This window comes from Mesorhizobium sp. WSM4844, from assembly GCF_055811775.1.
This window is the reverse complement of sequence record NZ_JBVVQB010000012.1, coordinates 57672-147214: the sequence shown is the minus strand read 5'-3', so window position 1 is coordinate 147214 and position 89543 is coordinate 57672. Positions and strand designations below refer to the sequence as shown.

Annotated in this window: 96 protein-coding genes and 1 pseudogene (1 of these 97 only partly in view); 32 read left to right on the top strand and 65 right to left on the bottom strand. The window is 62.7% G+C overall.

What is annotated here, in order from left to right:
- Nucleotides 1-9: 9 nt before the first annotated feature.
- Nucleotides 10-1119: a chorismate synthase gene (gene aroC / locus AC0L2A_RS12975; protein WP_473609140.1), complete on the bottom strand. Its 1110-nt coding sequence runs from the start codon at nt 1117-1119 to the stop codon at nt 10-12.
- Between the two features lie 291 nt (nt 1120-1410).
- Here aroC and AC0L2A_RS12970 point away from each other — a divergent pair, with 291 nt between their 5' ends.
- The 5 genes from AC0L2A_RS12970 to AC0L2A_RS12950 all read left to right on the top strand — a co-directional run bounded on the left by AC0L2A_RS12970 (nt 1411) and on the right by AC0L2A_RS12950 (nt 6104).
- Nucleotides 1411-1674: a DUF1344 domain-containing protein gene (locus AC0L2A_RS12970; RefSeq protein ID WP_287209946.1), complete on the top strand. Its 264-nt coding sequence runs from the start codon at nt 1411-1413 to the stop codon at nt 1672-1674.
- A 483-nt stretch (nt 1675-2157) separates the two neighbouring features.
- The gene (locus AC0L2A_RS12965; protein WP_473609139.1) at nt 2158-3759 is read left to right on the top strand and encodes a sensor histidine kinase; all 1602 of its coding nucleotides are present in this window, start codon (nt 2158-2160) and stop codon (nt 3757-3759) included.
- 126 nt (nt 3760-3885) lie between these two features.
- Nucleotides 3886-4560, top strand: a complete 675-nt coding sequence (locus AC0L2A_RS12960) for a response regulator transcription factor (protein ID WP_023799350.1) — start codon at nt 3886-3888, stop codon at nt 4558-4560.
- Nucleotides 4561-4782: 222 nt separating this feature from the next.
- Nucleotides 4783-5343: an RNA polymerase sigma factor gene (locus AC0L2A_RS12955; RefSeq protein WP_473609137.1), complete on the top strand. Its 561-nt coding sequence runs from the start codon at nt 4783-4785 to the stop codon at nt 5341-5343.
- A 308-nt stretch (nt 5344-5651) separates the two neighbouring features.
- Nucleotides 5652-6104, top strand: a complete 453-nt coding sequence (locus AC0L2A_RS12950; RefSeq protein ID WP_473609136.1) for a hypothetical protein — start codon at nt 5652-5654, stop codon at nt 6102-6104.
- A gap of 37 nt (nt 6105-6141) precedes the next feature.
- Here AC0L2A_RS12950 and AC0L2A_RS12945 read toward each other — a convergent pair whose 3' ends face one another.
- From AC0L2A_RS12945 to AC0L2A_RS12920, 6 genes are all read right to left on the bottom strand, one after another.
- Entirely contained in the window at nt 6142-6729 is a 588-nt protein-coding gene (locus AC0L2A_RS12945; RefSeq protein ID WP_473609135.1) for a histidine phosphatase family protein, read from the bottom strand.
- Between the two features lie 54 nt (nt 6730-6783).
- Nucleotides 6784-7602, bottom strand: a complete 819-nt coding sequence (fabI, locus tag AC0L2A_RS12940) for an enoyl-ACP reductase FabI (RefSeq protein ID WP_473514711.1) — start codon at nt 7600-7602, stop codon at nt 6784-6786.
- A 223-nt stretch (nt 7603-7825) separates the two neighbouring features.
- Nucleotides 7826-8626 carry a DUF1194 domain-containing protein gene (locus AC0L2A_RS12935; RefSeq protein ID WP_473609133.1) on the bottom strand — a complete coding sequence of 267 codons (801 nt, stop codon included), beginning with the start codon at nt 8624-8626 and terminating at the stop codon, nt 7826-7828.
- Nucleotides 8627-8793: 167 nt separating this feature from the next.
- A complete protein-coding gene (locus tag AC0L2A_RS12930) occupies nt 8794-9711 on the bottom strand; it encodes a hypothetical protein (protein WP_473514713.1) in 918 nt (305 codons plus the stop codon).
- Nucleotides 9712-9810: 99 nt separating this feature from the next.
- The gene (locus AC0L2A_RS12925; protein ID WP_473609132.1) at nt 9811-10731 is read right to left on the bottom strand and encodes a DnaJ C-terminal domain-containing protein; all 921 of its coding nucleotides are present in this window, start codon (nt 10729-10731) and stop codon (nt 9811-9813) included.
- 99 nt (nt 10732-10830) lie between these two features.
- On the bottom strand, nt 10831-11307 hold the full coding sequence (locus AC0L2A_RS12920; protein ID WP_473609131.1) for an RT0821/Lpp0805 family surface protein: 477 nt from the start codon (nt 11305-11307) through the stop codon (nt 10831-10833).
- Nucleotides 11308-11348: 41 nt separating this feature from the next.
- On the opposite strand from AC0L2A_RS12920, the gene pdxH reads away from it, so the two are divergent.
- A complete protein-coding gene (pdxH, locus tag AC0L2A_RS12915) occupies nt 11349-11966 on the top strand; it encodes a pyridoxamine 5'-phosphate oxidase (protein ID WP_473609129.1) in 618 nt (205 codons plus the stop codon).
- Nucleotides 11967-12048: 82 nt separating this feature from the next.
- On the opposite strand, the gene AC0L2A_RS12910 is transcribed toward pdxH, so the two are convergent.
- The 3 genes from AC0L2A_RS12910 to AC0L2A_RS12900 form a co-directional block, all read right to left on the bottom strand.
- The gene (locus AC0L2A_RS12910) at nt 12049-12357 is read right to left on the bottom strand and encodes a type II toxin-antitoxin system RelB/DinJ family antitoxin (protein ID WP_473609128.1); all 309 of its coding nucleotides are present in this window, start codon (nt 12355-12357) and stop codon (nt 12049-12051) included.
- A 69-nt stretch (nt 12358-12426) separates the two neighbouring features.
- A complete protein-coding gene (locus AC0L2A_RS12905; protein ID WP_473609127.1) occupies nt 12427-13179 on the bottom strand; it encodes a crotonase/enoyl-CoA hydratase family protein in 753 nt (250 codons plus the stop codon).
- 52 nt (nt 13180-13231) lie between these two features.
- The gene (locus tag AC0L2A_RS12900) at nt 13232-15001 is read right to left on the bottom strand and encodes an acyl-CoA dehydrogenase (protein WP_473609125.1); all 1770 of its coding nucleotides are present in this window, start codon (nt 14999-15001) and stop codon (nt 13232-13234) included.
- Nucleotides 15002-15210: 209 nt separating this feature from the next.
- On the opposite strand from AC0L2A_RS12900, the gene AC0L2A_RS12895 reads away from it, so the two are divergent.
- On the top strand, nt 15211-15441 hold the full coding sequence (locus tag AC0L2A_RS12895; protein WP_473508749.1) for a hypothetical protein: 231 nt from the start codon (nt 15211-15213) through the stop codon (nt 15439-15441).
- Nucleotides 15442-15616: 175 nt separating this feature from the next.
- Nucleotides 15617-16714, top strand: a complete 1098-nt coding sequence (locus tag AC0L2A_RS12890) for a glycoside hydrolase family 25 protein (protein ID WP_473609124.1) — start codon at nt 15617-15619, stop codon at nt 16712-16714.
- Nucleotides 16715-16751: 37 nt separating this feature from the next.
- On the opposite strand, the gene purD is transcribed toward AC0L2A_RS12890, so the two are convergent.
- A complete protein-coding gene (gene purD / locus AC0L2A_RS12885; protein WP_473609122.1) occupies nt 16752-18029 on the bottom strand; it encodes a phosphoribosylamine--glycine ligase in 1278 nt (425 codons plus the stop codon).
- Nucleotides 18030-18191: 162 nt separating this feature from the next.
- On the opposite strand from purD, the gene ubiA reads away from it, so the two are divergent.
- The gene (gene ubiA, locus AC0L2A_RS12880; protein ID WP_473609121.1) at nt 18192-19175 is read left to right on the top strand and encodes a 4-hydroxybenzoate octaprenyltransferase; all 984 of its coding nucleotides are present in this window, start codon (nt 18192-18194) and stop codon (nt 19173-19175) included.
- A 247-nt stretch (nt 19176-19422) separates the two neighbouring features.
- On the opposite strand, the gene AC0L2A_RS12875 is transcribed toward ubiA, so the two are convergent.
- From AC0L2A_RS12875 to AC0L2A_RS12865, 3 genes are all read right to left on the bottom strand, one after another.
- Nucleotides 19423-19992 (bottom strand): DUF6101 family protein, encoded by a 570-nt coding sequence (locus AC0L2A_RS12875; RefSeq protein WP_023799370.1) that lies wholly within the window; start codon nt 19990-19992, stop codon nt 19423-19425.
- A gap of 184 nt (nt 19993-20176) precedes the next feature.
- Complete coding sequence (locus tag AC0L2A_RS12870) at nt 20177-21607, bottom strand: FAD-binding oxidoreductase (RefSeq protein ID WP_473609120.1); 1431 nt, start codon at nt 21605-21607, stop codon at nt 20177-20179.
- A 10-nt stretch (nt 21608-21617) separates the two neighbouring features.
- Nucleotides 21618-22589, bottom strand: a complete 972-nt coding sequence (locus AC0L2A_RS12865) for an L-threonylcarbamoyladenylate synthase (protein WP_473609118.1) — start codon at nt 22587-22589, stop codon at nt 21618-21620.
- 174 nt (nt 22590-22763) lie between these two features.
- On the opposite strand from AC0L2A_RS12865, the gene AC0L2A_RS12860 reads away from it, so the two are divergent.
- On the top strand, nt 22764-23222 hold the full coding sequence (locus AC0L2A_RS12860) for a hypothetical protein (RefSeq protein ID WP_473609117.1): 459 nt from the start codon (nt 22764-22766) through the stop codon (nt 23220-23222).
- Nucleotides 23223-23256: 34 nt separating this feature from the next.
- On the opposite strand, the gene glyS is transcribed toward AC0L2A_RS12860, so the two are convergent.
- Nucleotides 23257-25680, bottom strand: a complete 2424-nt coding sequence (gene glyS / locus AC0L2A_RS12855; RefSeq protein ID WP_473609116.1) for a glycine--tRNA ligase subunit beta — start codon at nt 25678-25680, stop codon at nt 23257-23259.
- A 387-nt stretch (nt 25681-26067) separates the two neighbouring features.
- Nucleotides 26068-27111 carry a glycine--tRNA ligase subunit alpha gene (locus AC0L2A_RS12850; RefSeq protein ID WP_473584533.1) on the bottom strand — a complete coding sequence of 348 codons (1044 nt, stop codon included), beginning with the start codon at nt 27109-27111 and terminating at the stop codon, nt 26068-26070.
- A 294-nt stretch (nt 27112-27405) separates the two neighbouring features.
- On the opposite strand from AC0L2A_RS12850, the gene AC0L2A_RS12845 reads away from it, so the two are divergent.
- Nucleotides 27406-29256 carry a patatin-like phospholipase family protein gene (locus AC0L2A_RS12845; RefSeq protein WP_473609114.1) on the top strand — a complete coding sequence of 617 codons (1851 nt, stop codon included), beginning with the start codon at nt 27406-27408 and terminating at the stop codon, nt 29254-29256.
- Nucleotides 29257-29323: 67 nt separating this feature from the next.
- Here the strand turns inward: AC0L2A_RS12845 and AC0L2A_RS12840 are convergent, their stop codons facing one another.
- On the bottom strand, nt 29324-31099 hold the full coding sequence (locus AC0L2A_RS12840; protein ID WP_473609148.1) for a tetratricopeptide repeat protein: 1776 nt from the start codon (nt 31097-31099) through the stop codon (nt 29324-29326).
- A 93-nt stretch (nt 31100-31192) separates the two neighbouring features.
- Nucleotides 31193-31612, bottom strand: a complete 420-nt coding sequence (locus tag AC0L2A_RS12835) for a hypothetical protein (protein ID WP_473609113.1) — start codon at nt 31610-31612, stop codon at nt 31193-31195.
- A gap of 9 nt (nt 31613-31621) precedes the next feature.
- On the opposite strand from AC0L2A_RS12835, the gene AC0L2A_RS12830 reads away from it, so the two are divergent.
- Complete coding sequence (locus AC0L2A_RS12830; RefSeq protein ID WP_473609112.1) at nt 31622-32530, top strand: helix-turn-helix transcriptional regulator; 909 nt, start codon at nt 31622-31624, stop codon at nt 32528-32530.
- Between the two features lie 151 nt (nt 32531-32681).
- Here the strand turns inward: AC0L2A_RS12830 and AC0L2A_RS12825 are convergent, their stop codons facing one another.
- On the bottom strand, nt 32682-33698 hold the full coding sequence (locus AC0L2A_RS12825) for a polyprenyl synthetase family protein (RefSeq protein ID WP_027152316.1): 1017 nt from the start codon (nt 33696-33698) through the stop codon (nt 32682-32684).
- 162 nt (nt 33699-33860) lie between these two features.
- Between AC0L2A_RS12825 and AC0L2A_RS12820 the strand changes: the two genes are divergently transcribed.
- From AC0L2A_RS12820 to moaB, 6 genes are all read left to right on the top strand, one after another.
- Nucleotides 33861-34085, top strand: a complete 225-nt coding sequence (locus AC0L2A_RS12820; protein WP_027152315.1) for a putative signal transducing protein — start codon at nt 33861-33863, stop codon at nt 34083-34085.
- On the top strand, nt 34085-34885 hold the full coding sequence (locus tag AC0L2A_RS12815) for a tRNA1(Val) (adenine(37)-N6)-methyltransferase (protein ID WP_027152314.1): 801 nt from the start codon (nt 34085-34087) through the stop codon (nt 34883-34885). Before AC0L2A_RS12820 ends, AC0L2A_RS12815 begins: the two co-directional genes overlap by 1 nt.
- A gap of 85 nt (nt 34886-34970) precedes the next feature.
- The gene (locus AC0L2A_RS12810) at nt 34971-35837 is read left to right on the top strand and encodes a S49 family peptidase (RefSeq protein ID WP_473609110.1); all 867 of its coding nucleotides are present in this window, start codon (nt 34971-34973) and stop codon (nt 35835-35837) included.
- An 81-nt stretch (nt 35838-35918) separates the two neighbouring features.
- The gene (locus AC0L2A_RS12805) at nt 35919-36104 is read left to right on the top strand and encodes a membrane protein (protein WP_027152312.1); all 186 of its coding nucleotides are present in this window, start codon (nt 35919-35921) and stop codon (nt 36102-36104) included.
- Between the two features lie 40 nt (nt 36105-36144).
- Nucleotides 36145-37032 (top strand): 4-(cytidine 5'-diphospho)-2-C-methyl-D-erythritol kinase, encoded by an 888-nt coding sequence (locus tag AC0L2A_RS12800; protein ID WP_473609147.1) that lies wholly within the window; start codon nt 36145-36147, stop codon nt 37030-37032.
- On the top strand, nt 37019-37576 hold the full coding sequence (moaB, locus tag AC0L2A_RS12795; protein WP_473609109.1) for a molybdenum cofactor biosynthesis protein B: 558 nt from the start codon (nt 37019-37021) through the stop codon (nt 37574-37576). The genes AC0L2A_RS12800 and moaB overlap by 14 nt, the downstream gene beginning before the upstream one ends.
- Nucleotides 37577-37622: 46 nt before the next feature.
- On the opposite strand, the gene AC0L2A_RS12790 is transcribed toward moaB, so the two are convergent.
- The 3 genes from AC0L2A_RS12790 to AC0L2A_RS12780 form a co-directional block, all read right to left on the bottom strand.
- A complete protein-coding gene (locus AC0L2A_RS12790; RefSeq protein ID WP_128167704.1) occupies nt 37623-38588 on the bottom strand; it encodes a phytanoyl-CoA dioxygenase family protein in 966 nt (321 codons plus the stop codon).
- A 258-nt stretch (nt 38589-38846) separates the two neighbouring features.
- Nucleotides 38847-39674 (bottom strand): MBL fold metallo-hydrolase, encoded by an 828-nt coding sequence (locus AC0L2A_RS12785; protein WP_473609108.1) that lies wholly within the window; start codon nt 39672-39674, stop codon nt 38847-38849.
- Nucleotides 39675-39860: 186 nt separating this feature from the next.
- Nucleotides 39861-40796 (bottom strand): cyclase family protein, encoded by a 936-nt coding sequence (locus tag AC0L2A_RS12780; protein WP_473609107.1) that lies wholly within the window; start codon nt 40794-40796, stop codon nt 39861-39863.
- On the opposite strand from AC0L2A_RS12780, the gene AC0L2A_RS12775 reads away from it, so the two are divergent.
- On the top strand, nt 40789-40935 hold the full coding sequence (locus tag AC0L2A_RS12775) for a hypothetical protein (protein WP_473609105.1): 147 nt from the start codon (nt 40789-40791) through the stop codon (nt 40933-40935). The two genes, AC0L2A_RS12780 and AC0L2A_RS12775, sit on opposite strands and share 8 nt — an antisense overlap.
- A gap of 162 nt (nt 40936-41097) precedes the next feature.
- Nucleotides 41098-41340: a type II toxin-antitoxin system Phd/YefM family antitoxin gene (locus AC0L2A_RS12770; protein ID WP_473609104.1), complete on the top strand. Its 243-nt coding sequence runs from the start codon at nt 41098-41100 to the stop codon at nt 41338-41340.
- Between the two features lie 20 nt (nt 41341-41360).
- Here the strand turns inward: AC0L2A_RS12770 and AC0L2A_RS12765 are convergent, their stop codons facing one another.
- From AC0L2A_RS12765 to AC0L2A_RS12755, 3 genes are all read right to left on the bottom strand, one after another.
- On the bottom strand, nt 41361-41792 hold the full coding sequence (locus AC0L2A_RS12765; RefSeq protein ID WP_473609103.1) for a plasmid maintenance toxin (PemK-like): 432 nt from the start codon (nt 41790-41792) through the stop codon (nt 41361-41363).
- Complete coding sequence (locus AC0L2A_RS12760; RefSeq protein WP_473609145.1) at nt 41779-42072, bottom strand: type II toxin-antitoxin system Phd/YefM family antitoxin; 294 nt, start codon at nt 42070-42072, stop codon at nt 41779-41781. The genes AC0L2A_RS12765 and AC0L2A_RS12760 overlap by 14 nt, the downstream gene beginning before the upstream one ends.
- A 201-nt stretch (nt 42073-42273) precedes the next feature.
- On the bottom strand, nt 42274-42780 hold the full coding sequence (locus tag AC0L2A_RS12755; RefSeq protein WP_236369788.1) for a glycosyltransferase: 507 nt from the start codon (nt 42778-42780) through the stop codon (nt 42274-42276).
- 150 nt (nt 42781-42930) lie between these two features.
- Between AC0L2A_RS12755 and AC0L2A_RS12750 the strand changes: the two genes are divergently transcribed.
- Together AC0L2A_RS12750 and AC0L2A_RS12745 are read left to right on the top strand one after the other, a co-directional pair.
- Complete coding sequence (locus tag AC0L2A_RS12750; RefSeq protein WP_027152303.1) at nt 42931-44085, top strand: PA0069 family radical SAM protein; 1155 nt, start codon at nt 42931-42933, stop codon at nt 44083-44085.
- A 155-nt stretch (nt 44086-44240) separates the two neighbouring features.
- A complete protein-coding gene (locus AC0L2A_RS12745) occupies nt 44241-44936 on the top strand; it encodes a ribonuclease HII (RefSeq protein WP_128179834.1) in 696 nt (231 codons plus the stop codon).
- A 36-nt stretch (nt 44937-44972) separates the two neighbouring features.
- Here AC0L2A_RS12745 and AC0L2A_RS12740 read toward each other — a convergent pair whose 3' ends face one another.
- The 12 genes from AC0L2A_RS12740 to AC0L2A_RS12685 all read right to left on the bottom strand — a co-directional run bounded on the left by AC0L2A_RS12740 (nt 44973) and on the right by AC0L2A_RS12685 (nt 53484).
- Nucleotides 44973-45464: a F0F1 ATP synthase subunit B gene (locus tag AC0L2A_RS12740; RefSeq protein ID WP_023799395.1), complete on the bottom strand. Its 492-nt coding sequence runs from the start codon at nt 45462-45464 to the stop codon at nt 44973-44975.
- A 10-nt stretch (nt 45465-45474) separates the two neighbouring features.
- A complete protein-coding gene (locus tag AC0L2A_RS12735) occupies nt 45475-46074 on the bottom strand; it encodes a F0F1 ATP synthase subunit B (RefSeq protein WP_473609101.1) in 600 nt (199 codons plus the stop codon).
- A 77-nt stretch (nt 46075-46151) separates the two neighbouring features.
- The gene (locus tag AC0L2A_RS12730) at nt 46152-46376 is read right to left on the bottom strand and encodes a F0F1 ATP synthase subunit C (protein WP_023799397.1); all 225 of its coding nucleotides are present in this window, start codon (nt 46374-46376) and stop codon (nt 46152-46154) included.
- A gap of 82 nt (nt 46377-46458) precedes the next feature.
- On the bottom strand, nt 46459-47217 hold the full coding sequence (locus tag AC0L2A_RS12725; RefSeq protein ID WP_077381387.1) for a F0F1 ATP synthase subunit A: 759 nt from the start codon (nt 47215-47217) through the stop codon (nt 46459-46461).
- Between the two features lie 70 nt (nt 47218-47287).
- Entirely contained in the window at nt 47288-47686 is a 399-nt protein-coding gene (locus AC0L2A_RS12720; protein ID WP_473609100.1) for an AtpZ/AtpI family protein, read from the bottom strand.
- Between the two features lie 242 nt (nt 47687-47928).
- Nucleotides 47929-49113: a cell wall hydrolase gene (locus AC0L2A_RS12715; protein ID WP_473609099.1), complete on the bottom strand. Its 1185-nt coding sequence runs from the start codon at nt 49111-49113 to the stop codon at nt 47929-47931.
- A gap of 289 nt (nt 49114-49402) precedes the next feature.
- Nucleotides 49403-50293: an SDR family NAD(P)-dependent oxidoreductase gene (locus tag AC0L2A_RS12710; RefSeq protein ID WP_473520592.1), complete on the bottom strand. Its 891-nt coding sequence runs from the start codon at nt 50291-50293 to the stop codon at nt 49403-49405.
- Nucleotides 50290-51069 (bottom strand): hypothetical protein, encoded by a 780-nt coding sequence (locus AC0L2A_RS12705; RefSeq protein ID WP_473609098.1) that lies wholly within the window; start codon nt 51067-51069, stop codon nt 50290-50292. Before AC0L2A_RS12705 ends, AC0L2A_RS12710 begins: the two co-directional genes overlap by 4 nt.
- A 10-nt stretch (nt 51070-51079) precedes the next feature.
- On the bottom strand, nt 51080-51667 hold the full coding sequence (locus tag AC0L2A_RS12700) for a protein-S-isoprenylcysteine O-methyltransferase (RefSeq protein WP_091596205.1): 588 nt from the start codon (nt 51665-51667) through the stop codon (nt 51080-51082).
- Nucleotides 51668-51824: 157 nt separating this feature from the next.
- Nucleotides 51825-52409 (bottom strand): hypothetical protein, encoded by a 585-nt coding sequence (locus AC0L2A_RS12695; protein WP_091596064.1) that lies wholly within the window; start codon nt 52407-52409, stop codon nt 51825-51827.
- Nucleotides 52410-52548: 139 nt separating this feature from the next.
- Nucleotides 52549-52686: an ABC transporter gene (locus AC0L2A_RS12690; protein ID WP_091596207.1), complete on the bottom strand. Its 138-nt coding sequence runs from the start codon at nt 52684-52686 to the stop codon at nt 52549-52551.
- A gap of 201 nt (nt 52687-52887) precedes the next feature.
- Nucleotides 52888-53484, bottom strand: a complete 597-nt coding sequence (locus AC0L2A_RS12685) for a L,D-transpeptidase (protein ID WP_091596066.1) — start codon at nt 53482-53484, stop codon at nt 52888-52890.
- Between the two features lie 190 nt (nt 53485-53674).
- On the opposite strand from AC0L2A_RS12685, the gene AC0L2A_RS12680 reads away from it, so the two are divergent.
- Nucleotides 53675-54430 (top strand): SDR family NAD(P)-dependent oxidoreductase, encoded by a 756-nt coding sequence (locus tag AC0L2A_RS12680; RefSeq protein WP_473609097.1) that lies wholly within the window; start codon nt 53675-53677, stop codon nt 54428-54430.
- A gap of 63 nt (nt 54431-54493) precedes the next feature.
- Here AC0L2A_RS12680 and der read toward each other — a convergent pair whose 3' ends face one another.
- Entirely contained in the window at nt 54494-55924 is a 1431-nt protein-coding gene (gene der / locus AC0L2A_RS12675; RefSeq protein WP_473609095.1) for a ribosome biogenesis GTPase Der, read from the bottom strand.
- A gap of 64 nt (nt 55925-55988) precedes the next feature.
- Nucleotides 55989-56654, bottom strand: coding sequence for a tetratricopeptide repeat protein (locus tag AC0L2A_RS12670; protein WP_473609094.1), 666 nt, complete (start codon nt 56652-56654; stop codon nt 55989-55991).
- Between the two features lie 299 nt (nt 56655-56953).
- Between AC0L2A_RS12670 and AC0L2A_RS12665 the strand changes: the two genes are divergently transcribed.
- Nucleotides 56954-57946: a polysaccharide deacetylase family protein gene (locus AC0L2A_RS12665; protein ID WP_473609092.1), complete on the top strand. Its 993-nt coding sequence runs from the start codon at nt 56954-56956 to the stop codon at nt 57944-57946.
- A 28-nt stretch (nt 57947-57974) separates the two neighbouring features.
- Here AC0L2A_RS12665 and sbmA read toward each other — a convergent pair whose 3' ends face one another.
- From sbmA to AC0L2A_RS12650, 3 genes are all read right to left on the bottom strand, one after another.
- Entirely contained in the window at nt 57975-59252 is a 1278-nt protein-coding gene (sbmA, locus tag AC0L2A_RS12660) for a peptide antibiotic transporter SbmA (RefSeq protein ID WP_023799410.1), read from the bottom strand.
- A 122-nt stretch (nt 59253-59374) separates the two neighbouring features.
- Nucleotides 59375-60535, bottom strand: coding sequence for a YbfB/YjiJ family MFS transporter (locus AC0L2A_RS12655; RefSeq protein ID WP_473609090.1), 1161 nt, complete (start codon nt 60533-60535; stop codon nt 59375-59377).
- A 232-nt stretch (nt 60536-60767) separates the two neighbouring features.
- A complete protein-coding gene (locus AC0L2A_RS12650) occupies nt 60768-60980 on the bottom strand; it encodes a hypothetical protein (RefSeq protein WP_473609089.1) in 213 nt (70 codons plus the stop codon).
- Between the two features lie 97 nt (nt 60981-61077).
- Here AC0L2A_RS12650 and AC0L2A_RS12645 point away from each other — a divergent pair, with 97 nt between their 5' ends.
- The 4 genes from AC0L2A_RS12645 (at nt 61078) to AC0L2A_RS12630 (ending at nt 64149) form a co-directional block, all read left to right on the top strand.
- A complete protein-coding gene (locus AC0L2A_RS12645) occupies nt 61078-61992 on the top strand; it encodes a LysR substrate-binding domain-containing protein (protein ID WP_473609088.1) in 915 nt (304 codons plus the stop codon).
- 83 nt (nt 61993-62075) lie between these two features.
- A complete protein-coding gene (locus AC0L2A_RS12640; protein ID WP_473609087.1) occupies nt 62076-63332 on the top strand; it encodes an aminopeptidase in 1257 nt (418 codons plus the stop codon).
- 97 nt (nt 63333-63429) lie between these two features.
- Nucleotides 63430-63786: a DUF488 domain-containing protein gene (locus AC0L2A_RS12635; protein WP_473609086.1), complete on the top strand. Its 357-nt coding sequence runs from the start codon at nt 63430-63432 to the stop codon at nt 63784-63786.
- 195 nt (nt 63787-63981) lie between these two features.
- Entirely contained in the window at nt 63982-64149 is a 168-nt protein-coding gene (locus AC0L2A_RS12630) for a hypothetical protein (RefSeq protein WP_473584514.1), read from the top strand.
- A gap of 532 nt (nt 64150-64681) precedes the next feature.
- Here the strand turns inward: AC0L2A_RS12630 and AC0L2A_RS12625 are convergent.
- The 8 genes and pseudogenes from AC0L2A_RS12625 to AC0L2A_RS12590 form a co-directional block, all read right to left on the bottom strand.
- Nucleotides 64682-65499: pseudogene (locus tag AC0L2A_RS12625) on the bottom strand (hypothetical protein).
- Between the two features lie 185 nt (nt 65500-65684).
- Nucleotides 65685-65891: a hypothetical protein gene (locus AC0L2A_RS12620; RefSeq protein WP_473609084.1), complete on the bottom strand. Its 207-nt coding sequence runs from the start codon at nt 65889-65891 to the stop codon at nt 65685-65687.
- On the bottom strand, nt 65845-66012 hold the full coding sequence (locus AC0L2A_RS12615; protein WP_473609083.1) for a hypothetical protein: 168 nt from the start codon (nt 66010-66012) through the stop codon (nt 65845-65847). Before AC0L2A_RS12615 ends, AC0L2A_RS12620 begins: the two co-directional genes overlap by 47 nt.
- Before the next feature lie 44 nt (nt 66013-66056).
- Nucleotides 66057-67124: an ABC transporter ATP-binding protein gene (locus AC0L2A_RS12610; RefSeq protein ID WP_473609082.1), complete on the bottom strand. Its 1068-nt coding sequence runs from the start codon at nt 67122-67124 to the stop codon at nt 66057-66059.
- Between the two features lie 31 nt (nt 67125-67155).
- Nucleotides 67156-67881, bottom strand: coding sequence for an SDR family oxidoreductase (locus AC0L2A_RS12605; RefSeq protein WP_473609080.1), 726 nt, complete (start codon nt 67879-67881; stop codon nt 67156-67158).
- A gap of 69 nt (nt 67882-67950) precedes the next feature.
- Nucleotides 67951-69456, bottom strand: a complete 1506-nt coding sequence (locus AC0L2A_RS12600) for an ABC transporter substrate-binding protein (RefSeq protein WP_473609079.1) — start codon at nt 69454-69456, stop codon at nt 67951-67953.
- A 59-nt stretch (nt 69457-69515) separates the two neighbouring features.
- Nucleotides 69516-70388, bottom strand: a complete 873-nt coding sequence (locus tag AC0L2A_RS12595) for a carbohydrate ABC transporter permease (RefSeq protein WP_473609078.1) — start codon at nt 70386-70388, stop codon at nt 69516-69518.
- Nucleotide 70389: 1 nt separating this feature from the next.
- Nucleotides 70390-71277: a carbohydrate ABC transporter permease gene (locus AC0L2A_RS12590; RefSeq protein WP_031255008.1), complete on the bottom strand. Its 888-nt coding sequence runs from the start codon at nt 71275-71277 to the stop codon at nt 70390-70392.
- A 155-nt stretch (nt 71278-71432) separates the two neighbouring features.
- Between AC0L2A_RS12590 and AC0L2A_RS12585 the strand changes: the two genes are divergently transcribed.
- Nucleotides 71433-72353 carry a sugar-binding transcriptional regulator gene (locus AC0L2A_RS12585; protein WP_023799422.1) on the top strand — a complete coding sequence of 307 codons (921 nt, stop codon included), beginning with the start codon at nt 71433-71435 and terminating at the stop codon, nt 72351-72353.
- 150 nt (nt 72354-72503) lie between these two features.
- Here the strand turns inward: AC0L2A_RS12585 and AC0L2A_RS12580 are convergent, their stop codons facing one another.
- Nucleotides 72504-73313 carry an HAD-IIB family hydrolase gene (locus tag AC0L2A_RS12580; RefSeq protein WP_128245667.1) on the bottom strand — a complete coding sequence of 270 codons (810 nt, stop codon included), beginning with the start codon at nt 73311-73313 and terminating at the stop codon, nt 72504-72506.
- Nucleotides 73314-73317: 4 nt separating this feature from the next.
- On the bottom strand, nt 73318-74646 hold the full coding sequence (locus tag AC0L2A_RS12575; protein ID WP_473609076.1) for a sn-glycerol-1-phosphate dehydrogenase: 1329 nt from the start codon (nt 74644-74646) through the stop codon (nt 73318-73320).
- Nucleotides 74647-74784: 138 nt separating this feature from the next.
- Here AC0L2A_RS12575 and AC0L2A_RS12570 point away from each other — a divergent pair, with 138 nt between their 5' ends.
- Together AC0L2A_RS12570 and AC0L2A_RS12565 are read left to right on the top strand one after the other, a co-directional pair.
- Nucleotides 74785-75768: a sugar-binding transcriptional regulator gene (locus AC0L2A_RS12570; RefSeq protein ID WP_473609075.1), complete on the top strand. Its 984-nt coding sequence runs from the start codon at nt 74785-74787 to the stop codon at nt 75766-75768.
- A 45-nt stretch (nt 75769-75813) separates the two neighbouring features.
- Entirely contained in the window at nt 75814-77316 is a 1503-nt protein-coding gene (locus AC0L2A_RS12565) for a xylulokinase (RefSeq protein ID WP_473609073.1), read from the top strand.
- 16 nt (nt 77317-77332) lie between these two features.
- On the opposite strand, the gene AC0L2A_RS12560 is transcribed toward AC0L2A_RS12565, so the two are convergent.
- The 9 genes from AC0L2A_RS12560 to AC0L2A_RS12520 form a co-directional block, all read right to left on the bottom strand.
- Nucleotides 77333-77689 carry an ArsC family reductase gene (locus tag AC0L2A_RS12560; RefSeq protein ID WP_473609072.1) on the bottom strand — a complete coding sequence of 119 codons (357 nt, stop codon included), beginning with the start codon at nt 77687-77689 and terminating at the stop codon, nt 77333-77335.
- A gap of 189 nt (nt 77690-77878) precedes the next feature.
- On the bottom strand, nt 77879-78097 hold the full coding sequence (locus AC0L2A_RS12555; RefSeq protein WP_473609071.1) for a hypothetical protein: 219 nt from the start codon (nt 78095-78097) through the stop codon (nt 77879-77881).
- 230 nt (nt 78098-78327) lie between these two features.
- The gene (locus AC0L2A_RS12550; protein WP_473609069.1) at nt 78328-79305 is read right to left on the bottom strand and encodes a 2-dehydropantoate 2-reductase; all 978 of its coding nucleotides are present in this window, start codon (nt 79303-79305) and stop codon (nt 78328-78330) included.
- Nucleotides 79305-80840: an acyl--CoA ligase gene (locus AC0L2A_RS12545; protein ID WP_473609068.1), complete on the bottom strand. Its 1536-nt coding sequence runs from the start codon at nt 80838-80840 to the stop codon at nt 79305-79307. The genes AC0L2A_RS12550 and AC0L2A_RS12545 overlap by 1 nt, the downstream gene beginning before the upstream one ends.
- Nucleotides 80833-81531, bottom strand: a complete 699-nt coding sequence (locus tag AC0L2A_RS12540; protein WP_473609144.1) for a fumarylacetoacetate hydrolase family protein — start codon at nt 81529-81531, stop codon at nt 80833-80835. Before AC0L2A_RS12540 ends, AC0L2A_RS12545 begins: the two co-directional genes overlap by 8 nt.
- Before the next feature lie 2 nt (nt 81532-81533).
- Nucleotides 81534-82289, bottom strand: a complete 756-nt coding sequence (locus AC0L2A_RS12535; protein WP_128167733.1) for an ABC transporter permease — start codon at nt 82287-82289, stop codon at nt 81534-81536.
- A 6-nt stretch (nt 82290-82295) separates the two neighbouring features.
- Nucleotides 82296-83099 (bottom strand): ABC transporter ATP-binding protein, encoded by an 804-nt coding sequence (locus AC0L2A_RS12530; protein ID WP_473609067.1) that lies wholly within the window; start codon nt 83097-83099, stop codon nt 82296-82298.
- A 1-nt stretch (nt 83100) separates the two neighbouring features.
- Nucleotides 83101-83928 (bottom strand): ABC transporter permease, encoded by an 828-nt coding sequence (locus tag AC0L2A_RS12525; protein WP_473609066.1) that lies wholly within the window; start codon nt 83926-83928, stop codon nt 83101-83103.
- 12 nt (nt 83929-83940) lie between these two features.
- Complete coding sequence (locus AC0L2A_RS12520) at nt 83941-84936, bottom strand: ABC transporter substrate-binding protein (RefSeq protein ID WP_473474898.1); 996 nt, start codon at nt 84934-84936, stop codon at nt 83941-83943.
- 178 nt (nt 84937-85114) lie between these two features.
- Here AC0L2A_RS12520 and AC0L2A_RS12515 point away from each other — a divergent pair, with 178 nt between their 5' ends.
- Nucleotides 85115-85807, top strand: a complete 693-nt coding sequence (locus AC0L2A_RS12515; RefSeq protein ID WP_473609064.1) for a FadR/GntR family transcriptional regulator — start codon at nt 85115-85117, stop codon at nt 85805-85807.
- 62 nt (nt 85808-85869) lie between these two features.
- Here AC0L2A_RS12515 and AC0L2A_RS12510 read toward each other — a convergent pair whose 3' ends face one another.
- The 4 genes from AC0L2A_RS12510 to AC0L2A_RS12495 form a co-directional block, all read right to left on the bottom strand.
- Nucleotides 85870-87297 (bottom strand): aldehyde dehydrogenase family protein, encoded by a 1428-nt coding sequence (locus tag AC0L2A_RS12510; RefSeq protein ID WP_473609063.1) that lies wholly within the window; start codon nt 87295-87297, stop codon nt 85870-85872.
- Nucleotides 87298-87330: 33 nt separating this feature from the next.
- Nucleotides 87331-88416: an ABC transporter ATP-binding protein gene (locus AC0L2A_RS12505; RefSeq protein WP_473609062.1), complete on the bottom strand. Its 1086-nt coding sequence runs from the start codon at nt 88414-88416 to the stop codon at nt 87331-87333.
- Nucleotides 88406-89014 carry a cupin domain-containing protein gene (locus tag AC0L2A_RS12500; protein ID WP_473609060.1) on the bottom strand — a complete coding sequence of 203 codons (609 nt, stop codon included), beginning with the start codon at nt 89012-89014 and terminating at the stop codon, nt 88406-88408. Before AC0L2A_RS12500 ends, AC0L2A_RS12505 begins: the two co-directional genes overlap by 11 nt.
- Nucleotides 89015-89233: 219 nt before the next feature.
- A protein-coding gene (locus AC0L2A_RS12495) for an ABC transporter substrate-binding protein (protein WP_473609059.1) crosses the window boundary here: on the bottom strand, nt 89234-89543 show its end. The gene runs 761 nt beyond the window's last position; 310 of the gene's 1071 nt are visible here — the last part of the coding sequence; the start codon falls outside the window, past its right edge; its stop codon occupies nt 89234-89236.

Below are 89543 nucleotides of genomic sequence, written 5' to 3'. Positions count from 1 at the left end.
CCTACTCCCCTACTCCCCTATTCCCTTCCCCGTCTGTCCCCGATGACGCAAATAGTGATCGGCGATCGCGCAGGCAACCATCGCCTCGCCGATCGGCACGGCGCGGATGCCGACGCACGGATCGTGCCGGCCCTTGGTCATGATCTCGACGTCGTTGCCGTCCTTGTCGATCGACTTTCGCGGGGTCAGGATCGACGAGGTCGGCTTGACGGCGAAGCGCGCGACGATCGCCTGGCCGGTCGAGATGCCGCCGAGGATGCCGCCGGCATTGTTGGACAGGAAGACCGGCTTGCCGTCATTGCCGATACGCATCTCGTCGGCATTTTCTTCGCCGGTGATGCGGGCGGCCTCGAAGCCGTTGCCGATCTCGACACCCTTGACGGCATTGATCGACATCAGGCCCGAGGCAATGTCCTGGTCGAGCTTGGCGTAGATCGGCGCGCCCAGGCCTGCCGGAACGCCGTCGGCGACGATCTCAATTGTCGCGCCGACCGAGGAACCCGCCTTGCGGATGCCGTCAAGATACGCGGTGAAGACGGCGACCGATGCCGGGTCGGGCGTGAAGAATGGATTTTCGGCGTCGCCAACGAAATTCCAGTTCCAGTTGGCGCGGTCTATTCGTTTTTCCCCCATCGACACCAGCGCGCCGCGCACGACCATGCCGGGCACGACCTTGCGGGCCAAGGCTCCGGCCGCCACCCGCGCCGCCGTCTCGCGGGCCGAAGAACGGCCGCCACCGCGATGATCGCGCAGGCCGTATTTGGTGTCGTAGGTATAATCGGCATGACCAGGCCGGTATTGGCGGGCGATCTCGCCATAGTCCTTGGAGCGCTGGTCGACATTCTCGATCATCATCGACACCGGCGTGCCGGTGGTGATCATGGTCTCGCCGTCGTCATCGAGGATGAAGCCGGACAGGATCTTGACCTCGTCGGGCTCGCGACGCTGCGTCACAAAACGCGATTGACCCGGGCGGCGCTTGTCGAGCTCGGCCTGGACCTCGGCGCGCGTGAAGCGGATGCCGGGCGGACAGCCGTCGACGACGCAGCCGAGCGATGGACCATGGCTTTCGCCCCAGGTGGTGACGCGGAAAAGATGGCCAAACGTATTGTGAGACATGAAAACCAGCCCTGCCGGCACCGAGCCGGCTTAGCGCATAACCCCGAAAATCGGAGCGATTTTCGGGAAGGATCATGCGCAAAAACAAAAGTGCCACAGCGTCGTTTCTGCGTCAGGGCGCGCGGCGCCGTAGCTGCGTTCTATTGGCGTTTTCCGCAGCGGTCAAACTGTGATCTGGCGGATTTAGTTTTGACACATTCGGTTGGTTTCTGCTTCCCTCGACCCGTCTGTTGAACACCGTCTGTTGAACACCCGCCGCCCCCGAGCCGGCGCAATGATAAGAGGACGATGATGCGTATCCCGATCGGCGCCGTTGCCGCCATGTTGCTGATTTCCACCGCCGCCTTCGCCGGCCAGACCGAAGGCCTGATCAAAGAGATCGACAAGGAAACGTTGACGCTGACACTCGACGACGGCAAATCCTACAAGCTGAACGCCGAAACCGATCTCGAAGCGCTGAAACCCGGCATGGACATCGTGATCGCCTACGACGAGACAAACGGCGAGAACATCATCACCGACATGCAATTGCCGGAAAGCGATTCAACCGAATAGACTCATTCAGTCAGGGCGGTGCTGGCTATTCTCGCGAGCAACGCGACCAGTTTCGGCTGCGATGGGTCTCGGTTCCTGGCGGTTTCGCAAGTGACTCGCAAGTCACCCGCGAAAGCTTCAACTCTACGCCCGATGAAACCCGGCAAGCCAGTCTCGCCTTCGGCTTGCGGCGTCCGGCTGAACTTAACCTCTCACGGGTTGAAGTCGCTAAATTCGGACGGCAGGACTGCATTCTCACCAATTTCTAACCTGAATCTCTCGTATCCTTAATAGCGGGTCCTCTATGGTTGCTCCGTGCTGAAACGGCGTCGCGGAAATGTTGCGCCGATCTGCGCGAGCCATCCTGCACGGTGGCCTTCTCTGCCGCGAAGGGGGTATTCTTGAATCCGATCGGTTTCGGGTTCTCAACGCCGATGGACACCGATGGGCATCAGGTCTCGCATTCTTGTATTTCAGCTCATTGTCGTGGGGGCAGTCGTGATTATGGCGGCTATCGTCTACATCACCATTCGCTCGACAACCTACTACACACAGCGCGTGCAATGGGCCAACAACCAACTGGAAGCCGTCACCGCGCTTACGGTCAACGCCAACCGATATTCCGAGCAGATCGCCGAGTTCCTGTTAATTGGCGAACCGGAGCGTCCCGACTATGACAGCGCCCGCGCCGAACTTGAGGCCGGATTCGAAAAGCTCGCGCAACTGACCAGGGGAGAAGCCGAGTTTCTCGGGCGCAGCAGCGAACAGGAGGACAGCGGTGACGAGATCTTCCGCATCACGCGGATGCGCACGCTCTACGGAGAAATCGCCAAAGCCACGTCGGACGCAATCAACCTTCGCAACCAGGGGCGCCAGGAGGACGCGGTCAGGATTTTTCGCCGGGACATCGAGAATCGTTTCGACGCCGAGTTCGAAAACATCCTAGAAGCCGCGCGGCGCGACGAAGAGGAAGAGGTTGTGCGAACCGAACTGCAGGCAGAAGCACTGTGGCGACGCCTGACCTGGATGACGGCCGCGCTTGCATTGGCTGCCGTGGTTCTCTGCTTTGTTGCTGCTTTCCTTCTCGCCCGATCATTGATGCGCCCGATCAGCCTGCTGACCGAAGGCACGGAGGCGATCAGTCGTGGTGATCTCGACCACCGGATCGCCTTTGATGGCCGCGACGAACTTGGTGCGCTCGCCAGGCGGTTCAACGAAATGGCCACGCATCAGCAAGACCAGCGCGACCGGCTGCTCAATGCCAAAGCAGAACTCGAGCAGCAAGTTGCCACACGGACCGCCGAGCTTGCCGCGGCGAACCAGCGGTTGACGGAGCTCGACCGGTTGCGCGTCCAGTTCCTCGCCGACATCAGCCATGAACTGCGCACTCCACTGACGGCGCTTCGCGGTGAAGCGGAAATTCCGCTGCGCCATGGTTCAAAGCCAGAGGCAGTGTACCGCGATGCGCTCGAACGGATTGTCACTCAGAGCCTGGAGATGGGACGCCTCGTCGACGATCTGGTTTTTCTTTCTCGTTCGGAAACCGATACAATACGCTTCGAGCCCCGCCGAACGGACCTCGTTACCATCGTCGCCGATGCGGTCCACGAGGGCGAAATCCTGGGGCGCGCCAAGGGCATCTCGATCAAGGCGGCCTACAGCACCCGTCCGGTCTGGATCACAGCCGACGCGCAGCGGCTCAAACAGGCTCTGGTGATAATTCTGGACAATGCCATAAAATATTCTCCGCGCGATCGCTCGGTGAACTTGAGCATGACCGTTATGGACGGGCATGCAGAGATTGCGATACGCGACAAGGGTTTGGGCATTCCAGCCGAGGAAATACCCAAGGTGTTCGAGCGATTTTACCGTGGCCGAAGCCCAAGGGCGTCGCGCCAACTTGGCAGTGGCCTCGGTCTGGCGATCGCGAAATGGCTCATCGAAAAGCATCGTGGTGAGATTGCGCTCACGAGCGAGGTCGGGTCTTTTACCGAGGTCGTGGTCCGGCTTCCATGCGCTGACGCAACCGCGTCTGCGGATGCGAACGCAGGTGCCGCCGTAGTCGTTCTGAAAAAGAGGCTGCGTGCAAAAACCGGCTCGGAATAAAGAACGACCTCCTTCGTTTCATGGATTACGATTGTTGAGGCGGGAGCTTGGCGGAATGACCACGCCCATCGCGGGCGGGGAATTCTCTCACTCCCCGCAATACGACCCGGGGAGAAGGTGGTGTAAATGTCAAGGATTCTGCTGGTAGAGGACGACGATCGCATCGTCGGCTTCATCAAGCGAGGGCTCGAAGCCGAGGGTTACGTTGTCGACGTGACCGACAGTGGCGGGGATGCGCTGGCGATGGTGCGGGAGACGCCATATGCGCTGATCGTTCTCGACCGAATGCTTCCAGGAATCGACGGCCTCGAAGTATGTCGCATGCTGCGGCGCGAGCAGCACCAGCATCTTGTCCTGATGCTCACGGCCAGAGACAGCCTGCAGGACAAGGTCGAAGGGCTGAAGGGGGGCGCCGACGACTACCTGACCAAACCTTTCGCCTTCGACGAGCTGATCGCGCGCATGGAGGCGCTGCTTCGCCGCGGCTCCAGCACCGGCACGGACCCAGTCCTCAGAGTTGGCGATCTGGCGCTTGATCCGGTCGGCAAGAAGGTCTGGCGCGGCGAACGCGAGATCAGCCTTACGGCTAAGGAATTCAGGCTTCTCGCGTATCTGATGTCGCACTCCGGCGCTGTGATCAGCAGAACCCGGCTGCTCAACAATGTTTGGGATCTGAGCTTCGACCCGGAAACGAAGGTGGTCGATGTCTACATCCGCTACCTTCGCAGCAAGATCGAAAGCGTGGACGAAAAGCCGCTCATAAAAACCGTGCGGGGCTTCGGCTACGTGATATCGGCTTGAAGCCAGCGGTCACCTTCGTTTTCAGGAAATAGGCAGTTCTCTCACCAAGCTCTAACCTGATGCTTGCCATTGTCTAATCCTGGCCTTGCCGAAATCTAGCCGGACTCCCACGCTGGTTTAGCCGCCGTGGTCATATGCTGCCATATGAAGATACCGACCCACCCCGAATGCGTGCGGAGGCGGCTGACTTCGCCTGGTCCTCATGAAACCGGAAACTTCGACGTGATTGAGACTGATCAATTCGGAAAGCAGCTTGTTGCATTTCTTCCGAACCTGCGCCGCTTTGCGATTTCCCTTTGCCGTTCCCGCGATCTTGCCGACGATCTGGTGCAAGCGGCTTGCGAACGCGCGCTTGCCAACACCGAGCGCTTTGAACCTGGAACCCGTTTTGATGCGTGGTTGTTCCGGATCCTGCGAAATTTGTGGATCGACCACATCAGAAGGCAGCGCACGGCCGGGCCGCAGGACGACATTGAGCAACGGCAGGACCTTGTCGGCGCCTGTGGCGAGCGAGATGTCGAAGCACGCTTTACCCTGAACAGCGTTGCCCAGGCGATCACCGACCTGCCGGACGATCAGCGCGAAATCATTCTCCTGGTCTGCGTCGAGGACCTTTCCTACAGGGAGGCGGCCGGCGTTCTCGGGATCCCGATCGGAACGGTGATGAGCCGGCTGGCGCGCGCCAGAAAAAATCTCGCCGAGGCAGTCGGAATAAATCCCGGCTTGCCACGTTCACCGGTCATGAAGGGCGAGAACAGAAATGATCAGATGCGAGTTTGCTGACGAAACGCTCATGGCCCTTGCAGACGGCGAACTCGACGACACGACTGCCGCAGCCATCGAGAAAGCCATGCAGCCGGATATCGCCAGCCGGGTCGCGCTGTTCCTGGAAACCCGCATTCAGGTCAATGAGGCACTGATGCCGGTTCTCGATGAACCCGTTCCCGAACGGCTCAGCCAGTCCGTGCAGCGAATGATCGACGAGGCCAGGTGGCGCAGCGTTCCATCGCACGCCAGCGAGGCCACGCGTGTCGTTGCCTTCAGGGCGGGGGACAATCAGGCAATGCCGCGCCCCCCGGGGATCCTGGATCATGCCGCTGGCTGCTTCGCTGGTTGCAGTCGTTTTTGGGTTCGGCGGATATTTTTTTGGATTTGCCAGCCAAAACCAGCCGCATGGACTTGAGGTGGCAGGGCAGGACAGCCCTCTTTCAGAGGCGCTCGGGCAGGTGGCGTCCGGCGAAGAAGCCGTGCTGGCAGGCTCCACCGACAGGATCAGTGCCGTAGCCACGTTTCGCGATGGAACCGGTTCCTTGTGCCGCGAATTCGAAATCGATTCTGCCAACCGCTCGACCGTCATATCCGTGGCGTGCCACTCGGATCATGGTTGGGCGGTGAATTTTGCCGTCGTTGCGCCCGCGCGCGATGGCGGATATGCACCGGCCTCGTCTTCGGAAGCGCTCGATTCCTATCTCGCGGCAACCGGAGCGCATGAGCCTCTGTCACGGGAAGACGAGGCAGCGGCGTTGAGATCGTTGGGCCAGTAGAAGGCGGGCCCGTGGGCATGCTTTTGGGCGACATGCATTAGAGCCACTCCAGGCGTCGGCCCTCCAGCCTGAGCAAGCGATCGTGCGGCACATTCAGCCTGGCGGCTTCTTTCTCGGGCATCCCCAGCACCATGCGGAACAGGACGCGCACGACGCCGCCATGCGTCACGCAGACCGTCCGGCGGTCCAGCGCGTCGAACCACGGCTTCACCCGTTCGAGCAGCATTTGATAGCTTTCGGCGCCCTCGCCGGGCGGCAGGAAATTCCACTTGTCGAGGCGCCTCTCCCTGGCCGAGCCGAGATGCCGGGCCTCGAGTTCGGGAAAGGTGAAACCCTGCCAGTCGCCGAAACTCATTTCGACAAGGCGGGGATCGGTGCGGTAAACTTGGGGATCGAGCCCCATCGCCATGCGAATGCGTTCCATAGTCTCACGCGTTCGCTGCATCGGGCTGGCGACAAAATCGAAATCTTCGGGATTTTGAACGAGTTCCGCCAGCCGATGGCCATTGCCGGTCGCCTGCTCGCGGCCGAGCGGGTTGAGATCGGTGTCGGCCTGTCCTTGCAGCCGGGACTCGGCGTTCCACACCGTCTGGCCATGGCGCGCGATATAGACGAGCGGATACATCAGGTCATCCGGAGAGCGGTCGAAAACGGGCGGGAGAGTATGTCCGAGGCGGGTCTATTCCTTGACGGTCGAAATATCAGGCGCGTCGACCGCCTTCATGCCGACGACATGGTAGCCGGAATCGACATGGTGGACCTCGCCGGTGACGCCGCGTGAAAGGTTTGAAAGGAAATAGACCGCTGAATCGCCGACCTCCTCTTGCGTCACCGTCTGCTTTAGCGGCGAATTGTATTCGTTCCACTTCAGGATGTAGCGAAAATCGCCGATGCCGGAGGCTGCCAGCGTCTTGATAGGACCGGCGGAGATGGCGTTGACACGGATTTTCCTGGCGCCAAGGTCGACGGCCAGATAGCGCACGCTGGCTTCGAGCGCTGCCTTGGCAACACCCATGACATTGTAGTGCGGCATCACTTTTTCCGCACCGTAATAAGTCAACGTCAGCAGCGAGCCGCCATCGGTCATCAGCGCCTCGGCGCGCTTGGCGATGGTGGTGAAGGAAAACACCGAGATGTCCATCGTGCGCAGGAAATTGTCGCGCGTCGTCTCGACATAGCGGCCTGTCAGCTCGTCCTTGTCGGAAAAGGCGATGGCGTGGACGAGGAAATCGAGCTTGCCCCAACGCTTGGCGATGTCGTCGAATACCGCATCGAGCGTTGTCGGATCGGTCACATCGCAATGGCCGGCGACATGGGCGTTGAGTTCCGCCGCCAGCGGCTCGACGCGCTTCTTGAACGCCTCGCCCTGATAGGTCAGCGCGATTTCGGCGCCATGGTCGACGCAGGCCTTGGCGATGCCATAGGCGATCGACCGATTGTTCGCGACGCCAAGGACAAGCCCGCGCTTGCCGGCCATAATGCCTTGTCCACCCGCCATGTGAGCGCTCTCCGCAAGATTTGCTGCTTCGTGAAGTGGCTATCGCACAGGCACAGAGCCCCTTCAAGCGCTCAAAACGGACAGTGCCCGCCCGGCTGACCTTCCGACCTGAGTATCGATTGCCTGGGCGAAGCGCTTGTGGCGCGCTCAAGCGAGAATTGACGAAAAGACGCCACGCCATGTCGTGCAGCAGTTCTGCAAGTGTAGTTGTGCATCGAAGCGGTCACTCGATCCTGAAACGAGGCGCATCTGCCGGCGCCGACGCCAACAGGTCGCGAACAAGTTTCCTCGTCATGAATTCACCGGCGTCTTTCGCATCCGAGATGTCCATGGCGAACGCTCCCGGACCGCCGATCACGCTGGAGCGGAAATATTGCGCAAGTTCCGCATCCTGCCCCAGGACCAATCCGTTGATCGTAAAACCTTGCGCCAGCGCCGCGTCTCGCGAGGATTCTGTTCCGCCCGCGAAATTGTCGGCTCCGTTGGCGCAGATGTTCATGACCGCGCGCTGCGTCGCGTGCGGCGATGACGTCAACAGGAGCGAAGCAAAGGCGATCGCCTCCGACATGTCTGTCAGACGATCGTGCATCGCCGCGGGATCAGCGTCGCCGTCGCGATCCTGCTCCATATCGCCGCCTCCGTAATGGGTTCGATCGATGAGCGTCACCGAAGCGAGCGCCTGAGACACGCGCGCGGCGTCCTCGGCCGAGCCGATGACGGTCCAGGGCACCAACAGGTCGAACTTGCCATCGCTTGACCATGTGAAGACGGCGAGCCCGATCCGACGCCGCGGGCCGGCGGTGGCGGCGCGCAGGAAGTCGGGGTGGACGAGCGCCCGCACGAGCCCGGCCTGCTGGAGCCATTCCTCATATCGGCCGATCGAGTCCGATACGTCGATTGCTGTGACGACATTGGCGTCGGTGCCCGGCACGACCGCGTTGGCCGCTGGCGAAGCGCCGCACAGGAAGACCATCAGTGGCAGGGCGAGGTGAAGGGCGCGCCAGCGGCAAGGTTTCGCCGGCATGGCAGGCTTCGACTTCACACCTTGGTGTTCTGAACGACGCCGGAACCAGCGCGTTGGAACGGACGGAAACAGGTGCGACGGCATTGGCTCCTCCCGGAATGATCCCGGGGTAACGGGCCGGAGCCAAACTTATTCCTCCTGTTCGCGCGGCCGTTTCCGCAATTCGGTTATGTCCGCTTTGAGAATGGCAGGCTCGGATCCATTGCCTGAAGATCCGCATCACGCCCCAGCCCGCGATAGAGGATGAACGCACAGCAACAGGCGACGGCAATCGACAGCATCTCGCCGCCGTCTTCCGCGTAGCCAACGAGCTTCGAGCCCGTCAGGAAGTGCAGCATGTCAACCACCACGGCAAAACCCACAAGACACGCGAACAGCAGCAAAAACACCGATCCGAGGGCTTGTTGCCTCGGTCTGCTTTGCCAGAATGACCACAACAGCGGCGCCAGCAGGCCGAGCGCGACCGCCGACCAGGTGATGATTTCCCCGGTGTCGCGAGCCCGCATGCCCGGCAGCGAAACGAGGTCGAATGTCGCTGCCAGCAGCAGGCCGCCGCGCTCATGGAAACGGGTGGCGTCGTCGAGCGTCACAAAACTGAAAATCAGGGACCAGGCAAGAAACATATGCTCCCTGGTTCGAAGCCAGACGCCGAACAGAAACAGGGCGCAAAGCGCGGCCTGCCCGTAGTTGAACATCTCGGGCAGCGATCCATCCCTGCTGATGTTGAGACGCGCTGGCAGATCGTAGTGTGAAATTCCAACAGATCGAAGCGCCTCGATCGCGAAGGGAACGGTGATGACGAGGATATTCAGGCATATCACTATCAGCGCGAAAACCCTGCTGAACCTGTCGTTTCGATACATCGCCCGGATTTCCGCGAACGCACTTTCCAAACTCGATAAAGCATGACCCAGCAATCCGACGCGCTCCTTCGTTGCTCTTCGTTTGACGGACAATTTCGTTAGTCGACCAATGGGCTGGAAACGGGGCGGCCGCGGGTTTATTCCGCCCGCGCAAAAGAAAACGCTCTCGGCGACGAGCGACTGATCCGCCTGGCGCGAGCCGGCCGTGTTCCGGGCGGCCATCGAGCGATGTCGCGGAATGCGGCTGAGCCCTGCAGTCGAACAAGACGGACAGGTGAGAGACAAGAGCGTTTGCGGCGCAGCGCGCCTTGACGCGCCAGGCTAGCGTTTGCGGTTGCGCATCAACGCTTCGAGATCGCTGTCGCCACCCTCAGGGAGCATCAGCCGCACATGCGCGTAGAGATCGCCGTGACCGCCGACTTTTTCCGGCAGGCCCCTGCCCTTCAGCCGCAGGACCTTGTCCGAGCTCGACCAGGCGGGAACATTGACTGCAACCTTGCCGGTCGGCGTTTCGACCGCCACCTTGGCACCGAGCACGGCATCCGCCAGCGCAATCGGCAGGTCGGCGTGGAGATCGCGGCCTTCGACACGGTAGCGCGGATGCCGCCGGAAGCGGATCTTGACCAGCGCATCGCCCGGTTGCCCCGGCCCTTGCTCGCCCTGGCCTTTCAGGCGGATGGTCTGGCCGTCCTCGACATAGGCTGGCAGCTTGACGGCGACCTTGCGCCCGTCGGGAAACATCGCCGTTACCTTCTCGGCAGTCGCCGCTTCTTCGATGGTGATGTCGAGCGTCACGTTAAGGTCGGCGCCGGACGGCGCCTGCCGGCCGGCGCCCATGCCGGCGCCGCGAGAAAAGGTCTCGCCGAAAATCTGGCTGAAGATGTCGCTGCTGCCGTCGAACGGATCGCCGCTCGGTCGGCCTGAGCGAAACTCGAAACGCGAGCCGCCCGGCCCTTGCTGCCGGCGAAAACCGGCGAACGGATCGGCGCTGCCGGCGGCGCCCTCGAAGCCTTGAAAGCGCGGCTTGCCCTCGGCATCGATCTCGCCGCGATCGAAAGCCGCCCGGTTCTTCTCGTCGCCAACGATCTCGTAAGCCTGGTTGGCGGCGGCAAACCGCTCCTTCGCCTTAGGATCCGGATTCTGGTCCGGATGATACTCCTTGGCGAGTTTGCGGTACGCCGATTTTATATCCTTGGCCGATGCGTTCTTGGCAACGCCCAGCACCTCATAGGGGTCGCGCATGCTTCCTGCCCTGGAGAAGGAGTGAGTCCATGATTGCCATCTATATGCGCTCGCATAGGAAGAAATTCCAGTAGCTTACGGTCATATGATGGCGGAAAATCAGAGCGCCTTGAAGTCCTGCATCTGCCAGGCGCCGGCGCCGGCCAGGCACACCTCGCCCTTGAACAGGGCGACGCCGTCGAAGCTTTCGCGTGAGGCGGTGAAGCGGCGGCAAAGCTGGCCGTTGTCCCTGGACTCCGCCAGTTCGGTGATCGAGCCGCGCGAACCGGTATCGGAATTGGCCCACGGAACGGCCTGCCCGGCAAGTTCCTGAATATCGGCGGAAGACACCGCGTTGCGGATCGTCGCCTGGTCCGAGGCGCGATCCTGATCGATCGGCGAGGCAACAGCGGGCGTGCTGCTGGTGAGGATCGTACGGTCGACCTCCGCCTGCTCCAAACTGAAGCCGCCAGCACCGCAAGCGGCAAGCGGCAAGGCGACCAGCACGATCGCGGCGGCCTTGACCGCAATTTGCGCGCTGGCCGAAGCAATAAGGCCCCATTGCCTGCTGTCAAAAAGTTGCGCGATGCGCGACAATCGGCAATCTCCCCCGGCCGGCAATAGAATTTGGAAAAACTATGAGCGAAACTGAGTTAACAAGCGGTGACTTTGCCGAGGCTGCCGAGCCATTCCGCCTGTTTGCCACATGGCTTGACGACGCGACGAAGAGCGAGATCAACGATCCCAACAGCGTGGCGCTGGCGACCGTGGACGCCGAGGGCATGCCGAACGTGCGGATGGTGCTGCTCAAGGGGTTCGATGAAAGCGGATTTGTGTTCTACACGAATTTCGAGAGCGCCAAGGGCCGCGAGATTCTTGGCAGCATGAAGGCGGCGATGTGCTTTCACTGGAAATCGCTGCGCCGGCAGGTGCGTGCACGGGGGCCGGTGGAGATCGTTACCGACGTGGAAGCGGACGCGTATTACGCGACGCGTCCGCGCGGCAGCCGCATCGGGGCATGGGCGTCGAAACAGTCGCGGCCGCTGGAGAGCCGTTTCGCACTGGAAAAAGCCGTTGCCGAATACACGGCGCGCCATGCGATCGGCGAGATCCCACGGCCGAAACACTGGTCAGGCTTCCGCATCGTGCCGCAGACGATCGAGTTCTGGCACGACCGGCCTTTCCGGCTGCACGACCGCATTGTCTTCTCGCGCAACGCTGAGGGCGGCTGGGACAAGACAAGACTTTATCCCTGAGCGGCTGTCCCTTAAGCAGCTTCACCAAGGAGCCTGGGCGATACCTGCCGAACCACCTTGCCAAACCGTACCCAGACCAGCCTCAAGACTCACCTGCCCCCGCCTTGCGAGGCGCTGCCGCCCGGCGTGCAGCAAAATGGGATTCGGCGTCGACGTCTTCAACGTCCGGCCGCGTATCCTTGAGCGCCTGCTGAACTTTTGCCCGGAACCAGGCATCATGGGCGTCACTGTTGCTGACAAGTTCGAGCGGCAAGGCGCCCTCATTGGCGGTGCGCGTCAACAAGATACGAACGGCATCGGAAACCGTGAGCCCCATGTTTTCCAGAACCGCCGTGGCGCGTTCCTTCACTTCAGCGTCAATACGGGTCTGGACCAGTGCGTTCGACGCCATGGCAGTCTCCTTCGCCAGCAAACAATGTAATGCATGTGCATGACATATGCTAGACTCTAGTAGCGCCAGCTATCCCTTCTTCCTGGTCATGAAGGCCATCAAGGCGGCGCGGGCCTCATCGGATTTGAGCCGCGCGCGAAAATGCTCGCTTTCCTGGCTGATGCGGTCAACGAGGGCTTCACGCGAACCGCGCATCAGGTCACGCGCGATCTTCAGTGCCTGCGGTGGCTTGGCCGCAACCTGCCCGGCAGCGGCAAGCACGGCGGCTTCGAGTTCGTTCTCCTCGACCACTGCGTAGATCAGTCCGGCGGCTTTCGCCCGCTCGGCCGAAAAGCCTTCGCCGAGGCCAAGCAGCGCGAATGCGCCTTGCCGGCCCAGAATCTGCGGCGCAAGCAGGCTCGACCCCGCCTCGGGGACCAGTCCGAGATCGACGAAGGGCGTGCGGAATAGTGTGCGCGGCGTGGCGAAGGTCAGGTCGCAATGCAGGTTGAGCGTGGTGCCGATGCCGACCGCGATGCCGTCGACGCCGGAGATCATCGGCTTTTCCGTCCTGGCCAGCGCCATCAGGAAATCCCAGACTTCGGTGCCGCCCTCGCCGCCGGTGGCGACGACCATGAAATCGGCAAGGTCATTGCCGGACGAGAAGGCGCCTGGAACACCGAGGAAGACATGGACGCGGATCGCCGGATCGGCGTCGCCCTCGGCAAGGGCTTTGGACATTTTCGCATACATGGCCCGCGTCAAGGCGTTCTTCTTGTCCGGACGGTTCATGCGGATGATCTGGATGGCGCCCTGGCGCTCGACGAGGATATGGTCTGTCACGGGTGATCCTTTGTGAAACGCCGGGCTTTGTGAAACGTCAACCTGGTGGCTGTCAGGCAGAAATCAGTGTCTGGCCGGCAGTGGCAAGGCTGTCGGCGCCGCCGATGACACGCTCCTTCAGCGCGCTCGCCTCGCCAAGCAGGTTTTCGGCGTAAAAACGGCAAACGGCGATGCGGCTTTGATCGGCAAGCGCGCCGCGCGCCAGATAGGCGCCGCCCGCCGCCAGCGAGATCAGCCTCAGATACGGCGTCGCGCCGGCCAGCGCCGCGTCCGAGCGGCCGTCGGCGAGCAACCCCTGCAGGAAGCGCGTCGCCTGGCTGAGATCATCGAGCGCCTGGTCGAGGCCATCGGCGGTGCGGCCAAAACCTTGAAGGTTCGAGATCCGCGCTTGATTGGCGACGGCTTTCAGTTCGGCGATGTAACCATGCACATGCTCGCCGCCACCGAGCGGCAGCTTGCGCGCCACCAGGTCTATCGCCTGGATGCCATTGGTGCCTTCGTAGATCGGCGCGATGCGCGCGTCGCGATAAAGTGCTGCCGCACCGGTCTCCTCGATGTATCCCATGCCGCCATGAACCTGCAGCCCGAGCGAGGCGACCTCGACGCCGACATCGGTGGAAAAGGCCTTGGCCAGCGGCGTCAGCAGATTGGCGCGCTCCTGCCAATGGACGGCTTCATCGCCGACGGATACGCGCGCATGGTCGATGGCGTGCGCGCAGCAATAGCTGATGGCGCGCGCAATTTGGGTCAGCGCCTTCATGGTCAGGAGATTGCGCTGCACGTCGGGGTGATGGACGATCGGCGCCATGGCGTTGCCATCATAGCTCGCGGCCTTGCCTTGCCGGCGTTCATTGGCGAAGGCGAGCGCCTTCTGCGTGGCAGTTTCGGCGACCGCAACGCCCTGCATGCCGACGGCGAGCCGCGCATTGTTCATCATGGTGAACATGCAGGCGAGGCCCTTGTTTTCCTCGCCGATCAGCCAGCCGATCGCGCCGGGGGCGGTCCCTTCGAAACCGTCGCCATAGATCATGGTGCAGGTCGGCGAGGCGTGGATGCCCAGTTTGTGCTCCAGCCCGGAGCAGAAGACGTCGTTGCGTGCGCCAGGCGCGCCGTCGTCGCCGACAAGGAATTTCGGCACCAGGAACAGCGAAAGGCCGCGCGTGCCGGCCGGCGCGTCGGGCAGCCGCGCCAGCACCAGATGGATGATGTTGTCGGTAAGATCGTGCTCGCCATAGGTGATGAAAATCTTCTGGCCGAAGATGCGGTAGGTGCCGTCGCCGGCCGGCTCGGCGCGGGTGCGCAAGGCATTCAGGTCCGAGCCGGCCTGCGGCTCGGTCAGGTTCATCGTGCCCATCCATTCGCCTGAGACGAGCTTTTCCAGGTATTTGGCCTTCAGCGCCGGTGAGGCATGCTTGTCGAGCGCTTCGACCGCCCCCATGGTCAGCGTCGGGCCGATGCCGAAGGCCATGGCGGCGGAGTTCCACATTTCGAGCGCGGCGACGCCCAGCATGGTCGGCAGCGCCTGGCCGCCGAATTCCTCCGGCGCTGACAGCGCGTTCCAGCCGCCGTCGATCCAGCGGCGATAAAGTTCCTTCCAGCCGGGCGGCATGGTGACGGCAGCGCCGCTCAGCACCGCGCCTTGTTCATCGCCGACCTTGTAGAGCGGCGCGACCTCTTCGCTGGCAAAGCGGCCGGCTTCCACCAGAATGGCGTCGACGAGGTCTTCGCCAAGGTCGCCAAAAGTGCCGGCGTCAAGCGCCGGCTTCAAGCCAGCCACATGCTTCAGCGTGAAGGCGATTTCCTCGACTGGTGCCCGGTACATGCCGCTCGCTCCTCCTCTGTCCGGCAAGCCAACTTAAGATCCGTGCCGACACAAAACCATCCGCTTTTGGGTCGCCTCTCCATGTTCTTTTTACGTAAACGTCAAATTTTGTCACGCAGATTTTGCAATTGGAATTGTTCACGCTAAAATCGGCAAAAAGCCGGACAAGTCGACCGGCGACCGATCAAGAATACCGGAGGGGACCGCCCGTGCTCGCCAGACCTGACGCCTATCGCTGCACCGAATGCGGCCTGCCCTATCGAGCGGCAGGTTTTTGGCACCATCGGGGCAAGATCGAGGACGGCGCCGCCTATTGGTCGGATCGCGGCATCCTGTGTTCGCCGCAATGCTCGCTGGCCCATCACCGCAAGCGCCAGGCTGAGGGGACGCTGCCGCAAGCGCCGGCGCCCGACCCGTTCCACCCGCTCGCCCTCCGTTGATGACCAGCAAAGCCATCCCCGGCACGATTGCGGCGGTCGCCGCGGGCCGCCGAAAGTATTTCCTTAACCATGGCGGTTCAGGATCAGGCTTTGGCCAGCAAGGATCTGCTGTTTGAAGCCGCCGGCGCACCCTCTTCGCCGCCCAGGACTCCTCGCCGTCGCGACCGCGACGGCAATGGCGTTGGCGCCGGCACAAGCCTCGGACTTCTCCGCGCCCTGGAAGAATGCCGACCGGGCGCTGGTGATCGACGCCTACGAATACAATCCCATCGATTGGACCGAGCTTGCCACCGACAAGCGCATCGTCGGCTTCATCAACAAGGCGTCCGACGGGATGCCACCAGCGTATTTCTGTTTCGGCGACGAGACCGCGACGCGGCTCTGCAAGGCGCTGTGGAAGCGCCATGCGGTGGCACAGGAACTGTTCCAGACGCGCAAGGTGGTGGCCAAGGCGCTCGGCCTGAAATGGGGTGCTTACCATCTCGCCCGCCCGGGCAACCCCGTCGGACAGGCCAATAATTTCATCAATTTCGCGAAACCTGGTCCGGACGACCTGCTCGCCCTCGACATCGAGGATGACGACCCGACGAAATGGATGTCGCTCGAGGATGCAGAGGAGTTCGTGCGCCATGTGCATCGGCGGATTGGCCGTTTTCCGGTGCTCTACACCAACGGCAAGACCGCCAAGCACATCGCCGACAACAAGTACAAATACCGGCTGCTGTCGCGGCTGCCGCTCTGGTATGCGCGCTACAAGCCCGACATCGGCGTGCATTTTCCGATGGGCAACTGGCAAGGCTACGCACTCTGGCAGTTTTCGGCAAAAGCCAATTGCGGCCGGTTCCGCTGCCCCTATCGGGTGGCTGGCACGCCGAACGACATCGATGTCAATGTCGCACCGATGGATGCCGCCGCCCTGCGCGCGCAATGGCCGTTCGGCGGCCTGATCGACGCGCAGCCGGATTACCTCGCCTCGATACCGCTGCCTCTCTCGCGGGCGGCCGGCCTTGCCGGCAATGTCACCCTTACCTATGCGACAGTGGCGCCGCCGCCGAGCTTCACCGAAATGGTCGCCATGTTCAGCGCGGGCTGGGCCAAGTTCCGCGGCAGCTTGCAAATGCCTGCCGTAGGGACAGCGCTGCGTCTTCCGCGCCGGATCGCCGACTATCTGGGGTGGCTGCGAAAGGAAAAGCCCTCCGCATCGGCCGTTGAAGCCGCGCCCACCGATCCGGTCAGCACTGCGTCGACCGAGTTGGATGGTCGCCCCCGTTAATCTTGCCCCGCTGATCTTGCCCCGCTAATCTTGTACGTCAACGCGCCCGCTCGCGGGCCACGGCCTGCCAGCCGATGTCACGGCGGCAAAAACCTTGCGGCCAATCGATCCGGTCGAGCGCGGCATAGGCTCGCCGCTGCGCCTCGCCGACCGTGCCGCCGGTCGCCGTGACACCGAGCACACGGCCGCCATTGGCGACCAGCGCGCCGCTGTCGATGGCGGTGCCGGCGTGAAAGATCTCGACGCCATCACCCGCGGCCTGTTCGACGCCGCGGATGACCGAGCCCTTTTCCGGCGTGCCGGGATAACCCTTTGCCGCCATCACCACGGTGAGCGCCGCCTCGTTGCGCCAGCGCACCGAGGTATGTGCAAGCTGGCCGTCGGCGGCAGCGTTGAGCAGGACCAGGAGATCGTCCTTCAGCCGCATCATCAGAACCTGGCATTCCGGATCGCCGAAACGGGTGTTGTATTCGATCAGCTTCGGCCCCTCGCGTGTTATCATCAGCCCGGCAAACAGCACGCCCGAAAACGGCGCGCCAAGTTCGGCCATGCCGCGCATGGTCGGCTCGACGATCTCGCGCATGGTGCGGTCGATCATCTCCGGCGCCATCACCGGAGCCGGCGAATAGGCCCCCATGCCGCCGGTGTTCGGACCGACGTCGCCGTCACCGAGGCGCTTGTGGTCCTGCGCGGTGCCGAACGGCAGCGCGGTGACGCCGTCGCACAGGCAAAAGAAGCTCGCCTCCTCGCCGGTGAGAAACTCCTCGACCACCACCTCCGCGCCGGCCTGTCCGAAGGACCCGTCGAAACAGGCATCGAGCGCTGCCAGCGCCTCGGCCAAATTCATGGCGACGGTAACGCCCTTGCCGGCGGCGAGGCCGTCGGCCTTGATGACGATCGGCGCGCCGGTCTTTTCGACATAGGCCCTGGCCGACGCCAGATCGCGGAAGCGGCCATAGGCGGCGGTCGGGATGTCGTATTTCGCACAGAGATCCTTGGTGAAACCCTTAGAACCTTCCAGCCGCGCCGCCGCCCTGGACGGGCCGAAGACGCGAATGTTTTCAGCGCGGAGGTCGTCGGCAATGCCGGCGACCAGCGGCCCTTCCGGCCCGACCACGACGAGGTCGATCTTTTTCTCCGTGCAGAACCGGGCCACCGCCGCATGATCGGCAATGTCGAGCGTCACCAGTTCGGCTTCGCGGCCGATGCCGGGGTTGCCGGGCGCCGCGTAGAGCTTGGTCAGCAGCGGCGAGGCCGCGATCTTCCAGGCCAAAGCATGTTCGCGGCCGCCGGAGCCGATCAACAATACGCGCATGCCCAGATCCCTTGCCATTCCACGATCAGGACTGCGCTATTGCGCCCCGTACGATGGGTCAAGACATTTGGAAGACTTTGAGCGCAATTCCACACGGGAACGGGGAATGGTTCGGCCCGCTTGACGCTTGACGGCGTTCGCCGCTGCTGCCACTTCAGCACAATGGAACCCATCCAGTCGAAAGCAGCCCAGGGCCGCGTCGCCGATGCGCCGAGCGGCCACTGGGTCTACCGCATTCTGCCACGCCTGACATGGCCCTATGCGCAGCTTGCCCGGTGGGACCGGCCGATCGGCTGGCAGTTGCTGCTGTGGCCGTGCTGGTGGTCGGCAGCCCTTGCCGCGAGTGCCTATCCACGCCCTACTGATCCCCTGCTCTCGCTGCTGCCGGCGCCATGGTATCTCGTGCTGTTCCTGATCGGCGCCGTCGCCATGCGCGGCGCCGGCTGCACCTACAACGACCTGGTCGACCAGGACATCGACAACCAGGTGGAACGCACGCGCTCGCGGCCGCTGCCGGCGGGAAAGGTCACGCGCCGGCAGGCCTGGGCGTTTCTCGTGGTCCAGGCACTGGTTGGACTCGCCGTGCTTCTGCAGTTCAACAGCTTTGCCGTCCTGCTCGGCATCTGCTCGCTCGCCGTCGTCGCCATCTACCCGTTCATGAAGCGATTTACCAATTGGCCGCAACTGGTTCTCGGCCTTGCCTTTTCCTGGGGTGCGCTGATGGGATGGGCGGTCGAGTTCAGCGATCTCGATGGCCCGGCCGTCATGCTCTATATCGGCTCGATCCTGTGGGTGATCGGCTACGACACGATCTATGCGCATCAGGACAAGGAAGACGACGCCATCGTCGGCGTGCGCTCGACCGCACGACTGTTCGGCGACAACACCAAGACCTGGCTCGTCGGGTTTTATGGCGGAGCGCTGGTCTGCTTCGCCGTCGCCTTCGCGGCGGCGCAGGCGCCGGTGCCGGCGCTGGCCGGGCTGGTCGCCGCCGGCGCCCATATGGCGCGGCAGATCACCGTGCTCGACATCGACGATCCCGACCAGTGCATGCTTCTGTTCAGGTCGAACAACCAGGTCGGCTGGCTGGTGTTCCTCGGCCTGATCGGCGGTGCGCTATGGGTGGCGCTGAAGCCGCTGGTGTAGCGGCTTTTTTCCTTCTCCCCTTGTGGGGCCCGAAGGGCGGGCGAGGCCCGCGACTCGCCCCGGGCGGTGGATCGGCGCGTAGCGCCGAGAAGGTTGAGGGGTGTTGGAACAAATGAGGCGTTCGCGTTTCCTGGAACACCCCTCATCCGGCCGCTGAGCCTGTCCTCGGGCTTGCCGGAGGCAAGACCCGTGGGCGGCCACCTTCTCCCCTGTGGGCCCCCTTGTGGGAGAAGGGAAAGCGCTCGCTCTATTCGTCGCGCGAAATAATTTCCTGGCCGCCGATCACCAGCCTGAGGCCGAGGGCGCCGGCCCTGCGGCGGGCGAGGAAGCGCGGACGACGCATGGTCGAAAGCCGACCCCTGCGACGGTCCTGCGCGGGTAATGTCTTGATGGCGACGCCAAGCGATTCCTCCAGGGTGCGGGCGATGCCGTCGGATTCGATCAGAAGCATCGGCAGACGGTAGGCATCGGCCCAGGCGCGCCAGTCGGCGGCGACATCCTCGAGATCGTCGGCCACCAGCAGCGGCACCGAAAGCATCGGATCATTGTGCAGAAGCTCCAGCGTCACCGTGACATTGCCGTCCGGGTCCTCCATTGCGCGGGCTGCCACGCCACGAAACGCATTGGCGGGCAGAGCGATGAACGCCGGCAGGCCGCTCATCTCCAGCACGCGGCGAATGACGGCGCCACGATGGTCGATGGTGAAGGTAACGTCGCCATAGTCGTCGCGCGTCGCGTAGCTCACCACCTGCGGCAGGCGGAGTGGGTCGAGACGCATATTGCGCCCAGCCCAGACTGGCTTCAGTCCAGTGTTCATATCGTGCCTTTCCTGTCTCTCCTGAGAGCCGGTCTTCCGGTTCTCCGGGCCGGTTTTTCCAGCCTCGTTGTGGGGAAACATTAGCGCGGGCTTCTTATCGCAGCGCTTAAGAAAGTCGGTTAAATTTTGCTGATCTCGAGGCGATGGTTATCGGAATGCAACCATTCACAAGACGGCGAAAGGATCAGATAACCTTACCGGGATTCATGATGCCGGCCGGGTCGAAGGCCGTCTTCACCCTGCGCATCAGTTCGATCGCCATCGGCGGCGCTGTCGCGATCAATTCATCCCGCTTCAGCAGGCCGATGCCGTGCTCGGCCGAGATCGAGCCGTGAAGGCTGCGCACGACATCGTGCACGGCCTTGTTCATGGCGTGATAGAGCCCGAGAAACGCCTCGTCATCGCCACCGATCGGCCGGGAGATGTTGTAGTGGAGATTGCCGTCGCCCATGTGGCCGAAACACACCTCGCGCGCACCGGGGCTAACCGCTTGAACGGCGCCGGCTGCCTTTTCGATGAATTGCGGGATGGCCGCCACCGGCACAGAAATGTCGTGCTTGATCGAGGCGCCTTCGGGCTTCTGCGCCTCGGGCAGCAGCTCGCGGAAACTCCAGAAGGCATCGCCCTGCGCGATGCTCGCCGCAATCACCGCATCGCCGACGATCTCCTGCTCGAGGCCGGCTGAGAGCACCTCCTCGATGAGGGCCCTCGCATCCTCAGCCGAGCGACCCGAAGAGATCTGCATCAGCACATACCATGGCCAATCGCCGGACAGCGGCCGCACGACGCCTGGCGCGTGCAGCAGCGTAAAATCGTAGGGCCTCTGGCCGATCAGCTCGAAAGCAGTGAGTGCGGCACCGGCGCGATCCATCGCCAGGCTGAACAGGGACAGTGCCGCCTCAGGTGACGATAGGCCGGCAAAGGCCACCTCGCGCCCCTTGGGCTTTGGGAAAAGCTTGAGCACGGCGGCGGTGATGACGCCGAGCGTGCCTTCCGCACCGATGAACAGGTTTTTTAGATCGTAACCGGTGTTGTCCTTCTTCAGCTTGCGCAGATCGTCGAACACCTCGCCGGTCGGCAGCACCACCTCGACGCCGAGGCACAGCTCACGCGCATTGCCATAGGCGAGAACGCCGGTGCCGCCGGCATTGGAAGAGAGATTGCCGCCGATCTGGCAGGAGCCTTGCGCGGCAAGCGACAGCGGAAACAGCCGGTCGGCGGCATCGGCCGCTTCCTGCAGCGTCTGCAGGATGACTCCGGCCTCGACGGTGACCGTGTTGGACAGGACGTCGATCTCGCGGATGCGGTTCAGCCGCGACAGCGACAGCACGATCTGGCGGCCGGACGTGTCCGGCACCTGCGCGCCGACCAGCCCGGTGTTGCCGCTTTGCGGCACGACCGGCGTTCGCGTCTCGGTTGCCAGCTGCATGATGCGGCTGACCTCGTCGACGCTGCCGGGCCTCAGCACCAGCGCCGTCCGGCCATGCCACAGGCCGCGCCTCTCCGTGAGGTAAGGCGCGATATCCTGCTGGTCGCGAAGCGCATATCTATCGCCGACGATTGCCGCAAAGCGGTCGATGAGGGCGGGGTCGATATCCCTTGAGATGTCGTTCATGGATGGGAAACTATGGTGCTCCATCGATCTTGTCACGAGGGGCGGCGGCGCGCGAAAGCCGGTCGTTGATCGCCTCGCCCAGCCCGTCGGAGGGGATCGGCTCGACGGCGATTGTCTTGGCGCCGCTGCGATCGAGATCCTGCATATGGGCAAAGAGGTTGGCCGCGGCCTCGCGCAGGTCGCCGGTTGCGGACAGGTTGCGCAAGGCGGCGGCGCCTTGCCAGCCTTCCGCACGGCGGGGGCCGAACGCCAGCAAGGCTTCGCCCTTTGCGACTTTTGCGGCGTTGACCCGCACCGCAGCACCCGGCGCGTAATGCGAGGCGAGCATGCCCGGCGCCTCGATGCCCGCCGCGCCGCGCCGCAGCTTCCTGCCGGCGGCCGCTTCGATCTCTTCGGCGGCAATGCCGCCCGGCCGCAGCAGTTGCAGCTTTTCGCCCTCTATCTTCACGATTGTCGATTCGACCCCGACCGACGTCGCGCCGCCATCGATCACCAGCTTGATTTTTGGACCGAGATCGGCGGCCACTGCCTCCGCCGTCGTCGGGCTGATCCTGCCTGAGGAATTGGCGCTAGGCGCTGCAAGCGGGCGTCCGAGCCTGGCGATCAGTTGGCCGCCAAAGCCTTTCGGCATGCGCAGCGCGATCGTATCGAGCCCGGCGGTGACCAGCGGATGAATGCCGTTGCCGGGCCGCTGCGGCAGCACCAGCGTCAGCGGTCCCGGCCAGAATGTCTGCGCCAGGCTTTTCGACACGGGATCGAACAGCGCGATGCGCTCAGCCATCGCCAGATCGGCGACATGGGCGATCAGCGGATTGAAGCGCGGCCGGCCCTTGACCTCGAAGATGCGCGCCACGCCAACGCCATTGGTGGCATCGGCGGCCAGCCCGTAGACGGTTTCGGTCGGAATGGCGACGACATCGCCGCCTTCGAGCAGCGCCAGCGCCCGCTCCATCGCCTCGCCGGCGGCAAGTATCTCAGCCACTCTCATCACCTTACAGAAGCGGGACCTTACGGATGTCGGTGCGTAATACGGTGACGTTCACGGGGCAAGTCCGGCGGAAGCGAATTGCCAATCGCTAAAATGCTGGCTTTCCTGGCAAGCCCGCATCAATTTCCGGACGCTATGGTGCCGGCTTGTTGGGCAAGGGGAACTATCATGGTCTGGGTGCGTATTTTGGGGGCGCTTGGCCTCACTCTGGCGGCGGGCACAGCACAGGCTTCGTCCTTCGTTGTTCCCGGTGCACCATCCTCGACCCCGTCCGTCATCAGGCTCGGCGCGCCTGAGCCGGCGAAGGTGGCTGGCAACTCCTCGACGCCATCGATCGTGGCGCTCGGCGAACCAGTGCCCGATGTCACCTATGAAAAAGTTTCTGCGATCCCGAGCCAGCCCGAGCCCAAGCATGATTTCACGCAAAGCCCGATGATCATTCGCGGCGGCATCGTCGGTGACGCCTTCACAAAGCCGGCGCCCAGCCCCGCACCTGCTGCGGCAACTGCTGCCGCAGCGCCCGGGGCAGCTGCAAAATCCGAAAAAAAAACAACGGCAACGAACAGCCCGCCTGAGCCCGCAGCGCCGCAACCAACGCCCATCCCCGAGATCGACCAGGCCAGATAGAAGTTCGCGGGACGCTCGCCTGAACTGCCAAGCCTCAGCCGGCGATCTTCGAGAAATCTGCGACCTGGTCGGTCGCTGCCCGGATGCGCGCCAGCAACGCCAGGCGGTTGGCACGCACGGCCTGGTCCTCATCATTCACAAGAACACGTTCGAAGAATGAATCAACCGGTTCACGCAACGCGCTAAGCGCCAGCATGGCGGCGGAAAAGTCTTCGTTGTGAATCGCTTGGCCGGCTTCCTTCTCGGCCTGGTTCACCGCGGCAAACAGCGATTTCTCGGCATCTTCCCGGAATAGAGCCGGCTCAACATTTTCGGCGATCGTCGTTTTCTTCTTCTCTTCGGCCGCCAGGATGTTGGCCGCGCGCTTGGTGCCGGCAAGCAGGTTCTTGCCGTCCTCGGTGTCTAGGAAGGTGCCAAGGGCTTTGACACGGCGGACGATTTGCAGGAGATCGTCGTTGGACCGCGAAGCCGCCTCATCCGGCCGCGCTGCGGCCACCTTCTCCCCGAGGGGAGAAGAGGTCGCCAACGCCGGTGCCAGCCTCTTCTCCCCAGCGGGGAGAAGGTGGCCCGAAGGGCCGGATGAGGGGGCAGCGCCACCGGCCAACACCGCATCGATCAAGTCATGCCGCGCGCCCTGGTCGCGCAGATAGACTTTTAGGCGGTCGTGGAAGAAGGACAGGAGGTCGGCGCTAAAGGGCCGTCCGGACGCAAGATAGTTCGCCATCTGGTAAGCGCGGTCGAAGAGAGATGTCAGCGCAAGCCGGACACGATTCTCGACCAAAATCCTGATCACTCCCAGCGCCGCCCTCCTCAACGCATAGGGGTCTTTCGACCCGGTCGGCTTTTCGTCAATCGCCCAGAACCCGACCAGCATGTCGAGCTTGTCGGCGAGCGCAACGGCCACCGATACCGGATCGGTCGGCACGCGGTCCGACGGGCCCTGCGGCTTATAGTGCTCCTCGATGGCGGCGGCGACCGAGGGATGCTCGCCCTGCAGCAGCGCGTATTTGCGGCCCATGGCGCCCTGCAATTCCGGGAACTCGCCGACCACCTCGGTGGTGAGGTCGGCCTTGGCCAGGACGACAGCGCGACGTGCAAGCGCGGTAATCTCCCCCCTTGAGGGGGAGATGTCGCCGAAGGCGACAGAGGGGGTCGCTGATCCACGCGCAACGACCCCCTCTGGCCTGCCCTCTTTGCCACTACTTGGCATCTCCCCCTCAAGGGGGGAGATTCCGCTCGCCACTATCGGCGCCAGTTCTTCGGCCAGCCTCTTGATCCGCTCCACCCGCTCACCCTGCGTGCCGAGCTTGGCGTGGAAGGTGACGCCGAGATGGTCGAGGCGGGCCATGCGCTGGTCGAGCGGCTTCTTGAGATCGAGCCCGAACTTTTCCGCCGATGCCTGCAACTGGTCGAGGTCGGGCAAATCGCCCTGGTCGGTTTTCCAGAAATAGAGCGCGTCGGAAAGGCGGGCGCGTACCACCTTGCCGTTGCCGTGGGCGATCTCCTTGCCGCCGTCGCTGGCCTCGATGTTGGCGGTCAGGACGAAGCGGTTGGAAAGCTCCTCGCCGGTGCCCTGCGGCCGCGTCACAAAACACTTCTGGTTGGCGCGGATCGTCAGCCGGATCACCTCGGCCGGAATGGCGAGAAAGTCCTGCTCGAATTCGCCCATCAGCACGACCGGCCATTCGACCAGGCCTGACACTTCCTCAAGCAGCCCCTCGTCCTCGACAAGGTTGAGCCCGTTGGCGAAAGCGAGATTCCTGGCGTCGGCAAGGATGATCTGCTTGCGCCGGTCGGCGTCGAGCACAACCTTCGCCGCCTCCAGCTTGGCGGCATAGTCGTCAAAACGGCGCACGCCGATGGCGCCCGGCGCATGAAAACGATGGCCGTAGGTGATGTTGCCCGAGCGGATGCCGTCGATCTCGAAATCGACGACCACCGGCTCCTCGGTCTCCGGGCCGAAGGTGCAGAGGATGGACTGCAGCGGCCTCACCCAGCGCAACGATCCCGGTTTCGCCGAGGCCGGCCCCCAGCGCATCGATTTCGGCCATGGAAAGTCGCGGATGATGCCCGGCACCAGTTCGCCGATTATCGTCTCGGCCGCCCGGCCCGGCTTCGAGATATGGGCGACAAAGAAGTCGCCCTTCTTCGGATCGGCGTGGACATGCGCCTCGGCGATCGAGGAAAGACCGGCCTTGCGCAGAAAACCCTGGACCGCCTGTTCGGGCGCCTTGGTCGAGGGTCCCTTGATCTCCTCGCTTATGTCCTTCGAGCGCGCGATCACGCCGCGAATGTCGAGCGCCAGCCGGCGCGGCGTCCAATATTCGCGCGCCGCCTCATAGGTCAGCCCGGCCTCGACCAAACCGTCCGTCATCATCTTCTTCAGGTCGCCCGCCGCCTTGCGCTGCATGCGCGCGGGGATCTCTTCCGAACGGAGTTCTAAAAGCAGGTCGGGCATAAATTGTGCTCACGCGGCGAAATGGTCCAGGCGGCATAGCAACTCGGCTGGCCCCATGCAATCGGCGCATCCACGGACGTTTGCCAAAATATTCCGCTGTCTGTCGGGTCGAAGCGGGGTCGTCCGTCCTTGGGTCAAAGATCTCCATGAACCGAACGCAGCGCTGAAGCGACCAACGCTCAGGCAGAGAACTATTGGCTGAACGACTATGAAGACGGCATCGACATTCCTGCAGATCCTCGCGCTCAGCGCCTGTTTTGCGGCGCAGGCTCATGGCACGTTCACGATGCCTGGCGTTAGACAAGCGCTGCGGACAATGGCTGGTTCCAGCGGTCAAGGCGTATTGCCAATCAGCGCTTCAGTCGAAATCGCAAACAGCCTGTGGAGCTAAGCCGCCAGCCCGCCCGCCTGCGTCAGCAAAAACGCCTCGCCGCAGGCTTTCGCCAGATTGCGCACCCGCAAGATGTAGCTCTGCCGCTCGGTGACCGAAATCACGCCGCGTGCGTCGAGCAGGTTGAAGACGTGGCTGGCCTTGATGCACTGGTCGTAGGCGGGAAATACCAGACGGTGGTTCCCCTCCCCCTTGAGGGGGTGGCCAGACGCGGGAGGAGTCGCTGGGACCTTGCTTGCGGTGCCTTCTGAGGCGACCCCCTCTGCCCGCTCCGCGGGCATCTCCCCCTCGAGGGGGGAGAGGGGCGCGCCGGCATCGAGCAGCGCCTTGCACTCGGCTTCGGCGTCTTCGAAATGCCGAAGCAGCATCGCGGTATTGGCGAATTCGAAATTGTGCCGCGAATATTCCTGCTCGGCCTGCAGGAAGACCTCGCCATAGGTCACCTTGTCGGCGCCGTCGCGGCCGTTGAAGTTGAGGTCGTAGACATTGTCGACGCCCTGCACATACATGGCCAGGCGCTCCAGCCCGTAGGTGAGCTCGCCCGCCACCGGCGCGCATTCGATGCCGCAGACCTGCTGGAAATAGGTGAACTGCGACACTTCCATGCCGTCGCACCAGCACTCCCAGCCCAGCCCCCAGGCGCCGAGCGTCGGGCTTTCCCAGTCGTCCTCGACGAAGCGGATGTCATGCAGAAGCGGATCGACGCCGATCGCCGCCAGCGAGCCGAGATACAGTTCCTGCAGGTTGGGCGGGTTCGGCTTCAGGATCACCTGGTACTGGTAATAGTGCTGCAGCCGGTTCGGGTTCTCGCCGTAGCGCCCGTCCTTGGGCCGGCGCGAAGGCTGCACATAGGCCGCGTTCCAGCGCTTTGGCCCCAGCGCGCGCAAGGTCGTCGCCGGGTGGAACGTGCCGGCACCGACTTCCATGTCATAGGGCTGGAGAACGACGCAGCCATAATCCGCCCAGTAGTTATGCAAAGTCAGGATCAGCCCCTGGAACGAGCGGCTGGGATGCATATGGGCTGGGATATCAACTGTCACGGCGGCCTCGACGGGAAAGGCGGGGATGCGGCCCTCCCTAGAGCGCCCACCGGCAAGCGTCAAGGCAAGGGGCCGGCCGCAGCCAGGGCAATCGGGTGAGCTAACGCGTGACATACGGCGCAAGTGAAATCGTCGACACGCCGAAACGGCAGGGACGTGGCGGCCTGATCGTGGCCCTTCCTGGGAGCCAGAGATGAGAGCGCCCAGCGATCAGTCCCGCGCCTCAGCCGTCGGCGGCTCTCATGTGTGGTATCATCCGGCGGGGCGTCCAGCACCCTCGAGGAGACAAAAGTCATGAATTCCCAAGGGATGGCTCAGATGTCCTCCGTCGATTCTCTTGCAGCGAGTTTATTGTCGGCAACATTGATGTTCGATCGGGCGTCGTTGCTGGCGCTCGAGGCTTTAGCTGCCGAATCCGACCGTCGGGTCCTGAGACGCGGTGAGGTTCTGGTTCGCGAAGGCGATGCGTCGGACAGGTTTTTCATCGTGCTGTCTGGACGCTTTACGGTACACAAAGGAGATTCGACTGGATCGGTCGCCGAGATCGCGCAGGGTGAACTCATCGGTGAAATCGGTTTCTTCGCGGGACTACCCCGCATGGCCACTGTCCTTGCAGCGCGCGATTCGATCGTTCTTGAAATCGGTCGCAGTCATTTCGAGAAGGCGGCCGAGACATTGCCGAGCCTGAGAGAGGCGGTCACGGTATTTCTGGCGCGCCGGTTTGCCATCCAATCTTCGAGTTCGTCGCGTCTCAAGGAACCCGCCAAGATCCGAACGCTTGCGATCATTGCAGCCGGCGGAAGTTGCATCTCACCGGTGTTCATCCAGCACCTGCGGCAAGCGTTCGGCGCGGCCACGCGCGCTCGGTTCGTTTCCCGGCTTGACATCCAAGCGAAGTTCCCAGGTCTTCCGATCGACGACCAGCCGATCCTTAACTGGTTGAACGAACTGGAGGCGGAAGCCCAATTCATCGTCTATGTTGCCGATGAGGAACCTAATGAATGGACCCAAGTCTGCATTCGCCAGGCCGATACCGTCCTGTTGCTGGCCAACGCGTCCTGCTCGCCTCGCCTGAACCCGTCTGAGGAACTGACGCTATCGGTCCATCCGCCATCGACCAGTCGGCTTGTCCTAATTCACGACAATCGCTCGGCTGCGGTCTCCGGTACCTCTGCATGGCTCGATGATCGACCCTATGTTGACCAGCATCACCATGTAGCGCTGGACGACGGGTCCGATTTCCAGCGCCTGGTCCGATTTATTTCGGGCAAGGCACTGGGCTTCGTGGCGGCAGGGGGTGGGTCCCTCGGCAGCACTCATTTAGGCGTCTACAAGGCTTTCGTTGAGGCGGGCGCTTGCTTCGACTATCTCGGCGGGACAAGTTCCGGCGCGGCGATGATGGCCGGCTTCGCAAGAGGCTTGGATGCCGACCAGATCGACCGAGGCACCCACAACATATTTATCAAGAGCCGGGCGTTTCGCCGTCCCACCTTGCCGCATTTCGCGCTTCTGGATCACAAAGCGTTTGATCGGGCCCTTCGGCTGGAATACGGCGACGTTCTGATCGAGGATCTTTGGCTTCCGTTCTTTGCGCTTTCGACCAATCTGAGCAGCCGTCAGCCCCATGTTCACCGTCGTGGAAAGCTCTGGCACGCCGTTCGGGCGTCCGGCTCCATCCCGGGCGTCCTGCCGCCGTTCTTTACGGATGACGGCGATATGCTGGTGGACGGCGCTATCATGAACAATTTGCCGCTGGAGCAGATGAAGGAGCTCAAGACCGGACCCAATGTCATCGTTACCTTCGGGTCGAGTGCACCGCAGAAATACGACATAGACTATGACCGCATCCCCGGAGCTTCCGAACTGGCATTGGCCTTGCTGAACCCTTTCGGTCGTGCCCGCTTGCCTCGGGTTCCCAGCATGCTTCAGGTCATTGCCTCGAGCATGCTGGCACACCGGCCGCAGGACATTGCCGTCGGCGAAGAGGATATCCTGATCTGTCCGGAGGTTTCCAACACGATCAGCTTCATGGATTGGAGTCGGCATTCCGAGTTGTTTTCGGATGCCTACGACCGTACGACCCGATGGATCGAGGAACAGAACGACTCAGGGCTCCGAGCGGTGCTCGGCACCGCGCACGATTAGCATGGCTTATAGTCCAGACCCTTAGCGACAGCGGCGACGAGCCCCGCATAATCGAATTCAGACGTATTCAGCCCTTTGGCGCAGTCGTCGGTTCGGGCTTGACCTTCGGGGTTTCCTGCGCCGTGTTGGATTCGATCGGCGGCAGGCCCTTCAGCAGTTTCTGCTGCAAGGCGGCGAGCACGCCGGGATCCGGCTTGAGGTCGCGAGCCTGGTTCCACTGGAAGGTGGCTTCCAATTTGCGACCGACGCGCCAATAGGCATCGCCAAGGTGATCGTTGAGCACCGGATCTTCCGGCTTCAACGAAACGGCACGTTCCAATTCGCGCACCGCATCGTCGAACCGGCCAAGGCGGAAATAGGCCCAGCCCAGCGAATCAACGATGTAGCCGTCACTCGGCCTGAGCTCGACGGCCTTCTGGATCATCTGAAGGCCTTCCTCGAGGTTGGTGTTCATGTCCACCCAGGAATAGCCAAGATAGTTCAGAACCTGCGGCTGGTCGGGGAACAATTCCAGCGCCTTGCGGAAATTCGGCTCGGCCTTCGGCCACTCCTTCAGTCGCTCATAGGCGATGCCGCGCTGGTAGAAAATGTTCCAATCGGCGCGGGTCGGGGCCTTCAGCATCGCCACCGCCTTGTCATAGAGACCGGCCGCGGAGCGGAAATCCTCCTTCGAGGCATAGACGCCACCGAGCGCCTGAAAAGCGCGCATGTCGTCGGGACGCGCTTCGACGAGGGCCTTCAGATGGGCGATGGCCTCGTCATAGCGGTCGAGATCTGCAAGGTTGAGGCCGAGCTGCAGTTCCGACAGCGTCTTCAGCGGCGAACCGGCCGGGATGCGGCGATAGAAGGCGATGGCGCCCTCGCCGTCCTTCAACTGCTCGGAGACGGCGGCGAGTTGGACGAGGGCCGCGTCGCTGTCGGGCCTCAGTGCCAGGGCGTATTGCAGATAGAGGCGGACGAACGGCTCACCGCCGCCGCGATTGAGCGCGGTGGCGAGATCGAGCAGAATTTCCGAGGCGCCGTCGGACGGGCCGGCAACGAAGGGTTCGATCTTCTCGCCCTTGGTCATCCTGTCGCGAAGCGCCGATATCTCGACCTTGCCGGGTGCAAATGCCTCGGCCTGATCGAGCACGGACAGCGCCTTGTCCTTGTCACCCTTGCGGGCAAGGAAGGAGGCATAGGCCTGCGCGTTGCGCATCCAGGTTTCGGGCGCGGCGGCGCCGGTCGCGGTGTCCTGCAAGGTGGCGGCGTAGATCGCATCCGCCTTTTCGGGCAGGCCCGAGGCATCGGCGATAAGCCCGCGATGGAAGGATTTGAACAGGCCGAACCAGTCCGGGCCCTGCAGCTTTTCGATCGAGGCCATGGCCTCGCCAGGGTCGCCGGCGCCCTGCTTGGCCCAGCCGGTCATGACGCCGGAGATCAGCCGGTCGAGATCGGATTCGAGCGAAAGCTTGAGCCAGTATTCGGCCTTGGAAAAGTCCTTCTTGTGAAAGGAGCCGACGGCCAGCGCCAGGCGCGAGAACCGCTCGACGTCGGGAACCGTCTTGAGCTTGTCGGCATAGACCAGGGATTCTTCGAAGCGCCCCTGCGCGATCAGCGACAGCATCAGGCTTTGCTGCAACGAGGTGTCACCGGGAGCGAAGGCGAGCGCCTGCTTGTAGTAGGCGATGGCGCTGTCGAGATCATTGTCGCCTTCGGCGACCCGCGCGGCAAGATAGGCCCCCGAGAACGACGTGATATTGACTGGCTCGGTGGTCTCTTTGGCATAAGCGGGCAGGCCGGAGACCGCCATGCCCGTCACAATTGCTAGCCCTGTCAGCCAGCGCGCACATCCTTGCCGCATCATATCCCTTTCAGTCGAAGCCATACCCGCGTCAGCGGGATCGCCGTTGACTCGATCTTTCCACGTTAAGCATGGCCTTTTTGGGGTGAGGCTTCAACCCGGCCCGAATTCACAATCGGGTAATGCTATCAAAAACAATGCGGAAAGGCGCCAAATTGCGACCGTCGACGGCGATTTGCCGGCCTGACGCGCTGCCGGCCCGTCCTGCTGCAGCATCGGCGCCGCGATGCCGTAAGCGATCCGTAAGCGGCGGGCGTCGATAGTTTCCGCAACGGAATGACGCGTGGAGCCGTGCAGATGGATGCCATTGCTTCGCCCAGGAAGATGCCGATGCTGGAAATGCCGCAGGACCAGCAGGCCTTCGCCATTGTCGATCGAATCTACGAAGCGGCGTTCGCGGCCGAGCTGTGGCCGGAGGTATTGGCGGCGGCAAGCGCGATCTCCCGCTCGGCAAACGGCGCGATCTTTGTAGTCAGCGATCATTCGCCGGTCCGCGCCATCACCGAAACGCATCTCCAGCCCTTGCTCGATGAGTTCATGAAGGGAGACACTTGGCGGTTTTCCGAGAGCGTGAAGCGCTTGTGCGCGGCGCAGCCAGCAAGCTTTGTGCGGGTCGATAATTTCATCACCTGCGAGGAGATCGAGCGCGATCCCGTTCGCAAAAGTGCCACCGCGTTTGGCATCGGGCCGCATCTATGCACAGCCATCCCCATGCCTGGCGGCGAGCTTGTCCTTTTTGTCTTCCAGCGCTGGCTGAAGGACGGGAGTTATGACCAGGCCGCAATCGATCTGTTGAACGGACTGCGTCCGCACCTCGCACGGGCCGGCCTCGTCGCCGGGCGCCTGGGTCTGGAACGGGTCAGGACCGCCGTATCCATTCTCCGGGAAATCGGGCTGCCGGCCGCAATCATGAGTGGATCGGGCGGTGTGCTGACGGCCAATCCGCTTTTCGAAGGCATGGCGGACGTCTTCCTTCCCACAGCCCATGGCGGCATGGCGATTGCCGATCAAACTGCAAACGCGCTTTTCCAGCAGGCCATCGCGCAGAACCGGGATAACCGCGTCGTGCGGTCCATCCCGGTTGCGGCCATCAAGGGGCGGCCCGCGCTGGTCATTCAGCTGTTGCCGCTGCGCCGCGCCGCACACGATATTTTTTCGGGTGCAGATGTATTGGTTGTCGCAACCACGGTCGGTACCGGCGCCACTGTTCCGTCGCCCAATGTCCTTTCAGGCCTGTTCGACCTGACGCCGGCGGAAGCCCGGCTCGCCGTCGAGCTGGCCTCCGGCCATTCGGTGCAGGAGGCGGCCATGGAAATCGGCATCGCCGTCAAATCGGCCCGCACCTATCTCGAGCGAATCTTCCGGAAAACCGAAACCAGCCGTCAGAGCGAGCTCGTGGCGCTGCTGAAGAGCGCGTGGTCATTTTCATGACCTCGACAGTTTGCCGGGCGCGCTGACCGTCACAGAGCCCTGCCCTGCTGCTAACCATGCTGCTGCGGAACGTGCATGATTTCACCGCCGCAATTCCGGCAAGACCAAAATCACGGGCCGGCGCGGTGCCGGCCAAATGGCGGCGATATCTTCAGTTCACCCGGCTGATGCAGAAATCGATGACGTCGAGCAGTGCCGATTTCTGCGGCGTCGCTTCGAGCGGCGCCAGCGCGTCGCGGGCGATCTCGCCGAAATGGCCGGCGCGCCCGATGGTGTCGGCGATAGCGCCGTGGCGGGTCATCAATCCGATTGCCTTTTCCAGCCCGGCGTCATCGGTGACATTGTCCTCGATGGCGCGCTTCCAGAAGCTGCGTTCGGCCTTGGTGCCGCGCCGGTAGGCGAGGATCACCGGCAGCGTCACCTTGCCTTCGCGAAAGTCGTCGCCGACATTCTTGCCCAGATCCGTGCTGGTGCCGCCATAATCCAGCGCATCGTCGATCAGCTGGAAGGCAAGGCCGAGATTCATGCCATAGGAGCGCAGCGCCGCGCGATCGTTTCGCGTCGCCTGGGCGATGACCGGGCCGACCTCGGCGGCGGCCGAGAACAGGGCAGCGGTCTTGGCCTTGATCACCGCGAAATGCTCATCCTCCGTGGTTTCGAGGTTCTTGGCGGCGGCGAGCTGCATCACCTCGCCCTCGGCGATGATCGAGGCGGCGCTGGACAGGATGTCGAGCGCTTCCAGCGAACCGACATCGACCATCATGCGAAACGCCTGGCCAAGCAGGAAATCGCCGACCAGCACGCTCGCCTGGTTGCCCCAGATCATGCGGGCGGTCTTCTTGCCGCGCCGCATGCCGCTCTCGTCGACGACATCGTCGTGGAGGAGCGTGGCGGTGTGCATGAACTCGACTGATGTGGCGAGCTTGACATGGCCCTCGCCGGAATAGCCGAACATCTGCGCTGAGGCGAGCGTCAGCATCGGCCTCAGCCGCTTGCCACCTGAAGAGATCAGGTGGTTGGCAATCTCCGGGATCATCTCGACGTCGGAACCGGCCTTCGACAGGATCAATTTGTTGACGCGCCCCATATCGGCCGAAGTCAGGTCGATGAGATCCTTAATGGAGGCGGCTTCCCGCTTTCCGTTTTCGATGTTGAGAACGACACCCACGACAAACTCCCGTCTTATGTCACGCGCATGACGGCACCCCGATACCGCAGCAGACTCTAGGGCGCTACCCACAGGCACGGCAAGAGGCGATTTGGCGCGGTCGAGGTGGCGACGGAAGCCACCCACGTTTACATAGACGCTGCAACCTGCGAGTTTCGTCCTATGATAGAGCTTATCCGCACCAACGACGCCGTGATCATCTCCTTTGTCGAATCGCTGATGCGCGATGCCGGCATCGGCTGTTTCGTCGCCGACCAGAACATGAGCGTGCTCGACGGTTCGATCGGCATCCTGCCCAGGCGCATCATGGTCGACGCCGACCAGGCCGATGCGGCGCGGCGCATCCTGACGGATGCCGGCATCGCCAACGAGATGCGCCAGAAGTAATGCCCGCGGTGCGCGTCACCCTTGTCCAGGATACGCCGGCCCATACGGTCGATGCTTTTCATCGCGGGCGGTTCTGGCTGGTGCAGCCGAAACAGGCAGGCCATCGCGCCGGCATGGACGCCATGATGCTGGCGGCTGCGGTGCCGTCCTCCTTCGCCGGGCGCCTTGCCGATTTCGGCGCGGGTGCTGGCGCCGCAGGCCTGGCCGTGCTGTCGCGCTGTCCTGATGCCGAGGCCGTGCTCATCGAACGGTCTCCGGAAATGGCGGCCTTCGCCGCAACGACGCTTGCCCACCCCGGCAATGCGCATCTCAACGACCGCGCCTCGGTGCTCGCCGCCGACGTCGCGCTGTCGGGCCAGGCGCGAACCGCCACTGGGCTTGCCGACAACTCCTTCGATTTCGTCATCATGAACCCGCCCTTCAACGCCGCCGAGGATCGCGCCACGCCCGACCCGCTCAGGAAGGCGGCGCATGTGATGGAGGACGGGCTGTTCGACAGCTGGATCCGAAGCGCGGCTGCTGTGGTCAGGCCGCGCGGCGGTCTTGCCGCGATTGCCAGGCCCGATCAGCTCGGCGCCATCCTCGATGCGATATCAGGCCGCTTCGGCGACGCCGAGATGCTGGCCGTCCACCCCCGCCCCGAGGCAGCGGCGATCCGCATCGTCGTGAGGGCAATCCTCGGCGCACGCGGAAAACTGTCGATCCGCCCGCCGCTGATGCTGCACGCACAATCCGGTGACGGCCCCACGGAGCGGACCGAGATGATCAACAACGGGATGGCATCGCTGTTCGGCGACTGAGCCTTTTTGGCCGGCCGGCGTCGCGGCATTGCCGTTGGCCGGCGAATCCCTACATGCCTTCAAGGCAATTTTGACCGGAGACCCCGTGAAACGCTTCCTGAACCGCCTGCTGCCGAAATCCTGGCGCTCCGACATCGTCACCATTCCCGTCATCCGGCTGCACGGCACCATCATGCCCGGCGGCGGCCCGTTCCGGCCGAGCCTGTCGCTGGCATCCACCGCCGGCCCCATCGAGAAGGCGTTTTCCTTCGACGCGCCCGCCGTCGCCATTTCGATCAATTCGCCGGGCGGCTCGCCGGTGCAGTCGCGGCTGATCTTCAGACGCATCCGTGACCTGGCGAGCGAGAAGAACAAAAAGGTCCTGGTCTTCGTCGAGGACGTGGCGGCGTCGGGCGGCTACATGATCGCGGTCGCCGGCGACGAGATCTTTGCCGATCCGTCGTCCATCGTCGGTTCGATCGGCGTTGTGTCGGCCTCGTTCGGCTTTCCCGAGCTGTTGAAGAAGATCGGCGTCGAGCGCCGCGTCCACACGGCCGGCCAGAACAAGGCGGTGCTCGATCCGTTCAAGCCAGAGAAGAAGGAAGATATCGAGCGGCTGAAGGCGCTGCAGCTCGAGGTCCACGAGACCTTCATCGACCTCGTCAAGGACCGGCGCGGGGCCAAGCTCAAGGACGACCCGGACCTGTTCACCGGCCTGTTCTGGACCGGCAAGAAGGGACTGGAACTCGGCCTTGTCGATGAGCTCGGCGATATGCGCAGCGTGCTGAGGGCCCGTTTCGGGCCAAAAACCCAGCTCAAGCTGATCACGGCGCCGCGCGGCCTGTTCGGCCGCTTCGGCTGGTTCGGCTCAAGCAGAGGCGGCTTTTCGGCGCCCGAGATCGCCGCTGCTGCCGCAAGCGGCGTGATCGATGCGGCGGAAGAGCGCGCGCTGTGGGCGCGCTTCGGGCTTTGAAAAACCGGCGAAAGCGTTTAACTTGAAAGCTTGACCGGCCCGACCGGCGCCGCAGTCGGCCTTGCGAGGGAGGAGTTTGACATGCCACAGATCATTTTCTTTATCGCAGTCGGCCTGCTCGCCTATTTCGGCTATCGCTCCTTCGTCAGGGAAGCCGAGCGCGTGACGGCCAAGATACGGCGCACCGAAAAGCAGGCTAGCAACGGCACAATGGGCACGCTGGTCAGGGACCCGAAGACCGGCGAATACCGCCTGGCCAAGGACTGACATCATCCCCCTCGTGACTGAGACAGTGGCTTCCGGCAATATGGTCCGGGCATTGCATGCGCATGCCAAGTTAAATCTCGCGCTGCACGTCACCGGCAGGCGCGCTGACGGCTATCACACGATCGAGAGCCTGGCGGTGTTCACACGTTTCGGCGACCGGGTTGACATCGAGCTCGCCGACAGCGACGGATTTTTCGTGTCGGGCCGATATGCCTCCGCAGTCCCGCTCGAAGGCAGCAATCTGGTCGTTAAAGCGCGCGATGCGCTGCGAAAGCAGGCTGGTCCGCGGCATACGCCGCCGGTCGCAATCAAGCTCGAAAAGAACCTGCCGATCGCATCCGGGGTCGGCGGCGGGTCGAGCGACGCCGCAACGGCGCTGCGCGGGCTGGTTGAGATATGGAGGCTGGACCTCGACGATGCCGACCTGGCGCAGCTCGGCCTCTCGCTGGGCGCCGACCTTCCCATGTGCCTTATGGCAAAACCGCTGATCGCGCGCGGCGTCGGTGACGAACTGTCGGCCGTGCCGGGCTTTCCCGCACTTGGGCTGGTTCTCGTCAATCCCGGCACTGCCATCTCCACGGCCGAGGTGTTCAATGCGCTTCCCCATCGCGACAATGAGGGACTGCCGCCGCTGCCGCGCAGCCTCGACTTCCACAGCATCCGCAATTGGCTGGAGATCACGCGCAACGATCTCGAGCCTGCGGCACGGGCGATCCAACCGGTTATCGGCAAGGCGCTTTCGGTGCTCAACAAGGCCGGAGCGGGGTTCGCGCGAATGTCGGGTTCCGGTGCGACCTGCTTCGGGCTGTTCGAGACCGGCAATGTTGCCAAGCGCGCCGCCGTCGATATCCGCAGCCGCCATCCCGACTGGTTCGTCGCCGCGACGCGAAGCATGACATCGGAGCCTGACGCATATGGCCAGGATTGACGAAAGCCGTTCCTTCATTCCCGTGCGCATCGCGGTGCTGACCGTTTCCGATACGCGCAGCCCTGCCGACGACAAATCCGGCCAGGTGCTGGCCGACCGCATCGTCGAGGCCGGCCATATTCTCGCCGGCCGCGACATCGTCACCGACGACCGCGAGAAAATCCGCGACAAGGTTCAGAACTGGTCGAAGGACGAAGCGATCGATGTCGTCATCACCACCGGCGGCACCGGCTTTACCGGCCGCGACGTAACGCCGGAGGCGCTGGAGCCGATCTTCGAAAAGCGCATGGACGGCTTTTCCGAAGTGTTCCACCGCATTTCCTACGACAAGATCGGCACTTCGACGATCCAAAGCCGGGCGACTGGCGGCGTCGTCAACGCGACCTTCGTCTTCGTGCTGCCGGGTTCGCCCGGCGCCTGCAAGGACGCCTGGGACGGCATCTTGAAGCCGCAGCTCGACTACCGGCACATGCCCTGCAACTTCGTCGAGATCATGCCGCGCCTGGACGAGCATCTGCGGCGCGGCGGCACCAAGGCGAGTTAGACCAGGTTCTCAAAAGGCTGTTCGGGACCAAAACCAGCGCCGAAAATCACCGAATAACCGGCTCGCCGTGGAATCGCCGGCGCGAGGGCGGCGATACGCCGAAGCCGACTTCCATCATCAGCCGCGGCTTGCGCGTCGGGACGGTGCCCATGTGGAAGCCGAAGGGATCCTCGACGAAGCCCGATCCCGCCTCGCCGGTCAGCGTAATCGGACTCTGCGCGCCGTAGACATTCAGAACCTCTTCCGCGGGATGGCCGACGAGGAGCGTCAACTGGTGCTTGAGGGTGCGGCGGTTGTGGCTGCCGCGGACATAGACATGGGGGCCAGTCTCGGCATCGACCGGATTGAGATAGAAGAAGAATTTCAGCATCCGCCAATCGTCGAGATCGAAGTGGTACTTGCCAAGCGACGCCAGGTTCTTCTCTGCGTCGGAGGCGGAGCTCGTCGGAAAGCTCCACCAGACGCGCGTGGTGATCAGCTTCGCCTGGCTGCCGAGATAATGGGCGGCGATGTCGAGAAGCAGCGGATCGCGCTGTACGGTAAGCGCAGCGTTACAGTCGAGGATCCGCTCGAAAAAGTGGCCGCTGAGCAAGGGACGGCCGAAGCGCTTCTCGGCCTCTGCGTGCTTTGCCGGCAGGAACTCCAGCCGACGGTCGAAATTACCGAAGCAAGGCGTGCGCTGCGCGAAGCTGGCGATCTCCTCGTGAATCGACTGCGGCAGCGCAAGTCCGGAAAAGAGCCCGTCCGAGCGGAGCGCGCCGACCACCGCATCACGGTCGATGCCAGTGAACACCGTTTCCTGGACTTCTTGTGCCGGTCGAACCGGTTTTGCGCCACGCCAATGCAACCGCCGCGCCGGCATGGTACGCGCCAGCATGAACATCGGCAGCCATGCCGGGTTCTCGCGAAGGTCCGACAGATAGGTCGGAATCCGCACGGCAATGCGGCGCAGCAGGCTGCCGTTTCGAGCGATCGACTCGAGGCTTGCAGCACCGGATTTGTCAGGGGTCATAAGGATCCTCAGCTGTGAGGGCGGCGCCGACGAAACGTCGGCCGCTCAACGCTCAGGCGTTACCCAAACCCGTCCGCCCGCATCACAGGAACGGTAATCCCCGGTCAGGCTTTGTGCAATGCACAATAAAAGGATCGCCCGGAATCCTTCTGGCAAGCTTGACGGAGCATTAACGCTCGTTGAGTTCGCGACAGCGCGTGATTTGAGCGAGGTGGAGTAGTGAGGCCGCGCACAGCGGAGAAGGCCGCGACGAAGCGATCAAACACCTTCGAGGATGATGATCGTGGGCCGGTCAGGCAGCGTCTTCAGTGAGACCGTCAACGATCGGCCGGAGAGGAATTCCACCGCGAAATCGTCGCCCATCCTGCCTGTGAACTCACTGATCGGGGTCGCATGGCGATGCATCGGCAGGATCATCGAGGAATAGAGCCGCGTGGTGATTTCGGTCATCCGGTCGAGCGACAGCGTCATGCCGCCGTCGATCGGCACCATAAGGATATCGAGCCTGCCGATGGCGCCGTAATGCGCGTCCTCCAGCCGGTGATGCAGATGGCCGAGATGGCCGATGCAGAGTCCAGCCACTTCGAAAATGAAGATAGAATTGCCGTCCTTGCCGAGATCGCCGCCATTGCGGATATCCGTCGGCACGTTGCGGATATAGACATCGTCGACGACAAGCGCGTGGCGCGCCGGACCGCCGTCCGGATTCCAGCCGCGCAACACATATTCGATGCCGGGATCGACATGGTCCGAATAGTGGGTGCGGTGGGCCTTGTTCATAGTCACGACGCGCGGCAGAGGTTCAGCGCCGTAGACGCCGGAAAAGTCTGTGGCGATCCTGACGCCGGCGGGCGTCTCGATGACGTAGGTCGAATGGCCGGCATAGGTGATCGTAACGTCGCCGTCGACGAAAGCCTGGGCCAGCCGAGACGTCTGCGCCTTTGGCGCTGTGAAGCTGGCAAAGGTGGCCGACGGCAGCGCTTCAGCGATCGCAACGCATCTCGACGGCGGCGGCTCTTCCTGGGCCGAAGCCGCGAACGGCCAGAAAGCCAGGGTCAGCAGAACAGCGGCGGACAGGCGGAGCAAGGCTGTCTCCCATGGCAGGATTGGCGCACGTGCCACGATAGCGCCAGCAATTGTGATGACTATCGTCGGGACAGTCACGTTTTCGCGAGCGCGGAGGAGCTGATCGTCTGGACCTTTGTCCCGACTTGCGCGACAAATCGCGTGGAATGCGCCATGGCCCGGGCTCCTGACTGACATCGCCAGTGATCAGGGTGTCGGGCGGAAGACGCCGTTCTCGTCGCGCTTGAGCGGCGCGGTTTGCCGGGAAAGCGGCGCACCAGGCGCTTCGGTGACCGAGACGCCCTCGGTCCAGTCGGCGGGTGCAATCGCGATGTAACGCGCGTATCCGCCTGACCCGCCGAGCGGCTTGGCGAAGCCGATTGTGACCAACGCACCGGCCTCTGGCACCTTGTCGAGATTTGCAACGCCTTCTGCCTGAGTGAAATCGTTGTGAAGCAGCCAGTGTTCGCCTTCGAGATTGGGCGTGGTGTCAGTGTCGAGCGGCTCATGACCATGAAACAGGATCTTCCGCTCCAGGTGCAGGAATTTCAGTGCGTTCAAACTGACCCCTGGAAACGGTTTTTGGTTGAAGCGGGCGGCATCGGACCATTTCCTGTACCAATCCGAACGCACGAAGACGACTGAACCTTCTGGTATGCGGCCGTGCCGCTTTTCCCACTCCTCGATGTCGGCGACCTGGAGGTGATAGCCTTCGTCAGTCCGCACCTTGCCGCTGATGTCGATGACGACGAGCGGCCGCACGGCATAGGTGGCCGGCAGGTCGCTGATCGTTGCGCCGAGCGGGTTCCAGTGGGAGGGCGGATCGAGCTGCGTGCCATATTGGTCCGTCGTCAACTCGTAGGCGCTCGCGACAAACCCGTGCTTGTCGTAAGTGAACTCTTCGCCGGCCTTGACGTAGCCATCGATGTCCTTCCCGGCGACAGCCGGCCTGAACCTGGCATTGGCGAAGCCCGGCCATACCGGCTGCACCGGCTCGAAGGCGTGGGTCAGATCGATGTACTTGGCCGATTTGAGCGTGTTCTCATAAACCGACCAAAGCGACGATTCCTGCGCCACCGCGATCGCCGGTACTGACCAGGCGGCTGCAAGCAAGGCGATACGAACGAATTTGGATATGTTCATCTGCGATCTCCCCGAAATCTCGCCGAGTATCGCGAGTTTCCCGCAGGACGACAAGCATATGCATTCCTCCCACGAATATCGCGCCAATGCGGATTCCATCATGTCCGGCCATCACCGCATGCAGGAGTTCGTCGGCTGATCCAATTTGCTTCAATCGCTCCGGATAATTGTCGTAAGTTCAAGCCTTGACCAACACGGACCAACACGGAAAATCGCGCCACCGTCGTCTAAAATTCCCGATTGCCGTTCTGCCCACACGCCGCTCGACGACGGCTCTGACGCGCGACCTCAGGAGAGAACCATGACCATCACTGTCAAGGTCGGAGAGGCCAAGACACACCTGTCAAATCTGCTGGCCAAGGTCGAAGCCGGCGAAGAAGTCATCATTTCGCGCGGCAAAGAACCGATCGCGAAACTGAGCCGAATCCCCAAGCACAACGATATGGGCGCCCTGATCGAAGAAGTCCGCGCCGCGCGGGCCAGGGCCAAGCCCGTCACCGCCGAGGAGGTTCTGGCATGGAAGCATGACAGCCATCGCTACTGATGGTCTTCGTCCTTGATGCCTCACGCAGTGCGCGGCGTGCTCTTGTGCGCCTGGCCTGTCGCGATGGCGATAAACCGGCGCTTGACGGCGGCAAACAAAGCCGGCGGCAGCGGTCCATAATAGCCGCTCTCCGTCTCCAGCGGCCGGATGTCGGGGCCGGGCCAAGCGAACCGGTTGCTTTCCGTCAAAACGACCCACGACCGCTCGCCGTCAAGCCTCAAGCGCAGCTTGACCACGGCCGGGATCTCAATGGCATCATCAGGATCGGACGGCGGCGTGTGGGTGATCGGCAGGACCCGAACGACCGGTGAGCCGTCCTCCTGCATGGCAACCAGCGCCAGCACGAGGCAGGGCCGATCCTTGTCGCCTTCCTCGCGCCCCTTGCGGTGTTGCCAATGCCAGAGATAAGAATAACGAAAGACGTGGCCGACCTTGATTTCAGCCGGCAGCATTTTTTGCTGTCAGGCTTTTTGTCCCGGTGAGTTCCTCATTGAGATGGTCGAGACCCGGATCCATTTCGGAGGCTTCGACCGCGGCGATCTCGTCCGCGCTGAGTTCTGCTGTCAACTCGACCCGCCGATCGCGCTTCGACAACCGGACAAAATCTTCGTAAGCCAGCAACACGGTGCGCGGGCGGCCGTTCTTGGTGATGATGACCGGATCGCGGACCGCGACATCTTGATAGGCTCCGAAGTTTTTCGAGACGGCGGCGGCGGTGACGGTGGTGGTCATCGGCGAGGCTCCTTTGTTCCGGAATATACGGGCTTTACGGGCTTTACGCAATACACAGAGGTCGGCAACCCGATCCACGCGTCACATCATCCCGCCTAACTCCGGATAAACTGCGGTCTCGTAGAAGACGACCTCGGCGGAGAACTACCGCAGCAAAGGACGCGACCTTCCCTCGCCCGCTGGCCGGCAAAGAGACGACCGTCACTTCACCGGCGCGACCCAGATTTCGGCGTCGAGCCTCTTGGTCGCAAGACCGCGGGCGATGGCCTCGGTGCTGCGGGCGTTTTTCGATAGAGCCGCGGCCTGACGCTTGCTGATCACCAGCCCTTCGGCCAGTGCCCGGTTTCGCGAAAACACCCGCGACAGGAACGGGACGCGGCTGCCGCGCGCCCGCGAGAATCGCGCCGGCATGGTTTGCCTGGCGGTGTGGGCGACGACCTCGTCGATCCAGCCCTCGCCTAACCGCGCGCCCGGCTCCAGCAGCAGCAGCCAGTCGCCCTTGGCCTGCCTGATGCCGGCAGCGATGCCGCCGCTCGCCACATAAAGGCAGCCGGCATGTTCGGCAACGCGGTGCGTCTGGTCGGTCGAGCCGGTGTCGCAGACGATGACGTCGCGCACCACGCCCTCGACCGCGCCGCCGATCAGCGAGGCGAGCGTGCGGGCAAGTCTTTCCTCGTCATTCAGGGTCTGGATGAGAACGCTGAGCATCGTTAGCCGAATAGCGGAAAGCCGGGCACAGCGCCAGTTTTTGCGTCGCCCCATAAAAATGTTCTTGCTTTGTTCCAACGGATAAATAGGATTATTTTCATGAACAGAGCGATTCGACAGCCAGCCGACAGTCCCTGGGAGAGGGCGAAAATGGAACAGATCGTGCGTGCCGACATTGCTGCCTTCGGGGCTGGAAGAGCCGAGATGGCCAATGCAATGATCGAGCAGAGTGGCGTCCGTATCCGTCCGGAGCGCAATCGCGGCCGGTCCGCCGGCATCAACCCGTCCGGCCGGTTCGAGCCGGTCAGCCGGCATGTGTTCGACGATGGCTGGAATTCGCTTGAGGAGTTGCCGCCGTTCAAGACCGAGGTGCAGGTCGAGAAGCCGCGCACCATCGTCACCCGCAACGAATCGCCCGACATTTCCTTCGACCGCTCGATCAATCCGTATCGCGGCTGCGAACATGGCTGCGTCTATTGTTTCGCGCGGCCGACGCACAGCTTCATGGGCCTGTCGCCGGGACTGGATTTCGAATCGAAGCTGTTCGCCAAGCCGGATGCGGCGCGGCTGCTCGACAAGGAATTGTCGAAGGACGGCTACCAGCCGCGCACCATTGCCATCGGCACCAACACCGATCCCTATCAGCCGATCGAGAAGCAGTACCGGATCATGCGCGAGATCCTCGAAGTGCTGGAGGCGCGCGGCCACCCGGTCGGCATCGTCACCAAATCCGCGCTGGTGACGCGCGACATCGACATTCTGTCGCGCATGGCCGAACGCGGGCTGGCCAAGGTGGCGCTGTCGGTGACGACGCTCGACCGTATGCTGGCCAGAACGATGGAGCCGCGCGCGTCGACGCCGACCAAGCGGCTGGAGGCGATCAGGCAGCTTTCTGATGCCGGCATTCCGGCCTCGGTCATGGTCGCTCCGATCATCCCCGGCCTGACCGATCAGGAGATGGAACGTATCCTCGATTCGGCACGTGCGGCAGGAGCGCGCGAGGCCGGTTACGTCCTGCTGCGCCTGCCGCTGGAGGTCGCGCCGATCTTCAAGGATTGGCTGCTGCGTCATTATCCGGACCGCTACCGTCACGTCATGTCGCTGATCCGCTCGATGCGCGACGGCAAGGATTACGATTCGGAATGGGGCAAGCGCATGAAAGGCTCCGGCCCCTATGCCTGGCAGATCGGCCGGCGCTTCGAGATCGCCGCCAAACGGCTTGGCCTCAACGCCGAGCGGCGGTCGCTCAGGACCGACCAGTTCGTCGCCGCAGCCAAGGCAACCGAGCAACTGATGCTGCTTTGAAGACATCGTCTGCCGCCGCTGCCGGCGGCAGATGAAAAAATCCCGTCCAGCCTGTCCTGTCCCCGGGCCTGCAGACGGTGCCCTCCGGGTCCGGTGCCTCACCCGACCCGGAGGGGCTTGCGGAGAATCGGAGCCGATGCGAACCTCGCCGCAACATGGCTCGCGCGCGTTCTGATTCTCCGCTTCTCTTCGAAATCGTTGAGAGACCCGATTTCTCCTTCGAGACGAAGGCGATGGCCGAAGGCCTGTGGCCGGTGGCGGGAATGGACGAGGCCGGGCGCGGCCCACTGGCCGGGCCGGTCGTCGCGGCAGCGGTAGTGCTCGATCCCGCCAACATTCCCGACGGTCTCGACGATTCCAAGCGCCTCAGCCACCTGCAGCGCGAGGCGCTGTTCCTGAAAATCCTTGGCTCCGCTCTTGCCGTGTCGATGGCCTCGGTCAGCGCGGAAGGCATCGATGGCAGTAATATTCTCAAGGCCAGCCTCGAGGCGATGCGCCGCGCCTTGGTCGGGCTCTCGGTGCAGCCAAAGCTGGCCCTGGCCGACGGCCGCGACGTGCCGCCCGGACTGCCATGCGAAGGCAGAGCGCTGATCAAGGGCGACCAGCGCTCGCAGTCGATCGCCGCCGCCTCGATCGTCGCCAAGGTGATGCGCGACCGCATGATGTGCGGCTGCGGCAGCCATCACGCGCTTTACGGTTTCGAGCTCCATATGGGCTACGCCACGGTCCGCCACCGCACGGCGATCGAGGTGCATGGACCGGTGGCGCGACTGCACCGCGCGTCCTTCGCACCGTTCCGGCTTGGCGGAACCGAAGTGCTCGACGAAGAGAGTTTTTCCGGTCTGGATTGAGCGCTTTCTCCCCCCTTGAGGGGGAGATTACCCGGCTTAATTCAGTCTGGACTTGACGTCCTGAAGCGAGGCCTGGAACAGGTCGGCGCCCGCCTTGGCGTCAATCTTGGCGGCGAGCAGCGTGCGGGCGGCTTCGACGGCGATATCGACGGCACTGGCCCGCACTTCGCCGATCGCCTCGCGCTCTGCCTGACCGATCTTCTGTTCGGCAAGCGCGGTGCGCCGGGTGACATAGTCCTCGGTCTTCTTGTGCGCCTCGGCAGCCAGCATGTCGGCCTCGCGCTTGGCGGCGGCGACGATGTCGGCGGCCTCCTGCTCGGCTTCCTTGCGCTTGCGCTGGTATTGGCCGAGCAGTTGCTGGGCCTCCTCGCGCAGCCGACGCGCTTCTTCAAGCTCGTTGCTGATCTTGTCGGCGCGGGCGTCGAGCGCCTTGGCGATCAGCTTAGGCACCTTGACGTAGACGGCAATGGCCAGAAAAATGACGAGGGCAACGGTGGCCCAAAGCGTCGCGAGTGATGTGGCGTCCATGATGCGCTCCTCACCGGGCCACGGATTTGACGGCTGCCGCGATCTCGGCCTTGCTGGCCTTGCCGCCGACAAGCGCCTCGACGATTGCCGAAGCCGTGTCCTCGGCGATCGTGCCGACTTCCTTCATGGCATTGGCCTTGATGGTCGAAATGCGAGCCTCGGCTTCGCCAAGCTTCTGGTCAAGCGCTGCCTCGACCTTCTTGCGGGCGGCTTCGGCTTCCGCCTTGGCGGCATCGTTGGCCTGCCGGCCGATCGCATTGGCCTTGGTCTTGGCCTCCGCCAGTTCCTGCTCATAGGCGGCAACGGCGGCATCGGCCTCGCCCTTCAGCCTGGCGGCATGGTCGAGGTCCTGGGTGATGCGGTCGTTGCGGACATCGATGATGCCGCCAACACGCGGCATCACCACCTTCTTCAGGAACAGGTAGAACAGCCCGAAGGTGATCGCCAGCCACAGAAGCTGCGACGGGAATGTCGCCGGATCGAATGGCGGGAACACGCCGTGCGCCTCGGCAGGCACACCGGTGCCGGAATGCGTATCGCCTTCCGTGCCGGTATGGCCGCCTTCGACGGCGGGCGCGGACTCTTGCGCAAAGGCAGATGTCACGAACATCGACTATCCCCTGATGTCAGGCCTGCCGCCGATTTGCGGCCGGCCCTTCCAATTCCCAATGTTAGCCGAACAGGGGCTCAGCCGAACAGGGCCAAAAGCGCGATGAGCAGGGAGAAGATGCCCAGCGCTTCAGTCACGGCGAAGCCGAAGATCAGGCGGCCGAACTGGCCATCCGCGGCCGACGGGTTGCGCAGCGCGCCCGCCAGATAGCTGCCGAAGATATTGCCAAGGCCAATACCGGCGCCACCCATGCCGAGGCATGCGATGCCGGCGCCGATGAACTTTGCTGCTTCTGCTTCCATGTGTTCAACTCCTTTGGATCTAAAAATTCCGTTGCGATTTCTATCCCGGCAGCAGGGCCGGAAACTCTTGGGTCAACCTGGGTCAGTGCCCGGGATGCAGGGCGTCGTTCAGATACATGCAAGTCAGCACGGCAAAGACGTAGGCCTGCAGGAAGGCGACCAGCAGCTCCAGCGCCGTCAGCGCCACGGCCATCGCCAGCGGCAGGACCGATCCGGCAATGCCGAGCGTGCCAAGCGCGCTCAAGCTCACCACGAAGCCCGAGAACACCTTCAGCGTGATGTGGCCGGCCAGCATGTTGGCGAACAGACGAACCGAGAGGCTGACCGGGCGCGATACGAAGGAAATCACCTCGATCAGCACCACCAGCGGCAGCAGGTAAACCGGCACGCCATGCGGCACGAACAGTTTCAGGAAACCAAGGCCATGCTTCATGAAGCCGTAGACGACGACGGTTCCGATCACCAGCGCGGCAAGGCCGAAGGTGACGATGATATGGCTTGTGACGGTGAAGAAATATGGAAAAAGACCGAGCAGATTGGCAACGAGCACGAACATGAACAGCGAAAATACCAAGGGAAAAAACTTCATGCCTTGGGTTCCGGCTGCGTCCCTCAGCATGTTGCCGACGAATTCGTAGGCCATTTCCGAGACCGACTGAAGACGGCTGGGAACGAGGCTGCGGCTCGAGGTGCTGAGATAGAGGAACGCCGAGGCAACGGCGACGGTCGCGACCATGAAGAGCGCCGAATTGGTGAACGACAGGTCGTAGCCGCCGATCTCGATCGGAATCAGCTTGTTGATATGGAACTGGTGGATCGGATCGACCTTGTCAGCAGCCACTTTAAATCCCCATCAAAGCCGCGCGCGGCTTTAGTGTCCTGTTCACTGCGCCGGCAAGCGGCGCCTCAAGTCATTCTTTCGGATCGCGGGCTTTGTCGCCCTGCCCGAATTCCGCCATAAGTCCCGCGGAGCGCAGGACATTGAGCACGCCGGCGCCAAAACCGAGCAGCAAAAAAACGATCATACCCCATGGCGATGTCCCCGCCACACGGTCGATGATCCAGCCAAGACCCGCACCAACCACTATCCCGGCGATGAATTCGCTGGATAGCTTGAGCGCCTGGCCATATCCGGCCGCACTGCCCGCTTTCGCGTCGTCTTTCCCCTCGAGCCGGTCCGGCCGCCTTGTCGCAAGCGATGCTTCAAGGTCGCGCCGGCGGCGCTCAAGATCGTCGTCGCGGATATCGGCTTGACGCTGTTTGCCGCGGCCGGTTTCTCCGGTTCCGTCTGGCCCATTCTCGTCGGCCATCGCAACCCCCTTGCCCGGTCAGATCGTCACCGTCCGTCCGCTCTTAAGTCGCCGGCAACATAGTTAGAGGGTCCCCGCCCGTCAAGCCACGGGCAGGACTTCAGCGTCAAGTATTTTTCCAATGAAAATCAATAGCTTGCCAGGGTGCGACATCGTGCCCGCTACCTCTGCTGGCGTGCCGCAGCCGAATCCCTGCGGCGACGGGTCTTGGATCGGCCGCGCCCGGGGCCTTGGCGGGGCGCTCAGCTCCAGCCGCCGCCGTAGGTGCGGTAAAAGATATGCAGGCCGATCCTGGTCATTTTTTTCATCGTCCGCGCCCAACCCGGGTTGACGTAGTTGGCGTAGTAATGGGTCGACGATCCGACTTCCGGGATGAAGATCTTGCCGGCAGTGACCGCCATGGCGATGTCCTGCGCGGTCTTGTAATGGGCCGGACTCTGGATGCGCTTCTTCCTGCCGTCGCAGGCGAAGGAAAACTGGCAACGATTGAACCATTTGTCGTTCTGATAGACGACGCCGCAGATCGAGTTCGGATAGGCCGGATTGCGAACGCGATTGAGGATGACCTGGGCGACGGCGGCTTGGCCGCGCACCGTTTCCCCGCGCGCCTCGAAATAGATGCCGTTGGCGAGGCAAGTCTGTTCCGCTTTGGAGAAGACGCTCGCCGGCAGCGGAGTTTGCATCCACGAATGATCGCCCTTGGCCACCGGCGGAATGAAGCGGCCATCGTTCGGCTTCTCGTCCCGAAGCAAGGCCTCGAAGGGCGAAGCCTGGGCATAGTCAGGCGCGGCCGCTGCGTAGGCGGTCGCCAGGACGTCGGGTCGGTCGTTGTTGACCAGTGCGGCCAGCATGGCCGGCACGCCGGGATCCGGCTTCTTGTCGACGCGTCTATGGAACGCGGCGGCAATCTGGATCTCCTTGCCTTTGATCTCGGGCTTGGCGAACGCCATCTTCAGCCCGCTGTCCATGCTCGGGCGAAGCAGCGAGGAGGTGCGCTCAAACACCGAGCCGGCATTGAAGTTCTTCGGCGGCGCGACCGGCGAGACGATGATGATGCGGCCCTTCTTGTCGGCGCGCATGATGCGGTCCTCGTCGGGCGTCGTGCTGGCCACGCTGCCCTTGCCGCGAAACGACACGGCGCCGATGCCGGGCAACCGGACGCCGGAACCCGAGATCGAGCCGGTGATGTCCGAATCGAGGAAAGGCATTTCGGCGGCATGGACCGAGCCGGCGACGGATTTCTCGACATAGGCGTTCCAGCGGGCGTTCGGCGCCTTGAGACCGGAAACCAGGCTCGTCATGTCCTGGTAGGCGATGACATTGGGAAAGCCGACCCAGATGCCAAGTCCAATGACCAGAGGAGACAGAAAGGAACGTCTTTTCTCACCGGCGAAAGCGACAAGCCGCTTCAAAACACGTCGATGCACGGAACTCTCCAGAAACGCAACGGACCCCACTGGAGAGGCACGATGATGCATTAACCTTGATGGGGCGTTAACGGAGGTCGACAGCGCCAATCATTTCAAAGGCTTTTGTTGGAAACGGCTGCAACGGTCGCAATACCCGCTCCGCAGAGCGCTGTTGAGAGATGCAGGAGCCTCCTCCATGCCATCAACATGCTTAACGGCTATGCCACGTACATGCTTAACGGCCCGCCATCGGCGAGCGGTCTCTTGCTTCAATGAGGTTTTTCCGTGGCGTGCTGGTCCGGTCAGGTCAAGGGGTAATTCCCCGAGGGCCCCGGCGCAGCTGGATCTGGCGGGCACCGCAGCATTTCTTGAACTTCAACCCTGAACCGCAAGGACATTGATCATTGCCGCTGCGTTGCAGCCGGCCGACCAGGGGCAGCATCGCTGCGGAAGGCAGGAGCGTCGCCGCAAGGGCCACCAACTTGGCCGAGATTCCCGGCACGACCAAGCGACGACCCGATTTGAACCCTCGCCACGCCCGTTCGGCCACATACTGCGCATCCACCTTGGGCAAGACGTTGAAGAGCACCGTCTGATTGGCGCCTGACCTTGCGAGAAACTCCGTCGACACCGGGCCAGGCGCCACGCATGTGACCGTCACACCGGTTCGGCGCACCTCCTGGTGAAGCGCCTCTGAGAAGAAGCGCACGAAACCTTTGCTGGCGAAGTACAGAGCCATATAAGGCCCGGGGAGGAACCCGGCCACGGAACTAAGATTGAGCACCCCGCCCCGTCGGCGCGCCACCATTGCGGGCAGAAAATGGAGGGTCAGTTCTGTGAGGGAATGTATGTTGAGATCGATTATGCCGAGTTGACCATCAACAGGCAGCGCCGTCGTCGCGCCGCGCAAGCCATAGCCGGCGCTGTTGACCAGGACATCGCAGACCAGGCCATGTGCGGACAGAAAGCCCTCCAGGCGCGTTGGCGCGTCGCCTGCCACGAGATCCAATTCGAGCGTGAAGGCCTCGCCACCCGCCTGCCGAACCTCAGACGCCGCGGCGGCCAAGCCCTCGGGCGAGCGGGCAACCAGCACGATCGCGCCGCGCTCCCGTGCAGCGACGCCTGCAATTGCCCGGCCAATTCCACCCGAGCCGCCAATCACGACGACGGCCGGCCGCAATTCATGGTGCGAAATCACGTCGCGTTCCTTCGTATTGCGGGAGCGACAACATCCTGACCGAGCAGCACCACTTCATTGGCGACAGTGCCGTTCAGGATCTTTTCGAATCGCTCCAGTGCTCGTGCGACGTTCGCTCCGTCCATGACCCGGTGATCGTAGTGGATGCGGACATTCACCGATCCGTCGTTGCCGATCGGACCGTAGTTCAGAAGCGTGGTCAATGGTGTCAGCGGGTTGAGTGATTCCGCGCCGAGACCAGAATAGACGGACAGTTGGAAGGTACCGAAGTAATTTGCCCTTTGCCGGGCGATGTTCAACCCCAGCCACATAAGCAGCCACCTGACCGGCGCGGGCACAGCTGCCATGCGCAAGGCACGCCGGAACTCCGGGACCTCGAGGACCGGCCGTGACCGAGCCGCGTGGATGGCCGCCTCAAGTTGCGTGATGGAGTAGCGCTCCGGGCACTTGATGCAGCTCAGCAGAACGGCCGGCTCGCCTTCATATTCGCGCTCGTGGGCAATCGAGGCTACGCTTGCCGGATACTCGTAAAGCTGCGGCCAGGGCAACTTGACATAGGCGCGCCGCAGTTCCGGCATCTCGATGGCGAGAAGCGCATATCCTTTCAGGAAGATCGCGGTCCACGAGGGCCGGGTCTGCTGCGCCATTCTAGCCCTTATGAGTGGGCCGAGATTCATCTGACGCTGCACCGCGACCCGTGGCACGCCGATCGAAAACCTCATCAGATCGCCAACAAGGCGCCGGGGCGCCGAAAGCTTGAGGGCTCGGCCTCGCATCAAACGACCTCTAATAAAGATAAGGGATTATTCGCTTGGTCCTTTCCATATAGGCACGGTATTGCAAGCCTAAAGTCTCCAGCATCATACGCTCTTCCTTATCCACTCTCAGCAGGAAAAGCACGGCGAAACCAATCAAGCCGGATATGCCCGCAACCCAGTTCGGCAACAGAAAGAGCTGGCCGAGCCCCATAAGCAGGAACGAGGTGTACATCGGGTGACGGACCAGGGCGTATGGCCCGGCGCTAACCAGTTCGTGCCGTTCGCGAATCTCGAGCGTGATCGACCAGTTACGGCCAAGTACCTTGTGAGACATGCGAAAAATCCACAGCGCGGAGCAGAAGATGATGGTTCCGAGCGCCACCGACCACACGCTGGACGGATGGTCAGCCGCTGCGGGGATGCCGGTGGCGACATAGAAGCCAGGCAGGATCGCCAGGCCAAGGAGAGCCGAGGCAAGCCCGACGGTGTCGGAACTCGAGCGGCCGCCAGCTACAATCCGCACGCGCCTTGCCCGGCGCTCGAACGGATACCGGATCACATACCAGGCAACGAGGCCGATCACCCATATGATCTCGCCAAGTGAAGCTACAGAAATGGTCACTTCAGGTCACCGGAGCCTTTTCTCGATCTGGGACCACGATAGACCGTCGCAACGATGCCAGCGTCCGAAATGTCGACCGATAGACATTCAGAGCGCGCTCCTTTCGGAGTTGACCGGGCGAATGAGGCGAAAGCGGTTTGCCAATCGCATTTCAACCGCCGTTCATCTCCCGAAGGTTGGTTATGAATTGTTGCGGCCGGAGCCAGGTACCGGGGGTCTTATACCCCATCGATTTGGCGATGTCCGCTACGAATGCGTTGCAGTTGTAGAGCGAGGCGTGCCAAAGCGGAGAACTGGCCTGCAGCTTTCGTATGCTCGCGACGACTTTCCTGTATTCGGCTTCGGAAAGTAAAACGCGCCAGCTTGCCGACCGGTAGGCATCTTCGAGGTCGCCGTCCGTCCACCCGGTCGTGGCTGGCACAGGCGCCAAATGGCCGAGAACATAGACATTGGGATCATCGGACTTCGGAGCGAGCCCCGCAACTTCGGGGTTGACCATGCGTCCCGCCTGGTTCAGTCGTCCAAAAATCACGTAGGAATGGCCGTAGGTAAGGGCGTACCGGGAGCGGAACTCGATGAAATGCCGTTGGGCCGCGCGCGCCGGCATCGCCGCGGTACTCAGTGCCCGATTATTGGACACAAAAGTCGGCTGAGGCTTGTTGTCTTGCGACTGGCATGACGCCGCGACTAGCGCGAGCAGGGCCACAATTGCTGAACGGCCACTTACAAGCGTCATCTCATCCAGAACTCCGAGGACCGCAGACCTGCTGCCAGCCTATGCCCGTTAACCGCAGGTAGGCTGCGAATCCGGTGGCCCCTGCATATCGATAGGGAAGGGCCTGGCGGCCCTTCCCAAAATCTTCGAAAGCCGATGCTTACTTAATCACTGGCTCTTCTACGGCAACGGGTTCCGGCGGAGGAGCCTTCCCCTTTCCTTTACCGATCCCGTTCGCGCAGCCGCTCAGGCTGGTAACGGCGAGGGTAGCAACCATTACAATCAACATTCTGTTCATCAAGCAATCCTTTCCCCAGGGGCGGAACAGCCTATAGAATCGCCACAAATAAAAAATTACATGCAGCCCAACCAAGTTAGCTGCGATCTACACCAAAGCCTAGTGCAGAAATGACACAGTCGGCATTCGGTTGCAGCCGAAATCCTTGCGGTGACGTGCCGGCAGGTCTCACCATGCAACGGAGATCAGGCCTGCCCACCATCAAACCACCACCACCGTCGTGCCCAAAGGAGTCCGTTCGTAGAGGTCGATGATGTCGTCATTTGTCAAACGGATGCACCCGTTCGATACCGCTGTGCCTATCGTCCACGGCTCGTTTGTACCATGTATCCGGAAGTAGGTGTCGCGCCCGTTGCGATAGAGATAAAGGGCACGCGCACCAAGCGGGTTGTTTGGTCCGCCAGGGACCCCCCCGGCATACTTCACCAGGCGCGGCTTGCGCCTCATCATGCTGGTGGTGGGTGTCCACGACGGCCAGTCCGCCTTGCGGGCGATGGTCGCTGTACCCTTGAACGAAAGTCCCTGCTCGCCGACGCCGACGCCGTAGCGCGTCGCCCACCCGTCGGTCTCGACGGCATAGAGAAAACGTTGCGAAGTATCGACGACGATCGTTCCAGGCGGCTCGTTTCCGTCGTACCGCACCTGCCTCCGTCGGAAACGAGGATTGATGCCATCCCTTGGTCCGAACGCGGATGAAATCGGCTCCGTCACCTGTCGCAACGTCGACGTACATCCGGAGAGCATCAGAGCCAGAGTACCCAGCACGAGCCCCCGGCGCGCAATGTGGTGTTCTTCCATTTCTACCTGCTAGGAAACTGGTCGATCTACCGCCCCGCTCGTCTCTACCATTCCACGGCCTGCGGGCCAAGTCTCGCTGTGTGGCGGCAAAATGAATTCACAGGATTGACAAGCGAATTGGAGCGAAACTTCTTGCGATAACCGTCCGCCTCTGTTCGGTTATGGTCACAATGGGCATAGGACAGAGACGATGAAGCCTGATTTCCATGGTAAAGTCGCGATTGTGACCGGTGCGGGCTCCGGAATAGGAGCGGCTGTTTCACGGCAACTCGCGCAAGAAGGAGCCGAGGTTGTTGTCGCCGACCTTGATGCCGAGGCCGCGCGCTGCAGAGCCGCCGAAATAGGCGCGCAAGGAGGCAGTGCCTACGACTTTGCGGTCGATGTCACGGATGCGGCAGCCGTCGAAAAGCTGATCGAGTTCACTGTCCAGAAATGCGGCGGACTGGATATGGCGGTAAACAATGCCGGCATCGACGGCGTTCGAAAAGCGACGGCAGACTATCCGCTCGACAACTGGCACAGGCTGATGAACGTCAATCTGAATGGCGTTTTCTACAGCATGAAGTACGAAATCGCCGCCATGCTGGATCGAGGCGGAGGCGCCATCGTGAACATGTCCTCAATTCTCGGTTCCGTCGGCTTGCCGACTGCGTCCGCATACACGGCAACGAAACACGGGGTCGTTGGGCTGACCAAGGTTGCTGCGATTGAATATGCGAGGATGGGCATCCGGATCAATGCCGTCGGCCCCGGCTGGATCGAAACGCCTCTTCTATCGGAGCAAATTGAGACATTGGCCACGCGGCGCATGGCAGCCCTTCAGCCGATGGGCAGACGCGGCAAACCGGAAGAGGTAGCGGCTCTTGTGTGCTTCCTGTTGTCCGATCAGGCCAGCTTTATCACCGGGAGCTACCATCTGGTGGACGGAGCCTACACCGCCCACTAAAACGCCGTTGCCCGCGAGCCGCCTGCGGAGCGCAGCTGATGCCGGCGCCCGGAGACGCGGCGCTCAGCGGCGTTTCTTCGCCTTGCCGGCGAACGGATTTTCCGAGGTGCGCAAGGCGATGCGGATCGGCACGCCTGGCATGTCGAAGGCTTCGCGCAGGCTGTTGGAGAGATAGCGAATATAGGATTGCGGCATCGCGTCCGGCCGTGAGCAGGACACGACGAAGCCCGGCGGGCGCGTCTTGGCCTGGGTGACATATTTGATCTTCAGCCGGCGACCGGCGACGGCGGGCGGTGGATGATGCGCCAGGATGCCTTCCAGCCAGCGGTTGAGCTTGCCAGTCGAGACGCGGCTGTTCCACACCCTGTGCGTCTTGATGACGGCATCCATCAGCTTGTCGAGGCCGCGCCCGGTCTCGGCCGAGACCGGCACCGCCTGGATGCCGCGCGCCTGCGGCAACAGCCGCTCGGTCTTCTCGCGCAGTTCCGCCAGGAGTTCCTGGGGATGGTCGATCATATCCCATTTGTTGAAGGCGATCACCGGCGCACGGCCCTCGCGGACGATCAGGTCGGCGATCTGCAGATCCTGCTTCTCGAAGGGAATGGTGGCGTCGAGCACGATGATGACGATCTCGGCAAAGCGGATGGCGCGCAGGCCGTCCTGCACCGACATGACTTCCAGCTTTTCGTGGATCCGGGCCTTGCGGCGCATGCCGGCGGTGTCGAACAGTTTGAGACGGCGGCCATGCCAGTCCCAGTCGACGGAGATGGAATCGCGGGTGATGCCGGCTTCTGGCCCAGTCAGGAGCCGCTCCTCGCCGATCAGGGCATTGATCAGCGTCGACTTGCCGGCGTTCGGACGGCCGACGACGGCGATGCGCATCGGTTTGGTATCGTCATAGCTCGGCTCGGCGTCCGGATCGGTGATGTCCTCGCCGATCAGCACCTCGCTGGCGGCGGCCTCCTCGTCGGCATCTTCTTCTTCGCCAAAGGCGCGCGCCTCGCCCAGTGCTGATATCACCGCATCGCGCAAATCGGGCAGGCCCTGGCCGTGTTCGGCCGAGACCGGGATCGGCTCGCCAAGGCCGAGTTCCCAAGCCTCCAGCATGCCGCCCTGGGCGCCGCGCGCTTCGGCCTTGTTGGCGACGACGACAACCGGCTTACCGGACTTGCGCACGATCTCGGCGAAAGTCTTGTCGTCAGGCATCAGCCCGGACTTGGCGTCGATGGTGAAAAAGATCAGGTCGGCTTCGCGGATGGCGATCTCGGTCTGGGCGCGCATGCGGCCCGGCAGCGTCGAAGCAGCAGCATCCTCGAAGCCGGCGGTGTCGATAACGTCGAAATGCAGATCGTAGAGCTTGGCGGCATGGACGCGACGGTCGCGGGTGACGCCCGGCGTGTCGTCGACAAGCGCCAGCTTCCTTCCCACCAGACGATTGAAAAGGGTCGATTTGCCGACGTTAGGCCGGCCGATGATGGCGACTTTGAACGTCATGCGGCCCTACATCTGCCAGCATGTCGTTGCCCCAAAACCGCTACACACTTTTGGGCGAAATGCATTACGACACGCCGCCCGACCCACGGATCAGCTCCGACATCAAGGTCGCCCGCTCGCGCGCGTTGCGCGGGGCGCTGTCATCCGAGGCGATCTGGTCGAACAGTTTCAGTGCGTCCGTTGCCTTGCCTTCCTTCCAGGCGGCAAGGCCGAGCGCCTCGCGCGCGGTATGGCGCAGCGGATTGGTGTCGGCGGTGAGCGTCTCGACGCGGCTCGAGACATCGCCGAACGAACCGTGGTCGACGAGCAGCAGCGCTGCCCTGAGGCGCGCCATATCGCGAAGGCCTGATGGAATGTCCGTATCGGCGGCGACCTCGTCGAAGTCCTTGACGGCGGCGGCGGCATCGCCCTTATCCGCCTTGACGGTTGCCGCCCGCATGCGGGCGAGCAGCGGATAAGCGCCGTAGCCATCTTTTTCCAGCGCATCGAGGGCCGCCAGCGCTTCGTCGCTCTTGCCCTCATTGGCAAGCTTCAGCGCCTGCGAGAAGGCATCGCCCGAGCGATTGGCGCGGGTCTCGTCCCAATAGCGATAGCCGACGAAGGCGGCGGTGCCGACCACCACCAGTATCGCGAGCGCAAGCAAGGCAGGACCAAAACGGTCCCACAGCGCATGCGCCTGATCGCGACGCATCTCTTCGTTGACTTCGCGGATAAAACTGTCGTCCGACATCTCAAAACCATCCTGCCCGCCTCAGGGCGGTTTAGAGCGACGTGCGTCCATGGAAAGTACGCTCTAACACTTTGAATTTGCGCATCGTGTTTCCTGAAAAAAAATCAATTCTGCACTTCAGGCCGATGCGGTAGCCCGCGTTTTAGCGAAATTTTGCCGGCATGGAAGGGGTTCGACCGGAAAATCGGCTAATCGCCGGACGACGATGTAAAGGATGACTGCAAAGGGCGACCGCACCCACGCCACATTTCGCCGATAGCCGGTGCGCGAACCCTCCTCAAAATCCAGATCAGACACTGATGCCTCGTTTGTCCCGCGCTGTTGCGTTTTCGATCGCGTCGCTTGCTGCGGCGGGCGCTGCTGTCGCCGACCCGCCAGCGCCGGCAAAGCCGAAGCAGGCCGTCCTCATCTCGTTCGACAGCGCCCGCGATATTTTGCAATGGCAGCGCAGCCGGGCGCTGGCCCAGCGCACCGGCGCCCATTTCACCTACTTCGTGTCCTGCGTCTTCCTGCTCTCGCCAGAGACGCGCAAGCAATACACGGCGCCCGGCAAGGCATCAGGCAAATCCAATATCGGCTTCGCCGCCTCGAAACAGGAAATCGCTGACCGGCTCGAGCAGATAAACCTTGCCGCCTCGGAAGGCCATGACATCGGCAGCCACGCTTGCGGCCATTTCGACGGCAAGGACTGGAACAAGGCCGACTGGCTGAGCGAGTTCGGTTCGTTCAAGCGCATTCTCGAAAATGCCTATTCGATCAACGCTATTACCTCCGAACCCGCAGGCTGGCGCGAAATTGCACGTAAGGCGGTTGGCTTTCGCGCACCCTATCTGTCGGCAAACAAGGCGCTCTACGAGGCGCTGCCAAGAGCGGGCTATTGGTTCGACGCGAGCGGTGTGTCGCGCGGCCCTGCCCGGCCACCGACCAGCGACGGCATCACGCGCTTCTCACTGCCGAAGATTCCGGAAGGTCCTGACACAAGGCCGGTGATCGCGATGGACTACAATCTCTATGTCAGGCATTCCGGCGGCTTCGAGCGGCCGAGCCAGGCGGACGAATTCGCCAACCGGACCTATGACGCCTTTCGCGCCGCCTTCGACGCGCAATATCAGGGCAAACGCATTCCGCTGGAACTCGGCTTCCATTTCACACTGATGAATGACGGCGCCTACTGGAAGGCGCTCGAGCGCTTTGCCGGCGAGGTCTGCACCAGGCCCGATGTCGAGTGCATCAGCTATCGCGACTATGTTTCGCGCCAACGCCGGCAAAAGTGGGCGTCGGTGGGCGGCTGAACCGAAAGCGCTCGCCGCCCCGTCACTCTCAACTTACCGGCTGATCCTCAGGGCGCAAGCCGGCTCGCTCTCGCTCCAGATAGGCCTGGTCGATTTCCGGCAGCGGCGCCCCTTCAAGTGTCGCCTCGAAGGCGCGCAGGCGCTTGTAGATGGATATCAGCTCGACGATGGTCGGCCAGGAATTCACGAGATATTGGAACGAAGTGGCGACTTGTGAAAAGGCGGTAACAATCTGCTGGAAAACGCCAAATGTTATCTTGCCGATTGCCAAGGTCGGAACAAGAATAAGCGTAGCGAATACGTTGTCGACTTGAAGGTATAGATAGCGGACCATGTCGAAATAGACATAGTGTGCATAGAGAGTGAAATAGTTCTTGCGAACATTTCTGAAAAGCTCGGCCAGAGTTGGTGGCTGCGCTCGTGCCGTATCGTCCTCGCCGAGGACAAGTTCCTTGCGCAGCGCGGCTTCAACCCGCTGATTGCGAAATTCCAACCCGGGCAGCCTGACGCCGACGACTGCCAACAAGCCGGTGCCAAACAGCGACCAGGCGATCGCCGCAATGACCAGCGGATAAGGGATTGCGCCGACGATTGGGAGCGTTGAGACATGGAGAGAAAGGGAGGCCAGCAAGGGCAGGAACGCAATCAGGGTCATGATGGAGTCGATGAAGTTCACGCCGAGCCCCTGCATTGTGCCGGAGAAGCGCATCGTGTCGTCCTGAACGCGCTGCGACGCCCCTTCGATATGGCGCAGCCTCGGCCAGTAAGCGGTAAAATAATCGTTCATCGCGGTGCGCCAGCGAAACACATAGTGCCTGACGAAAAAGACGTTCAGAACGGCGATGCTCATATAGACCAGGGCCAAAGACAGAAACTGCCATACTCCGTAGTAAAGCTCGGCAGGGGAAACGGAGCCCGGCGTGGTCAGCGCCTTCTGCACCATATCGTAAAACATGCCGCGCCAGTCATTGAGCGCCACGCTGATCTGCACGATGAAATTGGTGACGAAAATAATCAAACCAGAGCCAAGGATCGACCAGTTCTGCCAGCGATGCGGGGAATACAGCGCCCAGAAAAGGTAGAATACGCCCATGCCGGCGAAGAAATATCCGTAAAACCAGAGGAATGCCGGCGTCAGGAATCTTATCGGGCTGATGACTGGTGCTGCCTGCGGGTCGACCGGCGGCATGCCGAGCATCGTGCCAAGGTGCTCGCCGCCGAAAAACCACAGGAGGACGAGCAGAAGGCTCCAGGCGACGGCCGAAGTGAAAAACAACTTCGGCTGCGGGAAGAAGGATACGAACACTGTTGGGAAATCCTCGGTCGATGCGCAAATCAGCGGCGTTGCTGTTCAGCGGGCATAAGGTCACACATCGATCGGAATGAAAATGGCCGGTGCGTGATGCCCGGCACCGAGCAAGACCACAATCATGGCGATTTTGGCGCAGCCGACCAGATGACCGCGCCAGAGACCAGCAGCACCGCGGCGGCGACGATCGATGCGAGGAAGAAGTCGCCGGAGGCTTGCGCAAGCAAGCCGGCGACGATCGGACCGATGATCTGGCCGAGGCCGAAGGACGCCGTCATCGATGCCAGGATCCGGCGTGGCGCCTGCGGGGCAAGCTGCCTTCCGGTCTGAAGGCCGAGCGCGGTGATGGCGATGAAAGTGCCGCCAAGCAGAAACCCGCCGAGCAGCGGCCCAATGTGTCCGCCCATGGTGACGCTCGCGCTGACGCCGACCACCTCGACGAGGCACCCCCAGGCATAAGCCCGGTAGAGCCCGATCTTTGCCGCGATCTTCTGCCAAAGCCAGACTGAGGGAATCCCGGCAAGGCCGGTGACCATCCACACCACGGCCTCGAAGACGCGGCCGCCGCCGCCCTGCCGGACGATGGCGACCAGGAACGTCGCCGTCACGATATAGCCGAAGCCGAACAGCCCGTAGGCGACTATGACCTTCACCAGTGACCGGTCCTTTGGTAGCGCCGGTTCGCGGCCATCGGCGCCGTTGGCGGTCGCAGTGCTGCCGAGCAGCAAGGCCACGACGGCAATGGCGCAGGCCGAGATCGCGGCGGACCAGAACCAGCCCGCCGGCCAGCCGGCATGTCCGGTGACGAGTATTGCCATCAGCGCCGAGGACGCCGCTATGCCAAGGCCGACGCCGCCGAAATGCAGCGCCTGCAGGTCGTTTCGGCCGACCGCGGCGAGATGGCCGAAAACGATGCTGGACATGAACACAAGGACGAAGGCGCTGGCCACACCGGCAAGAAAGCGGATGACGAGAAAGGCCGCCATCGTCTCGGCCAGGCCCATCAGCCCGGTGAGGACTGCGGTGGCGGCAAGACCGGCCAGCATCAGCAGGCGCTCGCGACCGTGCGCCCAGCCGCCGACGGCTGCGAGCGCGCCAACGAGATAACCGAGATAGTTGGCGGACGCGATCCAGCCGGCATCGGCCGGCGTCAGGCCAAGTTCCTCCATCATGCCGGGCAGGATCGGCGTATAGACGAAGCGGCCGATGCCCATGGCAACTGCCAGGGCAATCATGCCGGCGAAGGCGAGGCGCACAGGGGACGGCGAAGCGGCTTTCATTGCGGTGCACAATAGGTGCACGAGCGGGTGAAACAATCCGCTTGTTGTTGGGCCAGAACGGGTTGCAGCGGCGGACGAGCAGCTTCCAACCGACCAATATCCGACATTTGCGATTGGCCCGCAGAACAACATGGCTTCGTCATGACGAAGGGGGGGATGGTTCGGCCAATCTCCAAGCCTTGCGATTTGTCCCTGAAAGGAACTGAGCCCGCTCCGACCTTTGCTCGCATCTTCAGCCGCAGCTGACTTGGCCGGTACCCGTCTCATAAGCCGTGCGCCGGGCTGTCCTCCGGAACGGCAGGTCGCCGAGTTCGCGCTCCGACATGGTGTCGAGCACAGGATGCGACAGCGGATCGGTGGCCCATCGGGTGGCCTCGCTTTCATGCGACCGGCTTTGCCGCGCGCCGGCAGCGGAAAAGACCCCGAGCAGTGACAAAATCTTCATCGTATTTTTCCTCCACAGGTCTGCTTGTTCCTTAAAATTTGCCGTTCCTCCCCATGTTTCAATTGAGATTTCAACCGTGCCGGTTTAGAAAAACTGTATGGCCTTGCTCAACCGCGTCCACCTCAACGGCCTGCGCGCCGTGGAAACCGTCGCCCGCCTGGGATCGCTTTCGGCTGCGGCGAGCGAACTCAACGTGTCCGCCAGCGCCGTCAGCCAGCAGGTCAAGCGGACGGAAGCGCAACTTGGCCAGGCGCTGTTCGAACGAACGGCAAGCGGTCTGGTGCCGACCGAATTCGGCACCGTCTTCACCGCCCGGCTCGGGGCAGGTTTCCGCGAGCTCGCCCAAGCCGTGGCGCTCGCCGACGAGGCCTCCGAATGCACGCTGGTGGTCTCGGTTGCGCCGGCCTTTGCCTCGAAGTGGCTGCTGCCTCGACTGTCACGCCACTTCGCCCGGCATCCGAACGTGCTTTTGCGCATCGACGCCTCGGTGCGGATTGCCGATCTCGATCGCTCGGACATCGACATCGCCATCCGGCTCGGCGACGGCAAATGGCCGGGCGTGCGCGCGCAGCTGCTGCTGGCGCAGGAAGTCTTCCCGGTCTGCGCCCCGGCGATCGCCGACAAACTGAAATCGATCGAAGATCTCGCCCTGACCTGCGCGATCACCGACGAAAGAGCGATGATCAGCTGGGAAAGCTGGTTCGAGGCGGCCGGGGTGAAGCCGGTCACCTTTCTCAAGGGCGCGCGCTTTACCGACCCGATGCTTTGCCTGGAATCGGCGATCGCCGGCCACGGCGTCATGCTCGGCTGGCAATTGCTGACGGCTGACGCTCTCGCCGACGGCCGGCTGGTCGCCCCGTTCGGCGTCCGCGCCGAGAGCGGGCTGGGCTACTGGCTGGTGACCTCGGCCAGCAAGAGCGAGAGCCGCAAGCTGCGCGATTTCAAGATCTGGATCCGCGAGGAGATCGAGGCGACGATGGCGCAGTTCGGCGCGCTCGCCGGCGCGGCCTGAGCAGGCCCGGTCGATCACGGTGGAAAGACCGATGGCACCGGTCTATGTAAGAACCAGACTCCCACATCGCGACAGGCAGGATCATGACCACACATTCGCGCGACGTTGCCGCAACGATCGACCCGGTGAAGCTCGACAGGCTGGCAGAAGTCGCCATCAAGGTCGGGCTGCAATTGCAACCGGGGCAGGACCTGGTGCTGACATCGTCGATCGCAGCGCTGCCTTTGACGCGACGGATCGTCGAGCATGCCTACAAAGCCGGCGCCGGCCTGGTGACGCCGATCTTCAACGACGACGAGATGACGCTGGCACGCTTCCGCTACGGCGCCGATGCCGGCTTCGACCACGCCGCCGGCTGGCTCTATGAGGGCATGGCCAAGGCCTTCGCCAACAACGCGGCGCGGCTTGCCGTGCGCGGCGAGGATCCGTCGCTGCTGTCGGCGCAGGATCCGGCGAAAGTGGCGCGCGCCAACAAGGCCAACTCGATCGCCTATCAGCCGGCACTGGAAAAGATCACCGGCTTCGACATCAATTGGAACATCGTCGCCTATCCCGACCTGGCCTGGGCCAGGCAGGTGTTTCCGGGCGATAGCGACGACGTCGCCGTGGCGAAGCTCGCCGACGCGATCTTTGCCGCCTCACGGGTCGATGTCGACGACCCGATCGGCAACTGGACAGCGCACAATGCGGCGCTTCGCAGCCGCACCGAATGGCTGAACGGCCATAATTTCCATGCGCTGCATTTCACCGGACCTGGCACCGACCTGACCGTCGGCCTGGCCGACGGCCATGAATGGATGGGCGGCGCCTCGACCGCCAGGAACGGCATCACCTGCAACCCGAACATCCCGACCGAGGAGGTTTTCACCACGCCGCATGCAAGGCGCGTCGAAGGCCATGTTACGAGCACCAAGCCGCTGTCGTACCAGGGCACGCTGATCGACGGCATTGCGGTGCGTTTCGAGCAGGGTCGCATCGTCGAGGCCAAGGCCAGCCGCGGCGAGGATGTGCTGAAAAAAGTGCTCGACACCGATGAAGGCGCACGCCGGCTCGGCGAGGTCGCCCTGGTGCCGCATTCCTCGCCGATCGCGGCGAGCGGCCTGCTGTTCTTCAACACGCTGTTCGACGAGAATGCCGCCTGCCATATCGCGCTCGGGCAGTGCTATTCGAAGTGCTTTGTCGACGGCGCCTCGCTCACTCAGGACGAGATCGCGGCGCGCGGCGGCAACAAGAGCTTCATCCATATCGACTGGATGATCGGTTCGGACAAGATCGACATCGACGGCGTCGGCAAGGACGGCGGCCGCGTGCCGGTCATGCGCAAGGGCGAGTGGGCGTAAGGGCGAGTGGGGGCGTAAGCAGCCGCCAGCAAGCCGTGATGGCCAGCAAGACGACATGGCCAGCAAGACGACATGGCGGCCAACCCCGGAGTTGGCAATGAAACTCGATATCAGGGTCAAACGCATCTACGAGCCGCCCTCGCCTGGCGATGGGCAGCGGGTGCTCATAGACCGCATATGGCCGCGCGGCGTCCGCAAGGAAGATGCCGCGCTGACACTGTGGCTGAAGACCGTCGCGCCAAGCGATGAACTGCGCAAATGGTTCGGCCACGAGCCGACGCGCTGGATGGAATTCCAGCAGCGCTATCGCGGCGAGCTCGACAGGAACAGCGAGGCGGTCGGCCAGTTGCGCGCCCTGCTCGACAACGGCCGGGTGACGCTGCTCTACGGCGCCCAGGACGACATGCACAACAACGCAGTGGCTTTGGCTGACTATCTCAGTCTAAAGGGCTGAGGCAGCGCGCTCTGCCTATCTCTAGGGAGTGCGGGATGACCTATCATCTGGCTGCCAACAATCACTCTTACGTCGCAGAGGTCAGCACCGCGCGAAACCAATCTGGGTGTTCCATCTATGATTCGATAGCGGCCGCAGTCAGTCAGCCAGGCGGGACAAAGGCATTCGTTGGCAAACTTAACGAAGGGCGAGACTATGACCGAAGGGGAAAGAAAGCCGTCTGCTGCCCAAACTGCCGGAAAGAATTGGGGTAAGCTGGTTGCGTGGGCTGTGGTGATCGGCCTCGGCCTGATGGTAGCTTGGGAGGTGTTCCGACGTGTTGCTCTCTTTCTCTTAATCATCACCGGCAACTTCGCTCCATAGCTGGGGCAGGTGTTTCATCATGCCCAGCCGGAGCACGAGCCACTTTCCGGCAGAACAATAGGCAACTCTCAGGGGAATAAAGGCGGCGATGATATCAAGGGGGACCGCGAATACCTTTTCATTGACGGTGGTTGCCTGCGAGCAAGCGTCAGGAAGATTTGTCTGGATTTATTTGGCGATGCGAGCGCCTACCAACCCACGTCCCAGCGTTGTCAACTGGGTGGTACTCTAAAATATTCTATTACGATGCCGTTCCAGGCAAGGAGCATGAAGAAAACCAGGCCGCATATGAAGCCCGCGTACAGCCGGACATGATCGGTTTGCGAAAATTCAGGCGCTCCATCGAATTGGAGTGAGCCCGTGTTTCTCGTATGCCCGCTGTGGATCGATGCGGAAGTCCTCTTGGAATTGAGTTCAATTCTTTTTTGCGGGCTCAACTCAGTTGGCTCTCTTTTCGATATTTGGTTGCTCCCCCAGACCAGCTCAGCCCAATAGCGCGCGCTCTGCCGCTGCCATCTGCCCGCCATAATCACTACCTGATCTGTATATGAATATGGTCGTCGTGGCGGGCGGCGCGGCATCCCTGAAACCGGATATGGCTGTCGGTGGTGCCCAGCGCATTCTTAATATGCGGTTCCAGGAAGATCTTATCCAGCCCGAACCTTTCGACGCCTTTCGTGGAAAGCCAATGGAGGGAAAAGGCCGTGCGCCGCTTTTCGATTTGATAGCCGGGAAAGAATGGCTGCAGCCACTCGAGATCCCATCGCGCAGTGATGAAGTCGTTCCTTCCTTCACAGGGCTGTTCGTCGCCCGCCGGCGGTTCCTCGAAGGCAAAATACCCGATCGGGGACCTCGCTACGCCATTCAGGAAGTTGCCTTGCGGGGTCTTATAGTAGAATGCGAGATCGAGTTTCTTGCCATCGGCATGGGAAAGATGCGGAAGCAGCGGAAAACCGTCCCAAAAGGGGAAGTTTCCATCCAGTGCGACTGTGGCAGTGCCAGGGAATTCGCGGTCCACATCTTCCGCAAGCGCCGTGACGAGATCATGCATGGGCGGCGCCACGTAGTTGCGGTTGAGCAAGCAAAGATCGGCGACTTCACGACAAGACGGACCTTCTCGTTTGGAAAGCAGGATAGAGGAACCCGCCCGAATATCGGTGCAACAAAACTCGCTGCAAATGCTGTAGCGGCGTAGAAAACGATGAACATCCCAAATTTTGCCGCGAGGCGCCGCGTGCCCAAAGCGTGGGTTGCGAGCAAAGCCAGAAGATAGGCAAGGCCACCGATCTGGGTCACGATTGTCAGCGCGACAAAGATGAGAAGCCGGCAAACGCGAGGTAATGAAAGCATTGATCTAAGTATCGAATTTCCAGTGTTGCGGGACGTTGGATTTGGACGATACCTCACTTGGCCGCCGACACAACGTCCGCTGTTGGGCAGACCTCTTTGCGACCTGGCCCTAGATGGACCAGTCGCCCTGTTGTCGTCCGAGTAGACGTCGAGCATCTCAACCGTTTCGCGCTTGGGGGTGCTCATCATGCCGCCACTTGCAGAGGCACGACGTTCGAAACGCCCGTGCAGTAATTGCCCCAAGCCCGCATGATCTTGATGCGCTCCCCAAGCATTGCCGCGCGGTCATAGGACTGCTGGGTCTTGGTGCCGACGACGTGCGCAAGGCAAAGCTCGGCGGCATCGTTATCGAACTTGTGCTCCTTCGCCCATGTGCGGAACGAGGCGCGCATGCCCATGCTGGGTGGCGATGCCCTGCAGGGCCAGCAGACCGCCGCGCGAGCGGTTCTTGGTGATCATGTCGTTGAGCGCTGTCTCGCCGACCGCCTGACCCTCCTTCGTGCCAGCGAACACGCAGTCGTTGCCGAGGCCACATCGACGCCGCCGTCATCGCTAGCTCAGGCGACACGCAGTTCCGTGGCCGCATCGAAGAGGTGCACCTTGCCCGGCAGAACCGAAAGGTTGATCGCGGCGCCGGCGTTGCGGCGCTCGTCACGCGGCACCACGGCGACGGCGTCGTATCCGGCCACGCGCAAATGAATCTGGACATCGGCGCCGGTCGTTTCGGACAGCACGACCTCGCCCTTGATCTCACCCGTATCCGAAATGCCGAGATCGTGTGGCCGCACCCCCATGATGACTTTTTGGCCTGGCTTCGCCTTGATCTGCGGTGACAGGCCGATCGACACGCCTTCGGCGACGAAGCGAGGACTGCCGCCTGCGGTCTCGACAGCGCCGGCGATGAAGTTCATCGACGGTGAGCCGATGAAATCAGCGACATATTTCGAGTTCGGGCGCTCGTAGACCTCGTCGGGCGTGCCGATCTGCATGATCCTGCCGGCATGCATCAGCACGATCTTGTCGGCCATCGTCATCGCCTCGATCTGGTCATGGGTGACGTAGATCGTGGTTGTGCCGAGACGATTGTGGAGTTGACGGATTTCCACGCGCATATGCGTGCGCAGCTTGGCGTCGAGATTGGAGAGCGGCTCGTCGAAAAGGAAGACGGCGGCATTGCGCACCATGGCGCGGCCCATGGCGACGCGCTGGCGCTGGCCACCCGACAGTTCCTTGGGATAGCGCCCGAGGTAGGGCGTAAGGTTCAGGATTTCCGCCGCCCATTCGACCTTCTTCCTGATCTCCGCCTTTGGCACTTTCGCCACTTCGAGGCTGAAGCCGATATTGTCGAACACCTTCATTGTCGGATAGAGCGCGTAGTTCTGGAACACCATCGCGATGTCGCGATCGCGCGGGTGAACGTCATTGACCCGCCTGTCGCCGATCAAAAGGTCACCGTTGGTCACGCGCTCAAGCCCGGCCGTCATGCGCAGGAGCGTGGTCTTGCCGCAGCCCGACGGCCCAAGAAGGACGACGAATTCGCGGTCGGCAATGCCGAAGGAGATATCCTTCATCACCTCGACATGGCCGAAACTCTTGGCGATGTTCCTATATTCTACGGTGGCCATTCTCTGTCTCCAGACGCCCGGGTCAGGGTCGTCAGTATTTCTGCCTGGTCGGCGTGATGACGATTTCCTGCACGAGAGCGTTTTGTGGCATCTGGTAGGTGTGTAGCATGAGGTCTGCGACGTGCTCCGGGCCGATGCCGCCGCCGATCTTGAGCTTGTTGGCCTTGTAGTTGGCGAGTGTCTGCGGATCGAGGACACCGCTCAGAACCTCGGTTTCGATCACCCCGGGCGAAAGCACGACGACGCGGACGTCATAGCCGGAAAGATAGTCGCGCAGCGATTCCGACACGGCGTGAACGAAGAATTTCGTCCCGCAGTAGACGGTATGATCCGGATAGACTTTTCGGCCGGCGATCGAACTCATCATGAACAGGGTTCCATGACGGCGCTCCATCATGCCCGACATCACGGCATGGACCGAATTCAGCACGCCTTTGGTGTTGATGTCGATCATCTCGTCCCATTCCTCGGGCGGCTGGCGGCCTATGTCGGCGAGACGCGCTATGCCGGCATTGGCAAACAGCATGTCGACCGGTCCGTACTCGGCTTCCGCCTCCTTCACGGCGGCTGCGATCGCGGCGCGGTCGCGGACATCGACCTGCCGGGCCATGCTGTCGGGCAGGTTCAGTGCCTCCATGCGCTCCAGACGGCGGGCCATCATCAGAACAGGGTGGCCGGCGCGCGAAAACGCCTTGGCGACCGCCTCGCCGATACCAGAACTGGCTCCTGTCACTGCTACGAGCTGTTTTCCAGCCATGGCTTTCCTCAATCGAAATTGTCGATACCCCGGGCTGGCGGCCTTCGGACAGCCGGCCCGGGGGAAGACTCAGCCCTTGGCGACGAGATCGTCGACCTGGGTTTTCAGGGCGTCGAGCGACTCCTTGGCCGAGCCCGACTGGCCGGCGAAGTATTTGCCCAGCGCAACCGGGATCATGTCGCTCGAGAGTTCTGCCCATGCCGGCAGGTCGGGCTCGGATCCCATGTAGTTGGCGATGGTGTCGCGCACGACCGGCAAGTGGCGGGTCGTGCCGGCGCCGACACGCGCATTGGCCAGCACGCGCGGATCGTCATAGACGCTGGTGCGCGTTGGCCCGGTACCGCCGCCCAGAACCGTTATCAGCGCCTGGGTATCGGCTGAGGTCGCCCACTGCATGAAAATCCAGGCGGCGTCCGGGCTCTTCGAGTATTTCGACACTGCGAGCGAAGAACCGCCCTGGTGGCCAACGCCCGGAATTTCGCCGAACCCGGTCTGCTCGACGGTGCGAAGCGTCGCGGCAGGTTTCGGCGGAACCATCGCTTCCATCAGGCCGGAGACCTTGGAGGCTTTGGGATCGTCGAAGAACGGGAAGAATTCGCCCCAGGACAGCATCGAGGCGGCGACGCCCTGGCCGACCGACTGGCCCTCGCCATCCCATGTCCAGCCGTCGACGCCGGGCGGCATCGTCGCCTTGAGCTTGTCCCAGTAGGCCATGGCGGCCAAGCCGGCGTCGTCATTGCCGGTGAACTTGCCGTCGGGGCCGAAAATCGAACCGCCATGGCCCCAAAGCCACGCCGTCCAATCGCATTCGAGGCTGTAATGGCCCGATTTCATCTGGCCGCTGGTGCCGTACATGTTCGGGCCCTTGGCGTCGGTGATCGCCGCAGACGCCTTCAGCAAATCGTCCAGCGTCGCCGGAGGCGGCAGCTTGAGCTCGTCCCAGACGTCCTTGCGGTACTGCATGATGAAGATCGGGATGTCGTAGGGTACGCCGACCATGCGGTCCTCGTACATGGCGATACCGTCGACGAGCGGCTTCAGGAAGTCGTCGATGTTGTAGTTCGGCATTGCCAGGTCGGCGTTCTTGAGCTGCTCGCGCGGATCGAAGACGTCCTGGCTGAAGCTCGCCGCCCAGCTCTGGTCGATATAGTAGAGGTCGTAAGTGCCGAGGCTCGAAGCCACGTCAAGGGTCAGCTTCTGCAGCACCTGCTCGAGCGGCAGCACTTCGATCTCGACCTTGATGCCGGTAGCCTCCTCGAAATACTGCTTGAGCTGCGTGGCGATGGCATTCGACGGCGGTGTCGATTCGGTGGCGAGACGAAGCGTCGTTCCGGCAAAGGGCTTGCTGACATCCGAGAGCCATTTGGTGATTTCGGCGCTGGGCTTCAGTTCCTGTTCCTGAGCCGATGCCTGGCTGATGCCGTAGAACGGACGCCGTCCCAAACCCATGCCGAGCGCGCCGGCGCCGAGGCCGAGAATGCTTGCTGCGCGCAGAAACGAGCGGCGGTCCATCTGTCCGCGAACGAAGCGGTCGGTGACAGAAGCAAGATGCGCCTTTCTGATGCTGTCTTTCATTGTCTACTCCTCCGGTTTAATTCGCGATTTTCTCAAGGCTGCGAATTCGAGCCTCCCATCTATTGTTTCAACGATCCCATCGTGAGACCGCGCACGAGGTGCTTCTGAACCAACAGAATGAAGATGAAAGCGGGAATGATGGAGGCGGCGCCAAGCGCGGCCATGTTGCCCCATGCGGTGCCGATCGAGGTGACGAAGGTCGACGAGACGACAGGCACAGTCTTGAGCGACGTGGTGGTCAGGGTCAGCGCAAACAGGAATTCGGTCCAGCTGAAGATGAAGCAGAGCACCGCCGTGGCGGCGATGCCGCCCTTGGCCATCGGCAGCACGATCCTGCGAAAAATCATGAAGCGGCTGGCGCCATCGACGATCGCGCTCTCGTCGATCTCGGAGGGAATGTCGTCGAAGAAGCTCTTCATCAGGAGGACGGCGAGCGGCAGGTTCATCAGTGCGTGGATCAGCACCATGCCGGTATAGGTGTCGATGAGACCGAAATTCTTGTAGATGAAGAACATCGGCACCGCGACCGCGACGGGCGGCATCATGCGCGTCGACAACACCCAGCCGACGAAACTGTGCCGGCCGCGGAAGTTCATGCGCGACAGGGCATAGGCGGCAAGCGTGGCGATGGTGACAGCGAGCACGGTCGACAGCGTCGCGATGACAATCGAATCCCAGACGCGGGGCGCCATGTAGAAATTGCCGCCGCCCGGCGTCACGGTGATGCCGCCGCTGCCCAGCGAAATCCCGAACACCTTCTGGAAATTGTCGAAGGTCGGCGTGAAGGCGAACAGTTTCGGCGGCCGGTTGAAGATGTCGTTGCCGTGTTTGAACGCCACCGACGTCCAGTAGTAGATCGGAAAGAAGAAGATCGCGACCACAACCCAGGCGGCGATGGTGCGAAGCATGCGGGTCGAGAAGGAGCCGTTCATTCTACCACCTCACCTTGGCGATACGGATGAAGAGGTTCGCAATGACGAGTATGATCACCAGGGTGACGAGGCTGAGCGTGGCTCCATAGCCCCATTTTACGAAGCTGAACGTCTGCTGCCATGCATAGAGGGACAGCGAGTAGGTCGACGCTCCCGGTCCGCCGGAGGTCATGACGAAGACGTAGTCGAAGACGCGGAACAGATCGATGCCGCGGACCAGCACGGCGATGGCGATCACCTTCGACATCATCGGCAGGGTGATGCGCCGGAAAATCTGGAATGATGACGCGCCGTCGATCATCGCGGCCTCGTAAGGCTCCGGCGGCAGCGCCCTGAGACCGGCAAGGAAGATGAGCACCATGAACGGCGTCCACTGCCAGATTTCCGCGACGAGAACGCCGGCAAGCGCGGTCGACGCGGTGGCGAGGATGGGGTTGTTCGAATTGAGCAGTCCGATCGACTGCAGGAGATAGCTGATCACCCCGAACTGCGGATCCTCCATCAGCAGATACATCATGCCGACAATGGCCGGCGGGATGACGAGCGTCATCGTCAGCACGCCGCGCAGGAATCCGAAACCGAAGCCGTCGCTGTCGAGGAGCAGCGCGATCGCCATGCCGAGCACCAGCTCGAAGATCAGCGCGATGGCGAAATAGGTGAAGGTGATGACGAGCGACTGCCAGAACCGCGTGTCGTTCCACAGCTGCACCCAGTTTTCCGTTCCGACGAATTCGAGCGCCCGCCGGCGCGGGACGAACTCATGGAAGCTCAGCCAGATGTTGTAGATGAGAGGATACACGGTGAAGACAAGCAGGATCGCCACCAGCGGCAGCAGCCAGGGCAGCGGGTGATCCGAAATGACGAAACGTCTGGCTTGGGCAACCCGCACGCGTTCCTCCCGAACCGCTTCGTTTTGCGATGCACAAATGTTCATATCTTGTGCATTTGTTCAAATGCTATATCGTCGCTCTGTCTGTGGCAAGCACTTGTTGGCCGGCTACAGCGGCATTCGGATCGGTGCGCCACAAGCATCGGAGGACCCTCATGACGTCGATCGGTCTGCTGGCACGGGTTGCCCATCAGTATTTCGTGCTGGGCGAAACGCAGCAGGCCATCGCCGAGCGGCTGCAGATCAACCGCACCAAGATCCACAGGCTGCTGGCCGAGGCGAAGGAGCGCGGCATCGTCTCGATCCGCATCAACGCCGGTACGTCCCAGGCGCTCGAAATGGAAGAACAGCTCAGGCGGAAGTACCGGCTCGACATATGCAGCGTCACACCTGATGACACCGGGTCGGAACTCGGGCTCTCCGAAGTGATCGGCATCTATGCCGCGCAGACCGTCGAGACGCTGCTCAGGGACGACATGACGGTCGCCATGGCGTGGGGCCGAACCATGCGATGGCTCGCTTCCAACATCGAGCCGGTGGCGCTCAGAAACGTTACCGTCGTGCCGCTTCTCGGCTCGCTGTCGCGCCGGTCGTCGATCGACAAATACGACGCGGCCGCTGTCTTTGCCCAGCGCACCCAGGCCGAATCCTATTATCTCCCCGGACCGATCATCTGCGACAGCCGTGAAAGCCGTGAGACGATCCTGCAGCAACCGAGCGCGCGCGAGGTTATCCAGAAGGCGCTGAACGCCGACCTTGCGCTGATGAGCGTCGGCGGCACAACCAGTTCGACGCTGCGGAGCGTCGGTTACATGACCGACGAGGAATTCGACGATATCCTGAGACTGAAGCCGATCGGGAACTTTCTCGGCTATTTCTTCGACCGGGACGCCGAACTCATCGACCATCCCGTCAACGAGCGCATTGTCGGGGTCTATCCTCGCGACACGCTGAACATTCCCAAGCGCATCCTCGTTTCCGGCGGAAAGAACAAGGTCGGCATCATGACCAAGCTCCTGGAAAAGGGATTCTTCACCGGCCTCATCACCGATCAGGGGACGGGCAGTTCGCTGTGACCGGCCGGGGTTGCGGCGGCAGCCGAAGCTGCCGTGCGATGTTGCCTGGCGCATCGCGCCCGCTTGCCTAAGCCGTCCCTGGTTCGGTTCCATCGCCTGCAGAACATCCTTTTTTGCGTCTTTTGCAGTCCGCATTTTCGCGCCCGCCGATCAGCCCAATCCCGACCTCCGGTTCGCCAGGATCATATCGGCAATCTCGACGAAGCCGCGGCCACCCCGCGACCTGGCGACGAAAGCGGGTTCGGCGTCGATCTGTCCCTGGAAATCCACCACATTCGCGACCCCGAACGCGTTCGGAAAGAACCCGAACATCGGGGCGTCGTTCGGGCTGTCTCCAACGAAAGCATAGGCCTGCCTTTCAGCATCGAGATCGGTTCCCAGCCTCTCGCTTGCAAAGCGGCGCGTCATCGCCAGCTTGTCGTATCGGCCAAACCAGCCGTTCACATGGATCGACGAAATCTTGGCGACAGCGCCGGCCTCCTCGAAAATCTGCTTGATGCGCCTGGCATCGGACAGCGGCAGCGCCGGAACATCTTCACAAAAGTCGATGGCCAGGTCGGCTTCGCGATATTGCTGGTCGGCGGATACCGCCGAACCCGGCACTTCCTGGACAATGCGCTTTTCCAGTTCGGTGAGCCTGCGCCTGTTTTCCCGGCGTTCGTCAGCGCTTGCCGCGAAAACCCGGATCATCTTTCGCGTTGCCTGGTCATAAGCGAAGTAAAAAGCGCCATTTTCGCCGACCACGCCGGTGACCGGCCAGAACCGGGCAATCATGTCGCACCAGCCTGCCGGTCTCCCGGTAATGGGAGCAACGACAAGGCCCGCCTCGTGCAGGCGTTCGAGCGCACGGTAGGCGTCGGCCGGAAGACGACCCTCGGTGGTCAAGGTGTCGTCGATATCGCAGAAGACGCCGCGAATGCGCGATGCAGTTTCGGGTCCGAATTCGGCGAGGTCGCGCATCCGGTCAGGCTTCCCCACGCGCAAAATCCTCCAGCATTCCTGCATCGGCGGCAATGTCGAGGAACGAGAAGCGATTGCGCATCTCCCGGCAATGAACGACGGCTTCGCGATAAAAATCGGCCGGGGTGCCCAATTCGGCCGCTGAAATCGGCCCGCCGGTCGATTTCAGCAGGCGCTGCATCTCGTCGACAGGCACCATGAATTGCTTGAGCTCCTGCCTGAGTGTCGGCCACAGCTCCTGCAGCCGCTCGTTGAATGCGGCGGCGGCAGTCTCGTCGAAGGCCTTCTTCTTCAATTCGTCGAGACATTGTGCGGCGACAGCCGGACCCATGCGGCGGACCATGTCGTCAGGATCGATCTTCGTCGCCTTCACCACCGGCAGCTTGTCGCTTGCAAGCATGGCCTGCTGCAATCGCGCCATGGTGAGCGAAGCGACGCCGACCTGGGTGCCATGCAGCGTGCCGGGGTGACGCTCGCCGGCGAAACAGTCGATGTAGTGCGATATTTGATGCTCGCCCATGGAACCGTGATTGGAGACGCCGGTGAAGGAAATTCCGAGACCGCAGAGCGTCAGCACGCGATAGAGATAGCCGTTGGCCTCGATGTCGTGTTCGGCAAGATTTCCGGCACGCTGGTTGAGCGCCGTCTCATCCTTTTCCTGGATGAGAAACGGGACCTGATGGTAGGCAGTGCCAAGCAGGCGGTGCGACATCCACCAGTCGATTTGGGCGACCGAGCGGCAAAGGCAGTCACCGAACCCCGCCGCCGACAGATAGGTCGGGGCGGCAGCGGAGACGCCAAGGTCGACGAAAAAGCCTGACGGGGCGTGGGAAGGGAGCGATACCTTCAAGCCGCTTTCCAGTGTGATCGACGCAGTCGTCGATGTGTAGCCGTTCATCGAACCGGCCGTCCCGAACACGCAATAGCGCCGTCCATTCCTTCCGGTGACGAACTTGCAGAGATCGTTAATGGTGCCGGAACCGACCGCGACCACGGCATCCGCATCGGCGAGTTTGACGGCGAGGCTTTCGACATTGGCCATGTCGGCATGCGGATGATCCAGGATCACCACATCGACCGGACCGAGCGTCTTCAGTTCGCGCGCAACGCGTTGGCCAAGCGCCTCATAGGTGGCGGCATCCGCAACGACCGTGAACCGCTCCCCTAGATCGAGTTCCGAAACCAGATCGGCCGCCCGCCCGTCGAGGCTTTCTTCGATGACAATCCGGTCATACGGCACCACCGCCTTTTCACCGGTCTCAGGGTTGGTCCAGCGCCCGTCCAGAATGTCGTCGATCAATGCCGTCCAGGATCCGGCTGCCGGATTGGTCATGACGTCCTCATGCTGGCGACCCTGTAATCGAGGCGCAGGAGCGTTGGCGTTACAAACAATAGTCACCTATCACTGTCTTTTGTCAAGCATTTGCCCACGACGCTTGACTTCGTTCTGCAAACCTGCGGAAAAAGGGACATGAATGCCAATGCCGACATCGACGTGGTCCGACCATCTGGGCTCTCGGCACTGCCGCCCGAATTCGACAGCGCGGTGGCGTGGGCTGCCTGGCTCTACTATGTCGACCAGCTCAACCAGAGCGACGTGGCCAAGGTCATGAACGTCTCCAGGGCGAGCGTGGTGCACTATCTGCAGGAGGCGCGCGAAAGCGGACTTGTCGCCGTGCAGGTCGACCACGACGCTTTTGCCCGCACCTTGACCTCGCGTCGTCTCATGGAAAAATACGGGCTTCGCGGCGCGGCGGTCATCCCCGACCTCGATCCAAACGATGCCGACCGCCGCATCGGCGAAGCGGCAGGACGGCTGCTGGCGTCGATGGTCGATCCGGGCGACACGATCGGCGTTGCCTGGGGAAAAACGGTGCTCGCTGCCGCCCGCTCGATCCCACGACTACGGCATGACCGGAACCTCACCGTCGTCCAGCTGTCGGGAAGCTCGATCGGCACCAGCGATTTCTCGCCGGAATTCTGCACCTCGCTGATGGCCAACCGGCTCGGCGCCCGCTGCATAAACCTGCTTGCCCCGGCGATCGTCTCCACCGACGAACTGCACGACCAACTCATGCAGGAGCCGATGCTCGTCAACCAGTTCCGCATGATCCATGCCGCCGGCAAGGTCATCTTCGGGATCGGCGATATTGGGCCGGAGAGCACCTATGCCCGAGCCGGGATATCGGATGCCGCCGCACTTGCCGGCATGATCGAGCAGGGCGCGCTCGGGGTCATCATCGGGCGGTTCATCGACGCTCAGGGAACTGCTTTTGCAACGCCGCTCGACGGACGCACCGTCGGCATCACACTCGACGAACTGAAAGCGGTGCCGGTCCGCATCTGCGCCGCCGGTGGCGCCCGCAAGATGGCGGCGATCAGGGCCGGGCTCGGCGGCGGATATGCGACACATTTTGTCACCGACATGGCCACCGCGAACAGTCTCTTGGAATAGCCGGTAACCAGCACCGGTGGAAGTCATCGTCTCGGGAGGACAATCATGGGCAGCAGCGACGGACCGCTTGTCGTCGGCCTCGACAGTTCCACGCAATCCTGCAAGGCGATTGCCTGGAGCCGGGACGGACGAGCCGTGGCGGAAGGCCGGGCGCCGCTCGAACTGATGAAGCCGAGGCCGGACTATGTCGAGCAGGAGGTCACCGACTGGTGGCGGGCCGCAACAGCGGCGCTGCGACAGCTTGTCGGCGCGGTCGACGCGACACGCATCGCCGGGATCGCGATTTCGAACCAGCGCGAGACCGTAGCCCTCATCGACGGCGCCGGCGAGCCGATCGGACCCGCGAGCCTGTGGCTCGACGAACGCGCCGCCGGGCTGGTCGACCGTTTCGCGGCGGAGATCGGCCGTGAGCGGCTGCACCAGATCACCGGCAAGCCGATCGACGTGACGCCGGTCGTCTATCGCCTGAAATGGCTGCGCGAGAACGAGCCGGAACGGTTGGACCAGGCGAACAAAATCCTCGACGTGCATGGCTATCTGACGCTGAGACTGACGGGAACGCCAAGCGCGAGCTGGACCAGCGCCGATCCGTTCGGTCTCTTCGACATCTCGCGCAAGGTATGGTCGCAGCCGATCCTCGATCATCTGGGCATCAAACCGTCGCAACTTCCCAATGCGGTGCGGTCCGGCACGCGAGTCGGGACCGTTCATGCCGCCGCAGCCGCCGCAACCGGCCTTTCGGAAGGAACCCCGGTGATTGCCGCCGGCGGCGATGGGCAATGCGCCGGGCTCGGCGTCAATGCCATGCGCGACGGCGTCGTCTATCTCAATCTCGGAACCGCGATCATCGCGGGAATCTGGTCGCCAGAACCGGTGGTCGGCGCCTTCTGGCGCACCATGACCTCGCCAACCGGCGATGGCTATTTCCTCGAGGCCGTGCAGCGGGCGGGTGTCTATTTCGTCAACTGGTTCGTCGACATGTTTGCCGGCGGGCGCTCCGATCCGGCGATCTTCGACCGCCTCGAAAGGGAAGCGGCGGCCGTGCCGATCGGCTCGGACGGACTTCTCGCCGGCACCACCCTGGTCGGCTGCATGGACCCGCACTGGGATCCGAGCGCACGCGCCAGCTTCATCGGCATGCACCCCTCGCACACGCTCGGTCATTTTTATCGTGCAGGGCTCGAGGCAATGACGCTGCAAACCGCCCGGGCTCTTGAAGAGATGCGCAGCCATGGTCTTTCGCCGGCGCAAATGGTGGCGATCGGCGGCGGCGCCAACAGCAGGCTTTGGACAAAGATGATCGCGGACGCAACCGGGATCGCGATCCATAAGGGTCACAATGCCGAAGCCTCGTCGCTCGGCGCAGCGATCAGCGCGGCGGTCGGCATCGGATGGTTCGAGGGTTTTGCCGAGGCTGCGGATGCGATGACGAGCATCGCCGAGACAATCGAGCCGGACCCCGGCTGCCGCGCAGCGTGGGACGCGCTCTCGGCCAGGCAGGCCAAGGTCTTTTCCGCGACCCAATTCGCCTGGCGAGCTGGAGCGTGAAAAGCATCCCGTCCGGCTACTTCAACCCGCCCAGCGCCTGCTGATAGACATCAGGCTTGAAGCCGACGAGGATACGATGGCCGAGATCGAGGACCGGCCGCTTGATCATCGTCGGTTTGGCCAGCATCAGCGCCTTGGCCTTCCTCTCGTCGAGGCTCAGCCTGTCCGTGTCCGACAGTTCGCGAAACGTCGTGCTCGACTTGTTGAGCAGGGTTTCCCAGCCGACCTTGCCGGACCAGCCGTCGAGCCTATCCGACTCCAGCCCCTCGACCCTGTAGTCGTGAAAACGATAGGCGACATCGTGGCTTTCCAGCCAGGCACGCGCCTTCTTGATCGTGTCGCAATTGGTGATGCCGTACATGGTGATCGTCAATATTTTGGCCCTCGGGCTGGTCGCTCATCGAATCTGCCGCACCCTAAACCACCGTTCAAGCATTGCCAGCGGCCATATGTGAAGAGGATTTGAGCTTGCTCACATGGCGGCCAGGGCATCGTCCTGGCCGCCATGCCTGATCACCAACGATGCAGCGAGTGACAGAGCTTCCGAAATCCGGTTTCAGCCTCAATAATAGAAGCGCTCTTCGGCAATTTTGCCGTTCTTGACCGTGTACAGACCAACCTCCTTCTGCCTCACGGCTTCCTTGCCACGGCAGACGGCCATCGGCCCTTCCATCGCTTCGTAGCTGACGATGTCGTCGGCATTGTACTTCTCAGCCGCAACATCGTTTTGACCCTGCTTGAGCAGATCTGTGAAATCCTTGGCAATTTCCGCGGTGGTCATGCGTGTACCTCCTGTTCAGACGCGTTCCAAGTAGGGAACCGTTTGCTAACCTGCCACCGGCGGTCCGCTCGACAGCTGACAATTGTTGTCAGGATGAGTATTGCGCGCCAGCCTTGACCGCTGAAGCACTTGTGATGCGACGATCAATAGCCATGCGATCCAGATCTCTGCCGATACATCTGTACTCGTTCGCCCGGGGAGAGCGAGGCGGCAACTTCACGATTGGTACATCAATAGCAGCCGCGCTCGATGGCGAGGCGGCGCACCAGCGCCAGCACGCTGTCGATGGTCGGCGTCGGCTGGCCGGTCAGCCGGCCGAGTTCCTGGACCGCCGTCACCAGCGCATCGATCTCCATCGGCCGGCCACGCTCCAGATCCTGCAGCATCGAGGTCTTGTGCTCGCCGACGTCGCCGGCACCCTTGATGCGGCGGTCGACCGAGATCGGAAAACGAACGCCGAGGCTTTCGCCGATCGCCTGCGCCTCCAGCATCATGGTGCGGGCAAGCGTGCGGGTGGCCTCGTCGGCAGCGATTGCCGCAAGCGTGCTGCCGGTCAGAGCGGAAATCGGGTTGAAGGAGAGATTGCCCCACAGCTTCACCCAGATCTCGCTGCGGATGTCGTCGCGAACCGGCGCCTGCAGCCCCGCCGCAACCATCTCCTCGGCAAGCCGCGTGACACGCTCGCTCTTCTCGCCCGAGGGCTCGCCGAGCGAGAACCGCTTTCCCTCGATATGGCGGACCAGGCCGGGCGCATCCACCTCTGCCGCGGGATAGACGACCGAGCCGATGACGCGATCCGGCCCAAGCCGGTCCCAGATCACCCCGCCGGGATCCACCGCTTGCAACCGTGTGCCTTCGAGCGGCCCGCCGATCCTGTGGAAATACCACCACGGCACGCCATTCTGCATGGTCACGACGGCCGTCCCCTCGCCCAGCAACGGCGCGATCTGGTCGAGCGCTGGCGCAACCGAATGGGCCTTGAGCGCCAGCACGACATAGTCCTGGACGCCTAGCTCTTGCGCCTGCGCGGCGGCCCTGACCGAGGCGACGGATTCATGACCGTCTTCGATCAGGCGAAGCCCGTTTGCCCTGATCGCGTCGAGATGCGCGCCGCGCGCCACGATCGACAGATCGACGCGGCCGGCCATGGCAAGCTTGGCCGCGAGATAGCCGCCGATCGCGCCGGCGCCAAAAATGCTGATCCGCATTATCCCAGCCCAGGTTTTGCAAGACCGAGTTTGGTCGCGAGGCCGATGCGCTGCAGCTTTCCGGTCGCGCCCTTCGGGATTTCGTCCAGGATCAGGACAATGCGCGGCACCTTGAAGTCGGCAAGCCGTGTCGCGGCAAAGCTGCGGATGTCGCCTTCTGTGGCGGCCATGCCCTCGCGCAGCACGATCGCAGCCGCGACCTCCTCGCCGAGCTTGTCGTGCGGCGTGGCGAAGGTGACGACCTGCGCCACCGCCGGATGGTCCATCAGCACGTCGTCGACCTCGAGCGGTGAGATCTTCTCGCCGCCGCGGTTGATGATCTCCTTGAGCCGGCCGGTGACGCGCAGATAAAAGTCGTCGTCGAGCACGCCCTGGTCGCCGGTATGAAACCAGCCATGCGCGAAGGCGGTGGCATTGGCGTCCGGATTGTTCTCGTAGCCCGCGGTGACATTGGGTCCGCGAATGACGATCTCGCCGGTGTCACCGGGCTGCAGCAATCGCCCGTCCGGCGCCATCACCGCCACCTCCGGTCCGGCGGCGGCGCCGACGCTGCCCGGCTTGCGCTGGCCCGGCGGCAGCCGGTTCGAAGCCATCTGGTGCGCGGCCTCGGTCATGCCGTAGGATTCGATCACCGGGCAGCCGAAGGTCGCCTCAAGCTCGGCCATCACTTGCGGCGGCAGCGATGCCGAGGACGAGCGGATGAAGCGAAGAGGCGCGTCGGCCAATGCATCTGCATTCCGCGTTGCGCGCGGCAGTATCGCCTGATGCATAGTCGGCACGGCCGTGTACCAGCTCGGCCGCGCCTCGCCCAGCCAATGGAAGAAGCGCAGCGCGTTGAAGCCCGGCGTGCAGAAGACGCTGCCGCCGGCGGCGAGCGAGGACAGCACCGCCGCGATCAGCCCATGGATGTGGAACAGCGGCATGATGTTGAGGCAGCGATCGCCTGATGTCAGGCCGAGCGTCGCGCCGATGTGAGTGGCCGAGGCGGCGAGATTGGCGTGGCTGAGCGGCACCAGCTTGGGTCGTGACGTGGTGCCGGACGTGTGCAGCAACAGCGCGATGTCGCCGTCCTCAGCCAGGCCGGGCGAAACAGACGGACCAACCGGTTTGCCCTTGATCTCAAAACTGCCGGCTGGCGCGTCACGCAGTGCTGTGAGCCTGAGCACCGCTATGCCGAGGCGCTCGGCCACGGTCACCGCCGGGCCGCTTTCGTCTTCGGCGACGAGGATCGCCCTGGCGCCGATGTCGGAGAGATAAAAATCGAGCTCGTCGGCCCGGTAGGCCGGGTTGAGCGGCGCCGTCGACGCCGCCGCCGCCACCGCGACAAAGGCCGTCGCCATCTCCGGCCCGTTCGGCAGCACGATGGCCACCCGATCGCCACGGCCGAGGCCCAGTGCATGCAATTGCGCTGCCGTCTCGGAGATCAGCTGGCGCAGTCCGCCATGCGTGAGCGTGATCCGGTCGGGTGCCGAAATCGCCGGCGCATCGTCGGCTCCGGCGGCAAGCCGCTCAATGATCGAGGCCGCTTCAGACAACGCGAACCTCTAGGTCGCCGACGCCATCGACATGGCCGCGAAGAACATCACCGCGCACGACCGCGCCGACGCCCGCCGGCGTGCCGGAAAGAATGATGTCCCCCGGCATCAGCGTGAAGAGCCCTGAGAGGTAGCTGATCATTTCCGGAACCTTCCAAATCATCTGGTTGAGGTCGCCGGTCTGCTTTCGCTGACCATTGACGTCCAGCCAGATCGCGCCCTGGCTGGGATGGCCGGTCGAGCTTGCCGGAACCAATGGCGTGCATGGCGCCGATGCCTCGAAAGCCTTGCCGACCTCCCATGGACGGCCCATGTCCTTCGCCTTCCCTTGCAGGTCGCGCCGCGTCATATCGAGACCTACGCCATAACCGAACACGCAGTCCAGAGCCTTTTCGACCGGGATGTCGGTACCGCCGCTCTTCAGCGCCACGACCATTTCGATCTCGTGATGAACATCGTTGGAGGCCGGAGGGTACGGAAATTCTCCTGTCGTATCGAGGTTGTCGGGGTTCTTCTGGAAGAAGAATGGCGGCTCCTTGTTGGGGTCGTGTCCCATCTCGACGGCATGCGCGGCATAGTTCCGCCCGACGCAATAGACCCGGTGCACCGGAAACATCTTGTCGGTTCCCGCCACCGGGATGCTCGGGATTGCGGTCGGTTCGATGACGTAGCTTGAAGTCGTGCCGTGCATGTTCACTGTCTTGCTCCTGCGTAGTATTCGACCTTGGCTTCGGCCCGTTCGATCAGTTCGGCGATCAGCAGGGCGAAGGCAAAAAGGATGATGGTCAAGGCCCAGAATTCGGCCATGCGGAAATTTCGCGAGAAGGTTTCGAACAGCGCACCGTAGCCGACGATGGCGACGAGCAACTGGCCGATGACGACGCCCTTGACGCCGCGGATGAGGCCGAGGCGAATGCCGGCAAGGATTTCCGGAAGGGCCGCCCACAGGATGATCTTGCTATAGAGCGCCGGGCGCGAGGCGCCGTAGGAACGCGCCATCTCGATCAGCGACGGCGAGATATGACGGACCCCGGCGCGGGTGTCGAGAACGATGATCCAGATCGCAAACAGGAACACCGCCGCAACGATCGTCTTCTCGCCGAAGCCGAACAGGATCATCAGCACCGGGACGATCGCCGAGAGCGGTGCGCTTGAAAAGATGTTGACCCACATGCCGAGCAGGTCGTCGGCGATCTTGACGCGTCCCATCAGGATACCCAATGGCACGCCGACAACGATCGACAGGGCCATGCCCGTCGCGAAGGCGCGAAGGGTCGTGACTGTCGCGCTCTGCCAGGACGGCGTCTGCACCAGGCTGACCGCTGCAACCAGCACGTCGCTAAACGGCGGCAGCAGAAAGACAAGGTCGAGCCGGCCGACGATTTCCCATACGACGCACCAGACCAGCAGGGACGCCATCATGGGCACACGGTAGCCAAACAAGGTCACGGCCGCTCACTCCACATACTGCTTCAGCCCCTGCCAGATCTCCTCGACAGTATCGAGATAGTGCCTGTCGCGATGGATGCGCTCGGGGTCGCCGGAGCGATCGATTTCCGGTTCGATGATCTGCGAAACCCGGCCGGGTCTCGGCGACAGCAAGACGATGCGGTCGGAGATGTAGACCGCTTCCTCGATCGAGTGCGTCACGAAGATGAAGGTCTTGTTCTGGTTGGTGCGCAGCCGGATCAGGTCTTCCTGGAATTTCCGCCGGTTCTGCTCGTCGACCGCCGAAAACGGTTCATCCAGCAGCAGGACGTCGGCATCGACCGACAAGGCGCGCGCCAGGCCGACACGCTGGCGCATGCCGCCCGACAGTTGATGCGGATATTTGTCCTCGAAGCCGGCGAGCCCCACCTCGGCGATGTAGCGTCGGGCAATCGCCTCGCGCTCGGGCTTGTTGGTGCCGCGCAACTCAAGTCCGAAGGCCACGTTGCGCATCACCGTCGCCCACGGCATCAGCGCAAAATCCTGGAATACGAAAGCGCGTTCGGGGCCGGGTGCGGTGACGTGCTTGCCGTTGATCGCGACGGTGCCGCCATCGGCCCGTATCAGCCCCGCTATGATCTTCAGCAGCGTCGTCTTTCCGCAACCGCTGGGTCCGAGAAGGCTGGTCAGCTTGCCCCTGGGAAAGTCGAGGTCGATGCCGCGCAGCGCCTCGACATTGCCGTAGGTCTTGGAGATTCCCCTCACTTCCACGATTGAATCGATCGGTGCGGGAACCGGCGACGGTCCATTTCGCAATGCGGTCGCGCCCATCTTAAGCACCTCTGCTCTCGGGCCTGAAAAAGCGGACTTCCACCCACTGCAGAAAGACGAGCGTCAGGGTGGAAAGCGCAATGATCGAGGCGATTGTTGCGTACATCTCGGCGTAGTCTGCGCGCGAGCGGTGGAAGGTGATGAGGTCGCCGATGCCGGTCGGGGTGATCAGCAGTTCGGCGAGCACCACGCCGACGAAGCCGGCAGCGACGCCGAGGCGCAAGCCGGCAAAAATCACCGGGCTGGCGTCCGGCAGAATGATCTTGGCGACGGTCTGCCAGCGGGTGCCGAGGAAGGATCGGCACATGACCAGCAGCGACTCGTTGACGTTGCGCACGGCCTTGTAGGTGTTGAGCACGATAACCGGCAGCGCCAGGATCATGACGGCAAGCGTCTTCGCGGTCATGCCTATTCCGTAGACAAAGGTGACCATCGGAATGAAGGCGGCGACCGGTGCTGCCTGAAGCACGATGAACACAGGGATCACCAGCCATTCGCCGGTGCGCCACAGGCCACAGATCGTGCCGAGGCCGACACCCAGGAACGCCGACAGGACAACGCCAAGCACCAGCGGCTGCAGCGTCGAAAGGTAGGCGGTCGCCAGGCTGCCGTCGGCGAGCAGTCCGAAGAACGCGACGACCGTGTCGGAAAAGGTCGGGAAAGCGAAGCTGACGGGAATGCGCCCGGCCACCTCCCAGATTCCCGCGAACAGGGCGATCGACACCAGCCTGAGCAGGACCGGCTGGTCCCACGATGCGCCCGTTGCACTGCGATTGGAAAGAGGAGCGAGGCCGGCAGCCTCGCCGTCGGTTCTGATGCTTGCGGCCATCCGGCAGGCCGCCTATTTCTTGCCGAGCTTGGCGACGGCGCGGTCGATTGCGGAGACGTCCCAGAAGTCCTCGACCTTGAGGCTGGCGGGATCGCCTTCGATCTGGCCGGCAAGGCTGAAGAAGGCAAAGTCGTCCTTGGCCGCATCGGCTCCGCCGCCGTTCAGCGCAAGACTGCCGGCTTCCGCGGTTTCCTTGTAGTATTCGGTGATTTCGCTGTCGGCTTCAGCGCCGAGATCCGGCAGCAGTTTATATTTGTTGCGAAGCTCGACCGCGACCGCCGGGTTCGCGGTGATCTCGCGCGCGGTCTTCATCAGTTCCTCGACCAGGATGTCGACGTCGGCGGCGTTGTTCTTCAGATAGTCCGCGGTCGCGAAAAGCGCTTCGTCCGAGGCGCCGAGATCCTCGACCGGCAGAACGATGAACTTGCCGGGGGCTTCGGCCTCGAGCGCACGCCGGTTGGCGGCATCGACGATCGACGCCTTGATGGTCCCCTGGAGCAGCGCATTGCGGCGAACCTCGGAACCCGGGACATAGCTGATGTTGCCGAGCTTGATGCCGTGGTTTTTCGCCATCAGCAGCATGACCGCCTCGGTGCCGGAGCCGCGCGCCTGCACGGCGACTTCTTGGCCGTCGAGATCCTTCCATTCCTTGTAGAATTCGCTGTTGACGACGGGAAAGAAGCGCAGCGTCGATATCTGCGCGAAAATGCGGATCGGCACGCCGACCTTCTGGATCAAGGTATAGGGCGCGCCAATGCCGACATCGGCCTGACCGCCGACAATGGCCTGGGCAGCCAGATCCTCGTCATTGAGAACAATGAGCTCGACATTCACGCCGCGCTCCTTGGCCCGCTCTATCGCGGCGAGCGTCTGAATGGATTCGATCCCGGGAAGGTCGCCGAATGCGATGCGCATGTCGCCCGCATTTGCGGCCGACAAGGGCGCTGCACATGCCAGGACCGCGGCGAAAGCGGTGGCAAGGATGGTACGTCTGGACACGCCGGCCATTGTCATTCCTCCCGTTTTTTGTAACCATTTCCTTGATTGGTTAAGACTATGGAGCAGATTGGTCAAGGAGAAATTGCACCGTATCGAACGGGTGTGCCCAGAAAACTCGGCAGTTGACGGTTTGAGCTAATCGTTTTAACACCGACAAAGGGAAATCATATGCGGATTGGTTAAATTGATGGACGATCCCGGTAATGGCGGCCACGCCGCCCTGGTTCAGCTGCAGGCCTATCTTGCCCAGATGGATCATGCCGGTGAGACGCGGCTGCCTGCCGAGCGGGAACTGTCGGAGAGCCTCGGCGTATCGCGGGGCGATCTGCGCAAGGCGCTGGCGGTGCTCGAGAAGGACGGCCGCATCTGGCGTCACGTCGGCAGGGGCACCTTCGTCGGCAGCGGGCCGGTCGAGGAGACGATCGGCATTTCGGAAATCGCCGGGCGCACCAATCCGGCCGACGTGATGCGCGCGCGCCTCATCCTTGAGCCCGAAATTGCGCGCGAAGCGGCGCTGCACACCACGCTTTCGGACATCGCCGCGATGCGGCAATCGCTGGTCCAGACGCGGGAAGCCGTCACATGGCGGCAATATGAGAATGTCGACAATCTGCTCCACCGGCAGATTGCGCAGGCGAGCCGCAACAATGTGCTGCTCGGCCTGTTCGACGTGCTGAACGCCGTGCGCCGCACCGTGGTCTGGGGACGTCTCCGTTCAGAAGGCGCCCGCCCTCCGGCAGACCATCACAGCTTCGCCGACCATGAACGGATCGTCGAGGCGATCGCCGAGCGTGACCTCGGCGGCGCGGCAGCAGCGATGCGCCTGCATCTCCAGCAGGTCGAGCGGCGCCTGATCCCTGTCCGCGAAGCCGCCGAATAGGCAGGTTAGCCCGTTACAGCGCGCGCGTGCTTCTTTGGCGCGGCGCTGTTCGGTGTCATGGGCTAGGCGCCGTAGCCGACGATACCCTTGACCTCGAGGAAATCGTGGATCGCCCAGTCGGCATATTCGCGGCCGTTGCCGGATTGCTTGTAGCCGCCGAACGGCGCGAAGGTGTCCCACTCCGGATAGTTGATCGAGACCTGTCCGGCGCGCAGGCGGCCGGCGACTTTTCGCGCGTGGTCGATATCCCCTGATTGCACATAGGCGGCTAGGCCATAGACGGTGTCGTTGGCGATCTTCACCGCGTCATCGTCGTCATCATAGGAGATGACCGAAAGCACCGGCCCAAAAATTTCTTCCCGCTCGATGGTCATGCCCGGCGTGACGTGGCCGAAGACGGTCGGCCGCACGTAATAACCGCGATTAAGATGCTCCGGCCGGCCGGGACCGCCGGCGACCAGCGTTGCACCCTCGGCGATGCCGGCCTCGATCAGCCGCTGGATCTTGTCGAACTGGATGTTGCTGACCACCGGCCCGAGCTTGGTCTCTTCCGAGCGCGGATCGCCGACCTTGTGCGCCTCGGCCGCCTTCTTGGCGATCGCCAGCGCCTCATCGTGGCGGGCGGCCGGTACCAGCATGCGCGTCGGCGCATCGCAGGACTGGCCGCTGTTGCCGAAACAGGCGTTGACCCCCTTGCGCACCGCCTTCTCGAAGTCGGCATCGGGCAGCACGATGTTGGGCGATTTGCCGCCGAGTTCCTGCGCCACGCGCTTGACCGTCTCGGCCGCCGTCTTGGCGACGATGATGCCGGCCCGGGTCGAGCCGGTGAAGGAAACCATGTCGACATCCGGATGGCCGGCCATGACCTGTCCGACATCCGGACCGGTGCCGTTGACCATGTTGTAGACCCCCTTCGGCGTGCCGGCCGCTTCCATCACTTCCGAAAAGACGATGCCGCTGATCGGCGCGATCTCGGAAGGCTTCAGCACGACCGTGCAGCCCGCGGCGATCGCCGGCGCCACCTTGCAGACAATCTGGTTGAGCGGCCAGTTCCATGGCGTGATCAGCGCGCAAACGCCGATCGGCTCCTTGACCACCATGGTGGTGCCGCGCTTCTCGCTGAATTCGTAATCCTCCAGCGCATGAATAGTGGCTTCCATATGTGCCCTGCCCGCCCAGGCCTGCGCCTGGCGCGCCCAGGTGATCGGCGCGCCCATCTCCTGGCTGACAGCCTGAGCGATATTCTCGTAGCGCTCGTTGTAGATTTCTAGGATGCGCTTCAGCAGCGTCAGGCGCTCGGCCTTGCTGGTCTGCGAAAAGGCCGGAAAGGCCGCCTTCGCCGCTGCCACGGCGCGGTCCACATCGGCCTTCGAGCCGACGGAGATTTTGGTGTAGGCCTCTTCGGTGGACGGATCGATCACATCCAGCGTCGCCGGCACCACGGGCGCGACCCATTTTCCGTCGATAAAGAAGTTCAGGTGATTGCTCATGGGTAGTGCCTCCGGTTTTCTGGAAGGATAGGGTCAGATGGGCAGCATAGGGCAGTTAGCGCCGCGGCGCAGGCTGATATGCGCCACGTCGCCGACGCTGAATTGAAAACCTTCCGCCCGGCGTGGCGCATCGATCACCACTGGTATCCCCTGCCCCAATTCGGCGTGCAGGCGCAAGGTGCGGCCGTGAAAGACGATGCTGCTCACCCGCACCGGCGCGGTGCCGGTCGCTGCTTCGGTTGCCGCCAAAAGATCCTCCGGACGCACTCCGATGGTTCGCACCGCGCCTTCTCCCGGCACTTCGCCGGTTTCCGACGTGGCTTCGAGCGGCAGGGCGCCGGCGGCGAAACGCAACCGATCGCCGTCACGGCCGACAAAGCGCGACTGCAGCAGGTTCATCGTGCCGATGAAACTGGCGACGAATTTGGTGGCGGGCCGGTCGTAGAGCGTGGCCGGCGGCGCAATCTGCTCGATGCGGCCCTTGTTCATGACGACGATACGGTCGGAGATCGACAGCGCCTCGGTCTGGTCGTGGGTGACCATGACGAAAGTGGTGCCGAGCCGCGACTGCAGCCGCTTCAATTCGACCTGCATCTGTTCGCGCAGATGCGCATCGAGCGCCGAGAGCGGCTCGTCGAGCAGCAGCACACGTGGTTCGCAGACAATCGCACGGGCAAGCGCGACGCGCTGACGCTGGCCGCCAGACAATTCGGACACGCGGGCGCCGAGCTTCTCGGCAAGGCCAACCATGTCGAGCGCTTCGCCGACGCGCTTTGCCCGTTCTGCCCCGGAAAGCTTGCGCAGCGACAGGCCGAAGCCGACGTTTTCGGCGACGTCCATGTGCGGAAACAGCGCATAGTCCTGGAACACGGTGTTGACGGGACGGTCGAACGGCCGCAGCGAAGTAATGTCACGGCTGTCGAGCAGCACCCGTCCGCTCGACGGGCTTTCGAATCCTGCGATCACCCGCGGGCTAGTGGTCTTGCCGCAGCCAGATGGGCCGAGCAAGGTCAGGAACTCGCCGCGGGCAATGTTGAGATCGACGGCGTCGAGACCGACGATGCCGCCGGGGAAAATCTTCGACACCGCCTCCAGCCGGACGAGAGGATCAGGCGCCATCGCGAACCTCGGACGGCTTGGTCGTGTTGACCCAGAGGATCTGGCAGCGCTCGGCGCCCGGATTGCGGAAGGCATGCAGCAAGGTGCTCTTGAAGGCGAAGCTGTCGCCGGTCTTCAGCCCGTAGGTGGTTGAATCGATCACGAGTTCGACCTCGCCCGACAAGATGAAACCGAATTCGTGGCCGGGATGGGCGTAGGCTTCGACGGTGCCGCCACCGGCTTCTACCGTCACCAGCATGCCGGTGAGCGTGGCGGCCGGCGGCGACAGCAGCGCCTTGGCGATGCCTTCCGACTTCACCGGGATCTGGCGCCGACTGTTGGCGCGCACGCAATAGAGATCGCTGACGGCATCGTTGCCGTCAGCAATCAGCGCCGACGGCTCGATGTCGAGAGCGGCGGCGAGCGGCCAGATCACCTTGACGCGAAGCGAGGACAAGCCGCGCTCGATCTGGCTGAGCGCACCGATCGAAACGCCGGCCTTGGCGGCGAGATCGGCCAGCGAAAGACTGCGTTCCAGCCTAAGCGCCCGCACGCGCCGGCCGACCCGCACATCGGCGTCGTCTTTCGGCTTTTCAGCCGCTTGGTCCAGTACATCCATGCATACTTCCTCGTTCGCCAGCACTTTCCCTTCTCCCCCTGTGGGAGAAGGTGGCCGAGCCCACGGGTCTTGCCTCCGGCAAGCCCGAGGACAGGCTCCGCTCGGACGGATGAGGGGTGTTCCAGCTTGGCAAACCCCGCATTCTGTCCAGCACCCTCAACCGTCTCGACGCTACGCGCCGATCCACCTTCTCCCACAAAGGGAGAAGGAAGAGCGAACTCAGCCGCCTGCCTTGACCTTCTCGAACATCTTGGCGAGTTCGTCATTCTGTTTCATCGGCCCGGTGAAGACGGTAGTCTTCAGCATCACTTCCGGATCGGACGGCAGTTGCAGCTTTTCCAGTTCCTCCTTCGGCACCGCGGAGAAGGCCGAGCTGTTCGAGCTGCCGTAACCATAGGTCTGAATCAGGTATTTTCCCGAATCCGTCTCCAGCCGGCTGTTGATGAAATCATAGGCGAGGTCGACATTCTTGGCGTCCTTGAGCATGACGAAGCCGCACGACCAGGTCAGCATGCCTTCCCTAGGCTTC

Excerpts from the sequence above, each read along its gene's own strand:
- AC0L2A_RS12645 (WP_473609088.1), top strand. The coding sequence starts at position 61,078 with ATGGCCTTGCTCAACCGCGTCCACCTCAACGGCCTGCGCGCCGTGGAA.
- AC0L2A_RS12630 (WP_473584514.1), top strand. The coding sequence starts at position 63,982 with ATGACCGAAGGGGAAAGAAAGCCGTCTGCTGCCCAAACTGCCGGAAAG.
- AC0L2A_RS12655 (WP_473609090.1), bottom strand. The coding sequence starts at position 60,535 with ATGAAAGCCGCTTCGCCGTCCCCTGTGCGCCTCGCCTTCGCCGGCATG.
- AC0L2A_RS12840 (WP_473609148.1), bottom strand. The coding sequence starts at position 31,099 with ATGCGGCAAGGATGTGCGCGCTGGCTGACAGGGCTAGCAATTGTGACG.
- moaB (WP_473609109.1), top strand. The coding sequence starts at position 37,019 with ATGGCCAGGATTGACGAAAGCCGTTCCTTCATTCCCGTGCGCATCGCG.
- AC0L2A_RS12765 (WP_473609103.1), bottom strand. The coding sequence starts at position 41,792 with ATGCTGCCGGCTGAAATCAAGGTCGGCCACGTCTTTCGTTATTCTTAT.
- AC0L2A_RS12910 (WP_473609128.1), bottom strand. The coding sequence starts at position 12,357 with ATGGCGTCGAACGCACTGGTCCAGACCCGTATTGACGCTGAAGTGAAG.
- AC0L2A_RS12520 (WP_473474898.1), bottom strand. The coding sequence starts at position 84,936 with ATGGCCGGCGTGTCCAGACGTACCATCCTTGCCACCGCTTTCGCCGCG.
- AC0L2A_RS12820 (WP_027152315.1), top strand. The coding sequence starts at position 33,861 with ATGATAGAGCTTATCCGCACCAACGACGCCGTGATCATCTCCTTTGTC.
- AC0L2A_RS12665 (WP_473609092.1), top strand. The coding sequence starts at position 56,954 with ATGCCTCGTTTGTCCCGCGCTGTTGCGTTTTCGATCGCGTCGCTTGCT.
- AC0L2A_RS12945 (WP_473609135.1), bottom strand. The coding sequence starts at position 6,729 with ATGTATCCGCTCGTCTATATCGCGCGCCATGGCCAGACGGTGTGGAAC.
- AC0L2A_RS12790 (WP_128167704.1), bottom strand. The coding sequence starts at position 38,588 with ATGACCCCTGACAAATCCGGTGCTGCAAGCCTCGAGTCGATCGCTCGA.
- AC0L2A_RS12515 (WP_473609064.1), top strand. The coding sequence starts at position 85,115 with ATGGACGATCCCGGTAATGGCGGCCACGCCGCCCTGGTTCAGCTGCAG.
- AC0L2A_RS12640 (WP_473609087.1), top strand. The coding sequence starts at position 62,076 with ATGACCACACATTCGCGCGACGTTGCCGCAACGATCGACCCGGTGAAG.
- AC0L2A_RS12610 (WP_473609082.1), bottom strand. The coding sequence starts at position 67,124 with ATGGCCACCGTAGAATATAGGAACATCGCCAAGAGTTTCGGCCATGTC.
- pdxH (WP_473609129.1), top strand. The coding sequence starts at position 11,349 with ATGAGCGAAACTGAGTTAACAAGCGGTGACTTTGCCGAGGCTGCCGAG.
- AC0L2A_RS12805 (WP_027152312.1), top strand. The coding sequence starts at position 35,919 with ATGCCACAGATCATTTTCTTTATCGCAGTCGGCCTGCTCGCCTATTTC.
- AC0L2A_RS12950 (WP_473609136.1), top strand. The coding sequence starts at position 5,652 with ATGCCGCTGGCTGCTTCGCTGGTTGCAGTCGTTTTTGGGTTCGGCGGA.
- AC0L2A_RS12890 (WP_473609124.1), top strand. The coding sequence starts at position 15,617 with ATGGCGTTGGCGCCGGCACAAGCCTCGGACTTCTCCGCGCCCTGGAAG.
- AC0L2A_RS12555 (WP_473609071.1), bottom strand. The coding sequence starts at position 78,097 with ATGACCACCGCGGAAATTGCCAAGGATTTCACAGATCTGCTCAAGCAG.
- AC0L2A_RS12680 (WP_473609097.1), top strand. The coding sequence starts at position 53,675 with ATGAAGCCTGATTTCCATGGTAAAGTCGCGATTGTGACCGGTGCGGGC.
- AC0L2A_RS12505 (WP_473609062.1), bottom strand. The coding sequence starts at position 88,416 with ATGGCGCCTGATCCTCTCGTCCGGCTGGAGGCGGTGTCGAAGATTTTC.
- glyS (WP_473609116.1), bottom strand. The coding sequence starts at position 25,680 with ATGCCCGACCTGCTTTTAGAACTCCGTTCGGAAGAGATCCCCGCGCGC.
- AC0L2A_RS12770 (WP_473609104.1), top strand. The coding sequence starts at position 41,098 with ATGACCATCACTGTCAAGGTCGGAGAGGCCAAGACACACCTGTCAAAT.
- AC0L2A_RS12970 (WP_287209946.1), top strand. The coding sequence starts at position 1,411 with ATGCGTATCCCGATCGGCGCCGTTGCCGCCATGTTGCTGATTTCCACC.
- AC0L2A_RS12530 (WP_473609067.1), bottom strand. The coding sequence starts at position 83,099 with ATGGGCGCGACCGCATTGCGAAATGGACCGTCGCCGGTTCCCGCACCG.
- der (WP_473609095.1), bottom strand. The coding sequence starts at position 55,924 with ATGACGTTCAAAGTCGCCATCATCGGCCGGCCTAACGTCGGCAAATCG.
- AC0L2A_RS12695 (WP_091596064.1), bottom strand. The coding sequence starts at position 52,409 with ATGACGCTTGTAAGTGGCCGTTCAGCAATTGTGGCCCTGCTCGCGCTA.
- purD (WP_473609122.1), bottom strand. The coding sequence starts at position 18,029 with ATGCGCGTATTGTTGATCGGCTCCGGCGGCCGCGAACATGCTTTGGCC.
- AC0L2A_RS12600 (WP_473609079.1), bottom strand. The coding sequence starts at position 69,456 with ATGAAAGACAGCATCAGAAAGGCGCATCTTGCTTCTGTCACCGACCGC.
- AC0L2A_RS12965 (WP_473609139.1), top strand. The coding sequence starts at position 2,158 with ATGGCGGCTATCGTCTACATCACCATTCGCTCGACAACCTACTACACA.
- fabI (WP_473514711.1), bottom strand. The coding sequence starts at position 7,602 with ATGGCGGGTGGACAAGGCATTATGGCCGGCAAGCGCGGGCTTGTCCTT.
- AC0L2A_RS12860 (WP_473609117.1), top strand. The coding sequence starts at position 22,764 with ATGGTCTGGGTGCGTATTTTGGGGGCGCTTGGCCTCACTCTGGCGGCG.
- AC0L2A_RS12605 (WP_473609080.1), bottom strand. The coding sequence starts at position 67,881 with ATGGCTGGAAAACAGCTCGTAGCAGTGACAGGAGCCAGTTCTGGTATC.
- AC0L2A_RS12735 (WP_473609101.1), bottom strand. The coding sequence starts at position 46,074 with ATGTTCGTGACATCTGCCTTTGCGCAAGAGTCCGCGCCCGCCGTCGAA.
- AC0L2A_RS12815 (WP_027152314.1), top strand. The coding sequence starts at position 34,085 with ATGCCCGCGGTGCGCGTCACCCTTGTCCAGGATACGCCGGCCCATACG.
- AC0L2A_RS12750 (WP_027152303.1), top strand. The coding sequence starts at position 42,931 with ATGGAACAGATCGTGCGTGCCGACATTGCTGCCTTCGGGGCTGGAAGA.
- AC0L2A_RS12755 (WP_236369788.1), bottom strand. The coding sequence starts at position 42,780 with ATGCTCAGCGTTCTCATCCAGACCCTGAATGACGAGGAAAGACTTGCC.
- AC0L2A_RS12875 (WP_023799370.1), bottom strand. The coding sequence starts at position 19,992 with ATGAACACTGGACTGAAGCCAGTCTGGGCTGGGCGCAATATGCGTCTC.
- AC0L2A_RS12525 (WP_473609066.1), bottom strand. The coding sequence starts at position 83,928 with ATGGCCGCAAGCATCAGAACCGACGGCGAGGCTGCCGGCCTCGCTCCT.
- AC0L2A_RS12705 (WP_473609098.1), bottom strand. The coding sequence starts at position 51,069 with ATGCGAGGCCGAGCCCTCAAGCTTTCGGCGCCCCGGCGCCTTGTTGGC.
- AC0L2A_RS12870 (WP_473609120.1), bottom strand. The coding sequence starts at position 21,607 with ATGAACGACATCTCAAGGGATATCGACCCCGCCCTCATCGACCGCTTT.
- AC0L2A_RS12760 (WP_473609145.1), bottom strand. The coding sequence starts at position 42,072 with ATGACCACCACCGTCACCGCCGCCGCCGTCTCGAAAAACTTCGGAGCC.
- AC0L2A_RS12930 (WP_473514713.1), bottom strand. The coding sequence starts at position 9,711 with ATGGCCGCCCGGAACACGGCCGGCTCGCGCCAGGCGGATCAGTCGCTC.
- AC0L2A_RS12720 (WP_473609100.1), bottom strand. The coding sequence starts at position 47,686 with ATGGCCGACGAGAATGGGCCAGACGGAACCGGAGAAACCGGCCGCGGC.
- AC0L2A_RS12570 (WP_473609075.1), top strand. The coding sequence starts at position 74,785 with ATGAATGCCAATGCCGACATCGACGTGGTCCGACCATCTGGGCTCTCG.
- AC0L2A_RS12925 (WP_473609132.1), bottom strand. The coding sequence starts at position 10,731 with ATGCGCGACCCCTATGAGGTGCTGGGCGTTGCCAAGAACGCATCGGCC.
- AC0L2A_RS12690 (WP_091596207.1), bottom strand. The coding sequence starts at position 52,686 with ATGAACAGAATGTTGATTGTAATGGTTGCTACCCTCGCCGTTACCAGC.
- AC0L2A_RS12780 (WP_473609107.1), bottom strand. The coding sequence starts at position 40,796 with ATGAACATATCCAAATTCGTTCGTATCGCCTTGCTTGCAGCCGCCTGG.
- AC0L2A_RS12935 (WP_473609133.1), bottom strand. The coding sequence starts at position 8,626 with ATGCCGGCGAAACCTTGCCGCTGGCGCGCCCTTCACCTCGCCCTGCCA.
- AC0L2A_RS12960 (WP_023799350.1), top strand. The coding sequence starts at position 3,886 with ATGTCAAGGATTCTGCTGGTAGAGGACGACGATCGCATCGTCGGCTTC.
- ubiA (WP_473609121.1), top strand. The coding sequence starts at position 18,192 with ATGGAACCCATCCAGTCGAAAGCAGCCCAGGGCCGCGTCGCCGATGCG.
- AC0L2A_RS12540 (WP_473609144.1), bottom strand. The coding sequence starts at position 81,531 with ATGCACGGCACGACTTCAAGCTACGTCATCGAACCGACCGCAATCCCG.
- aroC (WP_473609140.1), bottom strand. The coding sequence starts at position 1,119 with ATGTCTCACAATACGTTTGGCCATCTTTTCCGCGTCACCACCTGGGGC.
- AC0L2A_RS12550 (WP_473609069.1), bottom strand. The coding sequence starts at position 79,305 with ATGCGGATCAGCATTTTTGGCGCCGGCGCGATCGGCGGCTATCTCGCG.
- AC0L2A_RS12650 (WP_473609089.1), bottom strand. The coding sequence starts at position 60,980 with ATGAAGATTTTGTCACTGCTCGGGGTCTTTTCCGCTGCCGGCGCGCGG.
- AC0L2A_RS12800 (WP_473609147.1), top strand. The coding sequence starts at position 36,145 with ATGGTCCGGGCATTGCATGCGCATGCCAAGTTAAATCTCGCGCTGCAC.
- AC0L2A_RS12670 (WP_473609094.1), bottom strand. The coding sequence starts at position 56,654 with ATGTCGGACGACAGTTTTATCCGCGAAGTCAACGAAGAGATGCGTCGC.
- AC0L2A_RS12510 (WP_473609063.1), bottom strand. The coding sequence starts at position 87,297 with ATGAGCAATCACCTGAACTTCTTTATCGACGGAAAATGGGTCGCGCCC.
- AC0L2A_RS12595 (WP_473609078.1), bottom strand. The coding sequence starts at position 70,388 with ATGAACGGCTCCTTCTCGACCCGCATGCTTCGCACCATCGCCGCCTGG.
- AC0L2A_RS12775 (WP_473609105.1), top strand. The coding sequence starts at position 40,789 with ATGTTCATCTGCGATCTCCCCGAAATCTCGCCGAGTATCGCGAGTTTC.
- AC0L2A_RS12620 (WP_473609084.1), bottom strand. The coding sequence starts at position 65,891 with ATGCGCGCCTCGTTCCGCACATGGGCGAAGGAGCACAAGTTCGATAAC.
- AC0L2A_RS12565 (WP_473609073.1), top strand. The coding sequence starts at position 75,814 with ATGGGCAGCAGCGACGGACCGCTTGTCGTCGGCCTCGACAGTTCCACG.
- AC0L2A_RS12685 (WP_091596066.1), bottom strand. The coding sequence starts at position 53,484 with ATGGAAGAACACCACATTGCGCGCCGGGGGCTCGTGCTGGGTACTCTG.
- AC0L2A_RS12845 (WP_473609114.1), top strand. The coding sequence starts at position 27,406 with ATGAATTCCCAAGGGATGGCTCAGATGTCCTCCGTCGATTCTCTTGCA.
- AC0L2A_RS12500 (WP_473609060.1), bottom strand. The coding sequence starts at position 89,014 with ATGGATGTACTGGACCAAGCGGCTGAAAAGCCGAAAGACGACGCCGAT.
- AC0L2A_RS12835 (WP_473609113.1), bottom strand. The coding sequence starts at position 31,612 with ATGCGTTTCGGTGATGGCGCGGACCGGCGAATGATCGCTGACTACAAA.
- AC0L2A_RS12900 (WP_473609125.1), bottom strand. The coding sequence starts at position 15,001 with ATGTACCGGGCACCAGTCGAGGAAATCGCCTTCACGCTGAAGCATGTG.
- AC0L2A_RS12580 (WP_128245667.1), bottom strand. The coding sequence starts at position 73,313 with ATGCGCGACCTCGCCGAATTCGGACCCGAAACTGCATCGCGCATTCGC.
- AC0L2A_RS12575 (WP_473609076.1), bottom strand. The coding sequence starts at position 74,646 with ATGACCAATCCGGCAGCCGGATCCTGGACGGCATTGATCGACGACATT.
- AC0L2A_RS12740 (WP_023799395.1), bottom strand. The coding sequence starts at position 45,464 with ATGGACGCCACATCACTCGCGACGCTTTGGGCCACCGTTGCCCTCGTC.
- AC0L2A_RS12585 (WP_023799422.1), top strand. The coding sequence starts at position 71,433 with ATGACGTCGATCGGTCTGCTGGCACGGGTTGCCCATCAGTATTTCGTG.
- AC0L2A_RS12730 (WP_023799397.1), bottom strand. The coding sequence starts at position 46,376 with ATGGAAGCAGAAGCAGCAAAGTTCATCGGCGCCGGCATCGCATGCCTC.
- AC0L2A_RS12745 (WP_128179834.1), top strand. The coding sequence starts at position 44,241 with ATGGCTCGCGCGCGTTCTGATTCTCCGCTTCTCTTCGAAATCGTTGAG.
- AC0L2A_RS12635 (WP_473609086.1), top strand. The coding sequence starts at position 63,430 with ATGAAACTCGATATCAGGGTCAAACGCATCTACGAGCCGCCCTCGCCT.